The sequence below is a fragment of the Massilia sp. Root418 genome (assembly GCF_001425265.1).
Taxonomy (GTDB): domain Bacteria; phylum Pseudomonadota; class Gammaproteobacteria; order Burkholderiales; family Burkholderiaceae_D; genus Rugamonas.
The window spans coordinates 4604-92609 of record NZ_LMEC01000004.1 but is presented as its reverse complement, the minus strand read 5'-3'; the positions used below and the strand labels follow the sequence as shown (position 1 = coordinate 92609).

General features: G+C 65.3%; 76 protein-coding genes and 1 pseudogene. 31 read left to right on the top strand and 46 right to left on the bottom strand.

Annotated features, from left to right (window positions below; genetic code table 11):
* Positions 1-279 precede the first annotated feature (279 nt).
* The 10 genes from ASC94_RS07215 (at position 280) to ASC94_RS07170 (ending at position 9935) form a co-directional block, all read left to right on the top strand.
* Positions 280-1758, top strand: coding sequence for a B12-binding domain-containing radical SAM protein (locus ASC94_RS07215; RefSeq protein WP_056392758.1), 1479 nt, complete (start codon positions 280-282; stop codon positions 1756-1758).
* 186 nt (positions 1759-1944) lie between these two features.
* Entirely contained in the window at positions 1945-3072 is a 1128-nt protein-coding gene (locus ASC94_RS07210; RefSeq protein WP_056392756.1) for an ABC transporter permease, read from the top strand.
* A complete protein-coding gene (locus ASC94_RS07205; protein WP_056392754.1) occupies positions 3072-3938 on the top strand; it encodes an ABC transporter ATP-binding protein in 867 nt (288 codons plus the stop codon). Before ASC94_RS07210 ends, ASC94_RS07205 begins: the two co-directional genes overlap by 1 nt.
* Positions 3939-3940: 2 nt before the next feature.
* Positions 3941-4882 (top strand): MlaD family protein, encoded by a 942-nt coding sequence (locus tag ASC94_RS07200; RefSeq protein ID WP_056392753.1) that lies wholly within the window; start codon positions 3941-3943, stop codon positions 4880-4882.
* A gap of 14 nt (positions 4883-4896) precedes the next feature.
* On the top strand, positions 4897-5622 hold the full coding sequence (locus ASC94_RS07195; RefSeq protein ID WP_229417191.1) for an ABC-type transport auxiliary lipoprotein family protein: 726 nt from the start codon (positions 4897-4899) through the stop codon (positions 5620-5622).
* A gap of 36 nt (positions 5623-5658) precedes the next feature.
* Entirely contained in the window at positions 5659-6759 is a 1101-nt protein-coding gene (locus ASC94_RS07190) for a VanZ family protein (RefSeq protein WP_056392751.1), read from the top strand.
* Positions 6760-6863: 104 nt separating this feature from the next.
* On the top strand, positions 6864-7184 hold the full coding sequence (locus ASC94_RS07185; RefSeq protein ID WP_056392749.1) for a ferredoxin: 321 nt from the start codon (positions 6864-6866) through the stop codon (positions 7182-7184).
* A complete protein-coding gene (locus ASC94_RS07180; RefSeq protein WP_056392747.1) occupies positions 7184-7840 on the top strand; it encodes an alpha/beta hydrolase in 657 nt (218 codons plus the stop codon). Before ASC94_RS07185 ends, ASC94_RS07180 begins: the two co-directional genes overlap by 1 nt.
* A gap of 59 nt (positions 7841-7899) precedes the next feature.
* Positions 7900-9048 (top strand): D-alanyl-D-alanine carboxypeptidase family protein, encoded by a 1149-nt coding sequence (locus ASC94_RS07175; RefSeq protein ID WP_056392744.1) that lies wholly within the window; start codon positions 7900-7902, stop codon positions 9046-9048.
* Positions 9048-9935 (top strand): aldo/keto reductase family oxidoreductase, encoded by an 888-nt coding sequence (locus ASC94_RS07170; protein WP_229417190.1) that lies wholly within the window; start codon positions 9048-9050, stop codon positions 9933-9935. Before ASC94_RS07175 ends, ASC94_RS07170 begins: the two co-directional genes overlap by 1 nt.
* A 98-nt stretch (positions 9936-10033) precedes the next feature.
* Here ASC94_RS07170 and pssA read toward each other — a convergent pair whose 3' ends face one another.
* A complete protein-coding gene (gene pssA, locus ASC94_RS07165) occupies positions 10034-10816 on the bottom strand; it encodes a CDP-diacylglycerol--serine O-phosphatidyltransferase (RefSeq protein WP_056392740.1) in 783 nt (260 codons plus the stop codon).
* A 143-nt stretch (positions 10817-10959) separates the two neighbouring features.
* Here pssA and ASC94_RS07160 point away from each other — a divergent pair, with 143 nt between their 5' ends.
* Both ASC94_RS07160 and ASC94_RS33995 read left to right on the top strand, forming a co-directional pair.
* On the top strand, positions 10960-11940 hold the full coding sequence (locus tag ASC94_RS07160) for a CAP domain-containing protein (protein ID WP_082616331.1): 981 nt from the start codon (positions 10960-10962) through the stop codon (positions 11938-11940).
* Complete coding sequence (locus ASC94_RS33995; RefSeq protein WP_056392738.1) at positions 11940-12548, top strand: Hpt domain-containing protein; 609 nt, start codon at positions 11940-11942, stop codon at positions 12546-12548. The genes ASC94_RS07160 and ASC94_RS33995 overlap by 1 nt, the downstream gene beginning before the upstream one ends.
* Here the strand turns inward: ASC94_RS33995 and ASC94_RS07150 are convergent.
* From ASC94_RS07150 to rpmH, 6 genes are all read right to left on the bottom strand, one after another.
* A complete protein-coding gene (locus tag ASC94_RS07150; RefSeq protein ID WP_056392736.1) occupies positions 12538-12732 on the bottom strand; it encodes a hypothetical protein in 195 nt (64 codons plus the stop codon). The genes ASC94_RS33995 and ASC94_RS07150 overlap by 11 nt on opposite strands.
* 256 nt (positions 12733-12988) lie before the next feature.
* Positions 12989-14368, bottom strand: coding sequence for a tRNA uridine-5-carboxymethylaminomethyl(34) synthesis GTPase MnmE (gene mnmE, locus ASC94_RS07145; RefSeq protein ID WP_056392734.1), 1380 nt, complete (start codon positions 14366-14368; stop codon positions 12989-12991).
* Positions 14369-14615: 247 nt separating this feature from the next.
* The gene (yidC, locus tag ASC94_RS07140; protein ID WP_056392733.1) at positions 14616-16307 is read right to left on the bottom strand and encodes a membrane protein insertase YidC; all 1692 of its coding nucleotides are present in this window, start codon (positions 16305-16307) and stop codon (positions 14616-14618) included.
* Between the two features lie 11 nt (positions 16308-16318).
* On the bottom strand, positions 16319-16567 hold the full coding sequence (yidD, locus tag ASC94_RS07135; protein WP_056392732.1) for a membrane protein insertion efficiency factor YidD: 249 nt from the start codon (positions 16565-16567) through the stop codon (positions 16319-16321).
* A gap of 10 nt (positions 16568-16577) precedes the next feature.
* Complete coding sequence (gene rnpA / locus ASC94_RS07130) at positions 16578-16988, bottom strand: ribonuclease P protein component (RefSeq protein WP_082616330.1); 411 nt, start codon at positions 16986-16988, stop codon at positions 16578-16580.
* A gap of 24 nt (positions 16989-17012) precedes the next feature.
* Positions 17013-17147, bottom strand: coding sequence for a 50S ribosomal protein L34 (gene rpmH / locus ASC94_RS31595; RefSeq protein WP_082551811.1), 135 nt, complete (start codon positions 17145-17147; stop codon positions 17013-17015).
* Between the two features lie 387 nt (positions 17148-17534).
* On the opposite strand from rpmH, the gene dnaA reads away from it, so the two are divergent.
* The 6 genes from dnaA to ASC94_RS07110 all read left to right on the top strand — a co-directional run bounded on the left by dnaA (position 17535) and on the right by ASC94_RS07110 (position 27301).
* Positions 17535-18953: a chromosomal replication initiator protein DnaA gene (gene dnaA / locus ASC94_RS07125; RefSeq protein WP_056392729.1), complete on the top strand. Its 1419-nt coding sequence runs from the start codon at positions 17535-17537 to the stop codon at positions 18951-18953.
* A 205-nt stretch (positions 18954-19158) separates the two neighbouring features.
* On the top strand, positions 19159-20265 hold the full coding sequence (dnaN, locus tag ASC94_RS07120; protein WP_056392727.1) for a DNA polymerase III subunit beta: 1107 nt from the start codon (positions 19159-19161) through the stop codon (positions 20263-20265).
* Between the two features lie 146 nt (positions 20266-20411).
* Positions 20412-22913 (top strand): DNA topoisomerase (ATP-hydrolyzing) subunit B, encoded by a 2502-nt coding sequence (gyrB, locus tag ASC94_RS07115; RefSeq protein ID WP_056392725.1) that lies wholly within the window; start codon positions 20412-20414, stop codon positions 22911-22913.
* Between the two features lie 96 nt (positions 22914-23009).
* Positions 23010-23960: an HNH endonuclease signature motif containing protein gene (locus ASC94_RS31590; protein WP_162251400.1), complete on the top strand. Its 951-nt coding sequence runs from the start codon at positions 23010-23012 to the stop codon at positions 23958-23960.
* Positions 23961-23969: 9 nt separating this feature from the next.
* Positions 23970-26327, top strand: a complete 2358-nt coding sequence (locus tag ASC94_RS31585; protein WP_082616328.1) for a sensor histidine kinase — start codon at positions 23970-23972, stop codon at positions 26325-26327.
* Positions 26324-27301: a response regulator gene (locus ASC94_RS07110; protein WP_056392723.1), complete on the top strand. Its 978-nt coding sequence runs from the start codon at positions 26324-26326 to the stop codon at positions 27299-27301. The genes ASC94_RS31585 and ASC94_RS07110 overlap by 4 nt, the downstream gene beginning before the upstream one ends.
* Before the next feature lie 58 nt (positions 27302-27359).
* Here the strand turns inward: ASC94_RS07110 and ASC94_RS31580 are convergent, their stop codons facing one another.
* Positions 27360-28700: a DNA cytosine methyltransferase gene (locus ASC94_RS31580; protein WP_082616327.1), complete on the bottom strand. Its 1341-nt coding sequence runs from the start codon at positions 28698-28700 to the stop codon at positions 27360-27362.
* Between the two features lie 358 nt (positions 28701-29058).
* Here ASC94_RS31580 and ASC94_RS07105 point away from each other — a divergent pair, with 358 nt between their 5' ends.
* Complete coding sequence (locus ASC94_RS07105) at positions 29059-31320, top strand: TonB C-terminal domain-containing protein (protein WP_056392721.1); 2262 nt, start codon at positions 29059-29061, stop codon at positions 31318-31320.
* Positions 31321-31326: 6 nt separating this feature from the next.
* On the opposite strand, the gene ASC94_RS32330 is transcribed toward ASC94_RS07105, so the two are convergent.
* The 3 genes from ASC94_RS32330 to tssF form a co-directional block, all read right to left on the bottom strand.
* Positions 31327-32256: a hypothetical protein gene (locus ASC94_RS32330; RefSeq protein ID WP_056392718.1), complete on the bottom strand. Its 930-nt coding sequence runs from the start codon at positions 32254-32256 to the stop codon at positions 31327-31329.
* 150 nt (positions 32257-32406) lie between these two features.
* Positions 32407-33423: a type VI secretion system baseplate subunit TssG gene (tssG, locus tag ASC94_RS07095; protein ID WP_056392716.1), complete on the bottom strand. Its 1017-nt coding sequence runs from the start codon at positions 33421-33423 to the stop codon at positions 32407-32409.
* On the bottom strand, positions 33387-35219 hold the full coding sequence (gene tssF, locus ASC94_RS07090) for a type VI secretion system baseplate subunit TssF (protein ID WP_056392714.1): 1833 nt from the start codon (positions 35217-35219) through the stop codon (positions 33387-33389). The genes tssG and tssF overlap by 37 nt, the downstream gene beginning before the upstream one ends.
* Before the next feature lie 199 nt (positions 35220-35418).
* Between tssF and ASC94_RS32325 the strand changes: the two genes are divergently transcribed.
* Positions 35419-36555 (top strand): PEP-CTERM sorting domain-containing protein, encoded by a 1137-nt coding sequence (locus tag ASC94_RS32325; RefSeq protein WP_056392713.1) that lies wholly within the window; start codon positions 35419-35421, stop codon positions 36553-36555.
* A gap of 37 nt (positions 36556-36592) precedes the next feature.
* Here the strand turns inward: ASC94_RS32325 and ASC94_RS07080 are convergent, their stop codons facing one another.
* The 11 genes from ASC94_RS07080 to ASC94_RS07030 all read right to left on the bottom strand — a co-directional run bounded on the left by ASC94_RS07080 (position 36593) and on the right by ASC94_RS07030 (position 46012).
* Entirely contained in the window at positions 36593-37861 is a 1269-nt protein-coding gene (locus ASC94_RS07080; RefSeq protein ID WP_056392710.1) for an NAD(P)/FAD-dependent oxidoreductase, read from the bottom strand.
* The gene (locus ASC94_RS07075; protein ID WP_056392708.1) at positions 37858-38241 is read right to left on the bottom strand and encodes a c-type cytochrome; all 384 of its coding nucleotides are present in this window, start codon (positions 38239-38241) and stop codon (positions 37858-37860) included. Before ASC94_RS07075 ends, ASC94_RS07080 begins: the two co-directional genes overlap by 4 nt.
* A gap of 12 nt (positions 38242-38253) precedes the next feature.
* Positions 38254-39042, bottom strand: a complete 789-nt coding sequence (soxA, locus tag ASC94_RS07070; protein WP_056392706.1) for a sulfur oxidation c-type cytochrome SoxA — start codon at positions 39040-39042, stop codon at positions 38254-38256.
* Positions 39039-39365, bottom strand: coding sequence for a thiosulfate oxidation carrier complex protein SoxZ (gene soxZ, locus ASC94_RS07065; protein ID WP_056392705.1), 327 nt, complete (start codon positions 39363-39365; stop codon positions 39039-39041). The genes soxA and soxZ overlap by 4 nt, the downstream gene beginning before the upstream one ends.
* Positions 39365-39916 (bottom strand): SoxY-related AACIE arm protein, encoded by a 552-nt coding sequence (locus ASC94_RS07060; protein WP_082616325.1) that lies wholly within the window; start codon positions 39914-39916, stop codon positions 39365-39367. Before ASC94_RS07060 ends, soxZ begins: the two co-directional genes overlap by 1 nt.
* Positions 39913-40422 (bottom strand): sulfur oxidation c-type cytochrome SoxX, encoded by a 510-nt coding sequence (soxX, locus tag ASC94_RS07055; RefSeq protein WP_229417189.1) that lies wholly within the window; start codon positions 40420-40422, stop codon positions 39913-39915. The genes ASC94_RS07060 and soxX overlap by 4 nt, the downstream gene beginning before the upstream one ends.
* Positions 40423-40442: 20 nt before the next feature.
* A complete protein-coding gene (locus ASC94_RS33990; protein ID WP_056392703.1) occupies positions 40443-42635 on the bottom strand; it encodes a xanthine dehydrogenase family protein molybdopterin-binding subunit in 2193 nt (730 codons plus the stop codon).
* Positions 42632-43150 carry a (2Fe-2S)-binding protein gene (locus ASC94_RS07045; protein ID WP_056392701.1) on the bottom strand — a complete coding sequence of 173 codons (519 nt, stop codon included), beginning with the start codon at positions 43148-43150 and terminating at the stop codon, positions 42632-42634. The genes ASC94_RS33990 and ASC94_RS07045 overlap by 4 nt, the downstream gene beginning before the upstream one ends.
* Positions 43151-43245: 95 nt before the next feature.
* Positions 43246-44307, bottom strand: a complete 1062-nt coding sequence (locus ASC94_RS07040; RefSeq protein WP_056392699.1) for a hypothetical protein — start codon at positions 44305-44307, stop codon at positions 43246-43248.
* 143 nt (positions 44308-44450) lie between these two features.
* The gene (locus ASC94_RS07035) at positions 44451-45590 is read right to left on the bottom strand and encodes a YsnF/AvaK domain-containing protein (protein ID WP_056392697.1); all 1140 of its coding nucleotides are present in this window, start codon (positions 45588-45590) and stop codon (positions 44451-44453) included.
* Positions 45587-46012 (bottom strand): YsnF/AvaK domain-containing protein, encoded by a 426-nt coding sequence (locus ASC94_RS07030; RefSeq protein WP_056392767.1) that lies wholly within the window; start codon positions 46010-46012, stop codon positions 45587-45589. The genes ASC94_RS07035 and ASC94_RS07030 overlap by 4 nt, the downstream gene beginning before the upstream one ends.
* 182 nt (positions 46013-46194) lie before the next feature.
* Between ASC94_RS07030 and ASC94_RS07025 the strand changes: the two genes are divergently transcribed.
* Positions 46195-46821, top strand: coding sequence for an OmpW family protein (locus tag ASC94_RS07025; RefSeq protein ID WP_056392695.1), 627 nt, complete (start codon positions 46195-46197; stop codon positions 46819-46821).
* A gap of 15 nt (positions 46822-46836) precedes the next feature.
* On the opposite strand, the gene ASC94_RS07020 is transcribed toward ASC94_RS07025, so the two are convergent.
* Positions 46837-47280 (bottom strand): DUF2244 domain-containing protein, encoded by a 444-nt coding sequence (locus ASC94_RS07020; protein ID WP_056392693.1) that lies wholly within the window; start codon positions 47278-47280, stop codon positions 46837-46839.
* Positions 47281-47493: 213 nt separating this feature from the next.
* On the opposite strand from ASC94_RS07020, the gene ASC94_RS07015 reads away from it, so the two are divergent.
* Positions 47494-49197 carry a methyl-accepting chemotaxis protein gene (locus ASC94_RS07015; RefSeq protein WP_056392691.1) on the top strand — a complete coding sequence of 568 codons (1704 nt, stop codon included), beginning with the start codon at positions 47494-47496 and terminating at the stop codon, positions 49195-49197.
* A gap of 147 nt (positions 49198-49344) precedes the next feature.
* Here ASC94_RS07015 and ASC94_RS07010 read toward each other — a convergent pair whose 3' ends face one another.
* The 4 genes from ASC94_RS07010 to ASC94_RS06995 are packed head-to-tail and all read right to left on the bottom strand — an operon-like array spanning position 49345 to position 55527.
* Positions 49345-50532 (bottom strand): hybrid sensor histidine kinase/response regulator, encoded by a 1188-nt coding sequence (locus ASC94_RS07010; protein WP_056392689.1) that lies wholly within the window; start codon positions 50530-50532, stop codon positions 49345-49347.
* Positions 50532-51167 carry a chemotaxis protein CheB gene (locus ASC94_RS07005; RefSeq protein WP_056392687.1) on the bottom strand — a complete coding sequence of 212 codons (636 nt, stop codon included), beginning with the start codon at positions 51165-51167 and terminating at the stop codon, positions 50532-50534. Before ASC94_RS07005 ends, ASC94_RS07010 begins: the two co-directional genes overlap by 1 nt.
* Positions 51164-52024 carry a protein-glutamate O-methyltransferase CheR gene (locus tag ASC94_RS07000; protein ID WP_056392685.1) on the bottom strand — a complete coding sequence of 287 codons (861 nt, stop codon included), beginning with the start codon at positions 52022-52024 and terminating at the stop codon, positions 51164-51166. Before ASC94_RS07000 ends, ASC94_RS07005 begins: the two co-directional genes overlap by 4 nt.
* Entirely contained in the window at positions 52021-55527 is a 3507-nt protein-coding gene (locus ASC94_RS06995; protein ID WP_056392765.1) for a response regulator, read from the bottom strand. The genes ASC94_RS07000 and ASC94_RS06995 overlap by 4 nt, the downstream gene beginning before the upstream one ends.
* A 134-nt stretch (positions 55528-55661) precedes the next feature.
* Between ASC94_RS06995 and ASC94_RS06990 the strand changes: the two genes are divergently transcribed.
* A complete protein-coding gene (locus tag ASC94_RS06990) occupies positions 55662-56126 on the top strand; it encodes a hypothetical protein (RefSeq protein ID WP_056392684.1) in 465 nt (154 codons plus the stop codon).
* Here ASC94_RS06990 and ASC94_RS06985 read toward each other — a convergent pair.
* On the bottom strand, positions 56123-57106 hold the full coding sequence (locus ASC94_RS06985) for a zinc-dependent alcohol dehydrogenase family protein (protein WP_056392676.1): 984 nt from the start codon (positions 57104-57106) through the stop codon (positions 56123-56125). The two genes, ASC94_RS06990 and ASC94_RS06985, sit on opposite strands and share 4 nt — an antisense overlap.
* A gap of 126 nt (positions 57107-57232) precedes the next feature.
* Here ASC94_RS06985 and ASC94_RS06980 point away from each other — a divergent pair, with 126 nt between their 5' ends.
* Positions 57233-58147 carry a LysR family transcriptional regulator gene (locus tag ASC94_RS06980; RefSeq protein ID WP_056392673.1) on the top strand — a complete coding sequence of 305 codons (915 nt, stop codon included), beginning with the start codon at positions 57233-57235 and terminating at the stop codon, positions 58145-58147.
* Positions 58148-58191: 44 nt separating this feature from the next.
* On the opposite strand, the gene ASC94_RS06975 is transcribed toward ASC94_RS06980, so the two are convergent.
* Together ASC94_RS06975 and ASC94_RS06970 are read right to left on the bottom strand one after the other, a co-directional pair.
* Entirely contained in the window at positions 58192-59790 is a 1599-nt protein-coding gene (locus ASC94_RS06975) for a methyl-accepting chemotaxis protein (RefSeq protein ID WP_056392671.1), read from the bottom strand.
* Between the two features lie 124 nt (positions 59791-59914).
* Positions 59915-60304, bottom strand: coding sequence for a DUF4148 domain-containing protein (locus tag ASC94_RS06970; protein ID WP_056392670.1), 390 nt, complete (start codon positions 60302-60304; stop codon positions 59915-59917).
* Between the two features lie 206 nt (positions 60305-60510).
* Here ASC94_RS06970 and ASC94_RS06965 point away from each other — a divergent pair, with 206 nt between their 5' ends.
* The gene (locus tag ASC94_RS06965; RefSeq protein ID WP_056392668.1) at positions 60511-62235 is read left to right on the top strand and encodes a M20/M25/M40 family metallo-hydrolase; all 1725 of its coding nucleotides are present in this window, start codon (positions 60511-60513) and stop codon (positions 62233-62235) included.
* Positions 62236-62335: 100 nt separating this feature from the next.
* On the opposite strand, the gene ASC94_RS06960 is transcribed toward ASC94_RS06965, so the two are convergent.
* Both ASC94_RS06960 and folE read right to left on the bottom strand, forming a co-directional pair.
* Entirely contained in the window at positions 62336-63733 is a 1398-nt protein-coding gene (locus tag ASC94_RS06960) for a thioredoxin family protein (protein ID WP_082616324.1), read from the bottom strand.
* A 4-nt stretch (positions 63734-63737) separates the two neighbouring features.
* Positions 63738-64307, bottom strand: coding sequence for a GTP cyclohydrolase I FolE (gene folE, locus ASC94_RS06955; protein ID WP_056392666.1), 570 nt, complete (start codon positions 64305-64307; stop codon positions 63738-63740).
* A 255-nt stretch (positions 64308-64562) separates the two neighbouring features.
* Here folE and ASC94_RS06950 point away from each other — a divergent pair, with 255 nt between their 5' ends.
* From ASC94_RS06950 to ASC94_RS06925, 6 genes are read left to right on the top strand one after another with little or no spacing between them, the layout of a single operon-like run.
* On the top strand, positions 64563-67112 hold the full coding sequence (locus ASC94_RS06950) for a tetratricopeptide repeat protein (protein WP_082616323.1): 2550 nt from the start codon (positions 64563-64565) through the stop codon (positions 67110-67112).
* Between the two features lie 20 nt (positions 67113-67132).
* A complete protein-coding gene (locus ASC94_RS06945) occupies positions 67133-67933 on the top strand; it encodes a hypothetical protein (protein WP_056392663.1) in 801 nt (266 codons plus the stop codon).
* Positions 67934-67944: 11 nt separating this feature from the next.
* Positions 67945-69591 (top strand): hypothetical protein, encoded by a 1647-nt coding sequence (locus ASC94_RS06940; RefSeq protein WP_056392662.1) that lies wholly within the window; start codon positions 67945-67947, stop codon positions 69589-69591.
* Between the two features lie 51 nt (positions 69592-69642).
* Positions 69643-70572 carry an NAD(P)-dependent oxidoreductase gene (locus ASC94_RS06935; RefSeq protein ID WP_056392659.1) on the top strand — a complete coding sequence of 310 codons (930 nt, stop codon included), beginning with the start codon at positions 69643-69645 and terminating at the stop codon, positions 70570-70572.
* Entirely contained in the window at positions 70572-71855 is a 1284-nt protein-coding gene (locus tag ASC94_RS06930; protein WP_056392657.1) for a class I SAM-dependent methyltransferase, read from the top strand. The genes ASC94_RS06935 and ASC94_RS06930 overlap by 1 nt, the downstream gene beginning before the upstream one ends.
* 23 nt (positions 71856-71878) lie before the next feature.
* Positions 71879-72691 carry a glycosyltransferase family 2 protein gene (locus ASC94_RS06925; RefSeq protein WP_056392656.1) on the top strand — a complete coding sequence of 271 codons (813 nt, stop codon included), beginning with the start codon at positions 71879-71881 and terminating at the stop codon, positions 72689-72691.
* Between the two features lie 21 nt (positions 72692-72712).
* Here ASC94_RS06925 and ASC94_RS06920 read toward each other — a convergent pair whose 3' ends face one another.
* The 14 genes and pseudogenes from ASC94_RS06920 to ASC94_RS32955 form a co-directional block, all read right to left on the bottom strand.
* Entirely contained in the window at positions 72713-74089 is a 1377-nt protein-coding gene (locus tag ASC94_RS06920) for an amidase (protein ID WP_056392655.1), read from the bottom strand.
* Positions 74086-75246: an N-acetyl sugar amidotransferase gene (locus tag ASC94_RS06915; protein ID WP_082616321.1), complete on the bottom strand. Its 1161-nt coding sequence runs from the start codon at positions 75244-75246 to the stop codon at positions 74086-74088. The genes ASC94_RS06920 and ASC94_RS06915 overlap by 4 nt, the downstream gene beginning before the upstream one ends.
* A complete protein-coding gene (locus ASC94_RS06910) occupies positions 75243-76253 on the bottom strand; it encodes a hypothetical protein (RefSeq protein WP_056392654.1) in 1011 nt (336 codons plus the stop codon). The genes ASC94_RS06915 and ASC94_RS06910 overlap by 4 nt, the downstream gene beginning before the upstream one ends.
* On the bottom strand, positions 76253-76786 hold the full coding sequence (locus ASC94_RS06905; protein WP_056392653.1) for a GNAT family N-acetyltransferase: 534 nt from the start codon (positions 76784-76786) through the stop codon (positions 76253-76255). Before ASC94_RS06905 ends, ASC94_RS06910 begins: the two co-directional genes overlap by 1 nt.
* Positions 76787-76868: 82 nt before the next feature.
* Positions 76869-78170: a DegT/DnrJ/EryC1/StrS aminotransferase family protein gene (locus tag ASC94_RS06900; protein WP_056392651.1), complete on the bottom strand. Its 1302-nt coding sequence runs from the start codon at positions 78168-78170 to the stop codon at positions 76869-76871.
* Positions 78171-78212: 42 nt separating this feature from the next.
* Positions 78213-79325 carry a Gfo/Idh/MocA family protein gene (locus ASC94_RS06895; protein WP_056392650.1) on the bottom strand — a complete coding sequence of 371 codons (1113 nt, stop codon included), beginning with the start codon at positions 79323-79325 and terminating at the stop codon, positions 78213-78215.
* Complete coding sequence (locus tag ASC94_RS06890) at positions 79322-79993, bottom strand: glycosyltransferase family 2 protein (protein WP_162251399.1); 672 nt, start codon at positions 79991-79993, stop codon at positions 79322-79324. The genes ASC94_RS06895 and ASC94_RS06890 overlap by 4 nt, the downstream gene beginning before the upstream one ends.
* Positions 79975-81054 carry an N-acetylneuraminate synthase family protein gene (locus ASC94_RS06885; protein ID WP_082616319.1) on the bottom strand — a complete coding sequence of 360 codons (1080 nt, stop codon included), beginning with the start codon at positions 81052-81054 and terminating at the stop codon, positions 79975-79977. Before ASC94_RS06885 ends, ASC94_RS06890 begins: the two co-directional genes overlap by 19 nt.
* A complete protein-coding gene (locus ASC94_RS06880; RefSeq protein ID WP_056392645.1) occupies positions 81041-81928 on the bottom strand; it encodes a sugar nucleotide-binding protein in 888 nt (295 codons plus the stop codon). The genes ASC94_RS06885 and ASC94_RS06880 overlap by 14 nt, the downstream gene beginning before the upstream one ends.
* A gap of 5 nt (positions 81929-81933) precedes the next feature.
* Positions 81934-82638 carry a pseudaminic acid cytidylyltransferase gene (gene pseF / locus ASC94_RS06875; protein ID WP_056392643.1) on the bottom strand — a complete coding sequence of 235 codons (705 nt, stop codon included), beginning with the start codon at positions 82636-82638 and terminating at the stop codon, positions 81934-81936.
* Between the two features lie 24 nt (positions 82639-82662).
* Positions 82663-83670: a UDP-N-acetylglucosamine 4,6-dehydratase (inverting) gene (pseB, locus tag ASC94_RS06870; protein WP_056392641.1), complete on the bottom strand. Its 1008-nt coding sequence runs from the start codon at positions 83668-83670 to the stop codon at positions 82663-82665.
* Between the two features lie 95 nt (positions 83671-83765).
* Positions 83766-85127, bottom strand: a complete 1362-nt coding sequence (locus ASC94_RS06865) for an HlyD family type I secretion periplasmic adaptor subunit (RefSeq protein WP_056392639.1) — start codon at positions 85125-85127, stop codon at positions 83766-83768.
* A complete protein-coding gene (locus ASC94_RS06860) occupies positions 85100-87241 on the bottom strand; it encodes a peptidase domain-containing ABC transporter (protein WP_056392637.1) in 2142 nt (713 codons plus the stop codon). The genes ASC94_RS06865 and ASC94_RS06860 overlap by 28 nt, the downstream gene beginning before the upstream one ends.
* Positions 87242-87408: 167 nt before the next feature.
* A pseudogene (locus tag ASC94_RS32955) lies at positions 87409-88006 on the bottom strand (hypothetical protein); the annotation flags it as partial.

Below are 88006 nucleotides of genomic sequence, written 5' to 3'. Positions count from 1 at the left end.
GAGCGTTTAATAATTTGAGCTAAGAGGCTTGCGCCTCCGGCATCATCATCAAACGCCCACACTTATCGACTGTTAATTTTTAAAGAATTCTGCGTTACTTGCTGAAGCGTTTTGTTCAGCAGCAGAGAAGCGAGATTATGCGATGTTTCGTGCAGCTCGTCAACCCCTGTTTGTTTCACCCAACACACTGTGTGCGTCGGGAGGCAGAACTATATAGAAGCCGCCACGGCTTGGCAAGGGTAAAATGGCTCCTTTGCCGTCTTATTCTTCACCCCTTCCATGACTATCCTGCTCTCTACCCTCAATGCGCGCTACACCCATGCTTCCCTGGGCTTGCGCTACCTGCTTGCGAACATGGGGGAGCTGCAGGCGCAGACGACAATCCAGGAATTCGTGATCGGCGCGAAGACCACGGAAATCGTGGAGCGCATTCTGGCGCACAAGCCGCGCATTGTCGGTTTCGGCGTCTATATATGGAACGTCGAGGAAACCAACAAGGTGGTGGGCATGCTAAAGCGCGTGGCGCCGGACGTGGTGGTGGTGCTGGGCGGGCCGGAGGTGTCGTACGAGACGAACGAGCAGGAGATTGTGCGGCTGGCGGACTATGTGATCACCGGCTGGGGCGACGTGACTTTCCCCAAGGTGTGCAACGAGATCCTGAACGGCCCAAAACCCATCATGAAAGTGCACGCCGGCCACCAGCCGCCGATGGCGGAGCTGAAGCTGCCCTATTCACTGTATTCGGACGACGACATCAAGAACCGCACCATTTACGTGGAGGCTTCGCGGGGCTGCCCGTTCAAGTGCGAGTTCTGCCTGTCGGCGCTGGACAAGACGGCCTGGCCGTTCAATATCGACCTGTTCCTGGCGGAGATGGAGGGCCTGCACGCGCGCGGGGCGCGGCTGTTCAAGTTCGTGGACCGCACCTTCAACCTGAATATCAAGACCAGCCTGAAGATCATGCAGTTCTTCCTGGATAAGCTGGAGGCGAACCCGGACGACCCGGTGTACGCCCACTTCGAGCTGGTGCCGGACCATTTGCCGGATGCGCTGAAGGAAGGCATCGCCAAATTCCCGCACGGCGCGCTGCAGTTCGAGATCGGCATCCAGAGCTTCAACCCGGAGGTGCAGACGCTGGTGAGCCGCAAGCAGGACAACCAGAAGGCGGCCGACAATATCCGCTGGCTGTGCGACCATTCCACCGCGCACATGCACGTGGACCTGATCGCGGGCCTGCCGGGAGAGACGGTGGAGAGTTTCGCCGAGGGCTTCAACAAGCTGTGGGCCCTGGGGCCGCACGAGATCCAGTTCGGCATCCTGAAGCGCCTGCGCGGCACGCCCATCATCCGGCATACGGAGCCTTTCGGACTGGTGTTCGATCCGCATCCGCCGTACACCATCCTGGCGAACAAGCATATCGATTTCCAGACCATGCAGCGCCTGGTGCGCTTCGCCCGTTATTGGGACCTGGTGGCCAACTCGGGCCGTTTTACGCATACCTTGCCGACTCTTTTGGGAGAGATGCCGTTCCAGAATTTCATGGCATTCTCGGATTGGCTGTACGCGAACACGGATGCCACGCACCGCATCGCTCTGGACCGCCTGGCCGCCATGGTGCAGCGCTGGCTGGTGCACGGGGGGATGGATGCGGATGCGGCGGCGCAGGTGCTGGCGGGCGATTTTGCAGCCAAGGGCAAGCCGGCGGCGCATGTGCACCATCCGGCGCCGCAGCGGCAGGCGCGTCACCTGGCGGCATAGCACGGCGGGTTACGGCTTCGCCTAACCCGCCCTACGTGCCCACGAACGACATATCGTGAGCCGGGTGCAGCGTAATCCGCCCCGCCCACGGACGACACATCGTAGGGCGGATTAGCGCAGCGTAACCCGCCAGATCCGCCACCGTACCGGGTGGCGCGGTGATAGAAAGTCACTTACACTTGAGCCATGCCAACTAACCCTGTGCCCACCCTCTCCATCAGCTCCGGCAGCGCGCCAGGGGCTACGGTCACGGCCAGCGGTACCTGGCAGGTCCATGCGCTGGCGCACCGCCAGTCCATGCGCGCCATCACGGCGGCGCTGAAACAGCTCAAAAGCAAAAACCCGCAGTGGGACTTGCGCGCCATCGAGTCGATGGACCACATCGGCGCCCAGCTTTTATGGAATGCCTGGGGCAAGAAACGCCCAGCATCCCTGCAAATAGCACCCGAACACGAAGAATTCTTCAAGCGCCTGGAAACCACGGGGACGCTGGACCTCCAGCACCCGCGCAAGCACCGCCTGACGTCGGTGATGAAGCTGGGCTTCGCCATCATGGGCTTCGGCGAGCACCTCACAGGCTTCGTGCGCCTGATCGGCCAGGTCACCCAGGACGCCTGGCGTTTCCTGCGCAACCCCATGCGCGGCCCGTGGCGCGAGATTTCCGCCAATATCTACCATGCGGGCTTCCAGGCACTGGGCATCACCGCGCTGGTGGGCTTCCTGATCGGCGTTGTGCTGTCTTTCCTGTCGGCGCAGCAGCTGCGCACCTTTGGCGGCGACATCTACCTGGTCAACCTGCTCGGCATGAGCGTGATCCGCGAACTCGGGCCGCTGCTGGCGGCGATCCTGGTGGCGGGCCGCTCGGGGTCGTCCATCACGGCGCAGCTGGGCGTGATGCGGGTGACCGAGGAACTGGACGCCATGCTCGTGATGGGCATATCGCACGGCTTCCGCCTGATACTGCCCAAGGTGATCGCGCTGGCCATCTCCATGCCGCTGCTGGTGATCTGGACCGACACCATGGCGCTGATCGGCGGCATGGTGTCGGCCAAGGTGGAACTGAACCTGTCTTCACGCTACTTCATCCAGAAGCTTCCGGACGCGGTGCCGCTGGCGAACTACCTGATCGGCCTGCTCAAGGGCGTGGTGTTCGGCACGCTCATTGCGCTGGTGTCCTGCCATTTCGGCCTGCGCATCCAGCCCAACACGGAGAGCCTGGGACGCGGCACCACCACGTCGGTGGTGACGGCTATTACGGTGGTGATCCTGGCGGACGCGGTGTTCGCCATCGTCTTTAACGGGGTGGGCTACTGATGGACGAGAACCTGCCCGCCGATGAAAACTGCGGCTGTCCGGACGGCGAAGGCAAGCTGACGCTGGACGGCAGCGTGCCGGTGGTCCAGATCACCAACCTGCAGACCAAATTCGGCCGCACCGTGGTGCACCAGGACCTGAACCTGGAGATAGAACAGGGCGAGATCCTGTCCATCGTGGGCGGTTCGGGCACCGGCAAGACCGTGCTGCTGCGCCAGATGCTGGGCCTGGAGCGCCCGAGCAAGGGCTGCGTGCGCATTTTCGGCGAAGATATCAGCGAGGCCAACGCCGAGCACTTGCAGCAGCTGCGCAACCACTGGGGCATGCTGTTCCAGCAGGGCGCGCTGTATTCGGCGCTGACCGTGTTCGAGAACATCGCCCAGCCGATGCGCGAGCTGCGCGTGCTGCCGCAGGACCTGATACGCGACGCGGTGCTGCTGAAAATGAACATGGTGGACCTGGGCCCGGAGCACGCGAACAAGATGCCGTCCGACCTGTCCGGCGGCATGATCAAGCGGGTGGCACTGGCGCGCGCGCTGGTGCTGGAGCCCAAGCTGCTGTTCCTCGACGAGCCCACCGCCGGCCTGGACCCGGACCGCTCGGAGAGCTTCGTGAAGCTGATCAAGTCGCTGCACCGCGAACTGGGGCTGACGGTGGTGATGGTGACACACGACCTGGACACGCTGTTCGCCCTGTCCACGCGCATCGCCGTGCTGGCGGAAAAACATGTGATCGCCATCGCACCGACGCGCGAAGTGATCAAGGTGGATCATCCCTTCATCAAAGAGTTCTTCCTCGGCGACCGCGGCAAGCGCGCGCTGGAAGCGCTCGATGAAAGCAATGAAGCAAGCAAGAACAAGGAGTAGGCATGGAAAACAGATCGCACGCATTAATGACAGGCTTCTTCACGATATCGCTGCTGATCGCGGCGGTGCTGTTCGGCGTCTGGTTCAACCGCGACCGCGTGGAGCGCAATCCCTACCTGATCGCCACCACGCTGTCGGTGCCCGGCCTGAACCCGCAGGCGGCAGTGCGCTACCGCGGCCTGGAGGTGGGCAAGGTGGACGCCATCGATTTCGATGCCAAGGTGGCGGGACAGATCCTGGTACACCTGAGCGTGGACCCGGAAACGCCCATCACCAAGACCACCTTCGCCACCCTGGGCTACCAGGGCGTGACCGGCATTGCCTACATCCAGCTGGACGACGAGTCGGTGGGTTCGCCACGGCTGGCAACCAACAAGGACAATCCAACCCGCATCCCACTGCAGCCCGGCCTGTTCGACCAGCTGGAGAAGCGCGGCAAGGCCATCCTGTCCAAGGCGGAGAAGGTCACGGACGAACTGAGTACCCTGCTCAGCCCCGCCAACCAGAAAGCCATCCTCGGCGCCTTCACCGACGTGAGCGAAACCGCGCGCGAATACCGCGCCCTGCCCGCGCAGCTGGGCCCGACCTTCGACAAGCTGCCGAAGCTGGTGGATCAGGCGCAGGGCAGCCTGGCAGCCGTGAACCGCCTGGCGGACGACGCCACCAAACTGTCGGCCAGCCTGCAAGGGCCGAACGGCGCCATTTCGCGCCTGAACAGCACCGTGGACCGCGTGGGCCTGTCGCTGGAGACCGTGGCCGGGGGCGTGGAGCTGGAGACGCTGCCGAACATTAACGCGCTGACCGATGAAACGCGTTCCTCGATGCGCGCCGTGCGCCGCACCATGAACACCCTGAACGACAGGCCGCAAAGCATCCTGTTCGGCGCGCCGGACGGCACGCCGGGGCCGGGCGAAGCCGGCTTCACGCCGCCCGCCGCCAAATAAGAAGAAGGAGCACCATGAAAAGCAAGCCAGAATCAATGCCCGAAGCCACGGCCGAATGCATGCCCGGCTCCCATCTCAGCCGGCTGGCGCGCCTGGCCGCAGCCGCCGCGCTGGCGGTCGCCGCTGCCGGCTGCGCCACCAAAAGCGTCACCAGCACCGTCTACGACCTGGGGCCGCTGCCCGCCGCCCCCGCGCCGTCTGCCGGTGGCGCGCCGGCGGCACCGGTGGCTGCGCTGCCCGCACTGGTGGTGGCGGACGTGAACGGCCCCGCCTCGCTGGACAGCAACCGCATGTATTACCGCCTGCTGTACGCGGACGCGCAGCAAGCCCGCCCCTACTCGCAGAACGCGTGGAGCGTGACGCCGCTGCAGCTGCTGACGCAGCGCCTGCGCGCGCGCCTGGCGCATGCCGGCGTGAAAGTGCTGGCCACCACCGACGCCGCTGTCGGCATGCCCATACTGCGCCTGGAGGCGGACGACTTCTCGCAGAACTTCGACAGCCAGACCCGCAGCAGCGGCCAGGTGTCGCTGCGCGCTTCGCTGTTCCGCAACCACAAGCTGCTGGACCAGCAGACCTTCACGCGCAGTACCGAAGCCCGCAGCGCAGACGCTGCCGGCGGCGCGCGCGCGCTGGCAGCGTCCACCGACGCGGTTGCCGCCGACATCCTGGCCTGGCTGGCGACCATGCCGCAGGTATCGCAGCCAGCGCAGCCATCGCAGGCGTCGCAGCCAGCGCAGTAAAGCGTGAGCGTCACTGAAACAACGGTCCAGCCCCGCATGCCCTCGCCGGTGGCGCGGGCGTCGCTGCTGGCCTATCTGCTGCTGATCATCTACGCCAGCTGGTTCCCCTTCTCCGGCTGGCTGAACCAGGGCCTGTCGCCGCTGATCTTCCTCGAACACACGTCCATGCCGCGCTACTGGACCAAGTTCGACGCCATCATCAACGTGGTAGGCTATATGCCCTTCGGCGCGCTGGTGGTGTACGCGCTGTACCCGCGATTGCGCGGCGTGGCGGCCTTCGTGGCGGCCGCCGCGTGCGGGGTGCTGGTGTCCGGCATCATGGAAGCAGTGCAGACTTATCTGCCCACCCGTGTGTCGTCCAACCTGGACTTTTACACCAACGCCGCTGGCGCCGCCGTGGGCGCGCTGTTCGGCACCCTGACCGTGACCAAGCTGCTGGACGGCAGCCATCTGTACCGGCTGCGCCAGCGCTGGTTCGTGCAGCACACCAGCCAGGGCCTGGTGCTGATGGCCTTGTGGCCGCTGGCACAGATCTATCCGCAGGGCTTTTTGTTCGGCCACGGGCAGCTGCTGCCCATCCTGTCGGATTGGCTGTCCGGCCTGCTCGACACGAATATCGACCTGGTGGAGCTGGTGCGGCCCGGCGTGGAACTGACGGTGGAACAGTACTGGCTGTCGGAAACCATCATCACCGCCTGCGGCATGGTGGGGGCAGGCCTGACCCTGCTGTGCCTGATGCGCAAGCACGCGCCGCGCGCCGGCCTGCTGATCGGGCTGGCGAGCGCGGCCATCGTGGTGAAGTCGCTGGCGACGGCGCTGCTGTTCTCGCCGGAAAATGCATTCGTCTGGATCACGCCGGGGGCGCAGGGCGGCTTCCTGATCGGGGCCATCATGCTGGCCGGGCTGGCGTTCGCGCCGCAGCTGGCGCAGCGCCGCCTGGCTGCGCTGACTTTGCTGCTTAGCTTGCTTATTGTGAACACGACGCCGGTCAATCCCTACTTCCTGGCCACGCTGCAAGGATGGGTGCAGGGCAAGTTCCTCAACTTCAATGGCGCGGCGCAATTCCTGTCGCTGCTGTGGCCGTTTTTCGCGCTGTGGTTCCTGCTGCTGCCGTCACACAAGCTCAACCGGCCGTGACGGCGGGTTACGTCGCTGCGCTCCTAACCCGCCCTACGGTCCGCGCAGCGTAACCCGCCATTGGGAGGTATCATTGCGGCTGGAAACACAAGCGAGGCCCTACCATGAGCGACAACAAACCCTATTTTGAACGTCACGTGTTCTTTTGCATGAACAAACGGGACGACGGCCGCAACAGCTGCGGCGACCATGGCGCGGAGATCGCGCAAAAACACGCGAAAAAGCGCTGCAAGGAACTGGGCATCAACGGCCAGGGCAAGGTGCGCATCAACCAGGCCGGCTGCATGGACCGCTGCGAAGAAGGCCCGGTGATGGTGGTGTATCCGGAAGGCACCTGGTACACCTACGTGGACACCACGGATATCGACGAGATCGTGGACAGCCACCTGGTGGGCGGCAAAGTGGTGGAGCGGCTGAAGATATGATGAACAAGAACGCGGAAAAATTCACGCTGCAAGGCGGCGCCGGCCAGATGGAAGGCCTGATCGACATGCCGGCCGGCGATGCCCCGCCGCGCGGCATCGCCCTGGTGGCGCACCCGCACCCGCTGTACGGCGGCACCATGGACAACAAGGTGGCCGTCACCCTGATGCGCACCTTCGTCGGCCTGGGCTACGTGGTGGCGCGCATCAACTTCCGCGGCGTGGGCGCCTCGGAAGGCGTGCATGACCACGGCCACGGCGAAACCGACGACATGGGCCTGCTGTACCAGCACATGGTGCAGAAATTCCCCGGACTGCCGGTGGCCCTGACCGGCTTTTCCTTCGGCACCTACGTGCAGTCGCAGCTGGCCAAGCGCCTGGCCGAGGCCGGCACGCCTGCCGAGCGCCTGGTACTGGTGGGGGCGGCTGCCAAAAAATGGGAGCTGGCGGACGTGCCGGCCGACACCATCCTGATCCACGGCGAGAACGACGACACGATTCCGCTGCAGCACGTGCTGGACTGGGCGCGCCCGCAGGACATCCCCGTGCTGGTGATACCCGGCGCCGACCATTTCTTCCACCGCAAGCTCGGCCATATCAAGACCTGGGTCTCGGCGCTGTGGAATTCCGGCCAGAAGGGCGCCGACGAGGCGGCCTGAAGCCCTATAATGTCCCGCATTCGCTTTTTACACCCACTGCACACACTGCATTCAGACACATGAAAAAATACCTCGCGGCACTCGCTACCAGCGTGCTGTTCATGACCTCCGCCGTTGCGCAAACCCTGCCTGCTCCCACCATCGCCGCCAAATCCTGGCTGCTGCTGGACATGACCAGCGGCCAGATCATCGCCTCGCAAGACCCGAACATGCGCGTCGAGCCGGCTTCGCTGACCAAGATCATGACGGCCTACCTGACCTTCCAGGCCCTGCGCGACAAGAAGATCGACATCAACCAGAAGGTGAACGTGTCGGTGCGCGCCTGGAAAGTGGATTCGAGCAGCTCGAAGATGTTCATCGACCCTGCCGTTCCGGTTTCCATCAACGACCTGCTGCACGGCCTGATGGTGCAGTCCGGCAATGACGCCGCCGTGGCGCTGGCCGAGGCCGTGGCCGGCGACGAAGGCACCTTCGTCACCCTGATGAACCGCGAGGCGCAGCGCATGGGACTGACCCAGACCCGCTTTGCCAACCCGCACGGCCTGCCCAGCCCGGAAAACTATTCCACGGCGCAGGACCTGTCCATCCTGGCCAAGCGCGTGATCGCCGACTACCCCGAGTTCTACAAGATCGACTCGGTGAAGAGCTTCACCTACAACAAGATTACCCAGCCGAACCGCAACCGCCTGCTGTGGCTGGACCCGACCGTGGACGGCATGAAAACCGGCCACACCGAAGCGGCCGGCTACTGCATGATCGCGTCGGCGCACCGCCCGAACGGCAACTTCGGCGAGCGCCGCCTGATTTCCGTGGTGCTGGGCACCGCCTCCGACGGCGCGCGCACGGCCGAAAGCCAGAAGCTGCTGAACTGGGGCTTCCAGAATTTTGATACGGTACGCCTGTACAGCAAGGGTCAAGCCATTGATAACCCGGAAATCTGGAAAGGTTCGTCCAACAAGGTGAAGATCGGCTTCGCGCAGGACGTGCTGGTCACCGTGCCGAAAGGCGTGGCCGGCAAGATGAAGCCTGTGCTGGAACGCAAGGATCCGCTGGTGGCCCCGCTTGCCGAGAACACCCGCGTCGGTTCGCTGAAGATGATGGTGGACGGCAAGCCGCTGCTGGAACTGCCGGTGGTGGCGCTGGAAGGCGTGCCGCAGGCATCCATCTTCGGCCGCGCATGGGACTCCGTCCGCTTGTGGCTGAAATAATGACGTCCCGCGCCGGCAGCCTGCAGCTGTCCCGCATCGTGGCGGGCATGTGGCGCATGGGCGAGTGGGACATGGCGCCGCAGCAGCGCCTGGCCTTCATCGAGCAATGCATGGAGCTGGGCGTGACCAGCTTCGACCACGCGGACATCTACGGCGGCTACGGCGTGGAAGCGCTGTTCGGCGAAGCGCTGGCCTTGAAGCCGGCGCTGCGCGAACGGATGCAACTCGTGAGCAAGTGCGGCATCAAGCTGGTGTCGCCGAGCCGGCCCGGGCACACCATCCAGCATTACGACACCACGGCGGCGCACATCACCGCGTCGGTGGAGAATTCGCTGCGCCAGCTGGGCACGGACTACCTGGACCTGCTGCTGATCCACCGTCCGGACCCGCTGATGGACTTCGACGAGATGGCGGCCGCCTTCACGCGCTTGCGCGGCGAGGGCAAGGTGCGGCATTTCGGCGTGTCCAACTTCAGCCGCCACCAGTTCGAGGCGCTGAACCGGCGCATTGCGCTGGCCACCAACCAGGTTGAATTCTCGCCGCTGCATCTGGCGCCCATGTTCGACGAAACCTTCGACGGGCTGCAGGACCTGGGCATGGCGCCGATGATCTGGTCGCCGCTCGGCGGCGGACGCCTGTTCAGCGGCGGCGACGCGGCCGGCGAGCGCCTGAGGGCCGCCATCCAGCAGGTGGCGGACGAGCTTGAGCGTCCGTTCGCGTCGGTGGTATTTGCGTGGATCATGCAGCTGCCGTGCAAGCCCGTGCCGCTCACGGGTTCCGGCCGTATCGCGGCCGTCGAGGAAGCGGTGCAGGCGACCCGGTTCACCCTGAGCCGGCCGCAATGGTTCGAGATTTTGCGCGCGGCGCGGGGCCACGAGGTGGCGTGACGTTTGGCGGGTTACGGCGCTACGCGCCTAACCCGCCCTACGGTATGGCGGCTGCATTTCGTAGGGCGGGTTAGCGCGCAGCGCGTAACCCGCCGTGCTCAGTCGCCGTCACCATACACGACCGGCGGCGCAATCCCCTTCCAGCCGTATTTCCACGCCAGGTTCAATCCCAGCGTGAACGCCACATACACCGCAAAGAAGAGCGCGAAAAACGCCGTGGTCAGCCACAGCAGCAATCCCAGGCACACCAGCAGCGCCACCAGCGCGCCCCAGCTGCGCTTCTGTTTCGAGCTGGGGAAGCGGATAGTGGACACCATCAGCCCGCCCACCACGAACAGCAGCACCACGATCAGCGCAGCGTGTTCCAGCGTGCGCGCCGGCTCCGGCCAAGCCACCACCACCGAGGCCACGCAGGCCGCGCCCGCCGTAATCGGCATGCCGACGAAATAGCGCGGATCCGTACGCCCCACGTTCACGTTGAAGCGCGCCAGCCGCAGCGCGCCGCAAGCCACGAAAATAAAACTGGCGATCCCCCCCATGCGCAGCAAGGTGCTGTGCTCATGCCCCAGCAGCACGAAACCGTAGCAGTACAGCAGCATGGCCGGCGCGCAGCCGAAATTCATCACGTCCGCAATCGAATCGAGCTGCACGCCGAACTCCGAGCTGGTGCCGGTGGCGCGCGCCACGAAACCGTCCAGCGCGTCGAACACCCCGGCCAGCACCAGCAGCACCGCAGCCATCTGGTAGTCGTGCGCGCTGCCGATGTAGGCGTTGTCGACCGAGATGACGATGCTGCCGAAGCCGCAGGCAATCGACAGCAGGGTGACAAAGCTGGGCAGGGCAAATTTGGCGCGGCGCAGGCGCTGCTTGGTTCGTGTCATCTGGGAATAGCGCTAATGGGAGTCAGCAGGTATTTTACCCCGCTTGCGGCAATATTCTGATGCGCCTCAACCTTAGGCGTGCGAGACTGGCGTCAGGGCATTTTGTTTTCGCATAGAATTGAACCACTGCAAGAGGAGCTGCCATGAACATACTATCCACCAGCAAGGCATCCCCGCCGGCCAAGTTTTCGGCTGCGGTGCCGGCTGCAGTCTCGGCTGCATTCATGGCCGCATTGCTGGCGGCGTGCGGCGGCGGTGGCGGCGGTACGACCGCCGCCGTGACGACTCCTCCGGCCGTGACAGTGCCTCCCGAACCCGGCGCGCCAACCCTGAGCGGCGACGCGGCACTGGACGGCTACAACTGGATGAATTACCGCCGCCAGCAGGCAGGTTTGTCGGCGCTCACGCGCAACGCCCGCCTCGACGCGGCGGCGCTGGGGCATTCCAATTACCAGCGCCTCAACAACCTTGTGTCCCACGACCAGACCCCGGGGCAGCCCGGCTACACCGGCGCCACGCTGGCGGACCGCTTCAAGACCGCCGGCTACACCCTGGTGGGGCCGTTCGCCTACGGCGAGGTGATTTCGGCCGCGTCCGACACGTCCGGCTTCTACCACGCCGAGGAACTGATTGGTGCGATTTACCACCGCTTCGTGATCATGGAACCGGTGTTCCGCGAGGCGGGCACCGGCGTTGCCACCGGCAACGGCTATACCTATTTCACGGCGGACATCGCTGCCAGCGGGGGCTATGGCCCGGGCGTGGGGCGCGGCAAGCTGGCGGTGTATCCGCCGCCCAACCAGACGCGCGTGCCGCTGAATTTCTTCTCCGATACCGAGTCGCCCGATCCGGTGCCCAACCAGAACGAAGTGGGCTATCCGATCAGCGTGCAAGGCGATATCGAAGCCAACGTCAATGTGCAGACCTTCACGGTGCGTCCGCGCGGCGGCGCCGACCTGCCGGTGCGCCTGATGACGAACGCCACCGACCGCCAAACGCCAACGAAAGCGGCCGCCATCATTCCGCTCAGCGTGCTGAAATCCGGCACCACGTACGACGTGACCTTCACCGGCACCGTGGACGGAGTGACAGCCAACCGCAGCTGGTCGTTCACTACCAAGTAATGACAGGGCAGCACGTCCTCGATACCGATGACGGCATGGAACGCCTGATGGGCGACGCCGGCCTGTACGGCATGCTGCTGATGCGCTTCCGCAAGGATTACGAGCCGGCCGTGGCGCAGATTCGCCAGCTGCTGGCGGACGGTGCGCTGGAAAGCGCGCAGCGCAAAGCGCACAGCCTGAAAGGCGCAGCCGGCATGATAGGGGCGCAGGAACTGCATCGTCTTGCCGAGCTGGCGGAAGCGGGACTGGGCGCGCACAACGCGGCGCAGCAGGCGGTACTGGATGCGCTGCAGGCTGGGCTGGACAAGGTGCTGCTGGCCATCTCGGTCCACCTGGGCGGCACGGACGGGATGGCCGGCGCGCCAGCGCCGCCGGCGTCACCGCAGCGCGTCCTGGACGCGCACACGCATGCGCTGCTGACGCGCCTGGCGCGCTTGCTGGAAGAAGGGAATGGCGAAGCGATCGATGTGCTGGAACAGTCGGCCTCGGTGCTGGCGGCCACTCTGGGGTTGGCGGGCTATCGGGAGGTAGCCGCAGCGGCCCACGAGTTCGATTTTGAAACAGCGCTGGCAGCGCTGGCGAAGGCGGACCCTACGCTCAGCGCGTGAATTCGGCTTCCTCGTCGAACGCGTCGTGGCATTCCTTGCCGCAGAAGCGGCGCACGCTATCGAGTGGTTTCTCACAGTACCAGCACGAGCCTTTCGGCGGCAGCGTTTGCCGCGTGTAGACGGTCGGCGCGACGGGCGGCATGGCGCCCGCTTCTTCAGGCAGTTGGTTCTGTAACGTTTCCACGGCATCCCCTTTCCCAGGCAACACTTTTACGGCGTACGACCAGCATACTTGCGCGCAATTTTTACGGCATGAGGAGGATCAAGAAGCCCGCCTTCCTGCCGCTTTTTTTGGCACCGCGCGCAACAATAATAGCAGGATTGCCGAGGCGCCACTGTCGGGTTTACGTGCGTTCCCGCACGTAAAAACACAAAAAAATCGTGTGCCGAGAGTGAAGAAAAATTTTTAAATGGAAAGGGAAAAAACGATAGCGTGAAAGTTATTTTCCGATACAGAAGCGGCCGAAAATCACCCCCAGCAGGTCGTCCGACGAGAAGGCGCCGGTGATGCTGGAGAGCTGGGCCTGGGCCAGGCGCAGCTCTTCGGCGAACAGGTCCAGCGACTGGTCGCTGACGGCCGCATGCTCGCCGGCCAGGGCCAGGTGCTTGCCGGCCGACTTGAGCGCGATCAGGTGGCGCTCGCGGGCCAGGTACAGCGATTCGCCGGTCTGCTGCCAGCCTGCGATGCGCAGCAGCTCGGCGCGCAGCAGGTCGATGCCGATGTGCTCGTGCGCCGACAGGTAGACGTGGGTGGCGTCTTCCATCGCGTCCACGGCCGGCTTGTGGCCGGACAGGTCGATCTTGTTCCAGATGCGCAGCACCGGCACGCCGGCCGGGAAGTTGGCGACGATGTTTTCGTCCGCGCGCGAGGGACCGTGGTCGGCGTCCAGCAGGTGCAGGATGACGTCGGCCTTTTCCACTTCGCCCCAGGTGCGCTCGATGCCGATGCGCTCGACCACGTCCACGTCCTCGTCCTTGCGGCGGATGCCGGCGGTGTCGATGATGTTGAGCGGGATGCCTTCGATCTGGATGGTTTCGCTGACCTTGTCGCGCGTGGTGCCGGCAATCGGTGTGACGATGGCCACGTCGGAGCCGGCCAGCGCGTTCAGCAGCGAGGACTTGCCCACGTTGGGCTGGCCCACCAGCACCACGTTCAAGCCTTCGCGCAGCAGCGCACCCTGGGCGGCCTGTCGGAACACGGTGTCCAGCGCTTCCACGATGCCGCTCAGCTGGCCGCGCGCGTCGGATTTTTCCAGGAAGTCGATTTCCTCCTCGGGGAAGTCCAGCGTGGCTTCCACCAGCATGCGCAGGTTGGTCACGCGCTCGACCAGGGCGTGGATGGTTTTCGAGAACGCGCCGGACAGGGACTGCGAGGCGGACTTGGCGGCCGCTTCGGTGGAGGCGTCGATCAGGTCGGCCACGGCTTCGGCCTGGGCCAGGTCCAGCTTGTCGTTCAGGTAGGCGCGGCGGGTGAATTCACCGGGCTCGGCCAGGCGCAGGCCGAGCGGCTGGCCGGCTTCCAGCACGCGCGCCAGCAGCATCTGCAGTACGACGGGGCCGCCGTGGCCTTGCAGTTCGAGCACGTCTTCACCGGTGTAGGAGTTGGGGCCCTTGAAGTGGATGGCGATGCCCTGGTCGATCACCGTGCCGTCGGCCTGCTTGAAGGGGATGTAGGTGGCGTGGCGCGGCTGCAACGTAGCGGCGCCGAACAGGGCTTCGATCAGGGTTTTCAGGTTCTTGCCGGAGGCGCGGACCACGCCGATGCCGCCGCGGCCGGGAGCGGTGGCGATGGCGGCGATGGGGGAAGTGTCGAGTTTCATGGGACCATTTTAGTGAAAAAGGCCCGTGGGGGACACGGGCCTTGGTGCGTGGAGCGCATCGGCGGAGCTCGGCGGGTTACGGCGTTCCGCCTAACCCGCCCTACGGTATCCCGGCATCGCCGGTATAGCCGGTATTGCCGGTATTGCCGGTATTCCGGCATCGCGGTATCGCGGGGATCGCGGCGGACCGATGGGACCGTAGGGCGGGTTAGGCCGCAGGCCGTAACCCGCCGGCGCCGCCCGGGAATTACTTCGCTTCCGCCGGCGCGAACTTCTTGGTAATCACGTACTGCTGACCAATCGACAGCACGTTATTCACCACCCAGTACAGCACCAGGCCGGACGGGAAGAAGAAGAACATGACCGAGAACGCCAGCGGCATGAACAGCATCATTTTCGCTTGCATCGGATCGGCAGGCGCCGGGTTCAGCTTGGTGGTGATGTACATGGAGATCGCGTACAGCACAGGCAGGATGAACCATGGGTCCGGCTGGGTCAGGTCGGTAATCCAGCCCACCCACGGCGCGCCGCGCATTTCAACCGACGCGTTCAGCACCCAGTACAGGGCAATGAAGACCGGCATCTGCACCAGGATGGGCAGGCAGCCGCCCAGCGGGTTGATCTTCTCGGTCTTATACAGCTCCATCATGGCCTGGTTCATCTTCTGCGGATCGCCCTTGTGGCGCTCGCGGATGGCGGTCATCTTCGGCGTGACCACCTTCATGCGCGCCATGCTGCGGTAGCCGGCGGCCGACAGCGGGAAGAACAGCAGCTTGATCAGGATGGTGAAGACAATGATGGTCCAGCCCCAGTTGTGCAGGATGGCGAACAGCTGTTCCATCACCCAGTACATCGGCTTGGCCAGAATGGTCAGCATGCCGTAGTCCTTCACCAGGTCCAGGCCCGGCGCGACTTTTTCCAGCGCCTTCTCGTCCTGCGGGCCGGAGTACAGCTTGGCGCTGTTGGAGATGGTGGCGCCCGGCGCCAGCGTGCCCAGCGGCTGCAGCACGCCGATGGCGTAGGTGTTCGGGGCGATCTTCTTGGTGAAGATGTCGCGCGCCAGTTTGTCCTGCGGCACGAAGGCGGACACGAAGAAGTGCTGCGAAATGGCAACCCAGCCGCTGTCGGCTTTCTCGGCGTGGCCGGCATCCAGCTTCACGGCAGGATTTTCCTTCTGCTTGGCGTCGTGCTTCTCGATGCCTTCGAAGGTCAGCTTCTTGTACTTGTCGGCCGGGGTGTACATGGTGGGGCCGGTAAAGCTGCTGTTGAACCAGGTGTCGCCTTCCGGCTTGTTGCCGTCATGCACCAGCTGCAGGTAGAGCTGCGGCTCGACCGGCGCGGCGCCGGTGTTGGTGACGTCGTGGCGCACGTCGATGGTGTAGTCGCCGCGCTTGAAGGTGAAGGTTTTCACCAGCTTGACGCCGCCCTGCTCCGCTTCCAGCACCAGTTGCACCTGGTTGCCGTCGGCCAGCGCGCGCGCGCCCGGCTTGGCGGTGAAGCCGGTGGTGTGGTTGGGCAGGCTGGCTGCGCCCACCAGGCCGGTCTGCGCCAGGTAGGTGTTCTTGTCGCCCTTCTGGAACAGCACCTGGTTCTTCTTGGCGTCGATCTTGTCGTGGTGCTTGAGCAGCTCCAGGCGCACCAGTTCGCCGCCCAGGGTGTCGATGTCGGCTTTCACCACGTCGGTGGTGATGGTGATGACTTCGCGCTTGAACGGCGCGGCTTCCGCGGCGCCCGGCGCACCCGGCTGGGCGGCGGCGGTGGCGGCTGCCACGGCGGTGGCCGAAGCCGGCACGCCGGACTTGGCGGCAGCGGCGGAGGCGGCCGGCGGCGCCGGCGAGAACATCGACGGCTTGCCGGTCGAGACCATCCAGTTATTCCACAGGATGACCAGCGAGACGGCGAACACGATCCACAAAATGGTACGTTTATTGATATCCATTACGGTATTTATCAGGTGTGGTTGCAACCGCAAGCGGTCGAGGAATTCTTGGCTGGGACGGGATCGAGCCCGCCCGCATTCCAGGGATGGCAGCGGCAAACGCGGCGCGCCGCCAGCCAGCCGCCGCGCGCGGCGCCATGGACGCGGATCGCTTCCATGGCGTAATTCGAGCAGCTGGGATAGAAACGGCAGCGCGGCCCCAGCATGGGGCTGATGGCCAGCTGGTAAAAGCGCAGCAGCAGGGTCAGCAGTTTGCTCATGGCAGCGTGCTCATTTGGCCGGCCGGTGCTTGTTCTGCGACGCGAACAGGCGCGTGAGCTCCTGGCGCAGTTCCGCCTTCAGCTTGGCCGTGGTGGCCGGGCCGTCCTTGCTGTTGACCGGGCGGGACAGGCGCACCACGCAGTCGATAGGAGGCAGGCCGGTCACGCGGAACAGTTCGCGGGTGACGCGTTTGATGGTGTTGCGCGTGACGGCGCGCGGCGCAAAACGCTTGGCCACCACGACGCCCAGCCGCGCATGCGGCAACTCATTGGGTCGGGTGTACAGGACGAAGTGCGCGCTTTTTTGCGCAGGGCGCAAACGAAAAACGGATGAAAATTCATCCGTTTTAACGATGCGCCGAGCGCGTGCGAAGTCGTGTGAACCTTCGCCTGTCGAGCCGTTTGAAGGACAGCTTTCCACGCGATCAGCTAACAAGCGTGTGGCTTATACAGCCAGACGCTTGCGGCCCTTGCCGCGGCGTGCGTTCAGAACTGCGCGGCCGCCACGGGTAGCCATACGTGCGCGGAAGCCGTGGGTACGCTTACGGCGTACGACGGAAGGTTGGTAAGTACGTTTCATGTTGGTCTCGCTGAAAAAGCAAAAAAATACGGAATCGAGGCGCTAAGGCTTCGTCAATTATTGGTGCCAATGACATTTCGCGCACTTATGCCGTCCGGCACAAGCTGGGTCCATCTCATCGCCCGCTTCAATCCACGCTTACTCCATATTGTGGTTTAAACACGGCATACGGGCGGGGAACCCTGAATTATCGGCATTTCGGTCCCGCTTGTCAACATGCGGTCTGCACGCAGTCAACTTGCGGCCCGGCCTTTCGGCCCCGCCGGGTGCCGCGCGCATGCAAATTTTCGCGTCATGCCTGTGGATAACTTTGGACTTCGAGGGTAGAATAGCGCGTTACGCGTGGCGATTCGAACGCTCGTGCGCACCCTTACAGATAGACGATTCATGGAAAATTTCTGGCAGACCTGTTCCGCTCAACTGGAGCTGGAGCTGACGCCGCAACAATTCAGTGCCTGGATTAAGCCGCTGGTGCCCCTCGACTACGAGGATGGCAAGCTGCGCGTTGCTGCGCCCAACCGCTTCAAGCTCGATTGGGTGAAGTCCCAGTTCGCCAGCCGTATCACCGCCCTCGCCTGCCAGTACTGGGAAGCGCCGACCGAAGTGCAGTTCGTGCTGGACCCGCGCCTGAACGCGGCCAAGAAGCCGGCGCCGGTGTCGAGCAACGGCATCATCCACAGCAGCGCGCCGTCGGTGCCGGACATGAGCGCCCAGCGCGCCAGCGACCAGGCCGCCGCCAGCCCGGGCTCGCCCGAGTACAACATCGGCAATTCGCCGCGCCGCGAGCAAAGCCGCGTCAACACGGATTTGACCTTCGACAGTTTCGTGACCGGTAAGGCCAACCAGCTGGCGCGCGCCGCCGCTATCCAGGTGGCGAACAATCCGGGCGTGAGCTACAACCCGCTGTTCTTCTACGGCGGCGTAGGCCTGGGCAAGACCCACTTGATCCACGCCATCGGCAACCAGGTGATGGCCGACCAGCCTGGCGCGCGCATCCGCTACATCCACGCGGAACAGTACGTCCGCGACGTAGTGACCGCTTACCAGCGCAAGGGTTTCGACGACTTCAAGCACTACTACCACTCGCTGGACATGCTGCTGATCGATGATATTCAGTTCTTTGGCGGCAAGAGCCGTACCCAAGAGGAATTCTTCTACGCGTTCGAAGCGCTGATCGCGGCCAAGAAGCAGATTATCATCACCTCGGATACCTATCCGAAAGAGATTACCGGCATGGACGACCGCCTGATCTCGCGCTTCGACTCCGGCCTGACGGTGGCGATCGAGCCGCCGGAGCTGGAAATGCGGGTGGCGATTTTGCTGAAAAAGGCGAAACAGGAAGGCGTGACCTTCTCGGACGACGTGGCCTTCTTCGTGGCCAAGCACCTGCGCTCAAACGTGCGCGAGCTGGAAGGCGCGCTGCGCAAGATCCTGGCGTACTCGCGCTTCCACGGCAAGGACATCACGATCGACATCGTGAAGGAAGCGCTGAAGGACTTGCTGTCGGTGCAGAACCGCCAGATTTCCGTGGAAAACATCCAGAAAACCGTGGCGGACTTCTTCAACATTAAGGTGGCGGACATGTATTCCAAGCGCCGCCCCGCCAACATCGCCCGCCCGCGCCAGATTGCAATGTACCTGGCCAAGGAATTGACGCAGAAGAGCCTGCCCGAGATCGGCGAGCTGTTCGGCGGCCGCGACCACACCACCGTGCTGCACGCGGTGCGCAAGATCGCGCTGGACCGTACCAAGAATCCGGAGTGCAACCACGAGCTGCACGTGCTGGAGCAGACGCTGAAGGGCTAGCGCTGCATGGCGGGTTACGGCGCCCTGCGCCTAACCCGCCCTACGGCCTTCGATAAAGGAACGTAGGGCGGGTTAGCGCAAAGAGCGTAACCCGCCGAGCCGCCCCAAAGCGCGGGTTTGCCATTAAAATCTGGCAAGCTCAGCAACAACTCAGTAACAACTCAGCTACAAGCTTGTATCGTTAATTTTTATATTGAGGATAAATATGCAATTGGTCAAAACCACCCGAGATACGCTACTTCGGCCACTGCAGATCGTGAGCGGTATTGTCGAGCGTCGGCACACTATGCCGATTCTGGCCAATATCCTCATCCGCAAGGACGGCGAAAGTGTGTCTTTCCTGTCCACCGACACCGAAGTGCAGATCACGACCAACGCCGCCATCGGTTCCGGCGCCGACGTGACCGGCACCACCGTGGCCGCCCGCAAGCTGCTGGACATCCTGCGCGCCCTGCCTGAATCGGGCGACGTGACCATGACGCTGCTGAACAAGCGCCTGACCGTGCAAACCGGCAAATCGCGCTTCGCCCTGCAAACCCTGGCCGCCGAAGAATTCCCGACCGTGCAGGAAGCCGAAAGCTACAACGCCTCCTTCACCCTGCCGCAAAAAACGCTGAAGCACCTGTTCAACATGGTGCACTTCTCGATGGCGCAGCAGGACATCCGCTACTACCTGAACGGCCTGCTGCTGGTCTTGGACGGCAAGAACGTGATCGCCGTGGCCACCGACGGCCACCGCCTGGCCTTCTGCCAGGTGGAAACCGAGCAAGCGTTCGAGCGCCAGGAAGTGATCATCCCGCGCAAAACCATCATCGAGCTGCAGCGCCTGCTGGAAGAAAACGACGAGCCGGTGCAGCTGGACATCGCCGCCAACCAGGTGAAACTGACCTTTGCCGACATCGAACTGATTTCGAAGCTGGTGGAAGGAAAGTTCCCCGACTACACGCGCGTGATCCCCAAGGGCTACAGCAACGACTTCACCATCGGCCGCGACGAGCTGCTGCGCTCCCTGCAGCGCGCCGCCATCATGACCAGCGACAAGTTCAAGGGCGTGCGCTGCATCATCACCCCAGGCAGCCTGAAAATCAGCTCCACCAATGCCGACCAGGAAGAGGCAGTGGAAGAGCTGGAGATCGACTACGGCGGCGTGAGCGTGGACATCGGCTTCAACGTGACCTACCTGCTGGACGTGCTGAACAACCTGAAGTGCGACCAGATCAACATCGCCCTGGGCGATTCGAACTCGTCCGCGCTGATCTCCATTCCTGACAACGCCGACTTCAAATACGTTGTGATGCCGATGCGCATTTAAGCAGCGGCGGGTTACGGCGTTCCGCCTAACCCGCCCTACGAATGCCCACGACAAGCCCATGGCATGTCACGTAGGGCGGGTTAGCACACAGTGCGTAACCCGCCAACCGCAGCACCGAGTCAACAAGATTACAGAGAAAGCAGTCCATGTCCGAGAGCCAAAACGAACAACCGATCCAGGCAGCCAAGGTGGAAGAATACGGCGCCGCGTCCATTCAGATCCTGGAAGGCCTCGAAGCCGTACGTAAGCGCCCTGGCATGTACATCGGCGACACCTCCGACGGCACCGGCCTGCACCACCTGGTATTCGAAGTGCTGGACAACTCCATCGACGAATCGCTGGCCGGCCACTGCACGGAAATCCACGTCACCATCCACTCGGACAACTCGATCTCCATCACCGACAACGGCCGCGGCGTACCGACCGGCCTGAAGATGGACGACAAGCACGACCCGAAACGCTCGGCTGCCGAAATCGTGATGACCGAGCTGCACGCCGGCGGCAAGTTCGACCAGAACTCGTACAAGGTGTCCGGCGGCCTGCACGGCGTGGGCGTATCGTGCGTGAACGCGCTGTCCAAGATGCTCAAGCTGACCATCCGCCGCGACGGCAAAGTGCACTACATGGAATTCGTGCGCGGCGTACCGCAAAACCGCGAAATCGAGCAGAAAGACGGCTTCGCCGTGTCCCCGATCAAAGTGATCGGCGAGACCGACAAGCGCGGCACCGACGTGCACTTCTGGGCCGACGAAGAGATTTTCACGCACGTGGAATTCCACTACGAGATCCTGGCCAAGCGCATCCGCGAGCTGTCCTTCCTGAACAACGGCGTGAACATCAAGCTGACCGACCAGCGCACCGGCAAGGAAGACGTGTTCGCGTTCGAAGGCGGCACGCGCGGCTTCGTTGAATACATCAACAAGGCCAAGACCACGCTGCACCCGACCATTTTCCAGGCCACCGGCGAGCGCCAGTCGGACCAGAACACCACCATCACCGTGGACGTCTCCATGCAATGGAACGACGCCTACAACGAACAGGTGCTGTGCTTCACCAACAACATCCCGCAGCGCGACGGCGGCACCCACCTGACCGGCCTGCGCGCCGCGATGACGCGCGTGATCAACAAATACATCGACGAGAACGACTTCGCCAAGAAGGCGAAAGTGGAAATCTCCGGCGACGACATGCGCGAAGGCCTGACCTGCGTGCTGTCCGTGAAGGTGCCTGAGCCAAAGTTCTCCTCGCAGACCAAGGACAAGCTGGTGTCGTCCGAAGTGCGCGGCCCGGTTGAAGAAATCGTGGCCAAGACGCTGACCGACTTCCTGATGGAAAAGCCGAACGACGCCAAGATCATCTGCGGCAAGATCGTGGAAGCGGCGCGCGCGCGCGAAGCGGCCCGCAAGGCGCGCGACCTGACCCGCCGCAAAGGCGTGATGGACGGCCTGGGCCTGTCCGCCAAGCTGGCCGACTGCCAGGAAAAAGACCCGGCGCTGTGCGAACTGTACATCGTCGAGGGTGACTCCGCAGGCGGCTCCGCCAAGCAAGGCCGCGACCGGAAGTTCCAGGCGATCCTGCCTCTGCGAGGCAAGGTCCTCAACGTGGAAAAGGCGCGCTTCGAGAAGATGCTGTCGTCCGAGCAGATCACCACGCTGATCGCCACCCTGGGCACCTCCATCGGCCCGGACGAATTCAACGCCGACAAGCTGCGCTACCACCGCATCATCATCATGACCGACGCGGACGTCGACGGCGCCCACATCCGCACCCTGCTGCTGACGCTGTTCTACCGCCAGATGCCGCAGCTGGTGGAACGCGGCCACATCTACATCGCCCAGCCGCCGCTGTACAAGGTGAAGGCCGGCCGCGACGAGCGCTACCTGAAGGACGACGTGGAAGAAGCCAGCTACATGATGACCGTAGCGCTGAACACCGCCGCCCTGACCCCGCGCGACGGCGCCGACGTGATCCAGGGCGAGCCGCTGGCCGAACTGGCGCGCCAGTACAACACCGCCAACGCCATCATGATGCGCCTGACCCGCGTGATCGACCGCGCCGCGCTGACCGCCATCATGACCGGCGTGACGCTGAACATGGACACGCTGGCGCAGGCCGAAGCCTCGGCCAAGGCCATGGCCGAGCGCATCAACGACCCGGCCGTGACGGTGACCGTGGTGTCGGACGAGCTGAGCGAAAAGCACGCGCTGCGCATCGAGCGCATGCACCACGGTAACGTGAAAGTGTGCTCGATCGACGCGGACTTCGTGCAGAGCGCGGACTACGCCACGCTGGCCAACGCGGCAGCCACCTTCGAAGGCCTGATCGGCGAAGGCGCCGTGATCCGCCGCGGCGAAGGCGAACGCACCAAGGATTCGGCCGTGGTGGACTTCCACCACGCGATGCAGTGGCTGCGCGATGAAGCGGAACGCGTGGTGTCCAAGCAGCGCTACAAAGGTCTGGGCGAGATGAACCCGGATCAGCTGTGGGAAACAACCATGGACCCGAAGGTGCGCCGTTTGCTGAAGGTGCAGATTGAGGATGCCATCGCGGCGGATCAGATCTTCACCACACTGATGGGGGATGATGTGGAGCCGCGTAGGAACTTTATTGAGACCAATGCGCTGCGGGCAGGAAACATCGACGTATAAGCTTGCACATGAAGAAGCACCAAAGCGCCACCAGCGCTACAAGCTCCCTTTCGGGAGCTTTTTTTTTGCATGCTGCTAGGAATTGAAATAGGAGTTATGATAGTTGCCACACATCATTTATATCTCATTGATTTCTTCTTTCTAGGTGATCAGTTGATACATCCATTTATCCGAGGACGGGAGTACATCCGATCCCATTTGCTCGAGTTTATCGGCAGCAAACAAGCACAATCAGGCGTTCTCTGGGGAAGCAAAGAACCTGGCTGCCTTATTTGCACATCAGGCGGGCGCCATGGTAAAAAGGCAGGCTACTCAGACGAGCTCGTGAGCGACGGCACATGGTGGTACTTCGGCCAAGGCCAGGCCGGCGATCAAGATGTAAAAAATTCCGCGAACGCAAAACTAGCGTCGGAGGAGCGATCTGTCCTATTGTTTACTAGCAGAGAACCGACTTCCAAGGAGCTAGCTGCTGGTAGCGGATACGGGAAGCGCTTCGCCTTTCAAGGCTGCTTCAACGTTTCAGGGCATGAGTTCATTACCCCAACATCCGGACCAAGAGCAAACGATAGACTTGTTAGGTTTAGATTGGTCCCTGCCGATGGAGACGCGGATTTTGAAGGGGCCGGTACTGCGGACTTTTCGACAGAAGCGCTATTAGTAATGCGAAAAGAGCTAACTGACCAAAATCACTCGCCAACGAAGATGACCGCCCTCAGGGAATACCGGAAACGAAGCGATAAGGTTCATATCTATGCGCTAACCCGTGCAAAAGAAGTTTGTGAGGGTTGCCATTCACCGGCCCCATTCTTTGGAATAAATGGTCGAGGCTTCCTAGAGGTTCATCATATGACCAGGCTTGCAGATGACGGGCCGGACGCGCCGAGCAACGTTGCGGCTCTGTGCCCGAACTGCCATAGACGCGCTCACTGTTCGCAAGACAGAGTGTCATTCAATCAGGCTGTACAGGATTTTGTTGCAAACCTTGAGTCATCAATGGAGAGTCACCCTGCCGCAACTAGCTCGTATGGTGAAAAATCCAAAGGATAGGAAAATTTAATGTCTAGAAAAGTTCATTTTATTACGCATGCAGACCTAAAAAATATTATCGGACAGGATCTAATCAACGACGATAACATCGCAATTGTAGAGTTAGTAAAAAATAGCATAGACGCCGGCGCACAGCAAGTTAATATCGAATTCCGAGAATCCGAAATTATCATTGAGGACAATGGAACAGGGATGTCCGCAGACGACATAGAAAAAAAGTGGCTCAATATTGCGTACTCAGAGAAAAAAGACGCAGCACTAAGCACGAGAGCCCTTGCCGGAAATAAAGGCGTCGGTCGGTTCGCCTGTGACAGACTAGGTGAAAAACTCGACATGTTCACGAGAAAGGAGGACACGCCTTTAGAACATCTGGCCGTCGACTGGACGCAGTTCGAAAACAAGAAAGAGCTAACCGCAACCATCCAAAAGGTCGACATAACTCTTAAACAGGCAACCGATTCAGAAGTGCAGGAAATAACTGGAAGGTCGCCACCTAAAACGGGAACCACATTGATAATTTCTCGTCTTCGGCAAAGCTGGACTCGAGATAAGCTTATGCTTCTAAAACGCAGCTTAGAGCGTTTTATGAATCCGATTGCTGTCTTCGACAGCGATAGCGTGGAAGTTTCAATAACGGCAAAATCTGAGCTAATTCGGGACGCAGTAGACAAAAAACACAATACTATCAACGGAAAAATAGAAAATCAAATTTTTTCCAAGTTAAAATTCAAGACCACGTACATCGAGTCAAAAATTGACGCTGCCGGAAAAACGATCACGACTCAGCTATTCCACGATGGCGAGCAGATCTACAGGCTAGTCGAGATCAACGAAGACTTCAAGCTTCTCAAGGATATAAATGTAATTATTCATTATATGAATCCTTACAAAAAGGCATATTTTAAACGACAGACCGGCTTAAATCTAGTCGATTTTGGGTCCGTGTTTTTGTTTATCAACGGATATCGCGTGCCGCCGTATGGAGATCGGGACAATGATTGGCTGCAATTAGACAACAGAAAAAACCAAGGTACAGCAAGATTTTTAGGAAATCGCGAATTGCTGGGCTTGATTGAAGTGGCCGATAAAAGCCGATCTTTTCGCATCGTTTCGAATCGCGAAGGCGTCGCTAAAGACGATCGCTTTATGCAACTGTATAAGCATCCGGGTGGCTTCTTTTTTCACATACTATCTAAGTTTGAGCGCTTCGTGGTGGATGGGCTGGACTGGGATTCGGTACCGGAAAGCATCCGAAAAAAATTACGCAGCGGAGTTATTCCAGGCGACGAAGACATGCCAGAAACGGAGGTTTACAGCGAATCGGGCGAACTAAAACGGCGACGTGTTGCGCTAAGTCTACTACGTATCGTCGGTGCGTCGGCAGACAATACACTTGAGCTAGATATAGACCCGGATGTCCTCAATGCGCTGTCGAAAGAAAAAGAAGAGACAGTAAATGCGCTGCTTGAAAAATTTGACACATTCACCGGAGCGATGGGGCACGACCTTAAACTGGCGCTGCATAGTGTCCAGAATGAATTCAGGCGGCAACGGGAATCGTTATCTCGCGCAAAGAAAGAAATTGCTAGGAAAGAGGTTCAGGTTACAAGACTAAAGGACGTAGCTCGCGGCATCTCTCAACAAAAAGACGTATTGCAAAGCCAGATACGAACACAGCAAACCGAGCTGCATTTTGCACGGCTATCCGCCGGCACAGATCAGGAGCAACTGATGCTGCTCCATCACCAATCAGGTATATACGCCAACACCGCGAAGAATTTTTTAGATTTAGCGATCTCGCAACTAAGAAAAGGCGCCGATGCTGAGAAGATTATTGAAGCAGTTGAAAAAGCTCTACTCGGCACAAGAAAGATTATCGCAGTTACGAATTTTGCGACAAAAGCAAACTTTAGGCTGAAGACAGAAACAATGACCGCCGATATTGCGTCCTTCATAAAAGAATATATGCAAAACGTCGCCGGAGACTCCTCAGCTCAGAATTTAAAAGTAACCGTTAGGCAGGATTCGCCTGAGCCGTTTGTTATGCGGTTCAAACCTATCGACGTTGCAATTGTGTTTGACAACCTGGCTAGCAATAGCACTCGTGCAAGGGCAAAAAAGTTTGACGTCGAAATCATTCGACCTTCGGAAAATGAACTAATCGTGAAGATAAGTGACGACGGACCGGGAATTAGCCCTGACATCCAACCGCCGGAGAACGTGTTTGACCGCGGTGTCACTACTACGAACGGATCAGGACTCGGTCTGTACCATGTAAAACAAACGGTAAAACAGCTAAACGGCGACATAAGTCTCGGGGAAGCCAGTGAGAAAGGATTTTGCGTTATTATGAGGTTGCTCAAATGAATCTGGAATACAGAATATTATGGGTGGAAGACGATGAAAGTTTCATCGAAAGCCAAGCACAGACCCTTGAAAAACTTAAAACGCACATTCAAGACGAAGGCTTTGACATCACCTTCGATTTTAAGACTTCTCCAAGCCAAATTGACATTGCGGTTGTAGGCTACGATTTTGATCTTATCGTTATAGATTACAATTTGACAGAGGACGGCGAGAACGGCGATGACGTTATCAAGGCCGTGCGCGACCACAATTTTCTAACCGAAGTAATTTTTTATTCGGGCAAAGCATCCGGCACGCTTCGGCAAAAGGCTGCTGAAAAGCAACTGGACGGCGTATTTTTCTCTACCAAAGATGCAGATGCTTTATTTGCAAAGATCCTCAGCGTATTCGAACTGACCGTTCGGAAAGTTGTCGATGTCAATAATATGCGCGGCATCGTAATGGCTGCAATCGCCGATATTGATCATCAGTTATCTGATATATTGACGATCCTCCATGACAAGCTGCAGGATGCAGAAAAGATCAAACACAGAAAGAAGCTTTACGGAAAAATGCTACCCAACATAGCGAACGTACGAAAACTAACCGACAACGACCAGCATGAGGCAATTTCCGCGCTGGAAGCTACATTGGATGAACTAAAGAAATTGGAGCCAAAAGACTTCTTGACTCTTGTGGGCCATCACGGATTTGACAGCTACAAACGCGTAGGTGCCGTAGAAAGTTTTTGTAAGGCGGGGGGGCCGTTAGACGGCTTCAAGGAGAAAATTGAAAGTATTAAAGGTCTACTGAAGTGGCGAAATGCGCTTGCTCATCAGAAACCGACGGTCAAAGCGAAAATCGCATATTTCGAACTAAATGAAGGCGAATTGGTGGCTTTCGACGCGCCCAATGGTCGCGCATTACGAAAGTCACTTCGAGAACACCGGTTACATCTTGCCAACGCCCACTCTACAGTTTCGCAAGAACAGTAACAGAATTCGAAGCCCTGGTCGCGGCAGCTGCTTCTCAAGCGCAGATCGGCCCCGGAGATTAGTCTTTAATATTTTCCAAAAGCCTTTTAACCTTATTTTTGACAGAGCCTGCACGCCGCTTTCGGCTCTTCGCCACGGAATTAAAGCGCCTAATAAGCAGCTGTCCTATAGCCTCAGCCAATAAGGGCGGGACAGCATTTCCGACCTGCGTATAGCGTGGACATTCGAATTTTCTGAGCTTGCCGCCGGTCGTATATTTTCCCTTGAATGAAAACCAATCGGGGAACGACTGCAACCGAGCATTTTCCCGCACCGTTAAGATACGTGGTTCGGCGTAGTGAATAATATCATCCGGCAACGTTGTAATAGTCGGCGATGGCGAATTGCGTCCCAACACTGATGTCGAGTGCTTTTTGGTTCCTACTTCCCTCCGTTGAGAAACTGAAAGTGATGTGCCAGGTGTACAGACGGATTGAACTTTTTTGAAGTACTCAATAGTCTCTGCTTTGTGATTTGGTAGCCGGCGGCTATCAGGAGGATTTTTTAAGCTCCCACGTCGCATTATTTTCTGATAAGAAGTAAAAATTATATCGGCATCATAGGGCGCCTCTTTGAATCCAGCCACATCGGAATCAGAACACGAAATAAGTTCAAGTCCAGATATTTCGAGGTCAGAAATCGCATCCGATGCGGTCACGTAACTGTCGGTCGGTAACGCTTTGCTTTTTCTAAAGCCGAACGCTTTACTTTTTAGTCGCGCAAAAAGATTCGGAACCGTCGATAGTTTTCCATTTTTCGGCAACTCGCACAACATGATTAAGCGATATCGGTTCTGCGGAACTCCAAACTCCGCGCAATTGACTACGCCGTACGTCACTTTATAACCTTGTGCTGTAAGTCTTTGCGAAATATATGCTGCGTACGAGCCCTCTTTTGCGCCATCCATCAACGCGTCTAGGCCAACTTCGTTCTCAAATTCCATATCAAAACCAGATACGTTCTCGATGACTATGAATTGCGGATTGAGCAAACCGACTAGGGACAGGTATTGCTCAGTCATCTTATTTCGCGGATCGGCTGGATCGCGCTTACCGGCTGTGGAAAAGCCTTGGCACGGTGGCCCACCAACCATAAGGTCCACCTGCCCCGCCAATTTTCCGATCTCATCCGAAAAATTAGCCAGCAGTTCTTCGCATGTCATAGCCTTTTTAGGTAACCAACCTGGCCAATCAAACTTGAATTTGCCGTTATCCACTAAATTATGCTTCAGCGTAGCGAACGCCAATGGACTTTTTTCTACTGCAAAGAGGCCCCTACAACCCGCCTGAGACAGTCCTAACGAAAGCCCTCCGCAACCGGCGAACACATCCACAAAGCGCAGCGTTTTCTTTTTTTGCATATTTCCGAAATGTCGTGTTGTCAGATTGCCAGTTGGCACCCCTCAATTTTGCCATGTTTCAAGAAAATGCACCAGGAACGAAGGTCCGCCTAGCAAGACCGCGTGCTCAGAAAGCCGCGCAGGTGCTTACACGACCTATCCGAAGGTGGTGCGATCCCGTACGTCGGACCAAATCAGCGGCGTCTAACCCATCAAGAAGACACGCGGCCTATGATAGGCTGTGAGGAATTCATGACGCCGAACAGGGCAATTTGATGGTTTTCAGATCTTATTTTGAACAGGTACGTAGCAGAGGCGCTTGCGGGACCGCTATTTGGAGCTATCGCCTTAGGATTACAAATTGAACGCGAGGATTGTAATGGATCGCGACTCCTGGCGCTTGAGCAATGCGGTATTGCTCTCGTTGGTGATTCATGCGCTGTTGTTGAGCATTACGTTCGGAGGGCAGACGTTTGGGCTGCCGGGGCTGAGCTTTCCATGGAAGGAAAGGCGGTCGGGGGCGGAGGATTTGCGCATTGTGCTGTTGCCTGCGCCGCCCTCTGCGGCTGATGCGCCAGCTGCGCCTCTAGGGCCGGAGATGGCGGAGGTTGAGAAGCCGGCGGCTGCGGAAAGCGGGACGTCTGCAGCCGCGGCGCTCCCTGCCGCAGCGCGCCGAGAAGGGGCCGCCGTGGCACTGCCGGCGCCGATTGCCGCGCCGGAGCCTGCCACTGCCGCTTCCCGCCCTCAGGAAGCGGTTAAGACAGCCGGGAAGCGGCCGGACGTGGTGCTGCCAGTCGCGCCCGATGCGCCTCAAGTGCGGGCGCCGGCAAGCTCCGTGGAGGGGGCGGTTCCTTCGGACGGGAGCGAGGTGGCGCTGCCCAGTGCTTCGGGCGATGCGTTGCAGAAGCAGGTTGAGCAGGAGGCGCGCGAACAGGCGCTGGCGCAGGAGCGGCTCGACAAGGAGCGGCAGGATGCCGAGGTGCTGCGGCAGGCTGAAGTGGCGGCGGCTGCGCAGCGCGAGGCGGCTCGCCTGGAGGAGTTGCGCAGGGAAGTGCTGCGCCAGGAGCAGGCCAGGACGGATGAGAGGGCTCGGCAGGATGCCGCGCGGAGGGAGCGGGAGCAGCACCGTCAACAGGCCGAGGCGGCGCGCCTGGAGGGCGAGCGGCAGCTGCTTGCGCGGCAGGAGGAATTGCGTCAGGAGCAGGCGAGGCTGGCGGAGAAGGCACGGCAGGACGCGGCCCGGCAGGAGATTGAGCGGGCGGAGGCTGCACGGATTGATGCTGAGCGCCAGAAGCTGGCGCGGCTGGAGAGGGAGCGAGCGGACGCGACGCGCGCTGAGGTGGACCGGCAGGCGCTGGCTAGGCAAGAAGAGTTGCGGCAGGAGGCGCTGCGGCAGGAGCAGGCGAAACTGGCTGACAAGGCGCGGCAGGATGCTGCCCGGCAGGAGCAGTTGAGGGTAGCGGAGAAAGCACGGCAAGAGACAATCAGACAAGAGGCCGCTCGACGGGAAGCTGAAGCGCAGGAGGCGGCACGGCAGCAAACGGCAGCGCGGGAGGCGGCGAAGCAGGAAGCGGCACGGCAGCAGGCGGCGATGCAAGAGGCGGCGAGGCAGGAAGCGGCGCGACAACAGGCGGCATCGCAAGAGGCAGCGAAGCAGGAAACGGCGCGACAGCAAGCGGCAGCGCAAGAGGCGGCGAAACAGGAAGCTGCCCGGCAGCAGGCCGCTGCGAGAGAGGCGGCAAGGCAGGAGGCTGCGCGACAGCAGGCTGCGGCGCAAGAGATGGCAAGACAGGATGCTGCGCGACAGCAGGCGGCGCAAGAGGCAGCGAAGCAGGAGGCGGCGCGGCAGCAGGCGGCGGTGCGAGAGGCGGCAAGGCAGGAGGCTGCGCGACAGCAGGCCGCGGCGCAAGAGACGGCAAGACAGGAGGCTGCGCGACAGCAGGCGGCGCAAGAGGCAGTGAAGCAGGAGGCGGCGCGACAGCAGGCGGCGGCGCAAGAGGCAGTGAAGCAGGAGGCGGCGCGGCAGCAGGCGGCGGCGCAAGAGGCGGCGAAGCAGGAGGCCGCACGGCAGCAGGCGGCGGTGCAGGAGGCGGCGAAGCAGGACGCTGCAAAGCCGGATGCGGCGCGGCAGGCGCTTACGAAGCAGGAGCAGGCGAAGCGCGACCGGGCGGAGCAGGAGGCGCAGCGCGAGGAGCGGCTGCGCGCGATCGGCCGGCAGCTCGACGCGGAGGCGGCCCAGCGCGATGCGGCGAACCGCCCTTCCCGCTCGCTGCTGCCGATGGGTAGCAGTCTGCGCCGCGGTTGGCTCTACGGCCGCGCGGACGCGAACACGGACATGGTGCTGTACGCCGAAGCCATGAGCAAGAAGATCGAACTGAACCTCACCTTCGAGATGGTGCGCGATGTGGTGAAGCAGCCTCACACGCAGCCGACGGTGACGGTGGCCGTGCGTTCGGACGGCTCGGTGGAGAAGATCACTTTCGTGGTCTCCAGCGGCGTGCCAGCCATCGACGAAGCGATACGGCGCGTGGTGGCCAGCCAGGCGCCGTATGGTGCGTTTCCGCCCGCCCTCGCCCGCCAGTATGACGTGATCGAAATCCGCCGCACCTGGGTCTTCGATACGGCGATCCGCCTGCAGTGACGGCGCTCAGTGGTGCACCGGCGCTGCTTGCCCGGTGTGCTGCTGCTTTTCCTTGATCCAGGCCTTCAGCTTGGCGATGTCGCGGAAGTCGGCCACGTCGCAGGCGATGTTCTCCAGCTGGTATTCGAGCGCGTGCTTTTGCAGGTGCACGCAGTGGCGGGCGATGTGCTCTGTCAGCTCCGGTGTGCCGGGCAGGTTGAGCCGGACCATGAGGGAGAACTGGATGCCCATGGTAGCGAATTCCAATTCGTCCAGGTAGGCTCCCATAACGCCTATCCGCTTTTCCAGTTGCCTGATGCGCAGGTGGCCCGCGCCGGGGTGGCGGATCTGGTCCAGTTCTATTTCCAGCATCTCGAGGGTAAGCGCGTCGCCGTTGACGTAGCCGGCGTTGGCTTGCTCCAGCAAGGCCGGCTGCTGCCCGGCCGGCAGGGTGAGAATGATGCCGACCAGTTTCGCATGCAGTTCCTCGGCCTGCTCCTGTTCTGCTTCCGGGTCCCATGCGCAGCGCTCGGGATAGGTGTCGGCCAGGAGCATGTCGCCGATTTCGCGCAGCTGCGTGCCGAAGCGCAAGCGGTCGCTTTCGTAGTCGCCGCCGCTGTAGCGGTTGTAGATGTGTTTGATGTCGCTGTCGTCTGCCCAGGTCAGCACGCGGTTGGCCAGGGTGCAGATGGAGTCGGCGATGGCACTGCGTTCGGGGTCGTTCAGTGTGGTGTGGGCGTAGGCCTGGTCGAATATCTGGATCAGCTGGCGGGCGTAGACGTTGAACTGTTCTTCCAGGGGATCGAGGACGCGGCGCCCCAGCTCGCGCAGGCGCTCGGCGCTGGCTTCCCAGCGAACGTGGGTGGCACGGGCTTCGGCCACCTGGGCGAGCAGGGAGTCGAATTCCTGGCGGGCGCGTTCGAGCTTGGCGCCGGGTTTGGTGCGTGGGGTGGGCATGGTCTAGGCCTCGTTGGGCTGGGCGGGCAGACCGTGTGGTGGCTACCGGTATGCCAAGGATGGAACTGGCATTTTAGGCGCGCAGGATGGGGCGGGCATTGATGTGCCGCAAAGGTCGCCATTCCAGGTGGGATCCGCTGATTGGCGAAGCTATGGCGTCAGCACGTAGCTGGCGTCCTCGCGGTCGCGCGCGGATGGGGCGGCGAGCAGGAAGGCGTTGACGCCGAGGCGGGCGCCGCCCTGGGGTTCGGTGCGGGACAGGCTGAAGCCTTGGGCGTCGGCGGCGCGCAGCACGAGCTGGACTTCGAAGGCGATGCCGGTGGTGCAGAACATGGCGAGCATGGCTTGCAACGCTGCGGCGCCGGGGGCGTGGGGCAGGAAGCGTTCGAAGCCGGTCTTGGTCAGGGGGCCGATGCGGATGCGGGCGAGCGTGTCGCAGCGGTTGATGCGGGCGCCGAGCAGCACGCCTTGGCGCAGGGCGCAGTGGCTGCGGCCAAGCTGCGCTTGCTGCGCGGCGGGCAGCGTTTCCCATACGCCGATCAGGGGCTCAACTTTGGCAGGCACATTGAAGTATTCGGTGAGCATGCCTGTAACTACGTCGTGCGAGACGGTGCGGCTGCGGATCTGGGTTGCGTACCGGGCGACGGTTTCGCGGTCGATGGGGCTGTGCTGCGGCTTGGCGCCGGCGAGGTGGAGCAGCTTGACGAGGTAGGCATCAACGCCGTCGGCGGCCTGCATGCATTCGGGGCGGTGCGTGGCCCAGGCCTGGCAGAACATGGCTAGCGCGCGGTCGGAGAGCAGGTCGAGGAAGGCGCGCGGACCGTCGTCGCCTTCGCGCTGTTCGTGGGCGGCGATGCGCTCGGTGTAGTGGTGCGGGAGCGCGCCACTGCTGCCCAGCAGGCACATGAAGGCGGGGGTGATGTCAAGCATACCGTCGGCACGGGCGATGCTTCCGATTTCGCCCGGGGGGAAGGCGAGCGAGAGGCGGTTGCGGTAGCGCAGGCGCGGCGCAGGGGCTTGCGCATCGCTGCGCAGCCATTGCTCCAGCAGGCGCACGGCCTGGAAGAAGTCGAAGCGCTGGGGCTCGGACAGCAGCGCCTGGATTAGCCCCGTCAGCCCCGCCAACTCCATCAGGCCAGCGTCAGGCTGCCGTTGCGGGGTGCGCATCGCAGCAGCTCCTTTCCGCTCGCGTGCGAAACGATAGTGAGCTGGGTGTAGCTGTTCAGGTGGACGTATAGGCCGGCCAGGTTGTCGAGCATCTGCGCGAAGATGTGGATGCCGGTGCCGGCGTAGGCGTCTTCGTCGAGGGTGACGCGGATGTCCACGCCGTGCAGGCAGGCCAAGCCGGTGCCGCGATGCAGCCAGGCGGTGCCGAGCGAGTGCGCGAGGCCGGTGATGCCGTCTATCTGGCGCTGGGAGATGGCGTTGCCGGGCAAGGCGTACAGGCGCAGCATGGCGGTGAAGGCAGGCAGGCCTTGCTGCGTGAGCGAGCGGTGGTTGAGCGACAGGTGCGACACCAGCCCCCACTGCGCGCCGCGCGCGGAGGTGAGCCGCTGCGACTGGGTGGGCTTGCGCAGCAGCCGTATCGCCACGCTGCCTGCGGCGGCTTCGGCGGCCAGGTCGCCGCCGGGCAGGCCGCCTTGCAGTTCGTGCGGCAGGTTGCGGTTGGTGCAGGTGAGGCCGATGGAGGCGGTGCCTGCTTCGGCCTTGAGCGGGTCGAAGTCGCGGTCGATCAGGGCCAGGGAGTATTCGTGGGCTACGCGGCCGCTGGCCAGTTCGTCGTCGCGCCGCAGGATCCAGTAGCGTCCTTTGCGGCTGGGGGATTCGCCGTGGCGCAAGGAGTAGTAGGGAACGAACTCGGTGTGGATGCCGTCCCTCGCGCCGGAACGCTGCAGCAGGTGCACCGTGTCCACGCTGTAGATCTCGCAGGCCTTGGCGGGCAGCGCGTCCGGCAGCAGCGGGTAGCTGCTTTGGGTGTGGGTGATCTGGATGGGCGTGGCGATGTGGCGGAACAGGTTGACGATGGGCGTGCAGGACAGCAGCAGGTTGTCGCGCGTGAGCGTGCGCAGGATGCGGGCCGCGCCGGAGTCGCCGCGCAGGCCGTTGAGTGCCAGGTGCAGCGTGACGCTGGCGCAGCCTGGGGCGGCGTGGCGCAGCAGCTCGGCCAGGTCGATGTCGATGAAGTCGAATTTTTCGGGGTAGGCGAAGTATTCGCTGAGCAGGCGGTAGGCGGGCTGCTCGGCGGGGCCGAAGGGCAGCAGCGCGTCGGCGTCGTCGAAGCCGGCGGGACGCAGGGGTACGCGCTCCAGCAGGCGCCATTGCCCTTCCGTTTCGACGCAGGCGCAGGCGGCGCGCATGAAGAGCGTGTCGCGCAGGGTAGCGCGCAGCGAGGCTTCGCCGTCCAGGAATACGCGCAGCATGGGCAGGCGCAGTTCGGCCAGGCTGCGGTTGGCAGCGGTGCAGGCGATGGTGATGCGGATGGAGGCGGTGACGTCGGGCGGCAGCTGTAGCGTCGAGGGCGCCTGGATGAAGGTGTCGAAGCGCGCGGTGGTGATCTGCACGGGGGCCACGGCCACGTCGTAGGCGGTGCGGAATTTGCAGCCGGGGGCGGTGCTGCCCAGGGACTTGAGCATGGTGCCGCGCGGGATGACGGCGGCGGTGCCGGGTGCTGCGCTGTTGTCGAAGCGGGCGATGGAGCAGGACGGGATGGGGCGCAGGTAGTGCGGGTAGAGCACGCCGAGCAGGGCTTCGGTGAAGCCGGCGTAGTCGTCGTCGAGGCGCTTGGCGGTGCGGGCGTTGAGCAGGGCCACGGACTGGATCAGGCGTTCCACGTGGGGGTCGGCGCAGGTTTCGCCGTTCATCAGCAGGCTGCCGGCGAGCTTGGGGTAGCGCTCGGCGAATTCGTGGCTGGCGCGGCGCAGCATGCCCAGTTCGCGTTCAAAGTACGGCAGCAGTTTTTCCATCGTCGTGTCCTTTGCCTGGAGGGTCCGACGATGGTGGCATAGGCGGAGCGGCGTGGCTTTGATGCAGAGCAATCTGCAACGATGGTTTATCGCCAGCTACCACGCGCCGCACCGCGCACGGCGGCGCTACGCTCATTCTGCTTCACCCCACATTCAAGGAGCTGCCATCATGCTAGCCAATCGTTTACTGCCTTTGCTTTTGCTATCCACGCTCGCCCTGCCCTCCCTGGTGCAGGCCCAATACCGCTACACCACGGAGCGGCTCGTTACCGGCATGACCGGCCGCTCGGACTACGAGTCCAGCCGCGCCACCGTCATCGGTAACGACGGCACGGTGGGCGGCAGGTACAACATACCGGAGACCTGGTTCGACCAGGCCTACCTCTGGAAGAACGGGGTCTTTACCTACATTCCGAACAAGCCGGGCGAGGTGTTCAACCATTTCATCACGGGCATCAACGACCACGGCGGAGTGGCGCTGAATTTCAATTATTCGGACACGTCTTCCGGCGAGGGCCAGTATTACCACAACGGCGTGTTCACGCCGATCCCGCGCGTGAACTACATGGGCAACGCCAGGGTGAACGCCATCAACAACCACGGCATGCTGGTGGGCGACGCGGGCATGGGCCTGGATGACTGGACCACGCCGCCCGACCGGCACACCTTCATTTACCAGAACGGCGTGACCACCGATATCGGCACGCTGGGCGGGCGCTTTGCGTACGCGCAGGGTGTGAACGACGCGGGCGTGGTGGTGGGCGGCTCGCTGAATGCGGCCGGGGTGATGCGGGCCTTCATCTACGACGCGGCGGGTATGCATGAACTGGGCACGCTGGGCGGCGCGACCAGCCACGCGTACGACGTGAACCAGGCGGGCGACGTGGTGGGCATGTCGCAGACTGCGGACGGCGAGTGGCACGGCTTTTTGTACCGTAACGGGACGATGACCGACATCGGCCTGATGGAGCAGTATTCGGCGCTCGATCTGGATATCAACGATGCGGGCCAGATTATCGGCAAGGGCTGGCTTAACGGGGCGTACAGGCCGGTGCTGCTGGAGAATGGTGTGATGACGGACGTGCAGACGTATATCGATCCGGCTGACCGCTTCCAGCTGTCGGCGGTGGAGGGACTTAACGATCATGGGCAGATCGTGGGGACGGGGTGCTATACCTCGCCTGTGGGGGAGTGGTCTTGTACGGGGGTGCTGCTGAGTCCTGTGCCGGAGCCGGCTACGTGGGGGATGCTGGGGGCGGGCTTGGGGGTGCTGGCGTTTTATGGCAGGCGCCGTAGTTGGGGCGCGGGCGGCGCTTGGCGGGTTACGCGGGGCTAACCCGCCCTACGGGTTTGTGCCGCAGGGCGGGGCGGGATTAGCCCAGGGTGTCGGCCCAGATGTTGCGGGCCCAGCTCAGGGCGTATTCGCCTTCGAGTGCGTTGGCGGCGCTGGACAGGCCGCCGGAGCCAGGCACCACGAGCAGCGTCTTCTTTTCCGCGTCGTAGGCGTGCACCGATGCGACATGGATGACGTCCTTGTCGGAGACGAAGCTGTAGCAGGTGTTGGTGAGCATGGGCTTGGGCTCCGGCGCGCGGCCGTTCAGGAGGTCCACCACGGCGGCGGCGCATACCTTGGCGTGCTGGTTGGCCATGTGGGCGGACTTGGGCATCAGCGGCGCGGCCAGGATGGCGTCGCCGAGGATGTGGATATTCTTCGCTTGCGTGGATTCGAAGGTGAGGAAGTCCACGCCGCACCAGCGCCCGCCGGCGCCGGCCAGGCCGCTCTGCACGGCGATGGCGCCGGCGCGCTGGGGAGGGATCACGTTGAGCACGTCGGCCTGCACGCGGTCGTCCAGTTCGGAGATGGCGGCGCGGCCGGCCACGTCGATGTCCACCGTCTTGAAGCCGCGCCGGTATTCGATGATGCCGCCGTAGCGCTCTGCCCATATCTTTTTGAACAGCGCTCCCTTGGAGACTACGTCGTCATTCCCGTCCAGCACCAGCACTTTGGATTTGGGCTTGCGCTGGCTGAAGTAGTGGGCGACCTGGCAGGCGCGCTCGTAGGGGCCGGGCGGGCAGCGGTAGGGCGCGGCCGGGATGGTCATGGCGTAGACGCCGCCGTCCGGCATGGCTTCGAGCTGGGCCCGCAGGGCGGTAGTTTGCGCGCCGGCTTTCCAGGCGTGCAGGATGCGGTCCTGCGCGCCTGGCTTTTGCATGCCGGGCAGCTGGTCCCACATGAATTCGATGCCGGGCGAGAGGATCAGCCGGTCGTAGCTGAGCGTCTGGCCGCCGGCAAGGGTGACGGTGCGTTTGTCGGCGGAGATGTAGTGCACGCTGTCGCGCACGATGCGCACACCGTGGCGCGACAGCGCGTCGTAGCTGATGGTGATGTCGGCCAGCTGCTTCGAGCCGCCCAGCACGAGGTTGGAGAGCGGGCAGGAGATGAAGCTGGCGTTGGGCTCGATCAAAGTGACGTCGATGCCGCCGCCGCTCCACAGGCGCACGTATTTGGCTGCGGTGGCGCCGCCGTAGCCGCCGCCGACCACTACCACTTGCGGTTTTGCGCTGCCGGTAATGCTGGCGCAGCCGGTGCTGGCGAGGGCGAGGCTTGCGCCGGAAGCCTGGAGGAAGAGGCGGCGTTTCATGGGCGTACTCCCTGGGCGGCCAGGGCGGCTTGCGCCGGGCGCGCGGACTGCGCGGCGAAGAAGGCGGCCAGCTGGGTCAGCTGGTCCTCGGTGTAGCCTTTGGCGATCTGCGTCATGACGGTGGCGGGACGGGTGCCGGCCTTGAAGGCTTGCAGGGAGGCGAGCAGCGCGTCTTTCGGCTGGCCCGCCAGTGGCGGCAAGGCGGTGCCCAAGGTGGCGCCGTTGGTGCCGTGGCAGCCGGTGCAAGTGGCGGCCAGGCGCGCGCCGGGGGCGATCGGGACTATGGGGTCTGCCGCGCGGACGGGCGGCGCGGCGGTGAGCGTGCACGCAAGGATGGCGGGAATGGCAGCGGCGGTGAGACGGTGTCGTATCAGTTGCATGACTGCTCCTTGTTATGGGCGTACGCCCGGGGTTTCGAGCGCCATGCCTCTGGCGCGGAGGGAGAGATAGGCTTCAAGGTCCACCAGGTCCTGCGCGCCGTAGGGCGGTACTTCGGCGCGCACGCCGCTCATGCAGTTGCGCAGGCGGCGCTGCAGGGAGCCCATGGCTTGCCATTCCAGGCGGTAGATCGGGTAGGCGTTGGCGTGGCCCTGCGGGATGGTGGCGCCGGCCAGCTTGCGGCCCCAATTGTCGTCGTGGCACTGGGCGCAGGAGAGGTTGAGCTGGCCGATGCGCTGGCGGTAGAGCTGCTGGCCTTTCGCGGCGGCGGCGCGGGTGCCGGAATCTTGCGGCGGGTTCATGGGCATGCCGCGCGATTGCATGGCGACGTAGCTTTCGAGGCTGAGCAGGTCGTCGCTTTCGGGCTTGAGGGGGGCGGCTTGCTGGGCGCCCTGCCGGCACAGGTTGATGCGCTGGCCCAAGGTGATGACCCGGCCGCTGGCCGGGTCGAAGGCGGGGAAGCGGGCCGCCACGCCACGCATGCTTTGCTTGGCGTCGCCGTGGCAGCCGGCGCAGGACTGGTCCGATTTGCCGGCCCTGGCGTTCCACAGGGCTGCGCCGCCGCTGATCCAGAGCATGGCGGGGTTTTGGGTGTCATCGCGCTGCATGGCCTGGGTGGAGGCGCTCATGAAGCTGGCGCCGGATTTGCGGGTGTCCTGCGCCATGCTGGGGCCATCGGACGCGTAGGCGGCGTGGGCGCCGGCGAAGGCCAGGGCCAGGGCGATGGCGGCGGCGCGTTTCATGCGGGGGTCACCGTGATGGGCATTTTCTCGGTCTGGGCGAAGCCGTGGTCGCCCTGCCAGCTGAATTCGAGCGTGCCGGTTTCCATGGCGACGGTAAAGAAGGCGATGTAGGGGTTGGCGGAGATGGCGGGATGGAGCTCGGCGCTGAAGACGGTTTCGCCGTTGTAGCGGCAGGTGAAGCTGGTGAGGATGTCGCGCGGGACCAGCTTGCCGCCGGCGTCGGGCCGGTGGCCGCTTTCCATCGGGTGGGCGATCAGGGCGCGGATTTCAATCACGTCGCCTTTGCGGGCGGTGGCGGGCATGTGGATCAGGGCGCGTGCCATCAGGGGGCCTCCCCTTCTATGCAGGCGGCCAGGGCGACGATGACGTCCATCGCCTGCTGCCAGTAGCTGCCGTCGCTCAGGCGTGCCACCGCCACAAGCTTTTGCGAGGTGGCGAGGCGGATGCGGGTGGACACTTCGGCCTTGCCGCTGCGCGGGCCCAGGGTGAAGCGGGCGATGTCGGTTTCCGGGTTGCGCTCGTTGAAGATGGCGATGCCGGTGACGTGGGCGGCGGCGGTCATGGGGCTGTCCACGGTGATGGTGACGGGGACGGCGTTGCCGTTGTCGATCAGCTTGGCGATGTCGAAAGTGACTTTGCCGGTGGCAGGCACGGCGCCGCCGGTGTAGGCGGCGATGGCGGCGCGCAGTTCTTCGGGCGTGGCGCAGGCGGGGCGCACCAGCGCCAGCAGCGGCAGGGCAGCGGCGGCGTGCAGCAGGCAGCGGCGGGCGAGGCTTGGGGCCAGGCTTGGAGGCAGGCCTGGCGCCAGGCGTGGGGCCGCGCCTCGGGCGGGACTGGCGGGGCCGGCGGAGATAGCGGCTTTGCGGGTGCTCATCTGGCGGGCTCCGCGCGCAGGGTTTGCAGGTAGGCGATCACGTCTTCAATCTGTTGGGCGGTGAGGATGGTTTTTCCCTGATGGGCGGCGCTCACGCGGGTCAGGCCTTCGGTCTTGTAGTAGGAGGGCATGATGGTGGCGGGGTTGATGCTGGCGGCGTCCACCAAGCGCTGGCGCAGCTGGGCGGCGGTGGAGCGGTCGCCGGCGCCGTCCAGCGGCGGCGCCAGGTTGCCCTGGAAGCGCTCTTCAGGAATCGGACCGGTGTGGCACAGCAGGCACAAGCCCACCTGCCGGCTGGCGACGATGGCGCGGCCGCGCGCAGCGTCGCCGGCTGCCACGCCGGGCAGCGGCGCGGAAAAGTCGGCTGCGCGGCCAGGCATGGCGCAGGCCGCGGCCAGCACGGCGCCCAGCAGCGCAAGCTGCCGCGCCGGCGCCAGCCTTCCTGCGCGGCGCAAGCCGGTGGCCGAGGCGGCGTGGACTGCGGCGGCGGGCGGCGTGGTGGCCATGGGGGCGCGTGCCTGCCGCGTCAGGTCTTCTTGAGGTTGTGGTTCTTCAGCGGCAGGTCGCGCACGCGCTTGCCGGTAGCGGCGAAGACCGCGTTCAGCACGGCCGGCGCCGCCACCGCGATGGTGGGCTCGCCCACCCCGCCCCAGAAACCGCCGGACGGCATGACGATGGTTTCCACCTTCGGCATTTCGTCCATCTTCAGCGGCACATAGGTGTCGAAGTTGGTCTGCTCCACGCGGCCATCCTTGAGCGTGCATTCGCCGTACAGCGCGGCGGACAGGCCGTACACGAAGGAGCCTTCCACCTGCGCTTCGATCTGCTGCGGGTTCACGGCGTAGCCGGGGTCCGTGGCGGCAACGATGCGGTGGATCTTCACCTTGCCGTTTTTATTGACCGATACCTCGGCACATGCGGCCACATAGCTGCCGAAGCCCATGGTTTGCGCCAGGCCCCGGAACACGCCCTTGGGCGCCGGCTTGCCCCAGCCCGCCTTCTCGGCCACCGCGTTCAGCACGGCCAGGTGCTTGGGATTGTTCGCCATGAGCTTGCGGCGCAGCGCCAGCGGGTCCTGTTTGGTGGCGTGCGCCACTTCGTCCAGGAAGCATTCGAGGTAGATGGTGTTCTGGTTCAGGTTCACGCCGCGCCAGAAGCCCGCCGGCACGGGCGGATTGCGCATGGCGTGGTCGATCAGCAGGTTGGGGAAGCTGTAGCCGATGGACGCTTCCGGCCCCGGCGCGTTCAGGCCCTGGAACACGGCCGGGTCCTTGCCGTCCTTGATGGGCAGGCCCACCGATACCAGGATGGACTGGCCCGAGAGGCGCATGTGCAGGCCGGTGATGTCGCCCTTTTCGTCCAGCCCGGCCGTCAGCTTGCACTGGGTGACGGGGTGGTAGCGGCCATGCTGCATGTCCTCTTCGCGGGTCCAGAGCAGCTTCACCGGCGTGCCGGGCAGCTCCTTCGCTATCGCCACCGCCTGGCGCACCCAGTCGTGCACCGCGCCACGGCGGCCGAAACCGCCGCCCAGGTGCAGCTTGTAGACGTCGCACTTCGACGGCGGCAGGCCGGACGCCTCGGACGCGGCGGCCAGCGCGGCTTCGCCGTTCTGGGTCGGCGTCCACACTTCGCAGCGTTCCGGGGTCCACTTCACGGTGGCGTTCATCACCTCCATGGTGGCGTGGTTCTGGTAGGGATAGGAGTACACCGCCTCCACCTTGCGCTTGGCCGCGGCGATGGCCGCGCGCGCGTCGCCATTGCTGTTGCCGACCACGGCGTCCGGCGCGTCCAGGCCTTCCTTCAGCATGGCGGCGATGCCGGCGCTGGACAGTTTGGCGTTCGGGCCTTCGTCCCACACGATGGGCAGCGCGTCCAGCGCGGTGCGTGCGCGCCACCAGGTATCCGCCACCACGGCCACGGCGCTGTCGCCCACCTGCACCACTTTTTTCACGCCGGGGCGCTTCTCGATGGCGGCGGCGTCGAAGCTCTTCACCTTGCCGCCGAACACAGGGCAATCCTTGATGGCCGCGTTCAGCATGCCGGGCAGCTTGAGGTCCATGCCGTAGACCTGCGCGCCGGTGGTCTTGTCCACCGTGTCCAGCCGCGCCAGGCGCTTGCCGGCCAGCTTCCAGTCCTTGGCGTCCTTCAGTTTCACGTCCGCCGCCGCCGGGGCGGCCAGCTTGCCGGCCGCCCCGGCCACCTTGCCGTAGCTGACCTTGCGGCCGCTGGCCGCGTGCGTGATGACGCTGTTGGCGGCCGTGCATTCGGCCGCCGGCACCTGCCACGCGTCCGCTGCGGCCTGCACCAGCATCATGCGCGCGGTGGCGCCGCCCTTGCGCACATATTCATGCGACTCGCGCACGCCCCGGCTGCCGCCGGTGGAGAAGCTGCCCCACACGCGCTTGCGCGCCAGGTTCTGGCCCGGGGTGGGATATTCGGTGCTGACCTTGCTCCAGTCGGCGTCCAGTTCCTCGGCCACCAGCTGCGCCAGGCCGGTCAGCGTGCCCTGCCCCATTTCGGAACGGGCGATGCGGATGACGATGCTGTCGTCCGGCTTGACCACCACCCAGGCGTTCACCTCGGGCGGCATGCCCGCCTGCTCCTGCGCGGCGGCCTCGAAGGGGATGGCAAACGGCACCATCAGTCCGCCCAGCGCGAGCGCCGAGCCTTTCAGGAAACTGCGGCGCGTGACGCCGCTGCGGACGGCGGCGCGGCTCATGCTTTGCTCCCGGCGCCGGCTGCATCGCCGACGTGCGTTATGGCCAGCCCGGCCGACTTCGGATCGGCGCCCCTGGCTACCACCTTGATTGCCGCGCGCACGCGGTTGTAGGTGCCGCAGCGGCAGATGTTGGTCATGGCCGCGTCAATGTCGGCGTCGGTGGCTTTGGGTTTGTGCTTGAGCAGCGCGGCGGCCGCCATGATCATGCCGGACTGGCAGAAGCCGCATTGCGGCACGTCCAGCGCGGCCCAGGCTTTCTGCACCGGGTGCGAGCCGTCCTTGGACAGGCCTTCGATGGTGACGATCTTCTGCTTGGCGTTGAGCGCCGATACCGGCAGCACGCAGCTGCGGGTGGCTTCGCCGTCGATATGCACGGTGCAGGCGCCGCATTGCGCCACGCCGCAGCCGTACTTGGTGCCCGTCATCCCCAGCTGCTCGCGCAGCACCCATAACAGTGGCGTATCCTCCTCCGCCTCGAATTCGCGCACTGATCCGTTGACGTTGAGTTGCGCCATGCTGTCTCCTGAAGGGGGTGGTTGACGGGATATCAAGCGTGCATATCTTACACCCCCTTTTCCGTCCTTGCGGAGCGGAGATTTGTATCAGCTTGTCACGATGCGAGGCGCTCCCAACCGTGACGGATCGCGCTCTTGAACTTGTCCCAGGCCGACTGCGGATACTGGCTTTCCCAGCTGCTGCGCAGGCCGGATTCGGCGTCGTCCCAGGAGCGGCCGCGCAGGGAATCCGCGCTGGCCATGCGCTCGCCGTAGCGGTAGGCGGGCTCGTACTCTTCGTAGTTGCCGCCGGCGCTGGAGAAGTTGTTGTCCCAGTGGCTGCGGTAGTAGTCGTCGCTCAGGTCGGCCGCGCCCAGGCGCCCGGCCACGGTGCGCTCGTAGATGCGCACGCCGCCGCGCTGGAAGCTGCGCGTGGACACGCTCAGCACGTCCTGGATGACCGGGCTGGCCAGGCCGCTGCCGGCGTCGCGCTGCTGCGATGCGCCGGCGCTGCCACCGGAGACGTTGCCGGCGGTGTTGCCTGCGGTGTTGCCCGCGCCGGACGCGGCGTTCATGCTGGAGGTGCTGCCCATGCTGGCCGTGCTCCCCACGCCGGACATGCCGCCGATGGTGGGCGTGGCGCCCAGGTCGGTGGCGCCGCCCACCGCTGCGGTGGCGCCCAGGTCCGGCGAACCGCTCAGGTCCGAGCGCCCGCCCAAGCCGGTTCCGCCCATGCTGGACCCGCCGGCCGGGGCGCTTTGCTGCGCGCCGGCGTACTGGCTGCCGGCCGATGCGGCGCCGGTGGCGCGCGCGCCGCTCCAGCCGGCCGAGCTCCACTCGTTCTTGCGCTCGTCGATATCGACCGGCCCGTAGGCTTCGATGATGTCGGCTGCGCGCTCCACCTCTTCCAGGCTGTCGCCCTGCACGGTCAGCACGTGGTGGCCGCGGGTGACGGCTTCCGCGTAGGTGTCGGATTTGTCGTCATCGTCGCCGAACAGGTTGCTGAAGAAGCGCTTGATGCTGCTGCCGATGGAGTCGTCGTCCTTGTCCGGCGCAGCCGCTTGCGTCTCTTCGCTGAGCTGCACAGTATGTTCGCGGAAGCCGCCGGCAAGCACAGCGGTGCGCGCCTGCTCGGCGGCCTTCCGGGTGTCAAATACTGCCGCAAGTGTGTGGGTCATGGCTGGTTCCCTTTCGTGTGATTGCGCGCGAGGCGAGTGAGAGCCAGTCTAGGCCGCTGCACGCATCGGCAGCGCCACCTTGCCGCCCCGAAACGGCTGCGCCGGCGCTTTTGACTTCCATCAAGTAATTGATGCGCAGCTGGTCACGATGTGAGGCGCTCCCAGCCGTGGCGCACGGCGGCCTTGAACTTGTCCCAGGCGGACTGCGGATACTGGTTTTCCCAGCTGCGGCGCAGCTCGGGTTCGGCCTCGTCCCAGGAGCGGCCCCGGTAGGAATCCGCGCCGGCCATGCTGTAGCCGTAGCGGTAAGCGGGCGCGTAGTCGTCGTAGCTGCCGCCGGCGGCGGCGTAGTTGCTGGTCCAGTGGCTACGATAGTAGTCGTCGTCCAGATCGCCCGTGGCCAGCTGCTCCACGTCCACTTCCGTGCTGCGCACCGTGTCGCTGACCTGGCCGGTGCGCTGGGTGACTTCCTTGCCCACCACCACTTCCTCGACCACGCGCGCGGTCTTCTGCACCACCGCTTCCTCGGCGCTTTCGCGCAGCTCGAAGGAGGTTTCCTGGAACGCGGCCAGGTCGGCCGGGTCGGCCGGCTGGTCCACCGGCCGCCGCTCGACCACCACGTGCTCCTCGCGCAGGCTCACGCTTTCCGTCACCGGCGTTTCCACCACGCGCTGGTAGATGCGCACGCCGCCGCGCTGCACGACGCGCTTGCCCACCCTGAGCTCTTCCTGGATCACGGGGATGACCTGCTCGCTGCTGCCGGCGCGCTGCTGCGATGCGCCGCCTGCCTGGCCCTGCAAGGTGCCGCCCTGTGCGCTTTGCTGCGCGCCCATGTACTGCCCGGCAGTGCCGGTGGCCGTGGCGGCGGTGGCGCCGGCCAGCTGCGCGCCGGTCCAGCCGGCTGCGGTCCATTCGCTCTTGCGCTCGTCGATGTCGAGCGGGCCGTAGCCTTCGATGATGTCGGCGGCGCGCTCCACGTCCTGCAGGGTGTCGCCCTGCACGGTCAGCACCTGGTGGCCGCGGTTGACTGCCTCCGTATAGGTGTGGGTGTCCTCGTCGTCGTCGCCGAACAGATTGCTGAAGAAGTGCTTGATGCTGCTGCCGATGGACGTATCGTCCCGGCCGGCTTCGGACGACGCTGCCGGCTGCGCGGCGCTGCCGCTGCTGGCGTCCGCCGCGCTGAGTTTCACTTCCTGGTCGCGGAAGCCGCCGGCAAGCACGGCGGCGCGCGCCTGCTCTGCGTCATGCCGGTTGTCAAATACTGCCGCAAGTGTATGGCTCATGGCTCATTCCCTTTCCTGTCTGCCTGGTTGTCGAAGCGTTCCACCGCCACCTCCTCGGAACGCAATGTCACGGTCTCGGTATGCTGGCGCTGGACCCTGGTGCGCGTGATGCGCAGCTCTTCCCTGACGCGATAGCGCTTTTGCAGCACCACGACCTCTTCCACCACCGGCATCACCAGGGTGTCGCCTTCGTAGCGCGGCACCGGCGGTTCCGCCAGTTCGACGTCGACGGCGACGCGCTCCACGCTGAGTTCCTCGTGCCACAGCGGCACGCTGACCTGCTCGGGACGCTCGTCCACGACTTTGCTCACGCGCACGCCGCGCCCGGTGTCCACCACGCGCGTGGCGACGCTGAGCTCTTCCTGCAGCCGCGGCACGGTGGCGGCATGCTCGATGGACGGGTCTGGCGATTGGGGTGGCATGGCAATGTGGGCTTTGCGCATCGGGGGTAGCGAGATGCCAGTTTATGCCTGGCCCGGCACAAGGTGCGCCACCTTGCCTGCCCGAAAAAGCTGCTTGGGGATGGTTTGACATACATCAAAGTTTTCATTGACGCGTGTCAATACACTGCACGCATCAATCAACGACACAGCAGAGAGGATGTATGAAACGCCCTGTAGCAGCAATCATCGCAGCAAGCACACTTGGTCTCGCAACCCTGGCCGCAGGCCATGCGGCGGCAGCGGAAGCCAGCCCCTGGCTGGTGCGCGTGCGCGCACTGCACCTGGACCCGGCAGACAAGTCGGACCCGGTCGGCGGCACCGGCGCGGCCAACCGCCTCACGCTGGACAGCAAGACCTTCCCCGAACTCGACATCTCGTATTTCTTCACGCCCAACCTGGCGGCCGAACTGGTGCTGACCTATCCGCAAAAGCACGACGTGCTGCTGGACGGGAAAAGCATCGGCACCATGAAGCACCTGCCGCCCACGCTGCTGGCGCAGTACCACTTCCTGCCGGGCGCGCAGCTGCGCCCTTACGTGGGTGCCGGCCTGAACTACACGACCCTGTCCAAGGTGCACCTGCTGAACGGGAACGCGGGTCTGGAACACAAGAGCTTCGGCCTGGCGGTGCAGGCGGGCGCGGACTTCGCGCTGGACAAGAACTGGTCGCTCAACCTGGATGTGAAGAAGGTGCAGATCCGCAGCGACGTCAATAGCGCCGGCGCCATCATCAGCAAGGTGAAGGTGGATCCGCTGCTGGTGTCGGTGGGCGTGGGTTACCGGTTTTAATTCAGCGGTTTTAATTCAGCGGTTCTGGTTCAGCGCCAGGCGCAGCTCCCTGGCGAACGCCTGGCGCTGCGCGTCCATGGCGTAACAGCCGATCTCCACCCTGCGGCCCCGCGACTCCAGCGCGATCAGCGCGCCGCTGCGGGGCGGCACCGCCACCCGGGTCCAGCAGGGCTCGAAGCAGGTCTGGTCCACCTCCCCGCCCGACACACGCTCCACCAGCAGGCAGCCCGCGGTGAGCACCACGTGCTCGTAGTCGGCCGCGTGGCGCGCATAGTGCAGGAAGACGGCCGCCGCAGCCGCCGTTTCGGCCAGCGCGAACATCAGCACGACCCAATAGCCCAGCCAGACAAACACGCAGCCCAGCGCCAGGGGCAGCAGGCACAGCACCCCGAACGCCAGCCCGGTCTGCGCCGGTGTCAGCGAGCAGTTGCGCCGTAACAGCCATTCCCTTTTTTCCATGTCGCGCTGCACCTTGGGCCCCCAGTGGTTCCGCTGCCTGCCATTTTACGCCTGCCGCAGAGCAGCGCCATCGTTTCAGCAACTGTCAAGTTGCGTTGTTACACAGCGACAACATGTCGTTTTCCGGGGCCGGGGGCGCAAGATTTTGCACCGCCGGGCCGCCGTTAAGGAACAATGGCAGGGTAAGCATAACCACATAAAAATGGGGACACCATGTCACTCTCAAACTTGAAAATCGGCGCCCGGCTGGGCGTGGGGTTCGCGATCGTGCTCGCGCTGCTGACAGCAATGCTGATCCTGGGCTTGAGTTCCCTGGCGCGCATCGGCAGCCGGACCCAGGACATCGTGACCGACAAAAACGTGAAGGTGGCCGCCGCCAACACGCTGGTGGACAATGTGCGCACCATTTCCCTGGCGCTGACCACCATGATCGTGGTGCCCAGCACGCCGCAGATGAACGCCGAGCTGGAGAAAATCGCCGAGGCCCGCAAGCGCTACGGCGCCGCCCGCGAGACCATGCTCAAGCTGCTATCGGACGACAAGGAACGCCAGCTGATGGCGGCGGTGGACGAGGCGCTCAAGGCCGGCGCCGCCAAGAACAACGAGCTGGTGCGGCTGCGCAAGGATGGCGAGGTGCAGGACGCGACCGAGTTCCTGCTCAAGGAAACCGGCCCGTCGCTGGCGGCCGTGCTGAAGGCGCTGGACGCCTTCGTGGCCTACGAGTCCAAGCTGGCCGGCGACGCCGCCACCGACGTGGAGCAGGTCTACCGCAGCTCGCAGATCCTGATGCTGGTGCTGGGCATTGCCGGCATCGCCATCGGCGCGGGGGTGGCGTGGTTCATCACGCGCTCCATCACCGGCCCGCTGAACAAGGCGGTGGACCTGGCCGAGACGGTGGCCTCGGGCGACCTGTCCTCGCACATCGACGCCGGCAGCGGCGACGAGACCGGCCGCCTGCTGAACGCGCTCAGGGCCATGAACGACAGCCTGCTCAACGTGGTGAGCCAGGTGCGCACCGGCACCGATGCGATCAGCACCGCGTCCAGCGAAATCGCGGCCGGCAATATGGACCTGTCCTCGCGCACCGAGCACCAGGCCAGCTCGCTGGAGGAAACCGCGTCGTCGATGGAGGAACTCACGTCCACCGTGAAGCAGAACGCGGACAACGCGCGCCAGGCGAACACGCTGGCCAAGTCGGCCTCGGAAGTGGCCAGCAAGGGCGGCAGCATCGTGGCGCAGGTGGTGGACACCATGGGCACCATCAATGATTCGTCGCGCAAGATCGTGGACATCATCGGGGTGATCGACGGGATTGCGTTCCAGACCAATATCCTGGCGCTGAACGCGGCCGTGGAAGCGGCGCGCGCAGGCGAGCAGGGGCGCGGCTTTGCGGTGGTGGCGTCCGAAGTGCGCAACCTGGCGCAGCGCTCGGCGGCTGCGGCGCGCGAGATCAAGGAGCTGATCAATGCATCGGTGGCCAACGTGGACACCGGCTCGCGCCTGGTGAACGACGCCGGGCAGACCATGGGCGATATCGTGTCCAGCATCCAGCGCGTGACGGACATCATGGGCGAGATCACGTCGGCCAGCCAGGAGCAGACCCTGGGGATCGAGCAGATCAACGCGGCGATTGCGCAGATGGACGAGGTGACGCAGCAGAACGCGGCGCTGGTGGAGCAGGCTGCTGCGGCGTCGCAGAGCATGCAGGAGCAGGCGGGCAACCTGGCCACGGTGGTGGGGTTCTTCAAGACGGGGACGCATGCGGTGGCGGCGGCGCCGCTGCGGCGGCCTGTGCCCGTACGGGCGGCAGCGCCGGCGCCGCTGGCCGTGAAGCCGGCGGCGCCGGCGCGGGCAGCCAAGCCGGCGCAGCGGCTGGCGCCGGGCAAGCCGGCGGAAAGCGATTGGGAGGAATTTTGACGGGCGTGGCGCCGCGGGGCTGCCTGCATGGCGGGTTACGCCGTGCCGGCTAACCCGCCCTACGCACCCCGCACACTAAGGCATTCAACGTAGGGCGGGTTAGGCGGCGCAGCCGCCGTAACCCGCCGGCGCCGCCCGTACAGCAGCTTAAGGCCTGGCGGTGCGCGGCAAGGTGAGCGTGAAGACGGAGCCGTCCCCCAGCGCGCTGTTGACCGTGAGCGTGCCCTGGTGGGCTTCGGCGAGCTGGCGCGAAATGTATAAACCCAGCCCCAGCCCGGCACTGACGCCGGTGTCCAGCCCGCGCTCGAAGGGCTCGAAAATGCGCGCCTGCGTTTCCTCGGACATGCCGGCGCCGCCGTCGCGCACCGATATCCGCGCTTCGCGCGCATCGGCGTCCAGCTTCACTTCTACCGGCTTGTTGCAGCCGTAGCGCAGCGCGTTGGTGAGCAGGTTGACGATCACCTGCTCCAGCCGGAATTCATCCCACCAGCCGCTCACCTCCTGCTCCGCGATCAGGCTGATCTCGCAGCCGGCCTCCTGCGCCTGGCGCGACAGGTCGGCCACGATCCGTTGCAGCAGGCCGGACAGCTCGGTGGCCGCAGGCCGGATCGACAGCTTGCCGCTGCGGATGCGCGATACGTCCAGCATGTCGTCGATCAGCCGTATCATGCTCTGGATCTGGCGGTCGTCGCGCGCCACCATCTTTTTCCACACGTCGGGGTTGAACGCTTCCTGCAGGCCGCGCTCGATCTGCAGCTTGCGCAGCTGCGTTTCCAGGAACAGCGTGTTGAGCGGCGTACGCAGCTCGTGCGCCACCATGGACATGAATTCGTCGCGCGTGCGCAGGGCGCGCTGCAGCTCTTCCTGCGCCGCGTGCAGCTCCTGCAAGGTCGCTTCCTGCTCGGCGCGCGCCTTCTCCAGCGCCGCCACCTGGAGCTGGGTTTCCTGGCGCTGGCGGTGCAGCGCCACGAACACGTTCACCTTGCTCTTCACCATGTCGCCGTCGAGCGGCTTGTAGAGGAAGTCCACCGCGCCCGCCTCGTAGCCCTTGAAGGCGTAGTTCAGCTCCTTGCCGGCCGCGCTGACGAACACGATGGGGATGTGGCGGGTTTTCTCGGTGCCGCGCATCAGCTCGGCCAGCTCGAAGCCGTCCATGCCGGGCATCTGCACGTCCAGGATGGCCAGCGCAAAGTCGTGCTCCAGCAGCAGCGCCAGCGCTTCTTCCCCCGACGTGGCCTGGTACACGGCGCGTTCCTCGTCGCGCAGCAGGGCGTGCAGCGCGCGCAGGTTTTCCGGCAGGTCGTCCACGATCAGCAGCTTGGTCCGTTCCAGCATCAGCTCCTCTCCAATTTTTGTTCCAACATCGCCAGCAGGCCGCGGATTTCCCGCAGCGGCAGTACCAGGTCCGGTGCGCGCTGCCGGATGGCGGCGCGCGGCATCACGTCCACTTGCGCTTCGGCAGGGTCCTGCACCACGGTCAGGCCGCCCGCTTCGCCAATGGCGGCCAGGCCGGCCGCGCCGTCGTGGTTGGCGCCGGTGAGCAGGATGCCCGCCAGCGCGGGGCCGTACACGTCCGCCGCCGATGCCATGATGAAGTCGATCGCGGGCCGCGAGAAATTGTGCGGCGCCTCGCAGCTCAGCGAGAAGCAATGGTCCGATTCTACCGACAAGTGATAGCCGGACGGCGCAAAGTAGACCGTGCCCGCCGCCAGCGGCTGCTTGTCCTCCGCTTCCAGCACCGCCATGGCCATGCGCTGCGCGAACACTTCGGCCAGCTGGCTGTGACGGCCCTGCATCATGTGCACCACCACCACGATGGGCAGCGGCGCGCCGGCCGGCAGGCCGGGCAGGATCTCCAGCAGCGCGGCCACGCCGCCGGCCGAGGCGCCGATCACCACGGCTTCGAACACGCGGCCTTGCAGCAGCGCGCTGTAGGGAGCGCTGGACGGAACGTTTGGCGGCGCAGTCACGACAGCTTCCTGAACAGGCGCTCGCGCTTCACGATGGGCTCGAAGCGCGGGCCGTAGGCGGAGAAGTCGATGCTCTCCTTGCTGCCCAGGCCGAGGAAGCCGCGGTGGCACAGCGATTCGTGGAACAGCCCGAAGGCGCGCTCCTGCAGCTTCTTCTTGAAGTAGATCATCACGTTGCGGCAGCTGATGAAGTGCGTCTCGGCGAACACGCTGTCGGTGGCCAGGCTGTGGTCGGCGAAGGTGACGTTCTCGATCAGCGAGCGGTCGAACAGGGCGGCGTTGTAGGCGGCCGTGTAGTAGTCCGAGAAGGCGCGCTTGCCGCCGGCGGCCTGGTAGTTGGCGGTGTAGTCGCGCATGGCGTCCAGCGGCACCACGCCCTTCTTGGCCTTCTCCAGCGACTGCGGATTGATGTCGGTGGCGTAGATGATGCTGCGTTCGAGCAGGCCCTCCTCCTTCAGCAGGATGGCGATCGAATACACTTCCTCGCCGGTGCTGCAGCCGGCCACCCAGATCTTCAGCGAGGGGTAGGTGGACAGCACCGGCGTCACGTGCTCGCGCAGCGCGGCGTAGTAGCTGGGGTCGCGGAACATTTCCGTGACCGGGATGGTGAGGAACTGCAGCAGCTGCGTGAAGGCGGCCGGGTCGTGCAGCACGCGCGACTGCAGCACCGAGATGGTGTCGCAGCGCATTTCGCCCATGGCGTGCAGCACGCGGCGCTTCTGCGAGGCGCCGGTGTAGTCGCGGAAGTCGTAGCTGTACTTCTGGTAGATGGCCTCCATCAGCATGCTCAGCTCGATGTCGATGCTGCTGCGCTGGTGCGGCGGGTGCGGCGGCTGCCCATGCGGATGCTGGCTCATGGCTGCATCCAGACCCGCAGCAGCGAGTACAGGCGGGACAGGTCGATCGGCTTGGCCAGGTAGTCGTTGGCGCCGGCCGCCAGGCACTGTTCCTGGTCGTCCTTCATGGCCTTGGCGGTAATCGCGATGATGGGCAGGCGGCCGAAGCGGCCGTCGGCGCGGATGCGGCGCGTGGCCTCCAGGCCGTCCATCACCGGCATCATCACATCCATCAGCACCAGGTCGATGTCGGGCACCGCGTCCAGCTTGTCGATCGCCTCCTGGCCGTTGCGGCCGATTTCCACCGTGGCGCCCTTCTGCTCCAGCGCGCTGGTGAGGGCGAAGATGTTGCGCACGTCGTCGTCCACCAGCAGGATGCGGCGGCCCTCGAACACGCGGTCGCGGCTGCGCACGGTCTTCAGCATGGTCTGGCGTTCGCTGGAGAGCTGCGACTCCACCTTGTGCAGGAACAGCGTCACTTCGTCCAGCAGGCGCTCGGGCGAACGGGCGCCCTTGATGATGATGGAGCGCGAGTATTTGTGCAGGTCCGCTTCCTCGGCGCGCGTGAGGTTGCGGCCGGTGTACACGATCACCGGCGGGAAGGAGGCGATCTCCTCCTGCGCCATGCGCTGCAGCAGCTCGTTGCCCTGCATGTCGGGCAGCTTCAGGTCGATGATCATGCAGTCGAAGATGGTGGTGCGCAGCAGCGCCAGCGCTTCCTCGCCGGATTCGACGGCGGTGATGTCGATGTCGTCGTCGGAGATCAGGGCCACCACGCTGTCGCGCTGGCGGGCGTCGTCCTCTACCAGCAGCAGGCGCTTGATCTTCTGGGTGAACTTGTTTTCCAGCTTGTGGAACACCTCTTCCAGCTGCTCGCGCGTGGCCGGTTTCAGCGCAAAGCCGATGGCGCCCATGTGCAGCGCGGCCTCGGCGTTCTCGGAGGCGGACACCACGTGCACGGGGATGTGGCGGGTGTTCGGGTTGTCCTTCAGCAGCTGCAGCACGGACAGGCCGGAACGGTCGGGCAGGCGGATGTCGAGCAGGATGGCGTCGGGACGGTACTGCTCGGCCAGCTGCAGGCCTTCGTCGGCGGCGAAGGCCACCACGCAGCGGTAGCCCATTTCGTGCGCCAGGTCGTACAGGATGCGGGCAAAGGCCGGTTCGTCTTCCACCACCAGCACGATGCGTTCGGGCGGCGGCGCCATGTCGCGGTCGTCGTCGAAGGGGCGCGGCACGGGTGGCGGGGCGTCGTCAGGGGCTACGGCCGGGGCCTGGGCCGGGGCTTGGGCTTTCTGGGCCGCGGCAGGCGGGACTGCGCTGGCAGGCTGCGCTGCGGCGGACGGCTGGACGGGGGTGACCACGCCGGCGCCGTGCGCGGGCGCGGCCCATTGCGCGGGCAGCACGAGCGTGAAGGTGCTGCCCTTGCCCAGCTGGCTGCTCAGCTCAATGGTGCCGCCCAGCAGGCGCGCCAGGTCGCGCGAGATGGACAGCCCCAGGCCGGTGCCGCCGTAGCGGCGGCTGGTGGTGCCGTCGGCCTGCTGGAAGGCGCCGAAGATGGTTTCGTGCTGGTCGGGACGGATGCCGATGCCGGAATCGCTGACGGCAAAGCTGAGCTGCCCGGACGGATCGGCCCACACCCGCAGGGCGATGCGTCCCGCCTCGGTGAACTTGATGGCGTTGGACAGCAGGTTTTTCAGGATCTGCTCCAGGCGCTGGCGGTCGGTGTAGATGGTCTGCGGCACATCGGGCGCCACCTCCACCGTGAACTGCAGGTGCTTCTGCTGCGCCAGCGGTTCGAACACCTGGCCCAGGCCGCGCACCACCTGCTGCACGCTCAGGTCCTCCGGCGCCAGCTCCAGCTTGCCCGCCTCCACCTTGGAGATGTCGAGGATGTCGTTGATCAGGTTGAGCAGGTCGTTGCCGGCCGAGTAGATGGTCTGCGCGAAGCGCACCTGTTCCTCGTCCAGGTTGCCCTGCGCGTTCTCCGACAGCAGCTTGGCCAGGATCAGCGAGCTGTTGAGCGGCGTGCGCAGTTCGTGCGACATATTGGCCAGGAACTGCGACTTGTACTGGCTGGCCCGCTCCAGGTCCAGCGCGCGTTCCTCCAGCTGCTGCTGGGCCTCGCCCAGCGCCTCGTTCTTCTGGTCCAGCACCAGCGCCTGCTCGGACAGCTGCTCGTTGGTCTGCTCCAGTTCGGCCTTCTGGTTTTCCAGGCTGGCCTGCGACTCTTCCAGCACGCGCGACTGCTCTTCCAGTTCCTCGTTGGCGGTGCGCAGTTCCTCCTGCTGCACCTGCAGTTCCTCGTTCAGCTGCTGCGTTTCGGCCAGCACCTCGGCGATGCGCTGGCGCGCCAGCGTGGCCTCGATGGCGGTGCCGATATTGCCGCTCACCAGCTTGATGAATTCCAGCTGGCGCTCGCTGACCGGCTGCAGGAAGGCCAGCTCCACCACGCCGTTGACCACGCCGTCACTGCTGACCGGTGCCAACAGCAGGTGGCGCGGCGGCGCGGCGCCCATGCCGCTGCTGATCTTCAGGTAATCCTCCGGCAGCTCGTCGAGCTGGATCACGCGGCGGAGCTGCACGGCCTGCCAGGGCAAGCCTTCGCCGGGCGCCAGCACGGCGCCGTAATCCTCTTGCTCCCGGCCGTAGCCGTAGCTTGCCGTGCGTTGCAGGCTGCCGTCCTGGTCGCGCACGTAGAGCGCGGCCGCCGCCACGCCCACGTAGTGCGACAGGAACTGCAGCAGCGCGGCGGACAGCTGCGGCAGCGCCATCTGGCCTATGCCCTGCTCGGCAAGCTGGGTCTGCCCGGTGCGCAGCCAGGCCTGCGCCTGCAGGCGCTCGGCGTGCGCGGTCTGCTCCTGCAGGGCCTTGCCGTAGGTATCGGACAGCTTGCGCATGTCGCGCCGGCCGAACATGGCCAGCAGGCCGCTCACCACCAGGCTGGCGAGCACGAAGGCGGTGATGGCAATCCGCGTCACCGAGCGCGCATGCGCGCGGCGCTCGGCCAGCAGGCGCTGCTCGCTGGTGACGAAGAGCTGGAACAGATTGCGCACTTCATCGAATTCCAGCTTGCCGCGCCCGGCCCTGATCGGCTCCAGGTAGTCGCCGCCGTTGCGGCGCAGGTCGATCACGCCCTGGGCGAAGCCGTCCCATTGCCGCTGCTGGGCCTCGATGTTGCGCACGCGGGTCACCTGCACCGGATTGTCGGCCACCAGTTCGCGCAGCAGGGCCAGGCCGGTGTCCATCTTCGGCCTGGCCAGCTTGTAGGAGGCGAGGAAGGTCTCGTCGCCGGTGAGCGCGAAGCCGCGCAGTCCCGATTCCTGGTCCACCATCAGCTTGGCGGTTTCGTTGGCGCTGCCGATCACGCGTTCGGAGTGCTCGACCCAGGTCAGCACGCTCAGCAAATAGACCAGGATGCCGGCGAACACGCCCACGTTGACCACGCCGGCCACCAGCGGCATGGTGATGTTGCGCGCGAGGATGCGGCGGAAACTGCTATCGTCTTGGGCGGAGATACCGGTCATGATGCGTTCGATCGTGGTTGCCTGGGAATACACAAGTGTAGCCGATCATCATGCCATTTCATTGCCTGCTTGCCAATAGTGCGGGCGCGCATGGGCGCCGCTATAATAGTTTCACCTCCATAGAAAGACATGCCATGCGCAAGCTCCTGATCGCCATGCTCCCCTTGCTGCTGACCGGCTGCGCCAGGGACAGCGCCACCTATTACGTCGACAGCACCAACAACCACACGCTGTCGCTGCGCAGGCAGCAGGATTACTTCTGGAGCGACAGCGCGCGCGTGACGCTGATGGCCACCCGCATGCCGGACTGCCAGCGCCAGATTGCGCTGGGCGAGATGGCGGTGGATGAGGTGGACGTGGAAGTGTTCGCGTCGCCCGACAATTTCTGGAGCCTGCGGTCGGGCGACCAGGTGTGGCAAGTGGAAACCCAGACCTGCGCGCTGGTGAGCCAGGCCGGCCCCGCCACCGGCACCAAGGTGGGCGAATTCAAGCTGGTGGACGACAAGCTGGTGTTCGAACCGGCGGCGGCACCGGCGGCAGCGCCGGCAGCCGGACCTGCTGCCCCGCCGGCAGCGCCGGCCCCGGCGCCCGCCAACTAGATCACGTCGATCACCACCTTGCCGCGCGCGGCGCCGCCGGACAGCGCGGCATGGGCCGCGTTGGCGTCCGCCAGGGCATAGCGCGCCGGGTCCAGCCGCACGCGCAGGCTGCCCGCCTCCACCAGCCTGGCCGCTTCCCGCAGTATCGCCCCGTGGTGCGCGCGGCCCTTGCCCGACAACAGCGGCAGCAAGGTGAACACGCCCGAATAGGTGGCCGCGCGGAAGGACAGCGGCGCCAGCGCATGCGTGCCCCAGCCCAGGCAGCTCACCACGTGGCCGCCGTACAGCCGCGCCGCGGCGAAGGACGCGTCCAGCGTGGCGCCGCCCACCGTGTCGTAGACCACGTCGAAACCCTCGCCGCCGGTGTATTGCTGCACGTAGTCCGCCACCGCCTCGGTGCGGTAGTCGATGAAGGTGGCGCCGCCGCCTTCGATGGCGGCGCGCTGGCCTGCGCTGCCGGTGGCGTACACCTCGGCGCCCAGGGCGCGCGCCAGCTGCACCGCCACATGGCCCACGCCGCCCGCGCCGCCGTGGACCAGCACCTTCTGCCCCGGCCGCACCTGCGCCCGGTCCACCAGGCCTTCCCAGGCGGTGATGAACACCAGCGGCAGCGCGGCCGCTTCGCGCAGCGTGGCGTTGCGCGGCTTAAGCGCCAGCAGGTCCGCATCCACCGCCGCGTACTGCGCCAGCGCGCCCTGCACGCCGCCCACGCCGCCGGTCATGCCGAACACCTCGTCGCCGGGCCGGAAGCCTTGCACGCCCTCGCCCACCGTCTGCACCACGCCCGCCATGTCGATACCCAGCACCGCCGGCAAGGGCATCTTCGCGTGCCCGGCCTGGCCGGCCGCGATTTTCAGGTCGAGCGGATTGACGCCGCTGGCGGCAATGCGCACCAGCACCTGGCCGGGGCCGGCCGCCGGCATCGGGATGTCTTCCAGCGCCAGCGGCGCGCCTGCCTGTTTCGAGATCATTGCTTGCATGATGTCCTCCTGTGGTTGATGAAACCAGTGTAGCCAGGAGCGGGGCGGGGAAAAACGGGGCGGCGGATAATGCAGTATCCCGAAATCGTGGACAATCGGGGCTGGGATCAATGACACGGAGCGGACATGGACCGGCTGGATGCGCTGAAGGTGTTTTGCACGGTGGTGGAAAGCGGGGGCTTCAGCCGCGCGGCGGACAAGCTGGGCATCTCGACCTCCTCCGTCACCAACCAGGTCGCCGCGCTGGAAGCGCACTTCGGCGTGAAGCTGCTGAACCGCACCACGCGCAGCATGTCGCTCACCGGCGAGGGCCGCCAGTGCCATGCCTACGCGCAGCGGCTGCTGGCCGAGATGGGCGAACTGGAGGACAGCCTGCAGGAATCGGCGCAGCAGCCGCGCGGCGTGCTGCGGGTGGACATGCCGGGCATCCTGGCGCGGCGCTACGTGGCGCCGGCGCTGCCGCTTTTCATGGAACGCTACCCGGACATCACCCTGAGGGTGACTGCCGGCGACCGCTTTATCGATATGGTGGAGGAAGGCGTGGACGTGCTGCTGCGCATCGGCGAGCTGCCGGACTCGCAGCTGGTGGCGCGCACGCTGTGCCGCACGCAATACGTGACCTGCGCCGCGCCGTCCTTCATCGCGCGCCACGGCGTGCCGCAGGCGCCGGAGCAGCTGGGAGAATTCCCCTGCCTGAATTTCCTGTATCCGAAATCGCGCCAAGTGCGCGCCTGGCGCTTCCAGCAGGGGGGCGAGGCGTTCAGCCATACGCCGCAGGGCAAGGTGGCGATGGACCACGTGGAGGCGCTGATCGCGGCGGCGGCGCAGGGCGCGGGCATCGTGCAGCACCTGTCGGTGTCGCTGCGCGAACCGCTGCGCAGCGGGGCGCTGGTGCCGCTGCTGCAGGAGTGGCAGGCGGACGGGCCGGATGTCTCGGTGCTGTATCAGCGCAAGCACCAGCGCGCCGCCAAGGTGAAGGCGTTCGTGGACTTCGTGGGGGAGGTGTTTGCGGAGCCCGGCGGGTTACGCGCGTTGCGCTAACCCGCCCTACGGGCTCCGTGGCGGCGCCGGCCGCGTAGGGCGGGTTAGCGCGCGAGCGCGTAAGCCGCCGTTTTCGCCACGCCCGTTTCATGCGCGTGCAGACGGAAGCGGCACACCAGCGAGGCCAGGTTGGCGGCCTGCTCCTGCATGGCGCCCGCCGCAGCCGCTGCCTGCTCGACCAGCGCCGCGTTCTGCTGGGTGACCGAATCCATCTCGGTGATGGCCTGGTTCACGTGGCCGATGCCGGTGCTCTGCTCGCCGGTGGCGGCGGTGATGGCGCCCATGATGTGCGTCACCTTGGCCACGCTGCCCACCACTTCGTCCATGGTGGCGCCGGCCTTGGCCACCAGCGCGCTGCCGGCCTCGATGCTGCCTACCGAATCGTTGATCAGTCCTTTGATCTCCTTGGCCGCCGAGGCTGAGCGCTGCGCCAGGTTGCGCACTTCGGACGCCACCACCGCGAAGCCGCGCCCCTGCTCGCCGGCGCGCGCCGCTTCCACCGCCGCGTTGAGCGCCAGGATGTTGGTCTGGAAGGCGATGCCGTCGATGACGCTGATGATGTCCACGATGCGGGTGGCCGACTGGTTGATGGTGTCCATGGTCTGCACCACCTGCGACACCACGGTGCCGCCCTGCTGCGCCACATCCGAGGCGGCCTTGGCCAGCTTGTTGGCCTCGGCCGCGTTGTCCGCATTGTGGCTGACGGTGGTGGTGAGCTGCTCCATCGAGGCGGCGGTTTCTTCCAGCGAGCTGGCCTGCGACTCGGTGCGCGCCGACAGGTCCATATTGCCGCTGGCGATTTCGGACGAGGCGGTGGCGATGGTGTCGGCGCTGCGGCGGATCTCGCCGATGGTGGCGGCCAGGCTGGCCTGCATGGCCTTCATGCCGTACAGTACGCTGCTGTTGTCGCCGGCGCCGGTAGTGACGGCGCCGCTCAGGTCGCCGCCGGCAATGCGCGCCGCCACTTCGGCCGCGTATTCCGGCTCGCCGCCGATGGTGTGCCGCAGGCTGCGGTTGATGTAGCTGAATATGCCGGCCAGCAGCGCGCACACCAGCACCAGCACGCCGCCCGAGCGCAGCAGGTTGGCGTGGAAGGCGTCGTCGATGTCGTCCATGTAGACGCCGGTGATCAGGTTCCAGTCCCAGGGCTTGTAGACGATCACGTGACTGAGCTTGGGCGAGGCTTCCTTGGCGCCGGGGCGCGGCCACCAGTATTTCACGAAGCCGGTGCCGGCCGGGCTGTTGGCGGTGGCCACGATGTCGCGGTACAGATAGGTGCCCTTGGGGTCCTTGAAGTCCATCATGTTCTTGCCGTCGTTCTCGGGCTTGATGGGATGCATGATGGTGACGCCGGCATTGCTGGTGATGGACAGGTAGCCGTCTTTGCCATAGCGCATGCTCTTGATGACGGCCATGGCTTGCTTCTGGGCGTCTTCCTTGCTCATGGCGCCGGACTGGGCCTTGTCGCCGTACAGTTTCAGGACGCTGATGCCGAGGTCGTCAAGATTGGCCAGGTCGGCCATGCGCTCCTCGATGCGGGTGTTGCGCAGCTGGATGGCGTCGTGCAGGAAGATGGCGGTGATACAGAGCAGGCTGCAGATCAAGGGGATCCACAGCTTCTGGCGGAATGAAAGGTTGCTCACAACTATCTCCATGGAATGTTCTTGTAAAACAAGAATACTCCCAATGGAGGTAGGAATACCACTTAATCGGAGCGCGACCCCGGCCTCGCGGGCCGGGGTGTTGCGCAAAACAAACCCCGCCTCTTTATTGGGCAGCGGCGCTGCGTTTGGCCGAGGCCGTCAGCGTGGGGGTGACGTTGGGCGTGCGCTGCACGCGGGCGTCGAAGAACGATGGGTAGTTCACTTCGTTCAGGTCCAGCTCGCCGGCCGCGCGGGCGGCCAGCACGTCGGCCTTCACCTGTTCGCGGGTCAGGGCGGAAGGCGAACTCACCAGGGGCGGGTAGGTCACTTCGGTCAGCTCCAGCTCGCCGGCGTTGCGGGCGCGGATGACTTCGGCTTTCACAGCCTCGCGGGTGGTGGCGGCCTGCTGCGCAGCCTTGCCCAGGGACGGGAAGTTCAGGTCGGCTGGTTCGGCGAAAGCGGCGCCGGCGGCAAAGATCAGGGAAACGGAAGCGATAATGTGTTTGGCATTCATGATGTTCTCCTAGAGAGGTGATTGCGTTTCGATGGAGTCATCTTATGATTTAATTTGACGATAAAAAAGCGCAATTATCGGTTCATAATTATCTGCTTTCCCGATGTGTGAGATACAGCTTATTTTGGCGGCAAGGCGAAGGAAGGTAATACTAGGGGGGCCGGATATGACACAATGTTGGAATTGAGTTTTCCGCAACTGTTCCAATGAAAAAACTGCCCAGCCTGGCGCTCGCACTACTGTACGGCGCGGCCGCCCACGCCGCTGCCGCCGCCGCCACGCCCCCCGCCGAGCACAAGATCGACGCCGCCCACCTGCTGCGCCACATCAAGGCGCTGGCGTCGGACGAGTTCGAAGGCCGCGCGCCCGCCACGCGGGGCGAGACGGTGACCCTGGCCTACCTGCAGGACGAATTCAAAAAGCTCGGCCTGGCGCCCGGCAACCCGGACGGCAGCTACCTGCAGAAGGTGCCGCTGGTGTACGTGCAGCCTTCGCCCACGCTGGTCTACACGGCGGCCGGCAAGCCGGTGCCGCTGAACTTCCCGGCCGACTACGTGGCGTGGACCCCGCGCACCGAGCGCAAGGTGACCCTGGCCAATTCCGAGCTGGTGTTCGTCGGCTACGGCGTGCAGGCGCCCGAGTACAAATGGGACGACTACAAGGGCATGGACTTGCGCGGCAAGACCCTGGTCATGCTGATCAACGATCCGCCGCTGCCGGACCCGAAACGGCCGTCGCGGCTGGACCCGGCGCAGTTCGCCGGCGCGGTCACCAGCTATTACGGGCGCTGGAGCTACAAGTACGAAACGGCGGCGCGGCTGGGCGCGGCCGGCGCGCTGATCGTGCACGAGACGCGGCAGGCAGGCTATCCCTACGACGTTGTGCGCAACAGCTGGGGACGCGGCAGCTACGGCCTGAAATACGCCAAGGGCGACCATCCGGGCTACCCGGGCCTGGCCGGCTGGCTGCAGCTGGACCGCGCCAGGGAACTGTTCCGCGCGGCCGGGCAGGATTTCGACGCGCTGAAAAAGGCCGCGCTGTCGCGCGACTTCAAGCCGGTGCCGCTGGCGGCCAGCGTGACGGCCAGCGTGGCCAACGCCTGGAACGAGATGCCGTCCAATAACGTGGTGGCCAGGATAGAGGGCTCCGACGCCAGGCTCAAGGACGAGGTGGTGATCTACAGCGCGCACTGGGACCATTTCGGCATCGACGAATCGCTGCCCGGCCCGCGCAGCAAGCAGATCTTCCACGGCGCGCAGGACAACGCCTCCGGCGTGGCGGCGCTGCTGGAGCTCGCGCGCGCCTACAAGGCGCTGCCGCAGGCGCCGAAGCGCAGCGTACTGTTCCTGCTGACCACGGGCGAGGAACGCGGGCTGCTGGGCGCGCAGTACTACGCGCGGCATCCGCTGTACCCGGCCGCCAAGACCGTGCTCAACATCAACGTGGACGGCCTGAACCTGTGGGGCAAGACGCGCGACCTGGAACTGACCGGCCACGGCAAGTCGACCGCCGACGAGCTGGTGGCGGCAGTGGCCAAGTCGCAGGGCCGGGTAGTGCGGCCGGAAGGCAATCCGGAGATGGGCGCCTTCTACCGCAGCGACCAGCTGGAATTCGCCAAGATCGGCGTGCCGGTGGTGTACACGCACGGCGGGCGCGACTTCATCGGCAAGCCGCCCGGCTACGCGGCCGCCACGCTGGACGCCTACACCACGCACGACTACCACAAGGTAACGGACGTGGTGCAGCCGGGCTGGGACTTGAGCGGCGCGGTGCAGGACGTGGAACTGCTGTTCCAGGTCGGCCTGCGCGCGGCGCAGGACGCCGCCACGCCGCAATGGAAGCCCGGCGCCGAATTCCGCGCCGCGCGCGAGCCCGCCCCAGCCGCAGGCTCGGCCTCCGCCTCCGCGCCGGCCTCGATCCCCGCCAAATAAACTTCCCGCAAGGAAGCAGCCTGAGCCGCATTTTCCGCCACTTCGGGGTCAGACCCCGAAGTGGGCGAAAATGCGGCTCAGCTCGCTGCTGGGGCGGGCGTCAGAGGTTGGCGGTGAGCAGGCGCTGCAGGGCGCCGGCTTGCGGGCCGGGGACGGTGAGCATGGCCAGCTTGCCGGCCAGCCGCTGCAGCTGGGTACGGTTGCGCTGCTGGTAGGCGTCGCTGGCAGCGGAGATGTCGCGCGCGATCTCCTGGGCCGCCGCTTCGATGCGCGGCTGGTCTTCCGGCGTCATGTCGATCACGCTCACCAGGTAGGTGGCGCCCCATTGCAGGCGGGTGGCGCTGCCGACGGCGGCGCGCCAGGCTTGCTCGTACCAGGCCAGCGTGGCGGGAATGTCGCCGCGCCGGCGCGCAGCCGCCGCCAGGCTGAGCATGAAGTAGTAGGGCGCGTGCGACTGCGCCAGCTCGGCCTGCAGCAGTGCTTCGGCCTCGGCGGCGAAGCCGGCGTCGTTGAGCGCGCTCACTGCCGTGTTGACCAGGGTGTGGCGGGCGTGCGGCTCGCGCACCTCGGCCAGCGCCGCTTGCACCGTGCTGCGCACCAGTTCGGCCACGCCGTCGCTGGGTCCGCCCAGGCGCACCAGGCGCATCTGCAGCCGCACGGCGGTCAGGCGGTCGGCCAGCGAGAGCGCGCTGTCGGCCGCGAAGCGGCGCGCGGCCCGGTCTAGCGCCTGCACCAGCTCGGCCTGGCGGGCACCCGACCATTTGATCAGGTTCACGCCGCTGTTGACCAGGATGTCCAGGTTGGCGCGCGCCAGGCGCGGGTCGCTGAACACGCGCAGCAGGCGGTCGGCGGCAGCGGCTATCGCGGCGGCGGCCTGGGCCGCGCTGGCCGAGGCGTTGCCGGCCGGGGTGTCGGCCACGATGCGGCCGGCGGCCGCCACTTGCGCGTGCAGGTGCAGCCGCGCGCAGGCGTCGCCGGGCGGGCAGGCTTCCGCCAGCCGGGCCAGGACGGCCGGCTGTTCGGCAGCCGGCAGCAGCTGGCCTTCGTCGGTGTCCCAGGAATACAGGCTGAGCAGGGCCCACTCGGCCTCGGCCAGCGGCCGCGTGCCGCCCAGGGCGGCCTGCAGCGATTCGGCGGCCGTGTGGCCGGCAGCCAGGGCCTGGTCCAGCGCGGCAATGAACAGTTCGCCGTCCAGCTCGCACGGCAGGCGGGTGATCTCGCGGCCGTCGGCGCCGTACAGCACCAGGGTCGGGTAGCTGCGCAGCTTGTACTGCGCGGCCAGCGCCTGCGCGCCCGGCGCGTCGCCGTCCAGCTGGAAAGGCAGCAGCGCGCGCATGCGCTGCGCGAACCCGGGCTGGCTGAACACGTCGGCCTTGAGCCGGTTGCACGGCGGGCACCAGCCGGCGCCCCAGTACAGGAACAAAGGACGGCCCACCGAGGCCGCCAGCCCGAATGCGGCGCCCAGATCGCCGCTTTGCCATTCGATCGCCGTTGCCATGGTGTCAGGGCTCGCGGGCCAGGGCCAAAAATTCGGTGCGCAGCGCCAAATTGGGCTGCAGCTCGCCCAGCATGGAGGAGGTGATGGTCTCCTCGCCCGGGGTGCGGATGCCGCGGCTTTCCATGCACAGGTGGCGGCAACGCACCACCACGCCCACCGCCTTGGGTTCCAGCGCGTCCATCAGGGCGTTGGCGATCTGCTGCGTCATGCGCTCCTGCACCTGCAGGCGCTTGGCGAAGCAGTCCACCAGCCGGGTCAGCTTGGACAGGCCGACGATCTTGCCGTTCGGTACATAGCCGATGGTGGCCTTGCCGAAGAACGGCGCCAGGTGGTGCTCGCAGTGGCTATAGACGGGAATGCCGCGCACCACGATCAGCTCGTTGTATTGCTCGGCGCCATCCTCGAACACCTTGAGCAGTTCCACCGGGTCCTGGGCGTAGCCGGAGGTCCAGTGCTTCCACGCCTTGGACACGCGGTGCGGGGTTTCATGCAGGCCGGGCCGGTCCGGGTCTTCGCCCAGGCTTTCGAGCAGGCGGCGCCAGTCGTTTTCGGAAAATGCTGCTTCTTTGGTCATGATGTAGCCATAAAATTTGCGATTGGCGTCAGTATATAGAAATCCTGGCCGGGCAGTTTGGCGGGCCCGCGCCGCATGGGCCCGCGCAGGCTGTTGCACCCGCGTTGCGCGCGCTGCCGCCATTTGTGGCGCCAGGGGCATACGCCCCTCAAATTTAACCGGATTCAATTTGTTTTAGGCTAAAATAGCCTGCCTGGGAGAGACGCCAACCAGCGCGCATCCGGGCTGCCTCGGCACCGATAAAGCACGAGAACGATGACTACTAATTCTGAGCCCACCCAGCAAGCACAACTGCAAGCTTTCACTGTTGCCCTCCATCGCAATGACCTGGCGCTGAGCGCTGAACTGGCGCGCAGCCTGGCCGCCCGCGGCGCCCTGCCGATCGCCGAACTGTTCGCCATTACCCAGCAGCTGACCCAGGCCGGCCAGGCGGCGCAGTCCATCGCCCTGTTCCGCCAGTGGCTGGAGCACACCCAGTCGCCGGTGGCGTACGCGGTGCTGTTCAACCTGGCCGTAACGCTCAGCAATGAAAAGGACGACGCCGGCGCGGAAGCGGCCTACCGCCGCGCGCTGGAGCTCAAGCCGACCTTCCTGGAAGGCCACCTGAACCTGGGCACCCTGCTGGAACGCAAGGGCGAAGTGGTGGAAGCGCTGTCGCTGTGGAACCAGGTCACCGTACTGGCCAGCCCGGCGGTCGAGGCCGACCGTCCGTTCTACCTGCAGGCCCTGAACAATATGGGCCGCCTGCTGGAGCTGAAGAAGCAGCTGCCGGAGGCGGAAGACATGATGGCGCGCAGCCTGCGGGTCGACCCGCACCAGGGCAAGGTGCTGACCCATCTGATCCACCTGCGCCAGAAGCAGTGCAAATGGCCGGTCTACGCGCCGCTGGAGGGCGTGAGCCTGCAGGAGATGGTGGACAACACCTCGGCGCTGGCCATGCTCAGCGCCAGCGCCGATCCGGCCCAGCAGCTGGCTGCCGCGCGCCGTTTCGTGGCGGAAAAGGTCATGCCGCCCACCACGCCGCTGGCGCCGGCCGACGGCTACGCCCACCAGCGCCTGCGCATCGGCTACCTGTCCTCGGACTTGCAGGCGCACGCGGTGTCCATCCTGACGGCCGAGCTGTACGAATTGCACGACCGCAGCAAGGTCGAGGTGTACGCCTTTTCCTGGAGCCACGAGGACGGCACGCCGCTGCGCGCGCGCGTGGTGCAGGCCATGGACCATTACATCCGCATCGGTGCCATGAGCGACGAGGAGGCGGCGCGCTGCATCCGCTCGCACGAGATCGACATCCTGGTGGACCTGCACGGCCTGACCCTGGGCACGCGGCCGGACATCCTGTCCTGGCGCCCGGCGCCAGTGCAGCTGACCTACCTCGGCTTCCCCGGCCCCACCGCCCTGCCCTGCATCGACTATGTGCTGGCCGACGAGTTCGTGCTGCCGCCGGAACTGGCGCCCTACTTCACCGAGAAGCCGCTGTACCTGCCGCACACCTTCCAGATCAACGACCGCCAGCGCGCCATCGGCCCGCGCCCCTCGCGCGCCGACTGCGGCCTGCCGGACGACGCCTTCGTGTTCTGCTCGTTCAACAACAATTTCAAGATCACGGAAGAGGTGTTCGCCAGCTGGATGCGCATCCTGGCCCAGGTGCCGGGCAGCGTGCTGTGGCTGGTGGCCGACCACGAGGCGGTGCGCAGCAACCTGGCCGCCGCCGCGGCCGCCCAGGGCATCGATCCGGCCCGCTTGTACTTCGCCGGCCGGGTCGGGCCGGCCGAGTACCTGGCGCGCTACCAGGTGGCCGACCTGTTCCTCGACACGGCGCCGTTCAACGCCGGCACCACCGCCAGCGACGCGCTGTGGGCCGGCCTGCCGCTGCTGACCTGCGCCGGGCGCACCTTCTCGGCGCGCATGGCCGGCAGCCTGCTGCTGGCGGCCGGCCTGCCCGAACTGGTGACCCACACGCCGCAAGACTACGAGGCCACCGCCGTGGCCCTGGCGCGCGATCCGGCGCGCCTGGCAGTGCTCAAGCAGCGCCTGGCGGACAACCGCCTGAGCTGCCCCCTGTTCGACAGCCCGCGCTTCGTACGCGATTTGGAAACCTTATTTGAGAGGATAGCGGTGCAGCCCATCGAAGACATGAAACAGACAGCACTGAACAACATCCACAATGTGGACGTGCTGCGCATGATGCGCCCCAACCTGAAACGCGTGGTGGAAGTGGGCTCCAGCAGCGGCGCCCTGGCGCTCGCTTACCGCCAGACCTCGCCCAACAGCGAGTACGTGGGCATCGAGATCGTCAAGGAATACGCGGACGCCTCGCGCCAGCATTGCACCGAAGTCATCCTGGGCAATGTCGAGCACATTCCGGACGAGCAGTTCAAGGGCCTGGCCAGCGGCGACTGCTGGGTGTTCGCGGACGCCCTGGAGCACCTGTACGACCCGTGGAAGCTGCTCAAGCGCATCCGCCTGAACGCCGAGGGGCCGCTGGAGATCGTGGCCTGCATCCCCAATGTGCAGCACTGGGGCATCCAGTCCTGCATCAATTCGGGCAACTTCCTGTACCAGGATTCCGGCCTGCTGGACCGCACCCATATCCGCTGGTTCACCCGCGTGTCCATCCTGCACATGTTCCAGAGCTGCGGCTACCAGGTGACGGACATGACGGTGCGCCGCTTCCACCAGCCGGCCGAAGCCACCATCGCGGCCATCCGCCAGATGGCCGTGGCCGGCGGCGCCGACCCGGACCAGGCGGTGGAGGATGCCATGGTGTTCCAGTACGTGGTCAAAGCGGTCGCGCTGACCTGAGTGCGTTTTTGAAAGCAGCAATGAGCCCAGTCCATCTCTACCATATCGCCTATTCCCCGGAAACCCTGGCCGCCCTGCCGCCGGGTTTCTCCGTGCTGGACAATATGAGCGGCCTGCGCAACGACTGGCGCGAATACTGGCCGATCCGCGCCTTCCTGCTGCGCGAAACGCTGGAGCCGGACGCGTATTACGGCTTCTTCTCGCCGCGCTTCCTGGAAAAGACCGGCCTGGACGCCGTCAAGGTGACCGACTTCGTGCGCGCCGCGGGCGGGGCCGACGTGGTGGCCTTCAGCCCGCAGGTCGACATGGGCGCGTTCTTCCTGAATATTTTCGAGCAGGAAGAACTGTTCCAGCCCGGCTTTTCGGCGCTGAGCCAGCAGTTCGTGGACCGCGCCGGCCTGCAGGCCCACCTGGGCACGCTGGTGATGGATAGCCGCCACATTATTTTCAGCAACTATTTCGTGGCCAAGCCGGCCTTCTGGCGCGCATGGCTGGACCTCAACGAGCAATTGTTCGCGCTGTGCGAAGACGGCCCGGCCGACGACGCGCTGCGCGCCGGCCTGACCGACGCCACCACCTACCCGGGCGCGGTGCAGCGCAAGGTGTTCCTGATGGAGCGCATCGCCTCGCTGATGCTGGCCACCGACGCGCGCTGGACCTGCAAGGCCTACAATCCGTTCGGCCTGGCCTGGTCGGCCAGCCGCCTGAACCAGTTCCGGCTGGAAGCGGTGCTCAGCGACGCCCTGAAAATGGCCATCCGCGAGCAGGGCTACGCAGACTACTATGAAGCCTTTAGCGCCATGCGCGACAAACTGCGCTAAGGGGAGCAAACATGGCGTCGATTTTCCTGGTTAACCGCGGCGACTATCTGCAGGCGCGCGCCAGCCTCGGCCCGCAGCTGGCCGAAACCGAGTGCCTGACCAACTCGGCCGATGTATACAACGCGCTGGTGGCCGAGGGCATGCCGCGCGTCACCTTCGTTGACGCGGTGCCGCACGGCGCGGCCGACCTGGCGCGCTGCCACTTCGAGGCCGACCGCATGGCGCGCGCCTTCGACGCCCAGCTGTCTGAACTGCGCACGCGCCACCTGGGCTTCGCGCTGCCGTCGCTGGGCTGGGACTACCTGAATATCTATTTCATCGCGCTGACCCTGCTGCGCTGGTCGCGCTTCGCGCCGCAGCTGGCGGCCGCGCTGCCGCAGCGCCCCAGCCTGGCCTATTTCACGGTGGACAACAGCCAGGACTTCTATTTCGATTCGGCCCTGCAGCGCCACTACCTGGGCGCCGCGCTGCGCCAGCGCACCAGCGGCGAACTGCGCGCCTTCCCGGTGCCGCCCAACCGTCCCTTCGTGGCCGAGGCGGCCCAGTTCGAGTTCGACCTGCGCGGCGACGAGGACAGCGCATGCGAAGCGCTGGTGCACCTGCCCACCGTGTATTACGACTACGAGCACCACCGCCAGCGCCTGGGCGGCTTCCACGCCGGCCGCCTGGTCGACCTGAGCAGCGCCTACTTCGACATTCCCATCGCCCCGGACCGCGTGGCGCTCAAGCTCGGCGCGCCGGCGCGCGCCGCCAGCCTGGCGCAGCAGCACTACCTGGACGGCGTGCGCGCCGCCGCCGGCGCGCTGTACCAGTGCCTGTGCCCGGGCCTGCCGCCCGCCATCGCGGCGGCGCAGGTGGAACGCCAGGTGGCCAAGTCGCTGTCGCAGCTGCGCGCCTTCGACCAGCTGTGCACCGCGCCCAAGTTCGCCAATATCCGCTACGTCTACCTGAGCGACCACGACGCCGGCCTGTCCGGACCGGTGGCCACCTGGGCCAGCCTGCGCGGCCTGGCCACCGAAATCCACCCGCATTCGTCGGTGGCGGTGACGCCCTTCCCCGTGATCCCCGGCGCGCGCAAGCACGGCTATGTGCGCGAGCCCGATTCCTTCGCCGACCTGGGCAACGAGCGTTCCGTGTGGGCGCACCGGCTGCTGACCTCGGCCAGCCCGGAACAAGCCGCGCAGGCGGCGCGGCGCACGCCGCAAGTGCTGCTGCTGCTGAACGCGCTGACCGACCCGGGCGGCGTGCCGACCTGCTCTTTCCCGGCCATCGCGCGCTTCATGGCCGAGGCCATCGCGCTGTGCGCGCGGTACGGCGTGCGCTGCAAGGTGCGCAGCAAGGCCAGCTGGGACTTCAGCATCGTGCTGGCCAGCCAGCTGCGCGCGCAGGGCACGCCGGAAGCCGCGCTGGCCGAGCTGTTCGCCACCGGGCCGCTGGAGCCCTGGGCCGAGAGCACCACCATCTGCATCGCGCTGGACCAGCCGACCACGGCCCTGATCAAATTCCTCAACGCCGGCGCGTTCTGCGTGCAGGCCATCGACCGGCCCTACACGGAGACCGAACTGCACACATTGCCGGACCGCGACGTCTTGCTAAGCGACTACAATGGCGCCATGGCGGCGCTGCAGGCGCAGCTGACGCAGCTGGCCGCGGCTTGAGCCCGAGCACCCACCCCATGCGCACACCGCACCACACCACGGAGAAGTTCTTTGGAAAATACCGTTACTAACAGCGCCAGCGGCGACGGCGCGCAGCGCGTCCTGCTGATCGGCGGCTGCGGCTACATCGGCAGCTATATGTACGCGCAGCTGCGCGACGCCGGCTTCAGCATGACCGTGGTCGACCACCTGACGCGCGGCAACCCGGCCAATGTGCCGGACGTGCTGGTGGCCGACTACGACAGCCTGAGCGCGGAATTCCTGCAGCCCTTCGACGCCGTGGTCTGGTTCGGCGGCCACTCCAGCGTGGGCCAGTCGGTCCAGGACCCCAAGGGTGCGCTGGCCAACAACTGCCTGAACCTGTTCAACTTCGCCAAGAAGCTGCGCCCGGAAACCAAGCTGATCTACGCGTCCAGCGGCAGCCTGTACTCGACCAAGGCGGCCAACACGGCGCCGTCGTCGGAAGCGTCGCTGGCGGCCATCCCCTCGCAGAACCCGTACGACATTTCCAAGTTCGCCTTCGACTACATCGCGCAGAACTTCCTGCAGAATTTCTATGCCCTGCGCATGGGCACCCTGTCCGGCTACAGCCCCAACGTGCGCGAAGAGCTGGTGTTCAACTCCATGAACCTGGCAGCCGTGCGCAGCGGCCAGGTGCGCCTGATGAACAGCGAATCGAACCGCACCATCCTGTTCCTGTCGGACCTGGCGGTGCTGGTCAAGAAGCTGCTGCAGACGCGCCAGCAGCCCGGCATCTACAACGCCGGCAGCTATTCCTTCAAAATGGGCGAACTGGCGCACGCGGTAGCCATGAGCTGGAACGCGCAAGTGCTGTACCAGGGCGATTCGGAAACCTATTCCTTCCTGCTCGACACCACCAAGATGAAAGCCATCTGCGGCGCCGAACTGCCGTCCATGACGCTGCAGGAACGCTGCCAACAATTCATTAACGATTACCGCGCCGGAAAAGGAGCTGTCTGATGAGTAGCTACACGATCACCAATTGCCTGTGCTGCGGCGGCGCCAACCTGCGCATGGCGCTGGATTTGGGCCTGCAGCCGCCCGCCAACAGCTACACGGAATCGGCCGCCGAGCGCGTGGAGGAATTCCCGCTGGGCCTGAACGTGTGCCAGGACTGCTGGAACTCGCAGCTGAGCTATTGCGTGGACCGCCAGCAGATCTTCGACCAGTACGCCTACGTGAGCGGCACGTCGAAGACGCTGAACCTGTTCTTCACCTGGTTCGCCCGGGCGCTGGCGCGCAGCCTGCCGGCCGGCGGCCGGGCGCTGGCGCGCAGCCTGCCGGCCGGCGGCCGGGTGCTGGAGCTGGCCGCCAACGACGGCAGCCTGATCCGGGAAATGCAGGGCGCCGGCCTGGAATGCGTGGGGGTCGATCCGGCCGCCAACATCACGGCCCAGGCCCAGGCGGCCGGCCTGCCGGTGCTGTGCGGCTACTGGCCGCAGGCGGCGGCCCAGATCGACGGCCAGTTCGACGCCATCGTGTGCATGAACGTGGTGGCCCACGTGGACGACCCGCTGGCCTTCCTGGTGGGCTGCCGCGAGAAGCTGCGCGCCGGCGGCACGGTGCTGGTGCAGCCCTCGCAGGCGCGCATGTTCGAGAACGGCGAGTTCGACACCATGTACCACGAGCACATTTCCTTCTTCAACACGCGCTCCATGGCGCGCCTGGCCGAGCGCGCCGGCCTGCGCCTGGTGGACACCTTCCTGGTGAAGGTGCACGGCGACAGTCCGGTCTACATGCTGCAGCACGCCGATGCCCCGGCCGATGCGCAGGCCGTGGCCGCCTTGCGCGCGCCCTTCCTGGAAGGCGAGTTCGCCATCAATGAATCGCTGCCGGAGTACGAGCAGCGCATCGGCCTGTTCGACTGGGCCACCTACGAGCGCTTTGGCGACACCGCGCGCGCCGTGGTGGACGGCGTGGTCAAGCTGGTGGCCGAGCACCGCGCGGCCGGCAAGGCCATCGTGTTTGTCGGCGCCGCCGCCAAGGCCATGACCCTGGTCAACGCCGCGCGCGTGCAGCCGGACCTGTTCCTGGACGAAAACCCGCTCAAGATCGGCCTGCACGCGCCCGGTTCCGGCTGCCGCATCGAGGCGCTGGACGCATGCGCCAAGCTGGACCGCCCGGCCCTGTTCGTGTTCTCGGCCTGGAACTTCCGCCACGAGCTGGCCGCCAAGGTGCGCGCCATCGGCGTGCCGGAAGGCTCCGTGCTGTTTTCCTATTTCCCCACGGCGCAATACCTGTAAGCGCCCTTTCACGGATTCCCCCCATGCGCACCGTCATCTGCCATTTTTTCAACGAAGAATACCTGCTGCCCTGGTGGCTCAAGCACCATCTGCCGATGTTCGACTATGGCATCCTGATCGACCACGGCTCGACCGACCGCTCGGCCGAAATCTGCCGCGAGCTGGCGCCCAACTGGCGCCTGGTGCGCAGCCGCCTGACGCATTTCGACGCCTTCCTGACCGACCTGGAGGTGATGAACTACGAGCAGGAGGTGGTGGGCTGGAAAATCGCCCTGACGGTGACGGAATTCCTGATGTGCAGCGTACCGCTGGCACACCTGGAAGCCCAGCTCAAGGACATGGGCCGGGTCGGCTGCGCCGCCTCCGGCATGCTGGTGATCGACGACAACCCGGCGCAGATCCCGACCTACGATTTGCCGCTGCCGCTGCAGAAGCACTGGGGCATAGACGACAACGCCATTTCCGATGTGCAGGAACGCATCCGCATCGGCAACATCGGCGGCCAGCCGACGCGCAACCGCTTCTATCACAACAACGCGGTGGGCATGTACACCCCGGGCCGGCACGGTTCCTACCTGCCGGACGCCAGCTTCCGCATCCTGAACCTGATGGTGATGGTGTTCCACTATGCGCCGTGGACCGAGCGCACCATCGCCCGCAAGATGCAGATCGCCAACAAGCTGAACCCGTCCGACGTGGCGCGCGGCTGGGGCAACCACCACCTGCGCAACGCCGAAACGCTGCAGGGCGACTATGAACGCAAGCGGGACGTGTCCATCAACTTCATGGAGCACGCCCACGCGCGCGACGCGCTGCTGGCCAGCTGCAAATACTAAGGCAGCCGGGCAGCCGGGCGGCTAGCGCGCGAACGCCGGCAGCGGCGTGTTGGCGTGCAGCACGCCCTGCGCCTGCAGGTGGCGCGCAAACGCCAGCAGCAGGTAGTCGTTGTAGCGGCGGGCGAAGGCCTGCGCGCCGAACGGCAGGCCCAGCGGGCCGGTAAACAGCGGCAGGTTGATGCTGGGCACGCCGCACAGGCTCCAGATCAGGCTGTTGTCCGGACGGTCCACCGAATCGAGGCCCAAGAGCGCCTCGCCGCCGGTGGCCAGGTCGATCACGATGTCATACTGCGCCGCCAGCAAGGCGTCCAGTTCCGCCGCCAGCGCGTTCTGCTGCTTGAGCGCGCCCTGGTAGTGCTCCACGCCCAGCTGGTTGCCGCGCGTGACGATGTCGTACATGACGGGGCTGACCAGGGTGTGGGCCTCGAACTCTTCCTTGAAATAGTAGGCCAGCGCCTTGTCGTAGATGGTGGCGTGGATGTCGTGCGCGCGGTTGAAGCTGTCGGGCAGCACCAGGTGCTCGACGTGCACATTGGCCACGTCGGCCAGGCGCACGGCGAAGTCCTGCAGGGCTTGCTGGGCGTAGGGCTCGGCGTCCTGCCAGCGCGGCCCCTGCAGCACCGCTACCCGCCACGGCCGCTCGCCGACCGACTGGCGCGCCGGATCGTTGAGGATCTGGTGCGCCAGCGGGAAGTCGATGCCGTGCACGCGGATGGTGTCGAACATCATCTGCGCGTCGTCCACGTTGCGGGCGAACACGCCCACCGTGTCCAGGGTGTCGGTGGTCTTCAGCATGGCGGTGCGCGGCACCAGGCCGAACGAGGGCTTGAAGCCGATCACGCCGCAGTAGCTGGCCGGACGGATGATGGAGCCGGCCGTCTGCGTGCCCAGCGCCACCGGCGCCATGTGGGCCGCCACCGCCGCGGCCGAGCCGCTGGACGAGGTGCCGGGGATATAGCCCAGGTGATGCGGATTGCAGGTGGGCCCGGGCGCGTGCACGGCAAATTCCGCCGTCACGGTCTTGCCCAGCATGATGGCGCCGGCCATGCGCAGGTAGTGCACCACGCGCGCGTCGTTGCCGGGCGTGAAATCCTTGAACAGCGGGCTGCCCATCTGGGTCGGCATGTCGGCGGTGTTGAAGATGTCCTTGACCGCCACCGGCAGGCCGCACAGCTTGCCGCCGGTGCCGGCCGCCAGCTTGCGGTCGGCCTCGTCGGCCTGGCGCAGCGCCAGTTCCGGGTCGAGGTAGGTCCAGGCGTGGATGTCGGCTTCGCGGCGCGCAATGCTGTCCAGGCAGGCCTGGGTCACTTCGCGCGCGCTCACTTCGCGCGTTTTGAGCAGGGGCAGCAGCTGGCTGGCGGTGTATTCGGCCAGCTGGACCGGGGTGCGCGCGCTCATGGCTTCACCTGCGAGGCGCGGTAGGCTTGCACGGCGTCGCTGAAGGCGGCGTCGGTCAGGCCGCCGCCGGCCGTCACCTGGGCCCGGTGATCGCGCATGACCGCGTTGAACTCGTCCTCGCTGAAGCCGGTGATCTGCAGGTACCAGTCCAGTGCCGGCGGGCGTTCGGTGTCGCTCTTCTTGGCCAGCTCAAAGGCTTCCTCGCGCGTCAGCAGGCCGGCGCGCACGTCCTGGCTGGCGTGGTCGGTGCCGCGCCCGAAGCCGCGCTTGAGGAACTTGGTGTAGTCATGCACGCCGGCCATGCGGCACTCGACGCTCTTGTAATTCTTGTAGGTGCCTTCCACCTTGTCTTCCTTCCAGCCGTAGACGTCGCGCACGAATTCCATCTGGCGCTCATCGTCCCAGAAGATGAAGTCGCCCAAGTGGATGCCGACCACGCCGACCTGCTCGATGGCTTCCACCGACGGCATCTTGAAGGCCGCCATCTCACGCAGGCTGATTTCATGGTTGACCATCTCTTCCGGATAGCGCTTGGCGGAGACCTTGGTGAAGTAGTCGCGGTCGAAGCGGCGCACCGGGTTGCGGTGGGTGGCGCGGCCCGAAGTCTCGGCGATCGATTCGCCCCAGATCATCAGCGGAATGCCGTAGCGCACCGCGGTCTGCATCGGAAACGCGCCCACGCCCGAGTGGCAGTGCCAGCAGGAGTCGCCGATCTTGTACAGCGACTGCTTGGCCAGGCGGTTTACCAGCGAGCGGCTGGGCGAGAACATCACGTGATCGACGTCGAACTGCTCCAGGCAATTCTGCAGATTGTATTTGCCGGTCTCGGTGAACCAGGTGTGGCTGAAGGTGACCGCCAGCGCGCGCATGCCGTACACCTTGGTCAGCACGTGCAGCTGGAAGGTGGAGTCCTTGCCGCCCGAGATGGGAATGATGCAATCGTATTCGTTGTTCAGGCTCTTGTAGTGGTCCAGGATCTTGCGCAGTTCCTTTTCCCGCTCGACCCAGTTGATGCGGATCTTCTGCTCGGACGACTGGCAGGCCTGGCAAATGCCCATTTCGTCGAACTGCATGCCTTCATTGGTTTCCGGCATGCAGCAGCGGGCGCAGTATTTCAGGTCGGGGAACAGGGGCTGACCGTAGGTATTGATTATCATGATGGATCCGTTGGGTAAAGATCAGAAAGCTGGATGATGTCGGGATGGGGCAGCACGCAGCGCGGCGCCCAGGGCGGCACGCTGCTGACAACGCGCCGGCCGGCGGCCAGCGCCACCACCATGGCGTAGGTCTGGCAGCCCGCCACCGCCTGGGACCAGGCCAGCGCCTGTGCCAGCGTGGCAGCGCTGTCCAGCGCCAGCGTCACGCCCTCCGGCGGAATAGCGTTCTGGCGGGCGAGCCAGGCGTCGTACTTGCCGGGCGGGTCGGATGGATGGGGGCGCAGGCGGATATCTACCTGCGGCCCCAGTTGCAGGCGGTCCAGCCCGGCGATAAAGAAATCCAGCGCGGCGAATTCGCCCGGCTCGGACAGTTCGCCCCAGGCTTGGCGGATCGGCTCGAGCACGTACAGTACGCGCGCCGGCTGCGGCGCAGTGCCAGCCTGCTGCGCTGCGGTTGCTGCAGCTGATGCAAGGGCGGCGGTTGCCGCGCGCTCACAGGCGTGCACCTCGGCCACCAGGCCGTCCAGGTATGCGTTGGGCTGCTGGCGCACCGGGATGGCGGGGAACAGCCTGCGCGCCAGCGCCAGCGCATGCCGGTCGCTCACCCATAGTTCATCCGGCAGCACCTGCTCGCCGCCGCGCTCAAAGCGCTCGCGGTAATTGGTCCAGTGGTCCAGCACGGCGATGCTGTGCTTGCCCTGCTGGCGCGCCAGGCGCCGTGCTGCGTGCTCCAGATCGCTGGCCCAGCCGGTGCCGGTGAGCACGGTTTGCGCGCCGGCCACGGCTTGCTCCAGGCCCAGTTGCGGCGTATCGCCGCGCTCCCGGCGCCATGCTTGCAGCGCAGGGCCAGCCATGCTGGGCAGCAGCGCAGCCGCGTCGCTGCCGCGCAGCCAGGCCAATATGTGGTTGGCGGCGCCGGCGTCGTGCGCGACCACCGCGCACGGCGTGGCCAGCAGCGCAGCGAGCGGCATGGCGCCGGCAGCGGCAGTAGCGAAGTCGGTATCCATCAGTTGGCGAAGCGCGCGAAGTACAGCACGTCCTGCGGCGCGCCGTCGACCAGCTCCTGGCCCACGCGCACGCCGTCCGGCTGCATGCCGCAGGCTTGCATGATGCGCACCATGGCGCTGTTGCAGCGCAGGGTGCCGCCGGTGACTTTGCGCACGCCGCTGGCCAGCAGGTGCTCCAGCATGGTGCCCCAGGCGTCGCGCCCCAGGCCCAGCCCCTGCCCTTCGGGGCCGATCAGCAGGCCGATGTCGGCGGTGCCGTGCTGGCGGCTGTGGTAGACGGTCATGGTGCCCACCATGCGCTCGTCATGGTATATGGCAAGAAAGAGATTGTCGCTGCCTGCGAAGCCGGCCAGATAGGCCTGGCAGCTGGCCACGTCGTGCTGGCGGAAACGCTGGTTGCTGTATCGCATCAGCTGGCGGTCGCCCAGCCAGCCCAAGTAGGCCGGCGTGATGTTGGCCGGCCCGAAAGGGCGCAAGGACACCTTGTTGCCGCGCCACTCGCGCGGCGCCGTATTGCTGTGCTGATCGTGCATGGAATCGCATTCCCGGTTGAACCACCTCGCTGACACGATAACCAATTCCCGTCCGCAACGCAACTAAGCGCTCCAGTACGCCTTATTTCCCTTGCAGCGCCTGTGGCTGGGACAGCACTTTACGGATCGCGGCGATGAAATCGTCGATGTCGGCCTCGGTCAGGGGCTCGCGCATCAGCGGGGTGTAGATCAGTTCCTCGAAGTGCATGCGCTCGACCACCGGGCAGATGCCGCGGCTGTAATCGTAGTTGACGTCCGGGTTCTCGGTCCACGGGAAACCCTTGCTGCCGATGGCAATCTTCTTCTGGTACAGCGGCGCCAGGTAGAGCGGCTTGACGTAGGCTTCCACGAAGCCGGTCTGCTCCCAGATGGTGGGCGTTGGCAGTTCGGCATTGACGGCACGCACGAAGGCGGCGCGCGGGATGCCGGTCACGGCGGCGTCGTACTTTACCGGATACAGGTAATAGGCGTGCCCGGCGCCCTCGGCCACCTTGGCCGGGGTCAGCCCGGGCATGTCCGCCAGCTGGGCTCCGAAGTAGGCAGCCAGGCGCTGGCGCGTTTCCAGGTAGTTGTCCAGGCGGTCCAGCTGGGCCAGGCCGATGGCGGCCTGCAGCTCGGTCAGGCGGTAGTTCGAGCCCAGCATATTGGTCAGGTCTTCCACGCCCTGCGCTTCGATCAGGTTCTCGCCGTGGTTGCGGATCAGCTGGCAGCGCAGCGCCAGCTGGGCGTCGTTGGTGACCAGCATGCCGCCTTCGCCGGTGTGGATGTGCTTGTGGTAATTCAGGCTGAAGCCGCCGATGTCGCCAATGGTGCCGACCGGCTTGCCCTTGTAGTGCACGCCGGGCGCCTGCGCCGCATCCTCGATCACTTTCAGCTGGTGCTGGCGGGCCAGCGCCATGATGGGGTCCATGTCGGCGGCCTGGCCGAAGATGTGCACCACCATGATGGCCTTGGTGCGCGGCGTGATGCGCGCGGCGATGCTCTCGGCGCTCAGGTTGAAGGTGTCCGGGTCGATGTCGGCAAACACCGGAATGCCGCCGTAGAACAGGATGGCGGTGGCGCTGGCCGACATGGTGTAGGGCGAGACGATGACCTCGTCGCCCGGGCCGATGCCGATGGCGCCGACCGCCGTCATCAGGCCGGTGGTCCAGGAGTTGACGGAGATGGCGTGGCCGAAGCCGTATTTATCGGCCCATTTGCGCTCGAATTCCTGCACCTTGGGGCCGCCCAGCCACTGCGGGCCGGGGCTGCCGAAGAAGCCGGACAGGTGGCCGCTGTCCATCACTTCCATGACGGCCTGCTTTTCGGCCTCGCCCATGGTGGTGCGCACGGCGTAGGGGGTGGTGCGGGTCGGGGCGCCGCCGTTGATTGCGAGTTCAGTCAAGATATTCTCCGTCAGGTTGTCGGTTCGGCTACGTCGGCCGGTTCAGTCCAGTTCGTGCAGCGCGATCCAGGCGCCGCCGCGTTCGGCAGAGCGGCGCGCGGCGGCCACGGCCAGCGCGGTGGTCAGTGCGGCGCGCGCATCGCAGCTGGCGGCGCGCTGCTCGCCGCTGGCCAGGCGCAGCGCTTCGGCCACCATATTATCCATCGCTTCCAGGTTGCGCGCCGGCAGCGCCTGCGGCGCGTCCGGGATGGTGTAGCCGGCGTATTGCGGATCGGCGCGCAAGCCGGTCAGCGTCACCTGGCGGCCGCCCAGCGACAGTTCGGCCATGCCCAGCGTGCCGGTCACGCGCAGTTCGAAACAGGTGAAGGCGCGCTGGTCGCTGCCCAGCATGGTGAGCTGGAAGCGCCGGCCGTCCGCGCCACTGCCGCCGCAGCCGGCGGCCGGACCGTATTCGATCTGCACGTCCAGCGCGGGGTCGGCGCCGTTGCTCCATTCGGCCTCGCCTGGCTCCAGCGGCGAACCGAGCGAACGGGCGCGCAGCGGCACGGCGCCGGTCAGGTTGGCCACCAGGTCTATCATGTGCGAGCCGTTGTTGCTCAGGCCCTTGCCATAGCTGCCCACCAGGCGCTGGATGCGGCCCAGCTCACCGCGCTGGATGCGTGCGCGCAAGTCGCCCATTGCGGGATCCCAGCGGCGCGAGAAGTTGACCAGGGTGCGGACACCGGCCGCTTCCACCGCCGCCACCAGGCGCTGGCTTTCAGCCAGGGTGGTGGCCAGCGGCTTTTCTATCACCAGCACGCGCACGCCCGCGGCCAGGGCCGGCTCGATGACGGACCAGCGCGCGCTGCTGGCGGCGGCCACCACGGCAATGTCGATGGCGTGGGCGGCGAACAGGCGGCGCGGGTCGTCGTAGGCGTGCGGCGCGCCCCAGCGCTGCGCCGCCTGCTGCGCGCGCGCCTGGTCGTGGTCGCAGCAGGCCAGCAGCTGCGCGCCGGGGTTTTTCGTGAAGCCGGCCGCATGGGTCAGCGAATAGTCGGCGGCGGGGCTGTCCGCGTCCCACTGTGCGCCGATCAGGCCGCAGCCGATGATGGCGACACGGGCCGGCGCGGCGGCGGCCGGCGTCGTGGCGGGCGGTATCGTGGCTGCCTGCGTCATGGCTGGCGCCGGAGCTGGCCGCGGCTGTGCATGGCCACCAGGATGGCCATGGCGCGCAGGATCTTGTAATTGGCGGCGAAGCGGCGCCCGAAGCGCGGCGCATCGGCGCGGTCGCGCGTGATGATGTCCATCTCGATGTAGCGGCAGCGGTTGGCCATGGAACGCACCGCCAGCTCGCTGCCGATCGACTTGAAGCTGTCGAAATGGCCGGCCTCGCGGTACAGCTCGATGGCGTAGCCTTTCATGCCGCACAGCGGATCGGCCACCCGCCACAGGCGGCGCGCCACGGCCGCGAAAACGGTCTCGCCGACGCGCTGCAGCCGGTCGCGCACGCCCAGCACCAGCTGGTAGCCCTGCGCCAGATGGTCGATCATTTCGCGCAGCTGGGCCGGGTTGTGCTGGCCGTCCGCGTCGATGGTGATGACGTGGGTATAGCCCAGCTCGGCCGCGCGCGCGAAGCCGGAGTTGAGGGCGCCGTCGTAACCCTGGTTGACGCCGTGGCTGACCACTTCGGCGCCGGCGGCGCGCGCCACCTGCGCGGTGGCGTCGCTGGAGCCGTCGTCCACCACGATGGGGTGGCCGTAGTCGCGCACGCGCTCCAGCACCGCCCCTATCGTGGCCGCCTCATTCAAGGCGGGGACGACGATGGCTACGCGAGGTCGTTCCATCGCAGGTAATCTCCAGCCTTGACGGCGCGGGTGAGCGCCTTGCCGGGCACGTTGGCCAGGTGCAGCGGGGAAATGGCGTCGGCGGGACATGGGCGCAGCACGTCCAGGTCGTCGCGGCTGAGCACGCTACCGGCGGGCAGGTCGCGCGCCAGGCGGATGGCGCGGCGCTGCAGCACCGCCGTTTCGCGCTCGTTGAGTTCGACTTTCTTGATGCCGTTGCCCAGCGCCAGGTCCAGCTCGCGGGTGGCGTCCACCATGTCGCGCCAGGCTTGCGGGCTCATGGAGAAGCCGTGGTCCGGGCCGTCGCGGCCGGTGTCGTCGGTGAAATGCTTTTCGATCATGCGCGCGCCCAGCGCCACCGCGCCCAGCACGGTGGCGTGGCCCAGCGTGTGGTCGCTCAGGCCCAGCACCATGTCCGGATACATGGCGCGGTAGCTCTTCAGTACATTGAGCTGGATGTATTTGAAGTTCTCCAGCTGCGCGGTGTAGTTGGTGTTGCACTGCATCAGCGCCAGTTGCGGGTTGATGGCCAGGGCGGCCTGCACGGCGCGGTCCACGTCGTCCATGCTGGAGGCGCCAGTGGCGATGATGTAGGGCTTCTGCTTGCTGGCGATGTGCTCGATGATCTCCAGCCAGGTGATGTCGCCCGAGCCGATCTTGAAGGCCGGCACGTAGGGGTCGATGTGGTCCACCAGCGCCTTGTCGTAGGGGCTGGTGAAGAAGCAGATGCCGGCCTTGTCGCAGGTTTCCTTCAGCGTGGTGGTCCACAGCTGCGGCACGCTGGCGTCGGCGTACACTTCCACCACGCTTTTCTTCCACTTGGCCTGGTGCGACTGCTGGCCGCCCAGCGCCTTGAAGCCGGCGTCGCTGACGATGGTGTTGGCCTTGAAGTGCTGGAACTTGGCGGCGTCTGCGCCGGCCTCGGCGGCCATGTAGATCAAGTCCTTGGCGCGTTCCAGGTCGCCGTCGTGGTTGGCGGCGATGTCGGCAATGAAATAGGTCGGATGGCCATCGCCGATGGCCTTGCCGTCGATGTGCAGTGTGCGGTCAGGCTGGTTCAAGGTAGTCGCTCCGGAGTGACTGGATTTGCTCGGCCAGGGTAGGCAGGCGCAAGCCCATGGTGTGTTCAAAGAGGCTGCTGTCGGTACGCATGTCGGTCGGGCGGCGGGCGCGCAGCGCGGGCGCGTCGGCGGAACGGCCGCGCTGCAGGCCGGCGGTGGGCAGGTCCAGCGCCGCCGCCAGCAGATAGGCGAAATCGGCCTTGCTCATGCCGTCGCGCGCGCCGAGGTTGTAGACGCCGGCCGGGCGCGCCTGCACCACCTGCGCCAGCAGGGCGCACAGGGTGTCGATGGCCAGCGGCGTGAACAGCACGTCGTCAAACACCGTCATGGCGCGGCCCTCGCGCATGCCCTGCACCAGCCAGTCGCTGAAGCTGACGCGGCCGGCGCGGCGGCTGCGGCCGAAGAAGTTGGTGCGCAGCACGGTGCTGGACACGCCGGCAGCCGCATGTTCGGCGGCCAGCTTGGAAAAAGCGTAGGTGTTGGCGACCCGCACGTCGCCTTCGGCGTGCGGGCCGGCGCTGTCGTACACCATGTCGGTGGAGATCTGCACCAGGTGGCAGGCCGGGACGCCGCCGGCGCTGTTGTCGCGCATCCAGCGCGCCAGGTGCGCCACGGGCAGGGTGTTGAGGCGGTAGGCTTGCTGCGGCTCGGACTCGCACAGGTCGACATTGGTGAGCGCGGCCAGGTTGACGATGCAGTCCGGGCGGGTACGGTCCAGCATGGCGGCGGTTTGCCGCCAGTCGCCCAGGTCGGCCTGCTGCTCGGCGGCGTGGCTGTGGCCGTGGCTGTGCACCACGTGGCCGGCAGCGCGCAGCGCCGGCACCAGCGAGCTGCCGAGCAGGCCGGTGGCGCCGGTGACGAGGATGCTGGCCATGAAACTCAGGCGATGTCGCCGTTTTGGCGCAGCGCGGCGTACATCAGCTCGGCGCGCGTCCAGTCTTCCGGCGTGTCGATGTCCTGCACCATGTGGCGCGGCAGCAGGTAGGCCATGGAATCGGTGGAGAAAAAGATCTTGTTGTCCAGGTAGCTCTGCGCCGAACCCCAGTAGAACTGGCCCGCGTCCTGGTAGGCGTGCTCCAGGTCCTGCGAGCGCGTGTTGTAGTGCTCCGGCCAGAACATTTCCACCAGGCCCTCGGCATTGAGCTTGAAGGACCGCTGGATGGGGAAGGGGAAGGAGGTGGCGCTGAACACGTAGCCGCCCACCTTGCGCTGCTCGAACAGCGCGTGCGCCTCGCGCAGCGCGGACGCCTGCAGGAAAGGCGCGGTGGCGTAGATGCAGCATACCTGCTCCACCGGGCCCATGTGTTCTTGCACCCACTGCACCGCCTGGCGTATCACCGGCACCGTGGTGGCATGGTCGTTGGCCAGTTCGGCCGGACGCGTGAACGGCGTTTCGGCGCCGTGGGCGCGCGCGATGGCGGCGATTTCCTCATCGTCCGTGCTGACGATGACGTGGTCGAACAGGCCGCTTTCACGGGCCGCCTTGATCGAATAGGCGATCAGCGGCTGGCCGGCGAAGGCGCGGATGTTTTTGCGCGGAATGCGCTTGCTGCCGCCGCGCGCGGGGATGATGGCGATACGCATGCCGGGCTCCTGGTCGATGGCGAATTAGTAGCCGGTGCGTTCGCTGAGCGCCACCAGCGCGCGCAGGCCTTCGACGTCCAGCACGTCCGGGTTGGTGCCGGAGTTGTACTCGAAGCCGTCCGGCACCGGGGTGCCGGTCTCGCCCAGGTTGTTCAGGCGGTAGTTGGCGCGGTTGTTGAACACGATGGACGGCTGGATCACGAAGTGGTCGTGGAATTCCAGCGTCAGGTGCGAGTCGTCGAACGGGCACATGATCTCGTGCAGCTTTTCGCCGGGGCGGATGCCGACGATCTTCTGCGGCAGATTGGGCGCCATGCACTGGGCCAGCGTGGTCACCGTGGCCGATGGAATTTTCGGAATGAAGATTTCGCCGCCGTGCATGCGCTCGAAGTTCTTGATCACGAAGTCCACGCCCTGCTGCAGGGTGATCCAGAAGCGCGTCATGCGCGCGTCGGTGATCGGCAGTTCGGTGGCGCCGCTGTCGAGCAGGTTCTTGAAGAAGGGGATCACCGAGCCGCGCGAATTGATCACGTTGCCGTAACGCACAACGGAGAAGCGCGTGTTGCGGCTGCCTACCATGTTGTTGGCGGCCACAAACAGCTTGTCCGAGGCCAGTTTGGTGGCGCCGTACAGGTTGATCGGGTTGGCCGCCTTGTCGGTCGACAGCGCGATGACGTGCTCGACGCCGGCCGCGATGGCCGCGTGGATCACGTTCTCGGCGCCGTAGATATTGGTCTTGATGCACTCCATGGGGTTGTACTCGGCCACCGGCACGTGCTTGAGCGCGGCCGCGTGGATCACCACGTCGACGCCGTCCATGGCTTGCAGCAGGCGCGGCTGGTCGCGCACGTCGCCGATGAAGTAGCGCATCTGCGGCGCATTGTAGGTCTGCGCCATCTCATACTGCTTGAGCTCGTCGCGCGAGTAAATGATGACTTTCTTCGGCTGGTAGCGCGCCAGGATGGTCTTGACGAACTGCTTGCCGAACGAGCCGGTGCCGCCGGTGATGAGAATGGTTTTATTGTTCAGCATGTCGTGTTCCATAGAGGGTGGAGCGGGCCGGGCGCGGCTCCGTTATTATGCACAGTATGCCGCGCATCAACAACTGCGCGGCCTCAAAAAGGCGCTTACGGCTCGCGCGCCGATTCGCTGACCGCCTTGGTCAACGGCCACAGCAGATACGACAGCACGGTGCGTTTGCCGACCACGATTTCCGCCGACAAGGTCATGCCCGGAAGCAAGCGCGCGTGCGCGGGCATGTCGCGCAGCGGCTTGTCGCCCAGCGCGACACGGCCCAGGTAATAGGCGTCCAGGCCCTGGGCCTGGGCCGAGTCGCGCCGGAACGCGTCCTGGCTGACGGTGCGCAGCTTGGCCGAGATGTCGCCGTGGCGCTGGAAGGGGAAGGCGTCGATCTTCACGTGCACCGGGTCGCCCGGCTTCATGTAGCCCACGTCGAGCGCATCGATCTGCACTTCGGCCTCCAGCTGGGCCGACAGGGGCACCAGGGTGAAGAAGGCCTCCGCCTCGCGCACGATGGAGCCGCTCGACAGCTTGGCGATCTCCAGCACCACGCCGTCGGCCGGCGCCGTCAGGCTGACCAGCTGGTGGCGCTTGTCGGCCTTCTGCAGCTGTTCCTGCACGTCGCTGCGCTCGCGCGAGATGACCAGCATGTCTTCCATGGCCTTCTGGCGCCAGCTGCGGTCGAAGGCGGCCTTCTCGGCCTGCAGCGCGGCCAGCTCGCGCTGGATCTCCAGCGCCTTGTTCTTGGTCAGCAGCAGGTCGCGCTCCACTTCCAGGCGCTTGTCCTGGGCCGCCAGCAGCTGCATGCGGGCGCCGTACTGCTGCGCCACCAGCTTTTCCTGCATGGTTTCCATTTCGCGCACCGACTTCAGGCGCGCGGCCAGCACGTCCTGGTCGTGGCGGTTGGTCTCGGCGGACGCCTGCAGGCGCGCGATGTTCTCTTCCATGCGCTTGAGCTGGGCCTGGAAGTTGGCGCGCCGCTCGCCGGCCAGGCTGGCCTGCAGGCGCGCGTCGGCGTCGCCCACCCCGGTGGGGCTGGCGGCCTTGCCGGACAGTTCCTGGGCCAGGCTCTCGCTTTGCGTGGTCAGGCTGCGCAGCTTGGAACGCAGCTGATCCTCGTCGGCCTGCACGAAGGTGGGATCCAGCGTGGCCAGCCGTTCGCCCTTGCGCACCACCTGGCCGACCCGCACCTCGATCTTCTGCACGATGGACGTTTCCAGCGGCTGCACCACGATGTTGGGCAGCGGGTTGATCAGGCGGCCGCGCGCCACCACCACCTGCTCCAGTTCGGACAGGCTGGCCCACACCACGAAGGCGGTCAGCGCCAGCGCCAGCACGGGCAGCGTGATGCGGGCGAAGGCCGGCAGCGGCCGCAGCTCGATCTCGTCGGCGTCGGGCAGGAACTCGACGTCCTTGCCCTGCTTGGCGGCCGGCTTGGCGTTTACAGGTGGCTTGTTTGCTGGTTCCATAGATGCTGATAAGTTTCGCTGCGTTGCAACAGTTCTTCGTGGCGGCCGCTGTCCATCAGGCTGCCGCGCTGCATGACCAGGATGGCGTCCGCGTTGACCAGGGTGGACAGGCGGTGCGAGATCATGATGACGGTGCGCCCGACCGCGATGCGCGACAGGTTTTTGATGAAGATGGCTTCACTTTCCGGGTCCAGCGCGCTGGCCGCCTCGTCAAGGACAAGGATACGCGGCTTGGTGAGCAGGGCGCGCGCGATCGACAGGCGCTGCTTCTGGCCGCCGGACAGGTTGCTGGCATTTTCCTCCAGCAAAGTGTCGTAGCCTTGCGGCATGCGTTCGATGAATTCGTCCGCGCCCGCCGCGGCCGCCGCCTCGACGATCTCCTCGAAGGTGGCGTCGGCCTTGGCGGCGGCGATGTTGTCGCGCACGCTGCCGCGGAACAGGAAGTTCTCCTGCAGCACCACGCCGATCTGGCGCCGCAGGTGGGACAGGTCGATTTCGCGCGCATCGACCGCGTCGAAGCGGATGATGCCTTCCTGCACCGGGTAGAGGCCCTGGATCAGCTTGGTCAAGGTGGTCTTGCCGGAGCCGCTGCGGCCGACGATGCCGACCACGGTGCCCGGCTTGATGGTGAAGCTGGCGCGGTCCAGCGCGGTGTTCGCGGCGCCCGGATAGCGGAAGGTGACCTGGTCGAAGGTGATGGCGCCGCCGAACTGCGGGCGCAGGCCGCCGGAACCGGTGCGGCCCTCCGGCGCGCGGTTCATCACCTCGCCCAGCATTTTCACCGACAGCGCGGTTTCCTGGTATTCGTTGACCAGGCCGACGATGCTGATCAGCGGGGAGACCACGCGGCCGGTGATCATCTGGAAGGCGATCAGCGCGCCCACGGTGAGGGTCTGGTCGAACACGTCGCCGGCGCCGATCACCACGATCACCACCGGCAGCAGCTTGCCGAGGAAGTCGGTGATGGCGTTGCCGGTGATGGAGATCTGGCCGACGCGGAAGTGCATGGCGATCGACTGCGCCGAGCGCTGGTCCCATTCCTTGCGCTGGGCCGGTTCCAGGGCCAGCGCCTTGACGGTGCGCATGCCGTGCACGGTTTCGACCAGCATGGCCTGGCGCGCGCCCTCGGCCGAGTACAGCGCCTGCAGGCGGCGCTGGAAGGTCGGCACCATGGTGGCCACCACCAGCGCGATCAGCAGGGTGAAGGCCAGCGTGATCATGGCCAGCTTGACCGAATAGGTAAACAGGATGGGCAGGAAGATGATCAGCGCGGTGGCGTCCAGGCCGGTGAAGAACAGGCGGCCGGTGAGGAAGCCGCGGATCTTTTCCAGCTGCTGCATGTGGCGCGTGATGACGCCGGCGGTGGTGGTCTCGAAATAGTCGATCGGCAAGGACAGCAGGTGGCCGAAGGTGCGCCGCGTCAGGCGCATGTCGATCTTGTTGGTGGCCGCCAGCGTGAGGATCTGGCGCAGGTAGCCGAACAGCGCGTCGAACACCAGTGCGATCACGATGCCCACGCCCAGCACGCTCAGGGTGGAGGCGCTCTGGTGCGTGAGCACCTTGTCGATCACCAGCTGGAAGAACACCGGCGTGGCCAGCGCCAGCAGGTGCATGGCGATGGCGGCGATGGCGATGTCGCGGAAGGCCGCCTTTTGCTTGAGGATTTCAGGAATGAACCAGCGCAGGCCGAAGGGCTGGTTGACGTCGGTCAGCGCGTGGTGGCGTTTGACCAGCAGCACCTCGCCCTCCCAGCGGCTGCAGAACTGCTCGCGGTCCAGCAGCAGCACGCCGGCGCCCTCCTCCAGCGGATCGAGCAGCGCCACCTTGCCGTCGCCGTCGGCGCGCGCGCCCACCACGATCACGGCGTTGCCATTGTTCAGGCGCGCCATCAGGGGGAACACGCCGCCCTGGGCCAGCAGGCCGTCCCAGTCCAGGGTGCGGATCTTGGCCTTCATGCCCAGCTCCGAGGCCATGCGCACCAGCAGTGCGCCGCGCGGTTCCTCGGCGCCAAGCGCATAGTCGTCGATCACGCGTTCCGGGTTGATTTGTAAGCCATGGTGCTGAGCAATGGCGGTCAGGCACTGTACGACAGTATGGGGAAATTTGGCTTGCATCGAGTCAGACTAGGGGTGGATACATCTTGCGCAACCTTTCAACGGACGGCACGGGCGCAGCAATAGCGCGCAGGCAGATTTTACCCCGCCCGCGCAGGCAAATGCATCAATTGCGTACCGGGCTGTAACATTGTCGCTGCAATGGCACAGCCCGCAGGCGCGGCGGCCTATTTGGACGCCGCCAGCCAGCCCGCCGCGCCGGGCGTGACGGGCACGCTGCTGCCCTGCCCGGGCGCCGCCAGCGCGTCCGGGACGGCGCCGTCCGGGCGCTGCCGGTCGAACTGCCTGAGCGCGGCCACCATGCGGTCGACACCGGCTAGCGTTTGGCTAGCCGCCAGGGTGCCGGCCTGCGCTGCCAGGCCCTGGCCCGGCGCTTCCCCGGCCGGGGCGGCGGCCGCTGCCTGCTGCGCCGGGTCGAAGCCGGCGATGGCCTGGGCCAGCGAACTGACCTTGCCGCGCAGGTCGGCTGCCGGTGCTGCCAGTGCCGTCTGGAACCAGACGTCGGCCAGCTGGCTGGTGCTGCCGCCGGAGCTGGTGTAGCGCGACTGCAGGCCCACCCAGTTGCCGTTGTTGTTGAAGGTGCCCTTCTCGGCAGTCAGGTTCAGGCTGGCGATGTTGCGGTCCTTCAGCGACGTCAGCTCGCCGGCCTGGCTCACGCCGTCGGCRTTGGCATCCACCCACACGCGCAGGTCGGCGTAGGCGGCGTCTTTACTGTCGAGCACGCCATCCTTGTTGCCGTCCAGCTCGGCCATCGCTTCGTAACCG

Excerpts from the sequence above, each read along its gene's own strand:
- ASC94_RS07215 (WP_056392758.1), top strand. The coding sequence starts at position 280 with ATGACTATCCTGCTCTCTACCCTCAATGCGCGCTACACCCATGCTTCC.
- ASC94_RS07210 (WP_056392756.1), top strand. The coding sequence starts at position 1,945 with ATGCCAACTAACCCTGTGCCCACCCTCTCCATCAGCTCCGGCAGCGCG.
- ASC94_RS07205 (WP_056392754.1), top strand. The coding sequence starts at position 3,072 with ATGGACGAGAACCTGCCCGCCGATGAAAACTGCGGCTGTCCGGACGGC.
- ASC94_RS07200 (WP_056392753.1), top strand. The coding sequence starts at position 3,941 with ATGGAAAACAGATCGCACGCATTAATGACAGGCTTCTTCACGATATCG.
- ASC94_RS07195 (WP_229417191.1), top strand. The coding sequence starts at position 4,897 with ATGAAAAGCAAGCCAGAATCAATGCCCGAAGCCACGGCCGAATGCATG.
- ASC94_RS07190 (WP_056392751.1), top strand. The coding sequence starts at position 5,659 with ATGCCCTCGCCGGTGGCGCGGGCGTCGCTGCTGGCCTATCTGCTGCTG.
- ASC94_RS07185 (WP_056392749.1), top strand. The coding sequence starts at position 6,864 with ATGAGCGACAACAAACCCTATTTTGAACGTCACGTGTTCTTTTGCATG.
- ASC94_RS07180 (WP_056392747.1), top strand. The coding sequence starts at position 7,184 with ATGAACAAGAACGCGGAAAAATTCACGCTGCAAGGCGGCGCCGGCCAG.
- ASC94_RS07175 (WP_056392744.1), top strand. The coding sequence starts at position 7,900 with ATGAAAAAATACCTCGCGGCACTCGCTACCAGCGTGCTGTTCATGACC.
- ASC94_RS07170 (WP_229417190.1), top strand. The coding sequence starts at position 9,048 with ATGACGTCCCGCGCCGGCAGCCTGCAGCTGTCCCGCATCGTGGCGGGC.
- pssA (WP_056392740.1), bottom strand. The coding sequence starts at position 10,816 with ATGACACGAACCAAGCAGCGCCTGCGCCGCGCCAAATTTGCCCTGCCC.
- ASC94_RS07160 (WP_082616331.1), top strand. The coding sequence starts at position 10,960 with ATGAACATACTATCCACCAGCAAGGCATCCCCGCCGGCCAAGTTTTCG.
- ASC94_RS33995 (WP_056392738.1), top strand. The coding sequence starts at position 11,940 with ATGACAGGGCAGCACGTCCTCGATACCGATGACGGCATGGAACGCCTG.
- mnmE (WP_056392734.1), bottom strand. The coding sequence starts at position 14,368 with ATGAAACTCGACACTTCCCCCATCGCCGCCATCGCCACCGCTCCCGGC.
- yidC (WP_056392733.1), bottom strand. The coding sequence starts at position 16,307 with ATGGATATCAATAAACGTACCATTTTGTGGATCGTGTTCGCCGTCTCG.
- yidD (WP_056392732.1), bottom strand. The coding sequence starts at position 16,567 with ATGAGCAAACTGCTGACCCTGCTGCTGCGCTTTTACCAGCTGGCCATC.
- rpmH (WP_082551811.1), bottom strand. The coding sequence starts at position 17,147 with ATGAAACGTACTTACCAACCTTCCGTCGTACGCCGTAAGCGTACCCAC.
- dnaA (WP_056392729.1), top strand. The coding sequence starts at position 17,535 with ATGGAAAATTTCTGGCAGACCTGTTCCGCTCAACTGGAGCTGGAGCTG.
- dnaN (WP_056392727.1), top strand. The coding sequence starts at position 19,159 with ATGCAATTGGTCAAAACCACCCGAGATACGCTACTTCGGCCACTGCAG.
- gyrB (WP_056392725.1), top strand. The coding sequence starts at position 20,412 with ATGTCCGAGAGCCAAAACGAACAACCGATCCAGGCAGCCAAGGTGGAA.
- ASC94_RS31590 (WP_162251400.1), top strand. The coding sequence starts at position 23,010 with ATGATAGTTGCCACACATCATTTATATCTCATTGATTTCTTCTTTCTA.
- ASC94_RS31585 (WP_082616328.1), top strand. The coding sequence starts at position 23,970 with ATGTCTAGAAAAGTTCATTTTATTACGCATGCAGACCTAAAAAATATT.
- ASC94_RS07110 (WP_056392723.1), top strand. The coding sequence starts at position 26,324 with ATGAATCTGGAATACAGAATATTATGGGTGGAAGACGATGAAAGTTTC.
- ASC94_RS31580 (WP_082616327.1), bottom strand. The coding sequence starts at position 28,700 with ATGCAAAAAAAGAAAACGCTGCGCTTTGTGGATGTGTTCGCCGGTTGC.
- ASC94_RS07105 (WP_056392721.1), top strand. The coding sequence starts at position 29,059 with ATGGATCGCGACTCCTGGCGCTTGAGCAATGCGGTATTGCTCTCGTTG.
- ASC94_RS32330 (WP_056392718.1), bottom strand. The coding sequence starts at position 32,256 with ATGCCCACCCCACGCACCAAACCCGGCGCCAAGCTCGAACGCGCCCGC.
- tssG (WP_056392716.1), bottom strand. The coding sequence starts at position 33,423 with ATGCGCACCCCGCAACGGCAGCCTGACGCTGGCCTGATGGAGTTGGCG.
- tssF (WP_056392714.1), bottom strand. The coding sequence starts at position 35,219 with ATGGAAAAACTGCTGCCGTACTTTGAACGCGAACTGGGCATGCTGCGC.
- ASC94_RS07080 (WP_056392710.1), bottom strand. The coding sequence starts at position 37,861 with ATGAAACGCCGCCTCTTCCTCCAGGCTTCCGGCGCAAGCCTCGCCCTC.
- ASC94_RS07075 (WP_056392708.1), bottom strand. The coding sequence starts at position 38,241 with ATGCAACTGATACGACACCGTCTCACCGCCGCTGCCATTCCCGCCATC.
- soxA (WP_056392706.1), bottom strand. The coding sequence starts at position 39,042 with ATGAAACGCGCCGCCGCCATCGCCCTGGCCCTGGCCTTCGCCGGCGCC.
- soxZ (WP_056392705.1), bottom strand. The coding sequence starts at position 39,365 with ATGGCACGCGCCCTGATCCACATGCCCGCCACCGCCCGCAAAGGCGAC.
- ASC94_RS07060 (WP_082616325.1), bottom strand. The coding sequence starts at position 39,916 with ATGAGCACCCGCAAAGCCGCTATCTCCGCCGGCCCCGCCAGTCCCGCC.
- soxX (WP_229417189.1), bottom strand. The coding sequence starts at position 40,422 with ATGGCCACCACGCCGCCCGCCGCCGCAGTCCACGCCGCCTCGGCCACC.
- ASC94_RS33990 (WP_056392703.1), bottom strand. The coding sequence starts at position 42,635 with ATGAGCCGCGCCGCCGTCCGCAGCGGCGTCACGCGCCGCAGTTTCCTG.
- ASC94_RS07045 (WP_056392701.1), bottom strand. The coding sequence starts at position 43,150 with ATGGCGCAACTCAACGTCAACGGATCAGTGCGCGAATTCGAGGCGGAG.
- ASC94_RS07040 (WP_056392699.1), bottom strand. The coding sequence starts at position 44,307 with ATGACCCACACACTTGCGGCAGTATTTGACACCCGGAAGGCCGCCGAG.
- ASC94_RS07035 (WP_056392697.1), bottom strand. The coding sequence starts at position 45,590 with ATGAGCCATACACTTGCGGCAGTATTTGACAACCGGCATGACGCAGAG.
- ASC94_RS07030 (WP_056392767.1), bottom strand. The coding sequence starts at position 46,012 with ATGCCACCCCAATCGCCAGACCCGTCCATCGAGCATGCCGCCACCGTG.
- ASC94_RS07025 (WP_056392695.1), top strand. The coding sequence starts at position 46,195 with ATGAAACGCCCTGTAGCAGCAATCATCGCAGCAAGCACACTTGGTCTC.
- ASC94_RS07020 (WP_056392693.1), bottom strand. The coding sequence starts at position 47,280 with ATGGAAAAAAGGGAATGGCTGTTACGGCGCAACTGCTCGCTGACACCG.
- ASC94_RS07015 (WP_056392691.1), top strand. The coding sequence starts at position 47,494 with ATGTCACTCTCAAACTTGAAAATCGGCGCCCGGCTGGGCGTGGGGTTC.
- ASC94_RS07010 (WP_056392689.1), bottom strand. The coding sequence starts at position 50,532 with ATGCTGGAACGGACCAAGCTGCTGATCGTGGACGACCTGCCGGAAAAC.
- ASC94_RS07000 (WP_056392685.1), bottom strand. The coding sequence starts at position 52,024 with ATGAGCCAGCATCCGCATGGGCAGCCGCCGCACCCGCCGCACCAGCGC.
- ASC94_RS06995 (WP_056392765.1), bottom strand. The coding sequence starts at position 55,527 with ATGACCGGTATCTCCGCCCAAGACGATAGCAGTTTCCGCCGCATCCTC.
- ASC94_RS06990 (WP_056392684.1), top strand. The coding sequence starts at position 55,662 with ATGCGCAAGCTCCTGATCGCCATGCTCCCCTTGCTGCTGACCGGCTGC.
- ASC94_RS06985 (WP_056392676.1), bottom strand. The coding sequence starts at position 57,106 with ATGCAAGCAATGATCTCGAAACAGGCAGGCGCGCCGCTGGCGCTGGAA.
- ASC94_RS06980 (WP_056392673.1), top strand. The coding sequence starts at position 57,233 with ATGGACCGGCTGGATGCGCTGAAGGTGTTTTGCACGGTGGTGGAAAGC.
- ASC94_RS06970 (WP_056392670.1), bottom strand. The coding sequence starts at position 60,304 with ATGAATGCCAAACACATTATCGCTTCCGTTTCCCTGATCTTTGCCGCC.
- ASC94_RS06965 (WP_056392668.1), top strand. The coding sequence starts at position 60,511 with ATGAAAAAACTGCCCAGCCTGGCGCTCGCACTACTGTACGGCGCGGCC.
- ASC94_RS06960 (WP_082616324.1), bottom strand. The coding sequence starts at position 63,733 with ATGGCAACGGCGATCGAATGGCAAAGCGGCGATCTGGGCGCCGCATTC.
- folE (WP_056392666.1), bottom strand. The coding sequence starts at position 64,307 with ATGACCAAAGAAGCAGCATTTTCCGAAAACGACTGGCGCCGCCTGCTC.
- ASC94_RS06950 (WP_082616323.1), top strand. The coding sequence starts at position 64,563 with ATGACTACTAATTCTGAGCCCACCCAGCAAGCACAACTGCAAGCTTTC.
- ASC94_RS06945 (WP_056392663.1), top strand. The coding sequence starts at position 67,133 with ATGAGCCCAGTCCATCTCTACCATATCGCCTATTCCCCGGAAACCCTG.
- ASC94_RS06940 (WP_056392662.1), top strand. The coding sequence starts at position 67,945 with ATGGCGTCGATTTTCCTGGTTAACCGCGGCGACTATCTGCAGGCGCGC.
- ASC94_RS06930 (WP_056392657.1), top strand. The coding sequence starts at position 70,572 with ATGAGTAGCTACACGATCACCAATTGCCTGTGCTGCGGCGGCGCCAAC.
- ASC94_RS06925 (WP_056392656.1), top strand. The coding sequence starts at position 71,879 with ATGCGCACCGTCATCTGCCATTTTTTCAACGAAGAATACCTGCTGCCC.
- ASC94_RS06920 (WP_056392655.1), bottom strand. The coding sequence starts at position 74,089 with ATGAGCGCGCGCACCCCGGTCCAGCTGGCCGAATACACCGCCAGCCAG.
- ASC94_RS06915 (WP_082616321.1), bottom strand. The coding sequence starts at position 75,246 with ATGATAATCAATACCTACGGTCAGCCCCTGTTCCCCGACCTGAAATAC.
- ASC94_RS06910 (WP_056392654.1), bottom strand. The coding sequence starts at position 76,253 with ATGGATACCGACTTCGCTACTGCCGCTGCCGGCGCCATGCCGCTCGCT.
- ASC94_RS06905 (WP_056392653.1), bottom strand. The coding sequence starts at position 76,786 with ATGCACGATCAGCACAGCAATACGGCGCCGCGCGAGTGGCGCGGCAAC.
- ASC94_RS06895 (WP_056392650.1), bottom strand. The coding sequence starts at position 79,325 with ATGACGCAGGCAGCCACGATACCGCCCGCCACGACGCCGGCCGCCGCC.
- ASC94_RS06890 (WP_162251399.1), bottom strand. The coding sequence starts at position 79,993 with ATGGAACGACCTCGCGTAGCCATCGTCGTCCCCGCCTTGAATGAGGCG.
- ASC94_RS06880 (WP_056392645.1), bottom strand. The coding sequence starts at position 81,928 with ATGGCCAGCATCCTCGTCACCGGCGCCACCGGCCTGCTCGGCAGCTCG.
- pseF (WP_056392643.1), bottom strand. The coding sequence starts at position 82,638 with ATGCGTATCGCCATCATCCCCGCGCGCGGCGGCAGCAAGCGCATTCCG.
- pseB (WP_056392641.1), bottom strand. The coding sequence starts at position 83,670 with ATGCTGAACAATAAAACCATTCTCATCACCGGCGGCACCGGCTCGTTC.
- ASC94_RS06865 (WP_056392639.1), bottom strand. The coding sequence starts at position 85,127 with ATGGAACCAGCAAACAAGCCACCTGTAAACGCCAAGCCGGCCGCCAAG.
- ASC94_RS06860 (WP_056392637.1), bottom strand. The coding sequence starts at position 87,241 with ATGCAAGCCAAATTTCCCCATACTGTCGTACAGTGCCTGACCGCCATT.